This window comes from Paenibacillus sp. ALJ109b (assembly GCF_010747435.1).
In the GTDB taxonomy this organism is placed as follows: Bacteria; Bacillota; Bacilli; order Paenibacillales; family Paenibacillaceae; genus Paenibacillus; species Paenibacillus taichungensis.
On sequence record NZ_JAAIFP010000013.1, the window covers coordinates 115,343 to 230,685 of the forward strand.

Here is a 115,343-nt window from a genome sequence, read left to right on the forward strand (position 1 = left end):
GGTTGATCACCTCCATCCGGAACGAATTGAAATTATTGGGGAATCTGTAATGTACACGACACGTGTCAGTCGATTCCGCGCCTTGGTTCTGGATCAATTCGGCCAGCCTCTGCAAGGTATGAATATACGGTGGAGCTCGTCTAAGGTGGACCATGCAGTGGTTAGTACAGCAGGAATTGTGCGTGCTTTAACACCAGGGTCTGCCCAGATTATCGCAGAGGCTGGAGGGATTCAGGCATCTCTGAATGTCAAAATCCACAAACCAATTTCGCGAATTGTCACTCTCCGATATGAACGGGAAGATCAGCATTATGAGGGATGGGATGTCTGGGTATGGGGCACAGGCATGGAGGATGGAGCTGTCCCCTTTGAGCTAGTGGGTAATGCAGCAGAAGCCCGTTTTCGGGTGGCTGCAGGACTGCATCATCTAGGCTTAATCATTCGGTTGAATGAATGGGAAGCGAAAGATACCTGCGGAGATCGTTATGTTGATATCGGTCCTGAAGACGGAGATGTGCACATTATCGTTCACAGTGGGTCGGATCAAATGCAGGTTATCCGTGAAAGTGATGATGAGGATGATCGTAACAGCGCATAGCTGGCTAAGTTATAACTTCATACAAAGGTTGAAAAGTATAGGCTTAACAAGCGGTCGGAAGGTATTCCGACCGCTTTTTTGTTCATCAGAAAGAACCATTTTCACCCGAAAAATAAAAAAACTGTACATGTCAGTGTTTGAGATGGTCTTTCATTGGGGTAAATATAGATATGGCCCCAGATTCGGCCACGCACGAAAAGGCCATTCTGGTCTAAGAGAGAAGCTTACGGCTTCCTAACAAATATAAGTAAGGATCCCTTGAAGGAGGATGTTCAATCATGAAATCCAACGGAAAAATGGCTCAACTTACGGCAACACCAAGAACTGAAAAGAAAGGTGCAGCATTGCGCCTGTTAAGACAAGGCGGACGTGTTCCGGCTGTCGTTTATGGCCCGGGATTAGAAGGTGCCGCGATACATGTAGATGAAAAAGAAGTGCTGAAAGTAGCACGTACAGGTCGCTCCGAGATGTTCAACCTCAATCTTGAGGGTGGCAAAACGGTTCCAGTGCTGATCAAGGATCAGCAGGAACGCAACGGACGTCTGCTGCACGTGGACTTCCTGCAAATCTCGAAGAACAAGCCGATCAGTGTTAGTGTATCGATCGACTTCCAAGGTACCGCAGCCGGCTCCAAGGCAGGCGGTGTGTTCCAGACACAGGAAACTCAACTGGAGGTCGAAGGACTCCCGGCTGATCTGCCAACCTCCATTGAGGTGGATGTTAGCGGACTGGAAATTGGTGATCGTTTGACAGCTGGAGATATCAAGCTCGATAAAGGTCTGACTCTGGTGACGTCAGGGGATTCCATCATCGCTTCCGTGATGCCGCCACAAGCGGCTGAGGAAGAGCCTACGGCTTCTGCTGATGAAGCAGCACCGGCAGCACCAGAAGAACCAGCTAAAGAAGAATAGGGAGTCAGAATATTTATTATTCTGTATCTCAACCAAGCCCGGTCATCACGACCGGGCTTTTTTATATTGGAAATGGACCAAGTGGAGTCGCAGGAGATGCGCGATAATGAATGTCGTTTTAACTTATGACAGATTGCCACATAGTCGCGTTATTCGGTATGATGACGTTGCCTGTTTGCGTGAAACAGCGTTACAGTATACTATGATTCGGAGCAGCAACAATTCACTTTGGAATAATTTGCATAAGAAAGCAGGTTTCACAACATGTTTGATCCGACGATTTATGACAATTTAAAAGTAGGCTTCGAAAATTACCTATATGATCTCGATAATTTGGATGAACTTATTTCCATAACGGATCGGAAGGATCAGCTTGAGTTGGCCCGTATGTCCAGAGAGTTGGTGCTGCAATTCTGCCTGCGAGATTGCCCTGACTTAACAGGCGAAGTGGTACTGAACACATCGCTTGAGGATCTCGCGGCTGAGATTCTGGAGACACCAGGTGGTCTATCAGGTTGCCGTTTACGGCTGCGGTTCAGAATGGTTGTTAAGGAGCCTGAGACTCAATGTCCTGCGATTAGCTCCATATTACAAGAGAGCTGGCCAGAACAACGAAAATTGCAGCATATTCATTATATATTTGAAGATCAGCCAGCAACTTACGCTGTCACAGCTGAAGTACATTTTGACCGCAGTGTGAATGAAGATCAGATGGGAGATATCCCTGATCTGTGCGATCATATGGTCAATGTGCTGACTAAATTATTGCAATTGCACAAATAAACAAGTGAAAAAGTCTTGTCTCTGGTCAAAGAGACAAGACTTTTTTTATTTTTTTTTGAATGCTAAATAGGCTATCAGGCGTAGGTATAAGGACTTGAGGTAAATATTTTACGCAAGCAAGTAAGAGAATGTATATTTAATAAGCCGAATAAGTGCGATTGAACTATATACCTAAGGTGAAAATGCGAAAATAAGTTTAGGACTAAAGATTTAGTACCGGACTAAAGGAACTAGTTTTCCTTGCCGATAAAATATCGAAGGGGAGAAACTACATGACAGAGAAATTAATTCGTCTTCTGCGTATACTTCAGGCTATACAAGCGAATCCCGGAATTTCCGCCAAAGAATTGGCGTTGAAATGCGGTACAACTGTGCGCACGATTTATCGCGATCTCCGAATTTTGGACAGGGTTGCCCCTATCATGAATGAAGGTTATGGCAAGGGGTATCGGTTCATTGGTGAATTTGCCATGTATCCTTTGGATTTTACCGAACAGGAAGCGATAGTATTCTCCATGCTTCCATCCGTGGTGGATACTTCGCAACTCCCGGCTGAATTTGATTCAGCCTTTGACAAGGTGATGACAGCCCATACGAAAATGAAATCGAGAAACAGTGACATTGTAGAAAATATTGCAGGCATTATTCGTATGGGTACACCTGCATACCGGGAAGAAGGGAAGTATCCCAACTTGCTTATTCCAGTCATTGAAGCCATTCTGGATCAACAAACGATTCGAACCCAATATCACACGCTTACGAAAAATGAAATAACGGTCCGCGACATTGACCCCTATTACCTCATTCCGCGCGATCAGCGTTTCTACTTGATTGGTTATTGCCACTTGCTGCAGAAAGTCCGTTTGTTTCGGATCAGTCGCTTTCTGGACGTTATACAGACCAATACCCATTTTGTTATGGGTGATTTCAACATAACGCAGTTCATGAAAAACACATGGTCTATTGATCGTGGGGATAAACTTATCCATTTCAAAGTAAGATTCACTGAGAAAGTGGCCCCCTACATAAAAGAAGAAGAAATGTTTGTTCGTCCACGAATGACGGATACGCCTGATGGCGGATTGTTATTTGAAGTAACGCTGAACAGTAGTCGTGAATTCCTGAAATGGTTATATCAATTTGGCCCCGAAGCGGAGGTCCTTGAACCCCGCGAATATCGTAAAGAAATTCGTAAACAACTCATAGAGTGGATGAAGCATTATGAGGAAGATCAATAATTTTAATCGATCTAAATTTAAAAAAAATGTGTAAAAGGAGCTTTTGTGATGAGTACCAAATTATTTGCAGCCATGTATGGAATGGAGCATTATCATGGTGTAGAAGCTTTAAACGTAGGCGATATCCTGTTTCTGGTCAAAGACCCTGACAATCGGGTAGACTCTCGAGCCATCAAGGTAGTGGTTCCCCCCATTGGGACGGTTGGATATATTGTTAATAATCCGCTGCTTGCTCCTCATGGCTGCTGGACAGGATCGGGAATCTATGATGCTTTCCGCCAACAAACCTGCGCTAAAGTGAGGTTTGCCATGAAAGATATGATTATTGTGGAGTTAATTGAAATGATGTATGTTCCTGTTCCGCATATGGATAGTTTTATTGCAGACTGGCAGTCACGTGAAAAAGCCTGACAAAAGCACAGGTGTAACAAGATTTATCCGCGGATGAGTCTTGTATAGCCTGCTTCAAGATGCATGGCTGTCCGGGCCCAACTGAACTGTTCAACCGCACTGGCACGGCCAGCTTCTCCAAGCGAACGAGCGAGAGAAGGATTGTCTGCCAGTTTAGACAGGTAAGCAGCGAAACTTCGGGGGTTGTGATACTGTCTCACAAGGTATCCATTACTCCCCGATTCAATGATTTCACGAATGCCTCCATTGTCTGAAGCAATGACGGGTAGTCCTGAAGCCATAGCTTCAACATTAACCAGCCCGAAGGCCTCATGTTGTTGGGAAGGACACACTAGGCAGTCCACAGCACTGTACAAACGGTCAATACGTTCATGGGCGATCTGACCTCGGAAGGTGGCATCAACCTTTAAATTTCGGGCAAGCTGTCGCAGCTTGCGGACGTAAACTGGAGGTCCTTTACCTGCAATGATCAGTTGCACGGCTACCTGCTGCTGAATAAGAGCTACGGCACGAATCAGTACATCCACACCTTTGCCGGGAATTAGTCGGCCTACATACAGAATGGAGAATGGCCCTGTAATACCGAACTGCTTCCGCAGAAGCTGCTGCTCTTCTTTAGCTGCAGGCAAAAAACGGCTTAGGTCCACGCCAAGTGGTACAACACCCATCCGTCGTTTTAAGGATGGGAATCGGAGACCCAGCCTTTGTCTGAGGGATTGACTATTGACGGCAATCCAGTTCGCTTTTTTTAACAGCGCTAATCTTGCAGGTCCTGGTTGTGCAAAGGTTAACGAGTGAAGATAGAGCACCACAGGCAACGTAGGGAAAGCGCGTTTAATTGCAGCCATACTATGAGGTCTGTTGTCTACCTGAATAAGATCGAAGGGTTGGATTTTCAGAAAACGGATCACTGCCCTTGTATACTCGCTGGGGCTGGTTGCTGGTACACGACGGATCGCTATGCCATCTATTTGCTCTGTAATGGCAAGGCCGGGCATCTGACGGCTTATGATCGTTACCTGGTGACGGAGAGCAAGTTCACGAGCAATGCCGAGGATGCAGATTTCGACTGATCCGTTACCTGGGACTGGCAATTTTTCAGGCGCTATCAGGGCTATCTTCATCAACAGGTTCCTCCTTGTCCATATTCGCAACAATCTATCTTGGTCATATATCCTATGTGCATCGGATGGATTTGGCTCCTGTAGAACTGCGCGTGAGGGTAAATTTCGTTTTTGTGATATACTGTACGGGATGCAATGAAATCGTTGCGCGTATTTAGAAGCAGGAGGAAAAAAATGTTACATTCAACACTCAGCCGCTTTCGACTGCTGTTGTGGTTGCAGGGGCTTTCATATGTGCTTTTGTTATTTGTTGCTTTTCCATTAAGGGAATCTGGGATCATGCCAAAGGCAGTCACGTGGTTTGGCAACATCTATGGCTTTTTATTTCTGATGTATTTATTACTTATGGTGAGTCTGTATACCACGCAAAAATGGCGTTTGCGTCGTCCAATTGCTTTATTTTTTGTCTCGTTTATCCCACTGGGTAATTTCATCTATGATTTGCTGGTCTTTCGCAAGCTGGACCGAGGTCAGTCAAATAAAGCTTGACTTTGCTTATCGTTATGAATATGATGAGAACAGATTATTGAACCTGTTTCAACTTAAAACTAAATATTCCTGATGTTAAAGGGGAGTAGCTTTCACAGTAAAGTCGTCAGTTCGGGATTACATCCCCGGCTTTATTGGCAGCAATTTTGTTGTTAGCGAGACCTTTACCAAGTTTTCATACTGGGTAAAGGTCTCTTTTTGTGAATAAAAAGGACCTTACCAGTAATGGTAGAGGTCCTTTTTTTTGTACATCATAAGGATACTAAGGAGGAGTCAATTTTGGATTTGTCATTATTATTGGAGTATGGGTGGGTTCTAGTCGTCTTAGTAGTCCTGGAGGGGTTACTTGCCGCGGATAATGCATTGGTTCTTGCCATTATGGTTAAGCATTTACCTGATGATAAACGCAAAAAGGCGTTGTTTTATGGTTTAATGGGGGCGTTCATTTTCCGATTGGGGTCACTGTTCCTGATCTCGTTCCTCGTGGACGTATGGCAGGTCCAAGCGATTGGTGCCCTGTACCTGTTGTACATCTCCATTAACCACATTGTCAAAAAGGTATTGGGTAGCCGAAACAAAACAGATGAAGCGGCTGACTCCGCTCCAAAAAAACCAAAAAAACAATCTGGCTTCTGGATGACTGTATTCAAGGTGGAAGTGGCAGATATCGCTTTCGCGGTCGATTCTATTCTCGCAGCTGTGGCGCTGGCTGTTGCATTGCCACCAAGTGGTCTGCCTCCGATCGGCGGACTTGACGGTGGACAGTTTATCGTCATCTTCCTCGGCGGATTTATCGGCCTCGTCATCATGAGATTTGCGGCTTCCTTCTTCGTTAAACTGCTTCATTCCCGTCCAGGGCTTGAAGTTGCAGCCTTTGTTATCGTTGGCTGGGTTGGGGTTAAGTTGGCTGTTATTACACTTGCACATCCTTCACTGGGTGTTCTGGATGAGCATTTCCCGGAAAATAAAATTTGGAAATTTGGTTTCTACATTGTGCTGATTACGATTGCAGTATGCGGTTGGTTCCTGTCTTCCAAGGTGCCTGAAAAAGAAGATGAAAATCCTGTGGAAGAATTGGAAAAACAAGCAGGGAAATGATAAGATGCAAAGTCAAATCTGTCAAAACATGTACCATCAATAATCGATATCTAATCTCATAATATGCTTGAGTAAGCAGGGTCTGTTCCTTACAGACTCTGCTTTTTTTATATAAGTTATTAGCACGAAGTTTAATCTAATGCATATGCAAAATAGGGAATTTTCCAAGAAAAGGGTTGACACATCGAAACGAGTCCGCTTAATATAAACATAATATTGATGAAGGGAGGCCGAGAGATATGATGGTTGGTTATGATTTGAAATCCACAAAGACACTACGAAGCACAGACACAATTGTATATCCAGTTCATCGTCTCTTTGGCCTCATACGGGCGACATAGGGGAAGATGCATATCGTTTATCCTTGGAACGTTATTAATCGATATGCTACTCTCGGCGTATATTGCAATGGAGAACAGACGCGGCATGTTCATGCTGATTTTGTTTTCTGTTATTGTCATGAAGAAGTCACGGGCGAACTGTCCGTGGCTTCTTTTTTTGTTGTACTGAAGATGGATATGGAATTCGGAATAACGTTAGGTTCATTTTTGAAAGTGAACCGAAATAGCTGAACGTACAGGAAGGAATAATAAACATTTATGAATACACAACCTAATTTATTTACGAGTCAAAATGAACTCACAGGAGGCTACCGACATGAAGTCAAATTGCCTGCTGGTGATTTAACGGTATATGCGGCACAACAGCTGTTCTCGTCATTGGACTATAAGGTGTTCGAGATGGCGAACAACAATCTTCAAATCCCGGGAATTTCCTATATGAGCTATACGCCTGACGTACATGTCGGTGTAGGTACCTGCATTGGCACAACAGCCGTATGGGATGCCAAGAGTGGTTATGTATCTCCATCCATCGTAGGCAGTGATATCGGCTGTGGTATGCGGGTACATATGACCAATTTGCATAAGGACGACCTGAAAGACGTGAAGCTGCGCCGTAAACTCGTAAAAGCCATTGAGAAAGTGCTGCCGATGGAGGCAAATCAGCGCGGTCATTACTCGGACATTCGTTTGGAGCATATTGTGCGAAAGGGTCTGCATGGATTACCCAAAAAATATATCCCGGACAGCTATACACCCAAAAAATCAACTTCCATTACTCATGTAGAGAGCAGCAAATTTGCCTTTGATGAGGAAGTGCTGAATCTGGTACCGGATATGACTTGGCATCGGGCTCATCGCCAGTTAGGAACTTTGGGTGGAGGCAATCATTTTGCCGAGATTCAAGCGATTGAGATTGCGGAGGAAAATCGGGAGATTGCGGAAGCCTGGGGTCTGTACGATGGACAAATTGTTGTCATGATTCATTCCGGCTCCCGGGCCTGGGGCGGGTATGTAAGCCAAACCAGTTCATCAGCCATTGCGAAAGTGATGCAGCGAAATGGTCTGGGGACATCCGATCCAAGACTGGTTTTTGCTCCGCTTGAACATGCGGAAGGTCGCCATTACGTGAATATGATGTATTCTGCGCTGAATTATGCTGTGGTGAATCGACATCTGATTGCATATGCAATTCGCGAAGCTTTTCGGGATGTGTTTGGTCCAAAATGCGAATTCCGTACCCTCTATGATTTGATGCACAACTATGCATGGGAGGAATCCCACCTGGATCAGGGCTCTGTCTTTGTACACCGCAAAGGAGCTACACGTGCATTACCTGCCGGTCATCCCGATAATCCGAAGCCATATCTGGCAACAGGTCATCCGGCGCTTATTCCCGGTTCAATGGGGACTGCTTCATATATCATGGTAGGTCAACCCGAGGGGAAGGATAACTATTATTCGATTTGTCATGGGGCAGGACGCATTCGTTCGCGTACAGCTACAAAGCGCCTGGTTACCGTGGAGGATTTTGCCTCGGCGCTGGGTGTGGGAACTGAAGATGAGATTGTGGTGAACCAGCGTTCACTTGAATCGATTATTGATGAATCACCGCAAGCTTATAAAAATGTCGATGAAATTATTGATAGTGTTACCGGCGCAGGTCTGGCTCAAGTTGTAGCCAAATGCAAACCACTTGCCGCTGTGAAGGGAGCTAAGTAATGACCATAGATAAAGAACAATTGAATCATAATAGAGTCATCTATTCCTACGAAGAGCAACAAGACAGTCAAATTCGAAACGAAGGCTATGCCATATATGCCCGTTTGATTCGCGGCATCACTGAAGCGCTGGGCGATCGATACGGCGTTCATTATAAACTCTATGCCAGCGATGATCCAAACAGTGAATACTGGGATCTGCTAAAAGAAGATCTGCAAAGCAACAGCACGGAAGTGGAATTGGTTGCCCGGATCTTCGAAGATCTGGAGCTACGTACACTGCATTATGAGGATGATGGCGATGCACCAACCTATGGGGTGCATTATTCGATTCGCAACAATGTATTTGCCTATCCCCAGTGGGGCGTAGCTCTCGTCCGCATTCCTTTCTTCCGGGAGAATGGGATATACAATGAGGATTTTGTTTTTGCTACAGGAGAAGAGGAATTGAAGCAATTTCTGGGCAGTGTAAGGGAACGGGAACGGCAGCAAAATATGAAAAAAGTCACGGTGTACACGGATGCCCGCAATGGCAGTGATCGTCATGTGGAATCCATTACCCGCTCTGTGGGGCGGGATGAGGTCGTGCTTTCTCCGCAAATTAAACAGGATATTTTCCGTTCGTTGGACCAGTTTTTCGAGGCGGATCGCTCTTTTTACCGAGACTATGATATTCCATACAAACGTGGCATCCTGCTGTACGGCCATCCTGGAAACGGAAAAACGACCCTCGTGAAATCCATTGCAGGAAGCATTCCGGGGCCAGCAGCATATTGGCAAATTACCGAATACACAAACAGTGAATCGGTGCGTGAAGTGTTCGAAGCAGCCAAACGTTTGGCTCCCATGGTACTGATTATTGAGGATATCGATTCCATGCCGGATGAAGTGCGATCCTTTTTCCTGAATACGTTGGATGGGGCAACGTCTAAAGAGGGCATCTTCCTAATTGGCACCACGAATTATCCGGAGAAAATAGACCCAGGGCTCATGAACCGTGCCGGTCGGTTTGATCGGGCTTATGAAATACCGCTACCGGACGAAGGACTGCGCCTGCAATATTTAAATCAACGCGGCTTTGCTGTCTTTGCAGGGGAAGAAGGTACGCTGGAAGCTGCACGATTAACGGATACCTTTTCTCTTGCCCAGCTTGGAGAGCTGTATGTCAGCGCAGCGCTGGAATGGCACCAGAATGGCCGGACGGACATTGTGCAGATCATTCAGTCAATGCGAGGAGAGCTGGACAAGAGTCATAAGCATAACTGGCTGACCCAGCCAGGCAAGGGGCGTGCAGGTTTTTATTAATACCTAAATATTTTGGAGATCTTAAAAATTCTTGGACAGATGAGGACGATGTAGTGGAGGGGACGAAAGCGATTCTGAAGAAGCGAAGCTAAAAGATTTCTGCAAGAAAGCTACTTCGTAAGCATTATCTTGCCTTTATCAACGGATTTTCCCTTCTATAAAGGGAATACAAAAAAATCCGGGGATAACAGCGATCGGAAGAACGATTCGTAACCGGAACGGCTGTTTTGATGTACGCTAACTTTTTAAAATAGACCAAAAATATTCTCACCTCAATTGGTTATACTAAGGCTGTCTGAATCAACATACAATGACTTTCGGGAGGTACATAACGCAGTCTTGAACTGTGTAAGATGCCCGGAAGTTACGCACTCTGTTTATAATGCCTTGTTATAGGCTGTTAAACAGAGAAAAGGGCATATGAACAAAAGGGAATATACAACAATTTTCATGCCAATTGTTTAAATGCTTCTGTAGCGGTTAATAGTAGACAGACAACAACAAAAACTTTAATTAGAGGTGAATGATATGGGTTGGTTATGGTCATTAATTATCGGTGGTATCATTGGATGGTTGGCAGGTCTGATTGTTGGTCGTGACATTCCCGGCGGCGTTATCGGTAACATCATTGCCGGTTTTATCGGTGGATGGTTAGGTGGAGTGATCCTGGGAGACATGGGTCCAGAAATGGGCGGATTCTACATAGTACCGGCATTAATCGGTGCCATCGTACTTGTAGCGATCGTGAGCTTGATCTTCCGTTCTATGGGTCGAAGCCGCGGGTAACGAATTCAAGATCTTGAATTAACAGTTAGTCGGCAACAAGCAGTTTGAATAACTGTTAATATAACAGATGTTTCTGAAGAGGTTGATGGAAGTCCACGGACGTGGCTTTCCATCAACCTCTTTTTGTTTTAAGATATAGGTACAACAGAAAGGGATGAGTTTGCATGGAAAAAGCTACATTTGCCGGCGGATGCTTCTGGTGTATGGTTACACCATTTGAAGAGCAACCAGGCATTCATGGTATTGTATCAGGCTATACCGGCGGTCACGTCGATAATCCAACATATGAGCAGGTCAAAACCGGGGAGACGGGTCATGTCGAGGTCGTTGAAATTACATTTGATCCAGAGGTATTTCCGTATGAACGTCTACTGGAGCTATACTGGCCCCAGACGGACCCAACCGATGATGGAGGGCAATTTCAGGATCGTGGAAGTCAGTACCGTACAGGCATCTTTGTCCATAATGAACGTCAACGCGAGCTCGCAGAGCAGTCCAAGCAGGAGCTGGCAGCAAGCGGACGATTCAATCAACCGATTGTGACGGAGATTCGGGATGCAGTTGTGTTCTATCCGGCAGAAGATTACCATCAGGATTACCACAAGAAAAATGAGAAACATTACAAAGAAGATCGTGCGGAATCCGGACGGGATGAATTTATTGAAGAAAACTGGAATAATTAATTTCATTTACAATAGACCCATTTGCATCAGATCTTATTGAAAAAGCCGGGAGAGTTCCAACAGGAACTTCCCCGGCTTTTTTTTTGATTGTTCAATGATTAAGAGAATGCTATCTCAATGGCTTCAGAACTTATCTCCTTTTCCCACCAGTATTTCTAAATCAATCGTAATCTGAGATAAGGACTCTTGAACGCTGGCTATGGCTGATTCCGTCCCGTGCCAGGAGAGTGGTGTCATATGAATGAGTGAATTCATCATGATTTCCGATACGGGCAGAGTGTATGTTAGCGGAATGCTGTCTATGAGATGATGATGCTTGGTAAATCGGTCCAATACATACTCTCTGCTGTCTAATTGATGAGATCGGCCCCGAAACAAAAGCTCTCTCATTTCCATTAGATATCGGTCACGGGGAATTACTTTGATGATCCAGCCATCCTTCTTCATCACTCGCCCGAACTCTTCATAATTCGAAGGGGAGAGGATATTCAGGATCACGTCCAGTTGCCCCTCAGCAAAAGGACTATAAGCAAGATCACCAACAAACCAGATTTGCTGGTCGTAGGTAGAAGAAGCCATGGCAATACCCTCTTTGGCGATGTCGATCCCCCAGCCCACAGCTGGAGTATTCTGTGTAATCTGCTGCAAAAGAGAGCCTTCTCCTGCACCTGCGTCCAGAATATGCAAGGGCTGACTGCTGCCATCGGAGTAATCTTCAATCCAATGGCGAATGATATCGGTCAGAGGCGTATAGATAGCCGTATGAGATAAAATATTCCTTTTGGCTGTAAATAAACGTTTGTCATAGTTTCCCTTGAAAAAACGTGTCATGAAATTGATATAGCCTTGTCTTGCCAAATCAAACGAATGCCCGTAACTACATTGAATATTGTCCCGACTAATCGTTTTCATTGTGTGATGACAGACGGGACATTTAAGCATATGGATGTATGGATAAATAAGCGCAGCACTACGTTCTCTGCGTTGGATTGACATGGAATAGCACCCCATTCATTCAGATATGGATAACTGAAGAAAAGGGCATAACAAATAAACCTCTATCAGACATTTTGAAAAAAAAGAGGTTTATGTTATGCCCTAAGTTATCTGTATCGAATGAATTGAATAATCATGGGAGGGCTACGCTCCTTGCCAATCAAGAGTAGGGTGAAAAAGTGAACGATACTATTATACCAGTTTGCGCAGAGAGGATAAAAGGGAGGGAACTCTCATCGTTGTGTGAAATAACAGAGCGCCCTGTTAACCGTTAGTCGGTCAACCAGAGCGCTCCATTTACTATTTAGCTGAGGCTGTCTTCAATACATACTTGGATAATGCATCTTCATTGATCTGATAGATAATATGATCGTTGTACGTTGAATATCCATCGAGCAATCCAGGAGAGGATGCAAACTCATATTCATGTACCGTATCCAATGTTTGCGGATCGAGAATATAACCCTTTTTAGCGAAATCAAGTTTGTATTGCCCGTCCTGTGTACGATCAACCTGCATGAGAATAGGCTGCTCTTCCTTAAATGTGCGTTCGGTCACTTTGCCTTTCATGGTGTACAGCTCCAGCTTTTGGCCTGTAAACAGGGTATAACTGTTGCCTGCGGTCTGAACATAGGCATCACCGGCAATAGCACGGCCCCAGGCGAGTTTGCCATCGGTGCCAAAGCCCATCAGCTTGTTACCCGTGTTCGCAAAATTGGCACGCATGATCACGGAGCCATCTTCCAGAATGGCCAGCGATTCACCGCCGCCGTCTCCCAGAGTGTTGGCATTGCTCGGGAACTGGTAGAAGGAAAGACGATTCAGCGTACGATCGTAAATCTCCACTTTGGGGTTAGCGGCAGGCTGCCAGAAGCTGCCCACTTTGGTTTGTTTGCTGGCATCAACTACGATTCGATCACTGCCTGCTTTGAGTACAGCACCGTTGATTGTTTTTTCCGTAATCAGTTTTCCCTTTTTGTCATACAGCGAGATGGCTGAACGGACGGAACCGTTCGATTGAACACCAGGGCTCGAAGCGATCAATAACGTATCGTCGTCCAGAAAGTACATGGATGATGAATTACTCACGTTTTTGACCCAGTTGGTTTTGCCTGAAGTATTGAACGAGTATACCTTTTTGGTTCCATCTGAATATTCCATATATACATAGGCTGTGCCGTTGCTGGTATATAGTGAATTGGAGTAGGTTGTATAAGGCCCACTTTTCTCATGGAAAATCACGTTCCATTTCAATTGTCCGGTCGTGGCATCCAGCGCCTGAAGCGAATCCAGCTGCCAATCCAACTTCGTATTGCTGCTTGTTTTGGTCACGGGCTGGGAAGAATGCACATACACCAGATTTTTCGCAGGTACTGCGTTCACTTCTTTGACGATAACGTCTTTCTCCGTATTCACTTGCGTGAGTGAGAGAGAAGATGATGTCCATGAAGGCTTAGGCAATGGTGCATTTTGTTCTGCGGCCGCGTAGCTTGGTGTATGCAGGCTGAAGAGGAGCGTGCCACTGAGAAGAAGCGCAGCCCATGTTTTGGACTTTCGTTTGTTGGATGTATGCAAGTTATAAACCACCTTTCTTCGATTCAAAATAGAACCGATTGTTGAATTCTACCATTTCATACATGTGAAATTCAACCTGAGTGTCTGTAACCTTTTATGATTGAGGTATAAAATTATTGTTGTTTGGAGAAGTTCGAGGGTTACAGGGAATTCATCTTCTTTCTGTTACGAGAGAAGTCTGCTATATTTAGTCGGGTGACGAGGGCTAAGAGGTGTACAAGCCTGCCAGATTAGAGGAACGACAAGGAGAACAGACATGAATTGGAATGAAAATATGACCACTGTGGGTATAGGCGTTATCGTCCTTTTACTGCTCATTGCCTGGATCATTCGCCGTGTAATTCGGCGAGGGCAGCGCATACGAAGTGAGGCCAACCCGCGTAAGATTACGATTAAGGATATCGATAAAATGCAGGATGGATCGGAATTTGAACTGTACCTGTATCATTTATTCCAGCAGCTCGGTTATGCCGAAGTACATAAGACTACAAGCAGCCGTGATTTTGGTGCGGACCTTGTGTTTGTGGATAGAGTAGGAAGACGTAATGTCATTCAGGCCAAACGTTACGGAGCAAATCATCCGGTTGGGCTCAGCGCAGTGCAGGAGATTTACACGTCCATGCGTTATTATGAAGCAGATCGATCCATCGTGCTCACCTCAGCCAGATATACGGAAGCATGCCGGACGCTGGCAGCGGTCAACGGGGTGAAGCTGCTGGACCGTGAAGATCTGATGGACCTGATCATGCTGTTTAAATCCAGAAGAATGGAAGAAGCACTGGAATTGATTGAGGAAGACGATCAGGAACCTGTGGAAACATGGCAATCACGGCGGAAAAGAGTTCCACGTTAATCACCTTCACTTGTCTGCCTGCACATGATATATTGAGTGCATACCAACCAAGGGAGTGTGTTCAATTATCATGGCACGTACACAAACACAAAAAGCATTGCGCAAAGCAGAGCGCTCGGGACAATGGTGTCCGGAGCAAAGTCGGAGAGTAAACGGAGATTATGGAGCGTTATCCCAGCATGTTCGACTCATGCCCACGAAACAGGAGAAATTGCAAAAGGTCAAACACAAGAAGCGGACCCAGGATGGTGGTGCTTCTTTTTATTTTGTCTTTGGTCTGCGGAGTGCTGCATAAGTATCAAAATTTTAAAAAAAGCTCTTCCTTCGATTGGTATGACACCCCTTGGACTGTTAAAATCAATGTATCTCTTTTGAATTGGATCATTATAGCTATACATCCTCTTATCTTCGATGAAGGGAAGAATTCTACATATGACAACAGCGCTTCGCATGAATAAAAAAATCGTACGGCGTTTTTTGCTGCAAACGCAATCTTTATTGGAACGTTGGCCCGCCGCTTCCTTGCCTTCGGGTCCTGAACAGGTCATTCAGTTGATCCGCTCCCTTGGCTGCGTGCAGATTGATCCTGTCGCTGCTGTAACCGGAAATCAGCATTTGGTGCTGGGCGCTCGTGATCCGGGCTATACCTCTGAGTATTTACATACGTTGTTGAGTGATCATAAAGTGTTTGAATATTTTGCCAATGCTGCATGTGTTATTCCGATCGAAGATTATGCGATGTTCGAGCCTGTACGTGCCCGATTACGGGAGCGTCTGGCTCCTTCCCTGCAAGGGCTGGAAAATACAGTGCAGCATGTGCTGAAGCGTTTGGAAGAAGAGGGGCCGCTCCCGTCAAGGGCTTTTCGTGCCGTCGAACGGGTGAGTGGATATTGGGACAGTGCAGATGTGCCTAAAACGAAGGACACCTCTTTAGCGTTGAACTTGCTGCTGGATTCGGCTGCCATTCGTGTCGTGGCAAGGCAGGGGAATGAACGATATTTTCATATTACTGAATCCGGATTGTTGGAGCAGGGTGAATCCACGACAGCGGAAATCGATCTTTTGACTCAAAAGCAGGCTCTGATGGACAAGTACATTCATGCATATCGGGTCGTGGACGTGCGAGATCCACGATTGGGCTGGATGAAATCCACCGCTGCTGAACGTCGGAATGATATGGCTGCACGTGTCGCAGATGGTCGCATGATCCCGCTGGAGGTAGAGGATGTTGCGACGCAGTATTATATCCGTGCAGAAGATGAGGGTTTGTTGCGTGAGTTGGAAAGGGAAGAGCCGCATTATGATCCATCAGGTCCGGTACGATTCCTGCCTCCGCTGGACAACCTGCTGTGGAGACGGGAACGGATTGTGGATTTATTTGATTTCCATTATAAGTGGGAGATTTACACACCAGAGGTGAAACGAACTTACGGATATTACGCCATGCCCATTCTTCACGGCGATCGGCTGATTGGACGTATGGACCCGCGACTCGATCGCAAAACGGGCGTGCTAACGGTTCGGTTGTTATCGATGGAAGAGACTGCTCCGCCTGTGGAGGAATGGATCGCGGATTTTCGGGAGGGACTCCAGTTCTTTGCAACGATGCATGGAGCGCGATCCATCACGGTAGAGAAGACGGTGCCGAAGGGGTTGAAAAAGCAACTCAAGTCGGTCTTATAGAATCGGTAGACGTCAAAAAGGGAGCGAAAGCTCGCTCCCCTAAGGCTGAATCTGGACCTGTAATAAGCTTGTTACTCCAATCTCAGCCAAATTAGTTTTCAATTAACGCAGATGTGGTACTTCAACATTTGGATCAACATCTGCTTCATAATCCACGCCGTCGGTTTCAAAACCGAACAGTTGGAAGAACTCCTGACGGTAGCCTACCAAATCGGACAGATCGTAGATATTTTCGGTGGTCAGCTCGTCCCAGAGCTTCGCCACTTCTTCCTGAACGTCTGCTCTCATCTCCCAATCATCGATACGAATACGCCCTGCTTTATCGGTCGGAACTTCTCCTCCCGCATAGAGGCGATCAGCAAACAAGCGTTGTAATTGCTCGATGCAGCCTTCATGCAAGCCCTTTTCCTTCATGACTTTGTACAACGCAGAGATATACAACGGCACCACTGGAATTGCGGAGCTTGATTGGGTTACGAGCGCTTTGGCTACGGTTAGGTAAGCGCGTCCACCCTTTGCACTCAGACGATCATTCAGCTTGTGGGCTGTCGCTTCCAGATGGTTTTTGGCCTGACCGATGGAACCATCACGATAGATCGCATGCGTAAGTTCAGGACCGATGTAAGAAAAGGCAATGGTTGTTGCATTGTCGGCGAGTACGCCACCTTCTTGCAAGGCATCCATCCACAGTTCCCAATCATCTCCACCCATCACGGCCACGGTCTGGCGGATTTCTTCATCGGATGCCGGATCAATCGTAACGGAAGTCACTTCTCCCGTATGAAAATTGACTGTTTTGTTGGTGTACGATTGTCCAATCGGTTTGAGTACAGAATTGAATACTTCACCAGTATTCGGATCAGTACGGCGTGCTGACGCTACGCTGTAGACAACCAGATCAACCTGACCGAGTTCACTGCGAATCAGTTCAACGGTCTTTTCTCTGGTTTCGTTGGCAAAGGCATCACCTGTGATGCTGTATGATTTCAGTCCTGCTTCTTCCGCAGCTTTCTCAAATGCAGCGGAGTTGTACCAGCCTGCTGAAGCTGTACGTTTTTCAGTGGAGCTGCTTGGGCGGTAAATGCCGATGGTGTTGGCTCCGGCACCAAATGCGGATACGACGCGCGAAGCGAGCCCATATCCAGTAGAAGCTCCGATAACGAGTACGTTCCGCGGTCCGTTCAATTGCGGTTGAGATTTTACATAATCAATTTGCTCCTGGACTTGTGCAGCACAGCCTACAGGATGGGAAGTTGTACAAATAAAACCACGTGTTCTTGGTTTAATAATCATTCATTTGCATCCTTTCATATTCAACTCTTGTTCTTCATTATTGGATAATGCTCTTGTACATACCACCTTATTGTAAAACAATTGCCTCCGAAACGGAAACCGTTTCGATGGATTTGGCTAAAAGACGGTATCCGGCTTCGCACCCGGGATGATATTATATAATTTGAGCTAAACATTTACACGATAACGGAGAGGACAGAACGGATCTGGAGAAGCGAAGCGTTCGCCTTTATCACCGGATTTTTGTGATTCACAGGATCGAAACGAAAGGAAGACTAGCCATGCTGAAGGAACGGATTGAATTTCTGAGCAAAAGAAAGCAAATCTCCCGCAAAGACCTCGTGGAAGGTCTGGTTACGCAGGCTCACTTTGCCAATATTCTGGCCGATCGTTATCCACTCCCTGAAGATCTGGCAGAGGCTATTGCGTCACGTCTTGGCGTTACGACTTCCTATCTGTTAAACGCTTCTGCACAGGATGAAGAAACACTGGCGCGGGCAGAGGCTATTTTTGAACAAATGTCAGTTCCAGCTTCGGTGATAGCAGAAGATATCGTACACGCACTTGAGGATCGGGATGATGCGCTGACAGTAGAGATGACCACGGCCTTAATGAAGGCGGTCTATTATCAACAATTAAATGATGCATCGGCTCATGAATATATACATACATCCTATTTGAATTTTTATCTGGAGAAATACGGCCGTCCTGACGATGTGGATCTGCCGCGTCCGTTAGCCAAGGCGTTATTATATTACAAAGTGCAGTACTATCGTTCCAAGCTTGCCTCTGTGGATGTGTTAACACATGCAACCAGGCTCAGTGAATTAGCCCTTCCTGGAAGTGAATTCTGGCTGTCTGTGCAAAATATAAAGATGGAAGCCTACATTCAGGTCAAACAGTACGAAGAGGCCAAGCAGGTATTCGATCTCACCATGAGACATGTCTATGATCAGCGGCTGTTTCATCGCTTGTCCGGATTATATGTGGCATACAGCGGATATTGCTTTGCGATGGGACTGGTACAGGAGGCGCTCTCGGCATTGACCATGGCAGAGGCGAATCTGGTGTATGCCGGTAATCAGGGCGATCTGGTCACCGCCATTGCGAATAATCGGATTGTCATGTTAACCATGACGGGAGAACTGGATCAGGCACAGTCGGAGATCGAGCGATTCGAATCCCTGTTGCAGCAGGAACCCGAAGAAACCCAGCAGGCCATGAAGCCATTAGTCAGTGTGTATCGGTGTGAAGTGGCACTGGCACGAAAGAACTGGGGTGTACTCGCGCAGAGTGTGGATCAACTGTTGAATAGTGCAACAACTCAGGATCAGCAGATGAGTGCAACCTTCTACCAGAGCCATCTGGCTCTTGCGCATGGAGATCGTGAAGTGTTCATGGAGCGAGCACTCGCATGTCTGCCTTATTTTGAGTCCGTGCAGCATGTCATGCGTCTTGAACCTTTATATGAGGGAATGGCCGTGGTGTCCGAGGATCAGCGAAAATATAAGGAAGCCGCCATGTATTATCGGAAGCTTGTCTATCTGTTACGCAAAAAATAGATCGAAAATCGGCTTGGAACCGCCGTTTTTTTGCATGATTTTGTTCAATACCGGTGCATTAGGCACAAAATATACCTCCAAACCTTTCATTCAAGAGTCGTTTACGGCTCTTTTTTTTGCGGAATCCATCAAAAAGCATGTTAAAGAAACGAGAATTCAGTGGTTTAATCACCGGATTTTTCGTTTCTTTTTGTATGCAGTCTAAAGGGTATTCAAGGACAAGCTGTCCTGTTTATACTTTAACTATAACCAAAAACAAAAAAAACGAGGTGTTCATTATGGGATGGTTTGGTAAAAAGAACAAGCAGGAAGATGCGATTGCGAAGGCAGATAAAATGATGAATAAAGGACTTACCGGCATGATGATGAAAGGTTTTGTATCAAAGGAGCATCGGGAAGCCATCAACCAGAGTCTGGATTCGGCGAAGCAGGCACAACTGGCGGCAAGTGGTTCCCTTCCCTTAACTGCAACAGCTACGGTAATCACGATTACCGATACGGGCAAGCTGATCAATTTTGATCCAATTGTTGTGCTTGTTCTGGATGTAACAGAGACGAATGGCAATCAGTATCAGCGAACATTGGAAACACTGGTGTCCAAGATGCAGATTCCGCGCGTGGGAGATCGGGTGGGATTGGGTCAAAATCCGGCGAATCCGTCCGAGCTAATTTACATGGGTCTGTTGTCCGTTTAGGAGGTGTTCGAACTACAAAAGAGCAGGCTATCAATTAATAAAGACAACTAACAACGAATAATAGAGATATAGAGAGGGTGGGGCAGATGGTAGGTTTCCTGAGATTGGTCGGTGTGTTGACTGTATTTGGGGTAGGGTTCTCCCCATTTCTGCTAGAGCAGTTGTGGAATGATCCTTCTATCATTATACAGGCATGGTGGTATACACCAGCTATTTTTGCCGGATTTGGGCTGATCTTTATTCCCTCCATTTTGGCTAATATCTTCGGCGTTGGGAGAGTGAAGTCAGGATTACCAGCGGTTGGTGTCATTAAAAGCATACAGCAGACGGGTACGTATATTAATGAGCAGCCGGAAGTTCGACTGGGCCTGACCGTCTCGCTTAAAGGACGTGAGAAATACGATACCGAGTTGAGAACCATTATACCGTTGACGTCCATGGCTCAGTTCCAGCCGGGCAGCTTCATTCCGTTAGTGGTCTCCGTGAAGGATGAACGCAAGGTAGGGCTTGATCTGAAAGGACGATTGTCTCAGGAAGATATGCAGCAATTGCTGAATGAGAAGATGGTGCAGCATGGCGTGGCACCTGAGATGATGGATATTGCACGAACGGGAGAGAAAGCGATGGCCAAGATATTGGATGTTACTCCACTTGGAAGCGGAGGTAATGGCAAAATCAAACTTCAGCTTACGCTTAGTGTAACGAAGTCAAATGGAGAGACATTTAAGGTCACTATCCCAAAGGAAATTTATCCATCTACCCTACCTCAGGTTCAGCAAGGCCATATTATTAACGTGATCTACTCGAAGCAGGACCCGTCAAAAGTAGTGTTGGCATTGAATGTACAGGAGGAACAACTATGTAATTTGTTCTCATCCTGATGGCTATATAAACAAAAAACCTGCAACATCACTGTGTTCGTGATGGGCAGGTTTCTTTTGTGCGTGTTATGTGCGGTTGAGAAAGGAACAGAGATACCACTCTCCATTACTTCCGAAAAAATGTGGATGAGCTCAGCTTTAAGATCAGACGATGCCCAAGCGCATCCGATATGAGAATAGAACTTGTCTCGATTCTCCGGCAAATATACGAGTAGCTAGCTGTCTAAATTCGTCTGCTACCTCAAGTAGATCAGTGGCTCCGAGTTTCACTGCCGTTTGCAGGCCGCCTTGGCTTAGTGCCAGATTGACGTATCGGTCGGCATCGAATGTTTCCCGATGATGAAACACAATTTCACGCGAATAACGGAACAAGCCGGACTGCTGAATCTGCTGCAAATGTCCGTCTTTATTCCATTTATGTGCTTGATTCTCCTGGGGAGCCAGACTGGCAGCTCGATGATCTGCCTCCGTATTCAAATGCAGATAGGCTTGTTCCAGCTGCCAATCGACCACTGGTGGCCAGTCACAGTCGTAGGCAGCAAATATGCCTCCTGGACGCAGTACACGCGCAAATTCGCGCAGTGTGGACTGGGGCTCCATCCAGTGGAACGACTGTGAGCAGGTCACGATATCCACACTGCCATCAGGTAGTCCCAGTTCATGGGATAGGCCAGAGACAAAACGCAGATGGTCCGGTTTGCCTGCTGCTTCCCATTTGGACTCTGCGACAGCTCTCATATCATCGCTTGGTTCGACGCCAATAACACGTTCTGCCTCATTTAGCCAAATCCATGACGATAAGCCCGTACCACAGCCAACATCCGCGACCAAGCGAGGTTTGCTGCCCAAATAATTCGTTAGAATATCTACGACCTCGGTGGGCACAGCAGGACGGTTCTGGTCATATAACGTACCGAAACCTTTGAATCGTTCCACATTGTTACGTCTAATGTCTTGCATGGACAAACCTCCTTCAGGAAATGAAATAGATAGCAAAAAAGTAAAAGAATCAACAAATGATCAGAGCTTCATTATATCATTCATTTTCCAACCTGTTGTTAACGAGCTGTTGTAAATGTTCTACCGCTTTGATATGTCGTCTGAGCAGTTCCTGTCCAACGTGTGGAGGCTTGACTACGGTCAGGTCAGATCCAAACGACATCAGGAAGGAGTACAGCCATTCTCCTTCATTGAGTTCAAGGGCAACGCGCAGCCTGCCGTCGGGATCTTTTTCAACGCGTGAAGGTTCAAAAAAATCATACACCCTATATGCAATAGTGTTAGAGAACGACAGTTCCAGAGCGATTTGGTTGATTGTGACGTGAGTCTCATTTTCCGTTGATCCGATGTTCATGTTGTTTCGGGGAACCCTCGGCAGAAATTTCAACTGCTTAATTCGTTTCATTTTGAACGTCTGAAATTCGTTTCGATCGTGCTCGTCGTGAATGTACCCCTTGAAATACCAAGTACTGTTCTTGAACAAAAGTTTGAGAGGTTCAACCGTCGGAACACTCTTCTCTCCATCCGAATTGACATAGTGAAACGTAATCCATTGATTGGTGAGGATCGCCTGTTTGACCTGATTGAACAGTTCCCTCTCCTGCTGTGGAATGCTGCCCCATGGTGAAAAGTCGAACTCGATCCAATCCAGCTTGTGATCAAAAAGGGCGGTTAAACGTTTGAGCATATGGGCAGTGTTAAGGTGAGGGATGGCGCTGACGCTATATAATCCAAGCAAAATTTCATTCTGATCATCTTCGGACAACAGGGATTTGTCCATAACAAAGTTGTCCATCAGATGGATGCCGCCATGCTTTCCGGTTGTCGTGTATACGGGAATACCCGCCGCACTCAGTCTGTCGATATCACGATACACCGTGCGCACGGATATCTCGAATAAACGCGCGAGCTCGGGGGCGGTAGCTTTCTTTTTCTCCAATAACAGCAATAGCATTTTGAATAATCGGTTATTTTCCATGTCGACATTATACCATGACAATAGGTGTCAGGGTATGGGTGGTACACTTGTGTTAGAGTCTCACCAAGACATTTTAGCTCAGTCTTATAATTAGTTTTTGATTTATTGCAAAGTAGTGAAGGGGACGAAATCGATTCTGAAGAAACGAAGTGTTCGCCTAAAAGCTTTCTGTAAGAAAGCTACTTCGGAAGCATACGCTATCATCGGATTTTTCCACTTAGAAAGGGGAATAAAAGAAATCCGAGGATAACAGCGATCAGAAGAACGATTCGTGACCGAAACGGCTACTTGCATAACATCAAGCACTTAATTTAGAAATGAGTTAAAAATGAAGGAGGAATTGATGATGTCGATGAAAGACGGATTTTTCTGGGGTGGCGCAACGGCTGCCAATCAGTTTGAAGGTGGATGGGACAAGGGTGGTAAAGGCCCAAGTACTTCCGATATGATGACAGGTGGAACGCACACAACACCACGGCGGATTACGCCTGTACTGGAAGAGGGCACGTATTATCCGAGCCATGAAGCGGTTGATTTTTATGGTCATTACAAAGAGGATATTGCCCTGATGGCCGAAATGGGTTTCAAAATGTTCCGCATGTCCATTAACTGGTCCAGAATCTACCCGAACGGTTATGATCTGGAGCCAAACGAAGAGGGATTGCAGTTCTATGACAACGTCTTTGCCGAGTTGAAAAAGTACAACATTGAACCACTCGTGACCATTTCTCACTACGAGACACCATTTGGTCTGACCCAGAAATATAACGGTTGGGCTTCGCGCGAAGTGATTGATTGTTATATCCGATATTGTACAACCCTCTTCAACCGATACAAAGATCAGGTGAAATACTGGCTGACCTTCAACGAGATCAACTGTCTGACGATGCCAATGGGGGCTTATATGGCTGCAGGTATCCTTTTTGAAGGCAAAGAGACTTTGATCGATGGCGTTGATGATCCACAGACCCGCTTCCAGGCGCTGCATCACCAATTTGTTGCAAGTGCAAAAGCGGTGAAGCTGGGACATGAAATCAATCCTGATTTCCAAATCGGCTGTATGGTCGCTTTCATGACAACATATCCGAATACATGCAACCCGGACGATATTTTGCTCGCGCAGAAGAAGGACCAGCTGTCCAACATGATCTGTGGAGACGTACAGGTTCGTGGAGCATACCCTGGATTCGCCAAACGTTTCTTCGTCGAAGAAGGCATCCAGATCGAGATGCAGCCGGAAGATGCACAGACTCTGCGTGAAGGCTGCGTGGACTTCTATTCTTTTAGCTATTACATGTCCTTGGTCGAGAGTGCGGATGAGTCGTTGGATAGAGCAGAGGGAAATCTGCTGGGCGGCATCAAAAATCCGTATCTGGAAGCTTCCGACTGGGGCTGGCAGATCGATCCTAAAGGATTGCGTTACACGCTGAATCACCTGTATGACCGTTATCAGATTCCATTGATGGTTGTGGAGAACGGATTGGGTGCAGTGGATGTAGTAGAGGAAGATGGCTCCATTCAGGATGACTATCGCATTGATTATTTGAGAGGTCACATCGAACAAATGAAAGAAGCCGTTGCCGACGGTGTGGAGCTTATCGCTTACACGATGTGGGGATGTATCGACTTGGTCAGCGCATCCACGGGTGAGATGAAGAAGCGTTATGGCTTCATTCATGTGAACAAGGACAATGATGGCAATGGTGATCTGAGCAGAACACCGAAGAAGAGTTTCCACTGGTACAAAAAAGTCATTGAATCCAATGGTGAAGAGCTCTAAGTTGCCACTGTAAATAGATCCATAATGACGTAAAGAACCTCACTGGTGCTGATGCACCTGTGAGGTTCTTTACGTTTGGTTTGTTTTCAAGCATTGGTTGGATCATTGCATGGTGAGCGAAAAAGCCTAAGCGAGAGGCTTGGACTGTAACAGGGAAAGGCGTTCCAAATGACGTTGATAGAACCATATACATATGGCAAGCCAGCATCCACTCAGAAAGTAACCGCCCACTACATCACTGGGATAGTGCACTCCCAAATAAATTCGGCTCATTCCAATCGTCAGGATGAAGATTGCGCTCACGATAATCATGAGTACGCGTCCAGTCGCTGTCGGTACATGCTTCCAGATTAAGAAGGCCAGGCCGCCATACAAGCTGAACGCTGCCATCGAATGGCCACTCGGGAAGCTGTAACCACTCACTTCAATAATTCGGTTAATCGTAGGTCTGGCGCGCTGGAATGCCAGCTTAATCAATGCATTTAGCAAAGTCGAGCCAGCAATAACGCAGGCCAGGAAGAGCAGCTCGCGTTTGTGCCTGAGGTAGATATACAGCACAAGCATGGCGAGAATGGTAATGACAACTACAGGCACCTCGCTGCCAATCCAAGTGAAGAGCTGCATGAATCGTGTCATTCCGGGTGATTCCATGCCCTGAATCCAGCTAATCAAAGTATCGTCAAAGACGTGGATCTGGTTGTCGCTGATGGACAGGGCGATACTTACAAATACAATAAGGCATAACGCCGCAACGAGCAGCGGAATGGAGATATTCTTTTTCCAATTTTGATTCAAGTGACGGTTTCCTCCAAGGTGTCTGAATTCTGATGATGTCCAATACGGTATTCGTATTATGCTATAATCTTACAATAAATATAGCTTCAAACAAAATGTGAACGATTACAAGATGGGTGTTGCAATCTGAGGCGGAGGTGAAGGATGAAACGCTTAGTATGGTTTGCATTGATTTTGTTGTTGGTTGGATTGGGTTACACGGCATTTCCTGGGGAGAAAGCTTATGCTTGCAGCTGCGTAGAATCGAATGCCCAAGAAAAATTGAAGACGTCCACGGCGGTTTTTACAGGTAAAGTAGTGAAGAAGGGCGGAACACAAATATTCAACCCTGACAGGCTGAGAGCGTATACCTTTGACGTGGACACTGCATGGAAGGGTGTAAGTGCCAAACGAATGACTGTCATGGGTAATGATGCCGGTTCGGAATCTTGTGGGATTCAATTGGAAAAGAACCAATCCTATCTGATCTTTGCTTATCAGAATAAAATGGACGAAAAGTTGCATACGAATCTTTGCAGTGGCAATGTTTCCATTGATCAAGCTGGAGACGCGTTAAAGCTGCTGGGAGCAGGAAAAGTAGTGAGCAAGGATGATTTTGTAATAACCGATCAAGGACGAAGTTGGTCATTTTATCTCATTATATATGGTGGGGTTATTCTATTGCTTGTATTTGTAAGTGGCTGGATCTGGAGAAGGAAGAAGCGCGACTGATTAGGATCTGATTTAAGGGAGAATGGTAGCACGGCAACGGAAGGGAAAAGAAAATCCCCGTGTGGAACATTGAGGTAAACTCGCGTTCCAAGCGGGGATTTTATACATTTGGTCGGATAATCGTACCGATTCAATTAGTTTAACTGCAGCATATATTCATAAGCCGTGATACCGAATACTCGTTTAAAGTGTCTGTTCAGATGAGTCAGGTCGACAAAACCACATTCGGCTACAGCGGAGTAAACATCCTTGTGCGTTTCAATGGACTGTCTGGCACGCTCCACCTTGCAATTCAGAAAAAACTGGTAAGGGGATATGCCAGCATGGGACTTGAACTCGCGGATAAATTGAAACTTGGACATGTTGAATTCCGCACACAGGTCGTCCAGTTTCAGCACATCTTCAATACTGCAAAACATCATTTCTTTCGCTTTTCGAACCAGATTGTCCTGAGGCCGCCACAACTTGGTGTCCATTTCCGACTGGGAGAGTAATTGCAACAGGCCCAAGAGCAGTTCACTGCATTTCGCTTCATCCTGTCCTTTTTGAACAGCATCATTCAGCATCAGGATGCTTCGTGCAAGCACAGGGTCATAGACGATGGGGCTATTAAAACGCAATTCCTTTTTCCCTAGAACCTCTTCGACCAAATCCGGCTTCAGATATAGCATGACATAGTCTATGCCGGCTTTGTCATAGGAACTTCCATCGTGGGACTGTTCCCGGTTGAATAACATCACTCCGTTTTTGTGGGAGGCTTGATAATGTCCGTCCAGATGGTATTGCTGAATACCGCGAAGGGTTACTCCTACTGCATATTCCTCGTGGCAATGCTTTTTATAGGTGAAATCCGTAAAGCTGGCGGATAAAGCCAGTACGTCCTGTGATTTCTTATAGTTAAACAATTCCAAGCTGCACACACCTCCCGCGCTTTAGATGATTCCCGATACCATAATGGCTGAGTATAACAAAAAAAGGGCCATTAGGATACTCACTGCTTTTTGATGACGATTGAGTAACGTTCTGAAGACGGAGCCAAACACGACCCAACTGGAATAGGCGAAGAAGCCGATGATGGTAATGATGATTACGAACAGAAACGTTGACATGGTGCTATCGTAGTACGGCAGCACATAGCTGGGAATGACAGTGAACGTGAACAGAACCACTTTTGGATTCACAAACTGCATAATTAAACCGTTCAGAAACCCCGTAACTTGCTTCGATGCCGTCTCGGTGGAACCCATTTTATAGACTTGATAAGCCAGATATATCATATAAACACTACCCACGATCTGCATCACATGGAGAATACCAGGCAATATCTCAGCGAGAAGATGATTGAGAAGAGCAGAAGCAGCTAGTAACAAGCCAAATGCAACGGTGGCACCCCACACATACTCCATCGTTTTCCGGGGACCAACCTGCCCGACGGAAGTGAGAATTACAATATTGCTGGGGCCAGGTGTAAAGGTAACGACAATGCAATAGATGAAAAAAGATGTAAGATTCATAGGGCCTCCCCGAGTTGTAGTTACATGATCATACTCCGGGGAGGCATTGGCTTATAGTACATTATTGCAGCAGAGTGCACATGAGTGGAAAAAAACATAACTTTCCAGCTAATAGAAACGTCATAGAAGTAACTACTCTGATATCGAGGTGATTAAATGAAAACTGTAAGTAAGTTGCTGTTCCTATGTATGATACCTCTTTTATTGTCTGCTTGCTTAAAAAATGGGGAAAGTAACCAACCGATTAATAATTTGGATCTGAGTCCTCCAGTTGAAATTTCATTTGAAGAGGCGGAAGCTAGGACCCCGTTTGAAATCAAACAACCGTCAGTTCCTTTCCAAATTACTCAAAAATCAGCAAGGATTTTAGATACCAATGGTACATTTGAAGCAGTAGAAATCACGTATGCCAATACCGATGAAGGATTGAACCTGATCACTATGATTACAAACCCAAAGGTGAATACGCCTCCGAATGGGAGGAAAGGTTTGAAATTATCTAATGGCTCGCAAACGTGGGACCAAGGAGACGGACATGTAAGTGCGATCTATTGGAGAAGCGAGGGTTTAACTTACTCTCTTATTTCAGGGAAAAATAACAATCTTGAACCGTTATACGATTATCAAACATTAGTTGAAATAGCAAATACATTAAAATGAAGCATAAGGCAGTTCTCTTTTAGATTGAAAATAACACCAAAAGACTCAACTTCACTGTATGTACAGAGGAAGTTGAGTCTTTTGGTTACTGTAGTAAAGCACCTGTTCAATGAGTAAAGACTGCAAGGCTAATAATTTACATTAAGGCATCCAGAAAACGAGTTGCGATGCCGAAATAGATAAACAACGACAATATATCATTCAGCGTTGTGATTAATGGGCCGGAGGCAACCGCAGGGTCTACTTTGAAACGACTGAGCAGAAGAGGAATACAAGTACCGGTCAGTGTTCCAATAACCAGGGTGAAGAATAGTGATACTCCAATAATCGCTCCGAGCAGCCAATCACCTTGCCAGAAATAGGCGATGACCGTGATCAGCAAACCGCATACAAGTCCAATCATTGTGCCTACTTTAATCTCCCGGCCAATAAGCGCGAGCACTGTGGCCTTGTCCAGCTTGCGTCCAATCAAGCCACGTACAACCACTGCAAGGGATTGTGTACCCGTATTCCCCGTCATACCGGCTATCATGGGCATGAAGAATGCCAGTGCCACAACCTGATTCAGTGTGTCCTCGAAAAAATCCACGATACTGCCCGAGATCAGTCCGATAAATAACAATAAAATCAGCCATGGAAGGCGACGTCTGACGGCAACTAACGGTTTGGTATCAAAATCGATGTCTTTACTGCCGCCACCCATCTTGGCGATGTCTTCACTGGCTTCGTCCATAATAATATCAATGACATCATCCATTTGGATAACACCACATAGTCTACGGTTCTCATCCACGACAGGTAAAGCCATAAACTCATAACGCTGCAGCAGCTGTGCGGCTTCTTCCTGGTCCATATCAACTGTTGCATGGATGACACGCCGGGTCATTAGCTCTTCTACTTTGGTCTTGTCATCTGCCTGGGCAAGGGTTTGATAGCTCACGACTCCAACCAGTTTACCTTCATCATCGGTGACATAGAGATAACTGGTTGCAGGAATCAGCGTAGCCTGTGGTTCTCTTAGCGCTTCCTTCGCGGTTTCATGCGATAACAGGGTACGATAGCGATCGGTCATAATTCGTCCCGCCGTCTCCGGTGGATAGTTCAGCACGGAGCGGATAATGGCTGAATGGTCGAGATTCATATTGGACAGGAGTTCTTCTCTGCGTTGGAGGGGCAGATCATGCATGAAGCGAATCAGATCACTTTTGTCCATTTGCTGCATGACTTCAAGAGTGCGCTCCGGGCCTAACTGTTCGAATAGATGCACTTGTTCGTGAAGCGTGAGCGCTTCTGCCATGTCGGCGAGAACGTCAGGCTTGAATAAGAGCAAGAAGCGTTTCGTCTCTTGTTCAGGGAACTTTTTATATACCAGAGAAAGGTCATAGGGATGCAGTTCTTTGGCCCATTTATAAAACTCGGTCAGGTTTTGGGTTTGCACGAATTGTACCAGGAGCTCCGTAATCTCTTCAACCGAAAAATCTTTTTTGGGATGGGATCGATTCATATGTAGTCTCCTTTCTAAATGGATTCAACTCCGTATTCTTAAACGAAAAGGAATGGAAGTTAAACAGCGACCACGGGAAATGGATATTGTAATCTTGCTAAAACATTCGATATGTGCTTACAAATGGATGCTGCCGGGATATACTTGTTGTAGAAAACCCGATGAGGAGGAGACATGTGGAATCGGTTGTAAGAACACGATTGTTATCTCTGGTCGAACCGGAATATCAGAAATTCTCGGCTGCGCTCATTCCGAATATCACGAATCTGTTAGGTGTGAGACTGCCTGAAATACGCAAGATGGCGAAACAAATCGTCAAAGAGGACTGGCGTGCCTATCTGAAAACCGCTGATGATGATTATTTTGAAGAAGTGATGCTGCAAGCGATGGTCATCGGTCATGCCCAAGCAGATATTGAGGAACTTCTGCAACATATTGCCTGGTTTGTTCCCAAAATAGATAACTGGTCAGTATGCGACAGCTTCTGCGGTGGTTTGAAATATACAAAGGCACATCTGGATCAGGTGTGGCAGTTCTTGCAGCCCTATCTGGTATCCAACCAGGAGTATGACATTCGTTTCGGGGTTGTGATGCTGTTGAACTTTTATATGGAAGAAAAATATATCAGCAGAGTGCTTGCTTCATTAGATACCATTCATCACGAAGGATACTATGTGAAAATGGCAGTAGCCTGGGCGATTTCCATCGCATATGTGAAACAGCCTGAAGCGACGCTGGGTTATTTGCAGGACAATACCTTGGACGACTTTACGTATAATAAGGCTCTTCAGAAAATAATGGAGTCCTATCGTGTTGATCCGGAGACGAAGCAGATCATCCGCAGCATGAAACGAAAAGTGAAAAAAACGGTTCGTGTGTAGTATGTGTGCATAACGAGAAAAGAAACCAGATAAATCTACGAGGGGAAAGGGCGATTGACGTATGAGAAAGAGCATCATGTGGACCAAAATGGAACTAGACGGTCGTCCGTGGGTATTGCTTGCCACCGAAAAAGGGTTATGCCGGGTCATCATGCCCAATGAAACGCTGGAAGATTGGAGTAGTTGGATTGGCAGAATTGCTCCTGGAGTGGAGCTCGAAGAAAATGAAGCAGCGTTGAAGCATACAGGCATGTTGGATTGGCTGCAATCCTATTTTGCCGGAGATAAGGTGGCTTTCACAGACGAAATTCCACTCGATTTGATCGGTACGGCATTCCAACAGCAGGTATGGACGGAGTTGGGGAATGTTCCTTATGGTGAGACAAGAACCTATGGCGACATTGCTGCTGCGGTGGGAAGACCTTCAGCGGTGCGAGCTGTTGGGGCAGCCAATGGAGCCAACCCTATTCCGGTACTGCTACCGTGTCATCGCATTATCGGTGCCAACCGCAAGCTGACCGGTTTTCGTGGAGGACTGGAGATGAAGCGAAGACTGCTGGATATTGAACAGATCGAAGGCGTGACAGATGGCGGGCATGCGCGGTTTAATTTCTGATCATCATATTTCATAAAAAAAGAAGCAGTGGACTATAGCTAAGTGCTTCGCTCAGTTCTTAATATATACAGGCACTCCCTAGTGCCTGTTTTTTTGCTTTCTCTAATGTTAGAAGAATGGAAGATGAATGCAAATACCGCGAAAGTTTTCGTCTTCCTTCTGGGTTCAGGCCGTTATGTTCGCATATACCACACTTTGGGTTATGATGGACGTGTATTACTAGGAAGGCGGAGTCACCGTTCGTTTATGAAATCGATGATCAGGTTATCAGGGACTGCACTTGCATACCACCAAGGAAAGGGAAATCGAAGCGAAGAAATGAACAATATTAAAAATACAATTTATTTAAAAATGAGTAGTGTTTTAATCGTTGCTACTATAGGTTGTCTACTTGTTGCTGTTTACTTACGTACCAAATCAAACACGAACATGTATCAATTTTTAACGTGGGACATTTTTTTAGCATGGGTTCCATTCATCATTTCATCAACGATTAGTTATGTAAGCAATAGGAAACTTACAAGAACGAGCATCGCACTAGTCGGGGTGATGTGTGCATGCTGGCTGTTCTTTCTACCGAATTCGGCATATCTTTTCACAGAAATTTTGCATGCATTCAGATACTTTGATCCTCAAGGGGAAACTAAATTCTGGGTTAATATTGATTTTTGGTATAGCCTCAGCCTAACATTTGTCTTAGCCATACTGGGTTTACTTCTGTCCATTTGCTCGATACATCAAATTCACAAATTGTTAAATAAACGATTAAACCCATTTAGCGGTATGGTAGTTGTAGGCGTTGTTTTACTTCTGAGCAGTCTAGGGGTATACATCGGGAGATTTAATCGGTGGAATAGTTGGGATGTCTTGAAGCAGCCTGGCCTCATTTTGAAGGATATCATGACTGATTTAAGTGCAGGCAACAGCATTCTGGTTGAATTTGTGGCTATGGTATTTGTGATTCAAGTTTTGGGATATATTACACTTCGTATACTAATGGGGAAGTCCAATAATATCTAGACGATAATCGTATGGAACACCAACGTTTTAACTATTTTTGCTGAATGAAGTCCTATGGTACCATTGACCACAGATGAATCGGTACTCGATGCTAGATAGACCGAGTGGAAAGAGGGAGTGACTATGTTGAAGCAGGAATACTGGTTAACCAACGTATCATTGGAGCAAAGTTATGTAATGGAAGACGGGCAGGTAACCGGCACCCGGACGAGCCTTGGTCATCTGCGGATTGAAGATGGAGTCATTGCAGCCATTGTGGATGGGGATACGGAATTAACAAGCGAGTTGCCAAAGGTTGATGGTAAAGGATTGCTGCTGTTGCCTTCTTTCGAGGAAGCCCATATTCATTTGGATAAGACGTATTATGATTCACCATGGAAAGCGGTTCGACGCATCTCCAGTATTTTCGAACGTATCGAAGAAGAGAAAGTATTGCTTCCCAAGCTATTACCTGATGCAAAGCGACAGGCGGAGAGCATTCTGAGCCTGATTCAGGGATATGGGTCTACCCATGTGCGCAGTCATTGCAATATTGAACCAGTCAGCGGGTTGAAACGGTTTGAAGCGACAAAGCAGGCTTTGGAGACATTTTCGGGCAAAATATCCTCTGAAATCGTCGCTTTCCCGCAGCATGGACTTTTCCGCTCTAATTCGGTTGAACTCATGCGTCAATCCATGGCGGAAGGGGCCACTCATGTAGGTGGACTTGATCCTCACACTGTGGACGAGCATATTGAGAAATCGCTAAATGTAATGGTCGAACTGGCTGTTCAGTATCAGGCAGGCATCGATATTCATTTGCATGATTCTGGAGAACCGGGTAAACAAACGTTGCTGCAATTGGCTGATCTGACCGAAGAAGCGGGACTTCAGGGTAAAGTTACCGTAAGCCATGCGTTCTGGTTCGCCCGTGCGGAACAGCAGGAAACGGAAGATATGGCCAAACGAATGGCTTCCCTTGGTATGAGCGTTGCTTCGACCGTGCCTATAGGTAAAATGATGATGCCACTTCCGATGCTCCATAAATATGGAGTGAACGTGAAGCTGGCGACAGACAGTTTGACGGATCATTGGTCTCCATTTGGGAATGGAGATCAACTGGAGAAAGCCGGCCGTTTTGCCGAATTGTACGGGTATAACGATGAACGCTCCTTGGCTCAGTCTCTTGCCTTTGTCACAAATGGTATCACTCCACTGGATTCAGAGGGACAACAGGTATGGCCGAAGGTAGGAGACACAGCTAGCTTTGTACTGGTAGAAGCAAGCTGCTCGGCAGAGGCGGTTGCAAGAAGGTCTGCGCGACAAGCGGTATGGTTTGAAGGAAGACTGGTAAGTGGATCGGTAGAATAGAGCATACTGGAATGGATGGACCACGGGAAACCGTGGTTTTTTGTTCTGGATCTGTAAGGAAAGAACTGCTAATCAGCAGGTGAAAAAAGAGGAAAGAACTGTTCGCATATACCACTTTTTGGGTTATGATGGATCTAGTCATCATTTGAGCGCAAGGAGAGATTGATGTGTCAGCAGAGCAAGTGAATCTACAACTTATAACCCCAGAAAACGAATTAGAGTGTATCCAGCTTAAACCGCGTGAAGACCAACTGAATTTGGTAGCAAGCAATGCAGATTCCTTAATACATGCGACGAAGGAGATTACCTCAAAGCCATATGGAATTTTTGCAGAGGACCGCATGGTGGGTTTTATTTTATTTGATAATGAGATATATAATGATGGATATTATTGGATACTTCGATTCATGATTGATGAGAAATACCAGGGGAAAGGATACGCCAAACTGGCGATCAAGGAAGTGATTCATAAGTTAAAAGAGAGAACCGATTGCAAGCAAATCAGGGTATCTCATGTGCCGCACAACATGGTGGCAAATTCTTTATATAAGAAATCCGGGTTTCAGGAGACGGGTGAATTCGAGGACAATGGTGACATCATATTAAGTTATTATATAAGTTGAGGAGTGGTACCTGATGATCAGAGAGGCCGAAGCAAGGGATGTCGAGGTTATTGAAAGGTTGTACAAAGAATTATTACCGAACAACCTGAATACGAAGGTACTGGCAGAGCGGATTGAAGAAGTAAGGGATAACCCCAACAGTTTCTTATTTGTTTACGAAGTTGGTGATCAGGTTATTGGGACTGCGCATTTACATATTTGTCTGGACGCTTTGGTGGAAAATAGACCTTTTGGCGTGGTTGAGCGGGTTATCATTACGGAGCATGTGCAGAGCAAGGGTCATGGATCTGAACTTATGAAGTATATAGAGGATGTATGCATACAGAAAAATTGTATGAAAGTGTTTCTCACCAGTGGTTCATCCAGATACGAGGCACATGGCTTCTACACGAAATTAGGATACGATGGGGAATCCAGCAAGGCTTTTAAGAAATATTTATAAAATAGCTCAAGCTTAATTGTATATTCGTATCCATATTTTTCTGAATTGATGGGAGGATGTATAAATGAAAGACATGAACCATTATGAAACTTTTATTGCAGCAGCAGAAGATTGTCCTGTTAAAGTGGCAGAGATCCCCAAAGCCAAAAACGGCGGCAAAACCGTTCCAGTTATACAATATGAAATGATAACAAACCACCCTTATCAATATACGCAAGAGGATGTCATGTTTGAAGTGTTCGCGCAGCGCAATGATATACCCGACGAACAAAGATCCATAGAGAGAACCAAGTTTTTCTCTAAGGGACAACCCTGTCTTCGTACTTCTTCGTTGGGTAAGCGTTACGGTTGGGGTATTCATCATAATTCACAAGGAAAAGTGGCGATCTACGCCGTTGAATCCGAAGCATATAAAGAGTTCTTAAACGACAGCAGTTTAAAACATGTAAAGGCGATGCGTTCGAGCCGTCAATAGTTCTATCCGTTGGAGCACCAATGCTCAGCAGTCAGAATTTAAAAGAGAACTATAGGGAGGCAGTATGATAGTAGACCTCACTCCAGTAACGTTGGCAGAGAAAAGTATGTTATCGAATCTGTATCAACTGTACCATTATGATTTCAGCGAATTTACAAGCGAAGATATCAATCAAGAAGGCAAATACGATGTGAATATTGAATTCATTTGGGAAGGTGATAACAGGTGGAGGCCATATTTCATAAAGATTTCTGGCACCATAGCAGGTTTTATTGTTGTGCTTCTTGAAAATTTAGATACCGATCCAGATCCTACACATGTAATCTATGATTTTATGATCCTGAAGAAGTTTAGAAGAAGTGGAGTTGGATATGCTGCTGCGATGCAGACATTTGAGTTATACAAAGCCAATTGGGCACTTGCTCAGATGGAGAGTAACACTCCTGCAATAGCGTTTTGGAGAAAGGTGTTAAAAGATTTTACAAACGATCATTATACGGAAACATTCAGAGATGATACCAGAAAGTATATTCAGACATTTAGTACAAAGGAATAAAAACAAACATAGGTTGAGGAGAAAAAAATGAAAATTCGTTCTGTCTCACTAGCTATTTTGAGGAAAGAAGATCGCATTTTGGTTCAGGAAATTAACTTCCCGGATATTTCAACTACTTTCTACAGACCTATTGGTGGAACGATAGAGTTTGGTGAGAACAGTAAGAAAACTCTGATCAGGGAGCTCAAGGAAGAGTTGGATCAAGAGATCGAAGAGCCCCGATTAATTTCCGTTATTGAAAATATTTTTGGAGTAGAAGATGAATTAGGTCATGAAATTGACTTTATCTATGAAGCATCATTTATAGATAAATCTCAATACAATCAGGAAGAATTTGTTGGATTAGAAGGTTCTATCCCCTATAAGGCATGTTGGAAACCAATCACTTATTTTTCAACAACAATGGATGATGTAAAGCTAGTTCCTGATGGATTGCTGGATTTGTTATTGGAACAAAAACTGGAAAATGGGTCTATGGTAAGGCATATAAGAACCAAGTAATGGTGAGAAGAAGGCTGGAGGTAAGAGATGCACGCTTTAACCAAAGAAACAACAGATACATTGTTGGAAGCGATGGACACATACAAAAGAATTGCACAACAACTGATCGACAAATTGATTTCAGAAACCAGCCAGGCTGAAAAGGAAGAGATCATCAATGGAGCGTACCACTTGCTTTCTAATGAAGAAGTATTAAACGGTGAAGAATATCTGAGTGGAAACTGGCATTTCGATGTCCATGGAGAGCATTGCATGTTCGAGAATGCAGAAACAGGGCAAACGTTGGAGGTTTCCCTCGGCAGTAAAAATGATGTGGGTAACATGGACCCTTATTTTTTTTATAACTTTTTGAAATCCACTGCAAATTATGAACACCTGATTGCCTATTTCGAAAATCCCTTTGGGGATATGTTGAATTTATTTGAAAGATTGGCAGCCCAGAATGTGTTGATTCATGTTCATGGCGTTGAATATAGAAAGCTTCTTTAACTACGTAAAGCAGTATCCCGTTCATTCAAAGGAATACGTTTGAAGAGAAGAACGGGATTATTCGTTACTACATTAAGAAAGATTAGCGTTGTACGCGTATGACAATATCCTGGTCATGATTGCCGAACCCGGAACCATAAAGTGTTAATCCCCCGACGTTAGCCCCCTCCTCGTCAACCGTGAAACGAAGCGTCCAAAATGGCTGCTCCAGTTGGATATCCTCGATCGTCACGTCTGACATCCGCTCTCCATCCATATACGTACCCGAGCTATCAACACGAATTGTCTTTAATAATCCATATTGATTCACATTACGATGCCACCATGTTGGTGTATATTTGCCTCGGGCAGCTCTTCCGAAGTCAGCGGGGCTTGTCCACGTTCCAAGCGAAATGCCGTTAAACGTAAATTGGATATCCGATGGCCAATGATCTCTTAAACCCGGGGCTTCAGAAGCCAGTTCCACTGAAATCTCAATGGCGTTAGCAGTCTCGTCAGGAAGCATATAGTTAGGTGTTTTGTATTCGATATAACCTCTTCCAAACCAGAGGATGGCAGCGCGAACCCGCTCAGGATCAAGAAAGTAGCGTGGGTCGTCCCAAACACCGATTTCTTTCTCATGCGTCCCAAGACCGCAGGTAGGATAGACTTCAAATGCAGTATAGTGTCCCACCGAAATCGTCTGCTCTCTAATCCTTGCTGTCCGGCTGGCGGTTGGTAGTTCGATCTCGATGTTATTTTGTTTGAGGAAACACAATTTGTGCGTGCCTCCATTCAGGCGTATCCTACGGCTATCGATCAGTCCGGCTTGCTCAAGCTTTCGTATATGCATGGTGACGATGGAGGGGCTAAGTTCTAACGCAGCTGCAATATCCTTCACATTCATTTCGCTAGGTGCAATCATATCCATGATCCTCCATCTAACCTCGCTTGCCAGCGCTTCGTATAATGGTATGAATTTTGGATCTCCGTTCGCTTTGATCATCCTTAACAATCTCCTAACCAGATCTATTGAAATCATATATATATTAATTTAACGAAATTAACTTGACTCTTCAACTCTAACGCATTGAAAGAATGATTGCGATAGTGTTTAATTTTTTTATCTGCTTATGAAGTTGGATTCTTAAATATGTAAATTAGAGAAAAAGAGGTGGCTCAAGTGAAATACAATAATCCCGTCATTAAAGGGTTCTATCCAGATCCGAGCATCTGCAAGGTGAATGACACTTATTATCTGGTGTGCAGTTCTTTTCAGTATTTTCCGGGTGTCCCGCTTTTTGAAAGCAAAGATTTATTGAACTGGACGCAAATCGGTCACTGTTTAACCCGAAAAAGCCAGATTCATCTGGAGACCGTAAGCAGCTCCGGCGGAGTTTTCGCCCCCACAATTCGATACAACAACGGGCGATTCTATATGACCACGACGAACGACACCACGCGTCAGAATTTCTATATATGGACTGATGATATATACGGGGAGTGGTCAGAACCGATTATTGTGGATCAAGGGGGAATCGATCCGGATTTGTATTTTGAAGACGGTAAGGCCTTCTTTATGAGCAACGGAACCGACGATGAAGGAATTGGAGGAATCATTCAGTGTGAAATTGACATTGAAACAGGTAACAAAAAGACCCCAAGTCGTTCAGTATGGCAAGGATCAGGCGGACGTTATCTGGAAAGCCCACATTTGTATAAAATGAATGGTTACTATTACCTCATGGCATCTGAAGGCGGAACCGAATACGGTCATATGGTCACATATGCGCGGGGAGATTCTCCTTCCGGTCCTTTCGAGCCCTATGCCAAGAATCCTGTTCTGACCAACCGTAATCTGGGTGGTTATGAACTGCAGGGGGTTGGCCATGGCGACCTGATTCAGGACGAGGAAGGTAATTGGTGGATCTTCCATTTGGGATTCCGTCTGAGTGGACAATGGCTTACCTATCATCATCTGGGCCGGGAAGTATTCCTTACGCCAGTTACCTTTGACGAGGAAGGCTGGTTTACGGCAGGGCATGAAGGTACGACGCTTATGAGTTTTGACACTGATCGTATCTCTGACACAGTCATTCAACAAGAGAAGAAAAGCTATACGTTTGAGAACACGGATTGGAATCTGGACTGGTGTTATCTTCGTCATCCCAATACGGACAATTACTTGTTAGAGCAAGGCAACTTAAAATTAAAAGGAACCGAAGTGACATTGGATGTTCCAGCATCCCCGACATTCATTGGGCTACGTCAAAAAGACTTTGACGCGACTATCTCTGTTGACGTTAGGCTTACGAATGGAGAGGCAGGCATCACCATCTATATGGATGAACAGCACCATTATGACTTGGCTATTCGCAAAGAGCAGAGCGAGTATAAGGTAATTGAGCGTCTGAATATTGGGGATATCAAATCAGTCGAAAATGAACTGGAATTGGGAAGTGATCATCATGCTACATTGGTTATACAGGCAAGCCATGAACGCTACAGCTTCCTGATTCATGCAGACGGCAAGGACATCCTCTTAGGTACAGCACAGACGAAATACCTTTCCTCGGAAGTTGCCGGGGGATTTACAGGGGTGCTCATTGGTCTATATGCGAGCGGAGAAGGTTCTGTAGCTGAGTTTGCTAAATTTAAGTGTGATTATATCTGAAAAGGTAAGGGGAGGGACAGTTGTTCCTTCTCTTTTTTTGAATTCTTGTGTTTTCTCAAACAAAAGTGTAGTAACACGTGTTTATGTATTATATAGCCGTAGCAAAGAATGAGTTGTATGCTGAGAATCAAATATAGATAACAACATATTTGGATAACCACCGAGAAGTAAGTTGTAGTAGAGAGGGAGAAGGCAATGAGTGATAAGACTTCATATTCGTTAGTAGCAGCGAATCAAACTAGCTATGCCAAGTATTTTGCGACGTATAGAAAGAATATCTGGTTTAGACCGAGCTGGGCATCCCTTCAAGAAATGATGCTAGACGCAAGTGATTGTTATTGGATCTATCAAGATAATCAACGAGTGGGAGGGATTTCTTTGACAAGTAATGAACTTGGTTCTTTCTTTATGATCCCTCCATCCACGTTGACTGTAGATATGGTTCATTTCTTAAAGAATTATGCCATTCAAAATCCAGGGGGGCAGTCAAAAGTAGATGCTTACAATGTTCTGGCTGAACATATTGATGTGTTGAAGTCGGCTGGTTTCGAAGTTTTAAACACAAGGAAATGTATGATTAGACCTACAGAGAAGATCGAAAATGACCTCCATACTGATTGTATTTGTATTAAACCCCAACTGGAACATTTGCCAAGCATTGTTCAAGTCATGAACGAATCATATCGTGGAGGAATGGATGAGGGAAATCTGGATACATATCGGGATGACGTGAGTTATTATTTTGAACATAACCGTCAGGATGAGCTATTGAATGCATCATCGGTTTTAGTAGATAAAAAGACAAACGAGGTTGTTGGATTTTGTTTGATTTCGATGTGGGAGGATATGCCTCTTGTGTATGATATAGCAGTTAAGCCGTGCTATAGTAATCAGGGTTTGGGAAGATATATGTTATCCAAGGCGATATCTCATCTGGAAGGTTTCTCTCCAACCATTCGTTTGTTCGTTACATTAGGAAATAAGGCTGACTATTTATATACCAGATTAGGTTTTCTTTCAGGAGAGGAAACATCTCACTTGGTTTATAGAGTCGTGTAGAGAAATGATGATAGAAACTATATTTAATGAAATCGAAGGGAGGACTACATGGAAGATCAATGGAGAATTGCAACGTATGATCCTGCTTGGAGGCACATGTTCCTTGGAACCGGGATGAGATTAAGAGCAGCCTTGGGAGAGACAGCTGTGCGGATTGATCATGTCGGATCAACTTCCATCGTCGGAATGGACGCCAAGCCGATCATAGATATACAAATTTCAATATCTAATTACGACGAATTGCCTAACTATAAACAAGAAATCGAAGCGGCCGGCTTTGTATTCAGAGAAGAAAATCCCGATAAAACCAAGCGATATTTTCGTGAAGTGCCCGGAAGCAGGAGAACGCATGTACATGTAAGACAAGCAGGGAGTTTCTCGGAGCAGATGAACTTGCTTTTTAGAGATTATTTGAGGGAACATCCAGAGGATCGATTGAAATATGCAGAAGAGAAGCACCGGCTTATGGCATTATACAAGGACCAGCGTCCGAAATACGTCGAAGGCAAAGGACCGATAGTGTGGAGCATATTAGAGAAAGCTCATATATGGTCCCAAGAAATCGGGTGGCAACCGGGAGAATCTGACGCATAGGAACATTCATTGTATATGGATAACCTTATAGGAGTGGTGAGATGAACATTGGAAGAAAGCTTCTGACGACCGTTCTAACCATCATTATTTTTACTTTAATTGCAAGTATAATATCTATGAATCAATCCTATAGTTTTGATTTCTATATTCTTGTTTATCTGGTATATGCGACTCCCCTGATCACATTGATCGGGCTACCGTTATCCCTATTGCTGGATTATCTGTTGAGCAGATCTCGTTTCGCAAATTATGTCATTTATCTAAGTTTGAGAATACTGGGTTATGCATGTGCTGGAGTCTTAGGAATGTATATCTATTATTTGCTCATGGGCGCAGGAGAAGAAATTTTGAATTTTAAAGAGTCGATAGTTTTGACCTTATTTGGCGTTCTAGCTGCTATAATATTTGTGTTGATCGATCTGGGATTGGAAGGTTTGTTAACGGTGCGTAAAAGGAAGAAGTAGTCATAATAAGTGCTGATTTAATATTATTTTCCAGGAGGGATATAAGATGCCAACTCATTGTGCACTTCTTGTAATCGATGTTCAGGTAGCCATGTTCGATGAATCAGATCCCGTATATCGGGGGGACTTATTGCTTCAGAGAATACAACACGTCATTGCCAAGGCTCGGCAAAAAGGTCACTCCGTTATCTACATTCAGCACAGTGAAGGAGCAGGCAGTCCCCTTGAGCGTGGAACGGCAGGTTGGACGATCCATCCGTCCATTGCGCCGATCACGGGTGACCTTATTATTGAAAAGCAGACACCGGATTCGTTTCACGAAACAGATCTGAATCTGAAATTGCAAGAAAACGGAGTGACGGATCTTATTCTGACTGGCATGCAGACGGAGATATGCGTGGATACGACTTGTCGCAGAGCAAGTAGCCTTGGGTATGCAGTAACCTTGGTTCGTGATGCTCACAGCACATGGAATTCCAACATTCTTCAAGCTGAGCAGATTATAGAACATCACAATTCGGTTCTGAGCATGTTTGCGAATGTGGTGGATACCGAAAATGTAATGAATGGATGAGATGAATTGACGTTTAATAAAAGAATATTTAATCTTTCGGCCTGGATTGCCGTGTTAGCTTTGATCTTTATTCCAGGAACAGCCTACACGGAGGGGACTTTGCGAACAGAATATGGTTTTCCATTGCGGTTTTTTACTGATTATCATTATAAGAAACCTGATGATACGATCTGGTTCCTTTCCAATGTTTATGTAAATGCTCTTCTTTATCTGTTTAATGTCCTGTTTATATACGCTGGAATTCACGTTTTACTCTATGTAAAGAAGAGAATGACGAAGCCAAAAGAGTAGGGAGCTGCGACGATCGCGGCTCTTTTATTTTTTCCATATCATGGGTTATGATAGAAGGCTTATGATAATTCGGGTATACAGCCAGCTAGCGGAATGAAAGTAGGGATCGTTGCAGAAATGCTGACGATCCTTTTTGTATACCTTTGCGGACGGTAGAGAACAGGGGAATTATATTACACTAATAATATCCCATTAAGCTTCATGTCCATGTTTTGAGCTGGCCGCCCATAATATTTTGAAATTGGAATTATTTTCTTCTTGTATATACATGTAACTTATGGTAAATTTGCAAAGCTATTTTTATGTATATTTTTAAATAAGAGGGGTTTTTAATTATGAAGAAAAGCACTTTGTTCGTAGGTTTGTCGGCATTATCCTTGGTAGCAGCTGTCACGGTTGCATCTGCAGCACCAACAAATAATGTAGGGGACTCATCAGCAACTACTGCATCTGCACAAGGCGAAGGAATCATTACCCCAATGGCAGTTGATAATGAGATTGTGAATTCACAGATTTCCGGAAGTAGCTACACGAAGAGTTTTAATATCCAAGCAAATTATGGATGGGTCAAAGTTTGGGTTCAAAATACATCTAAGGAAACCCTAACTGTCCGAGTTACTCAAAGTACTCTGTCTGGTACTCAAAAAATGTTATTCTCTGTAGCTCCTGGTGCAACTTGGTCTGAATATGGAACAAAACCATGGGCAACAGGTACCCACTGGGTTAGCATCAGCACTAAAAACGGTGGCAACATGTCAGGATTGCTTTCTGTTAAACTTGCAAATACGAAGGAAGAGCTTTAATACGAAGTAAAATAGAAATCTAAGACTGCAAACTGAATTCGGTATTTACCGGCGTCAGATGTTGTTTTCAACTAGCAGGCTGTCAAAAAAGGATCGTTGCAGAAATGCTGACGATCCTTTTTGTATACCTTTAGGGACGATAGAGAAATGTGAAATTATATTAGAGTGATGATGCCTCTTTAAGTTATGGGGCAGGATAGTTGAAATATATGGTAATATTACATTGAGAATAAATTGCCTGGGTAAGCAAGGGTATCATCTCTTTTATGTAAAGGAGAGGAGTATGGTTAGTAAAGAAATAAGGGGCATAATTGAAAATTATCTTGAAGCATACAATTCGTTTGAAATTGAAAGAATGGTCGAACTCTTACATAATGACATAATATTCAGTAATATTTCCAATGGAGAAACTACAACGGAGACCAGAGGAATACAAGCATTTAGGGAGTTGGCAGAACAGTCGTCAACGATGTTCTCTAGCCGTCGCCAGACAATTACCGATTACAGTGTTATAAATGACAAAGTAGAGGTAGGAATCGATTATGAAGGTATTCTTGCCGTGGATTTTCCTAATGGATTAAAGAGTGGGGATAAGCTGCAATTAAAAGGAAAGACAACATTCGAGATTAAGGAAGGAAAAATTTCTTTGATTGAAGATTACAGTTGAATACACCACACGTTTTTTAAGCTAACGGGTAACGTTAGTTCAAATGAGTATGGAACAGCCGGCAGATAAGTAAGCGTAATGTTTTACCCGTTTAGGAACCCCGATCAGCGCTGTGATTACGTAATGGATGCATAAGTTTCTATAGGTTTTTGGAAGCATGACATTGGATTTTGGAAAACACCTTGAACATTCGGACAAAACTTTTGCCAATATGGAACTGATCAAAACACTTAAAAAGCATGATATAGAAAAGGAGAATGGCTAAATGGAATCTTTCTTTCGTTATAACTGGATCGTGCGTGAGCAATGGTTTCAGTGGTGTGAGGATGTACCGCTGGAAGAGCTGCTTCGACCTCGGACGGGGGGAGTAGGCAATATTTTGCAAACGTTTTTTCATATCATCGATGTAGAGTGGAGCTGGCTTCAATTATTGCAGGGCAAACCGGATGGTATGGAGAATTTTGATAACTATAAAACACTGGAAGCCGTACGACAATTCGATCGCAAGCTGCGACCTGATGTAGAAGCATTTGTTCTATCCTGGGATTCCAGCATGGAAAAGAGACCCTACATCGATCCTGAATTGGATAGCACCGTCGTCAAGGAATCGTGGGGAGAAGTGATGCGTCACGTGATTGCTCATGAGATTCACCATATGGGGCAATTATCGATATGGTCCAGAGAATTGGACAAGAAGCCCGTGTCTGCCAATTTCATTGGTAAAGGACTTATTGCTCCTGATAACTAGAGGGAAGAGGAGACACTATGATTCATTGCAGAGAAGCTAGAATTGGGGATGGCGAGGGGATTAGCCAATTATCCCATCAACTGGGTTACACCAGTACAACAGAAGAGATCATCGAAAGGTTGAATCGACTAAGCTCAATGACTGATCATTATGTTTGCGTAGCTGAGATCGATTCCCTTGTTGTGGGTTGGGGGCATGTACAGGGAAGACTTTCTATCGAAAGTATACCTTTTGCCGAGATTGGTGGATTGGTTGTTGATGAGCATCATAGAGGTGCGGGAATTGGTAAAAAGATCATGAGCGAATGTGAGAAATGGGCACGGATGAACGGGTTTAACAAGATTCGCGTGCGATCAAGCGGGAAAAGGGAAGCTGCGCATCGGTTCTATATTGCCATCGGATATAATGAGAAGAAGTGGCAGAAGGTTTTTGATAAATCATTATAAAGATCTATGGAGTATCAAATGCCGTTATTTCTAATTTCACAGAGAAGGGTTGGGCAAAATGAGGTTAACTCTGGAAAGTATCCGTTGGATGGAGTTGAGCGAAGAAACTCGCTGTCTGCTTGAAAAACCATACAAGATGCTTCCCCTTTCACCAGGCTTGGAAGCGGACGTTGTGAAGATAGAATGCGCAGATCACTCTTATGTGTTAAAGATATGGAACAAGGACTCCAAACCCAATATTCGCAACCAGTATGAACTATTATCTGAACTATACGAGAGTGGAATACAAGTCTCCAAAACGTACGGTTGGGGCATGGATGCGGATTCTAATCAAGTTCTGTTAACAAGTTATGACGGGGAGCCTATAGCCAAGTTAAGCAAAACCAAGCTGGAGCAATTGGCTCAAAAGTTAATTCAAGTCCATGGTTATGATGTAAATGATACGGGTAACGCGGCTGCAAATTTCATACCACAATATGATTTCGTTGGATATTTTTTTCCCTCCATTGAACTGCATGAGGATATGCATCAGATCCTGACGAGCCTTCTTCAACGGACTGAGTATAGGCAGGATCATTTGATCCACGGTGATTATAACCTGGGAAATATTCTGGAGGCAGGTGATCAATATGCGATTATCGATTGGACGAATGGTCAGCGTGGTGATCCCAGATACGATATGGCGTGGTCTATTTTTTTGATGACGATCTATACAGGGGAACGAAACGGTAAGATGTACAGTGCTCTATTCAAGAGTCTGACGGAATACACACCAGACGATGCGGAGATTTTTGAAGCGATGGCTTGTTTGCGCTGGATTCTATTAAAGCGAGTGTCTAATGTTCCTATGGGTCCGGGTGTGATGCAGCGGATTAAAAAGATTATTGGAAATAATTCATATTTAAATGATGAACTGCTGTAGTATTGTCCTAAACTGTCCTTCACTGCATACCTATGGTATAGAGGAGCGTGATAGGTATGGAACAGAAGGTGCAAACCTATTTTGAACTAAAACAGCAGCAAAAAGAAATTGAACAACAACTATCTGTGTTACGAGATGAGATTGTCGGGTATTGTGAGGAGCAGGGCGTCTATGAGACGCAAGTTGGCGGATACGCTGTGAAAACGGTGCTTCAGCACCGCAAGGAATATGATGATCAGAAGCTGTACGCATCCCTTCCCGATCCGGATATCTGGCGACTGCTGTCCAAGGTGGACAGTCATAAGCTGAAAAGCCTGATCAAACTGAACATACTCACTGAGGAGCAGATTAGTCCAGCTTGTAAGGTGAAGCCGGTAACATTATTACAGGTGGACAAGTTGTAACCCTTCGCACGCCATTATAGATTAACCATTCTATAATCGTCATCACAAAGCACCTTCCACGGCATATTGCTCTGCTGCGATCATCGACGGAATACGGAGGTGTTTTGTTTTACGTTGAAGTAAAAGCTGGCCTTTTGTGCTCGATCAGCAGTTACAGACGAAGGTCGTTTTGCGGAATCATTAAGCAGTATCAATTATAGGCCCCTTTTCAGTCGCACATTTATGCAAACGCTCCCCGAGGAGCTGATTGAATCGGTCACGATGTGGCCGGTTTTTTTGTTGTATGCAAAAGTTGTGTGCCAAATTTCAGCTGTGCGTTTTAAGTCATCTGTGGGCATAGTCCTAATCAGTGCCTGAATGAAAGTAAGCGAATTGCTTAAACCGTTATGCGAGTTGTTTATATGTTATAATTTGTAATTAATTCATATGCCATCTTTGATAGGAGGGAGATAATGAAGATTAAGTACTTGGCTTTTGTTGCTCTCTTGTTTATTCTCATGGGATGTTCTGACAGGATAATATCCCTGAATGGGGAAAGCGAGCATTGGAAAGTTGTGGTCACCAACAGGTTTCAAACCGGTATGGTTGAATATACGCTCCGATATATCGGGGACGAAAATATGGTGAAAGATGTTGGTTATCAATTTGGCGGTAAAGATCTAAAGGCAAGCGGATTGGAAGAAAATCTGGGTACACCTTTCCGGGATATTAAGCACACCTCGGGTCCGAAATATCTGGAGAATGAAGACTTTCCCATCCCTGTCCATATTCAATGGAATGAAGATCAGGAAGAGACAGTATATCTTCAGAAGTTGTAGACCGATGAGTTGAGGAGATGGACCATGAAGAAAAGAATAATTTCGATTGTGCTTGCCATCTGGGTATTGATGATTGTGATCAGTGTGGTTCTTCTGTTTCTGCCCAGAACGATCCATCTTGATGGCGTGGGTGTAAAGTATCGGCTGGGGGGAGAAGACAACAGGGAGCCAGAGCAAACGCTTCATATCAACATGGATGGCAAGCGTTATCTAACGACCTCGGGTGACTACATATTCAGAGGAACGATTGATATTGAAGGTGAGCCTTTCCCTGTACCCGAAGATCAAAAGAATCTCGAAATTCGTTTTCATAAAGGATACGGATCGATGGCATACATCATTTTTGAAAATGAGAAAACGGATATCTTCGTATATGGAACACTATTCGTAGATCGTTCATTCAGCAAACTCACCATCGCCATTTCGGAGGAGGATTCAAGCGGAGAGCAGAACAGTAAAAGCTGGAGCTCCGAAGATGGGCTCATGCTCTCGATGCCCGCAACGAATCGTTCCGAAGCCATTCAGCTCTCTAATGAACTGATGGAAACTTATCTCGGGGGCTATACATTAAAATGAGAAATCATGAACATAAACAGGCATGCATTTACCTTGAGGGCCTTCTCCCTTCATGTAAACGACATGCTTGTTTTTTATTTATGCTGCAAATTTCTAGTGATTTTTCATCCAGTCGGGGTCTGGGCAAGGCCGCCGCCTACTGTTTCTCGTAAGGCCTTCGGCATGGCTGACCCAAATTCCAACATAACCTGGACTACTTCATCGGAAGGGATAACACTGCGGACTCCGGCAAGAGCCGTACAGGAGCGCGTTCAATCTCTTCGTCATCTTCGATGTTCCCTTCGTTGTTCTCCCATCCGCTTTAATGATCCAGTGCGCGATATTAGCGTTTACATTGAAATTCGAAGTGAAACACCGAAATTAAATGGATTATCCTCCTAAAACGAACGATCTACCGTTGATTAAGTATGCCAAATGTTAGTCCGATTTTATAAGCTTATTCTGTAGGCCACACCCTTCTGGACTATACAAAAATAAAGGATAAAAGGAGAGTCTTTGTGAACGCGAACACAATCGCAAAAGAACGCCTTCCCTGGTCAGCTCTGCTCGCTTTGGCCATGGCTGGATTTATATGCATTCTTACAGAAAGCCTGCCGGCGGGGCTGCTACCGCAGATAGCGCAAGATCTGGAGATCAGGGAAGGTTTGGCTGGACAGCTCGTCACTTTGTATGCGTTGGGATCTCTTATGGCGGCAATTCCGCTGACGACAGCAACTCGTGGATGGAGACGCAGGCCGCTGCTGCTATCATGCATCTTCGGTTTTCTGATTTTCAACACGATTACGGCTGTATCTTCGGTATATGGTTTGACCCTTGCTGCGCGCTTCATGGCGGGCATGTCTGCTGGAGTGTTGTGGGGGATGACTGCAGGTTATGCACGCCGGATGGTTTCAGACTCGTTAAAGGGAAAAGCGATGGCTGTCGCTATGGTAGGTACACCGCTAGCGCTTGCATTGGGCGTTCCCTTGGGTACCTTTTTGGGCAATTACGCAGGATGGCGTCTTATTTTTGGAACAGTCTCATTATTGACGGTAGTGCTTGTATTGTGGGTCCTCTGGAAAGTACCTGACTATGAGGGTGAGCCTGCACGTCAGCAGCTTGCGCTTCATCGGATCTTTGTTATACCGGGGATTCGTCCCATATTGTTTGTTGTTCTGACCTGGGTACTGGCCCATAACATTCTGTACACGTATATCTCACCTTATCTGGGCGAGACGATGCTGTCCGAAAGGGTGGACCTGGTTCTGATGATCTTTGGAGTGACTTCGGTAATCGGTATATGGATTATTGGGCTGTTGATTGACCGTTACATGAGATTATTGATTCTGGTTAGCCTTGTTCTATTTGCGCTGGCCTCGCTGGCGATGGGGATCTTTATCCATCAACCGATGATGATCATTCTGGGAGTAGTGGCCTGGGGGCTTACATTTGGAGGGGCGGCTACGTTATTACAGACTGCAATTGCGCAGGCGGGGGGCCAAAGTGCCGATGTTGCCCAATCCATGCTGGTGACAGCATGGAACCTGGGGATCGGAGGGGGAGGGATCGTCGGAGCCATCCTTCTAGACGAGATAGGCGCTCGTTTCCTACCCATTTCCCTGATCCTGTTGATCGTTATGGCCTTGCTCGTCGCCTGGTCCGCCAGTAAACATAGTTTCCCAAGATAGGTTATTGAACAGAACATTTACACCGGATTCGTTCCTGCGATGAGATTTTTGGTTGCAATAGGTGAGGACATCGCGATGAGGGTGGTGTAAGTACCATATTGATCGCATCGGTCTCCAAATGCTTCAAGACCAGCAATCGAATCCGTCATGATCTTTAACAGGTAATTATGCTCTCCGCTCACGCGATGACATTCGATCACTTCGGGTGACGAACGGCAGAAATCAAGAAAGGCATGACAATCCCGTGTGCGAAAAAGAAGATAGGAAGTACTCGACCTCCCTATTTTTTGCGGGGAAATGATGGTTCGGTACTCCTCAATTACGCCGCTTTCTTCCAAGCGTTTCACGCGTTCCGTTACGGCCGGTTGAGATAAACCTACCAGCTTGCCCAGTTCCGTCATGGATAGCCTTGCCTGGTTTTGCAAATGAAAGAGGATATTAGTATCGATTTGGTCCATGAGATGGCCTCCTTTTAAATTATAAGAAATGTTTTGAAAATGCCTTTATATTTATCGTAGATTAAAGAAGATAACTTGGTTGTCTTATGTAATATGGATGAGATCATTTATATAATAAGCACACTTACTTTAAATAATCAAGCACGTGGCACATGGAGGGGAAGAGTGAAATGGGAGACAGAAATATGAAGTTTAATCCTGCAGTTGTAGAAGAAGTGATTCACCGTACGTTGGCAGAAAAAAGAATTGTGGGTTCCGTTGTTCAGATTGCGTGGAAAGGGGAAGTGGTCTATAACAGCGCGGATGGCCTCGCCGATCGAGAACAGAACAGACGCATGCAAGAAAATGCACTGTTCAGGTATGCTTCTGTAACCAAACCGATTGTATCCACCGCCGCCATGGTATTGATATCCCAAGGTAAATTAAAGCTGGATGACCCAGTTATGAAATGGCTGCCTGAATTCCGTCCCAAACAGCCCAATGGGGAAGTGGCCTCCATGACGGTTCATCATCTGATGACACATACGGCGGGGTTAACGTATCGTTTTTTCCAGGAGAACGGGGGGACTTACGAACTTGCCGGAGTATCAGATGGGATGGATATCGCTGGCATTACGCTGGAAGAAAATTTGCAGAGGATTGCTTCTGCTCCACTGCTGTATGAGCCCGGGAAGATGTGGAGATATTCGATTGCAACAGATGTACTCGGTGCAGTTATTGAGAAAGTGACCGGGCTGACACTGCGAGAGGCCGTACAACTGCTCGTGACTCATCCACTGGGCATGAAGGATACGGATTTTGTCGCTGTGGACTCGGAGAGAATAACAGCTGCCTATGCAGACAGTTCCAACAGTTCGGGGCAACCGCGTCGCTTGCATGATGAGGACCATGTGCCTTTTATTGAAGGAACGGCGGGCTTCCAACTCGCACCCGAAAGATACCTTGATCCATCAGCCTATCTTTCGGGTGGTGCGGGCATGATAGGAAGTGCAGGAGACTTTCTAGCATTGCTTGAAACGCTGCGACAAGGTGGAGGTTCGCTTCTTCCTAAAGCGCTGGTCGCCGAAATGACGACTAATCAGATTGGCGATCTGGAGATGCCTTATTGGGCAGGCAGAGGATTTGGGCTGGGATTCACGGTGCTGAAAGATCCGGTTGAGGCAGGTACACCGGAGTCTACTGGAACGTGGCGCATGGGTGGAACCTATGGTCACTCGTGGTTTGTTGATCAAACAGAAGAACTGAGCGTTGTCGCTTTTACGAATACGGCTCTGGAGGGCATGTCGGGCAGATTCACAACGGAACTTTGCGAGGCTGTCTATGAGGGGATTGAGCGAAAGAAATAAGTTATATTATGGATTAATATGGAAAAATATGATAAGGTAGAGCAGCAGATTACAGTGAAATCTAAATTTGATTCCGAAATGAGATGAGAAGATGGATCGCATCCGCAATTACCTGTTTGTTTTCGCTGGCAATTTTCTAGCTGCCTATATGATCTTTCCTGAAAGAACCATTGGTAAATCCGTGATGTTTGCTGCACTGATGTTGTTGCTGAGCATGGGGATGGATTTTATGAAAAGCAAACGGAAAGCAAATCCAGTTCAGTGATTCCGCACCGATCATCGAAATAGGTAAGCTGTCATCATGGATCGGTTCCGGTGGGGACTTGAAGTGATGCTGCGGGGAATTAACCTCGACAATAGTTAAAGAGGGAGTAAGTATATTTGTATGAAGAAAAGCAACTGATTAATTTCAGTTGCTTTTCTTTGTAATGAATTTTTATTCTACTGACTAACGTTTCAGTACGAGACTAAGCTGTCGTACATAAGGTGCTAACTCGCTAACTGAATCCAAAAAGTTGATATATACCCGTAGAAGAGTACCATTAGGCTTTGGTTGTCCTAACTCTAACTTTAGCCATTCGATAACCTCAAGCAGTTCATTCTGAATGGGCTCTGGCCGTGGTAGCTCGCGGATTTTATCGGCAAAAAACTTCAGAAGATCATCTAGATTGTCCTGCCGGGTCTGGTCATCTGGTGGATTGATTTCATTGAAAAAGGCACTTGATGCCTTGAGCACAGGTTGGGCTTTGCTTGCGATCAAATCTCCGATAACAACATCCAGCCGATCCACAATAAATCCGGCCAAATTAGCCATGGGAGCAGCAATCACCGCTTGAAAAGTGTGAGACAAATATTCTTTGACCATGCCGCGGAAGATAGCGACAACATCCCCAAGATAAGGGAGAATAGGCTCGCCGTATGTTTCATAGAAGCAATCCTGATGTAAGGTTAGCAGAGAGGCACGTTTTTTTCTCCATTCGATTAGAAAGTTCTCATTACTTGTGATCGGCAGCTCTTTAAACTCACTGGTAAAAAAATAATTTTCAAGCATATATTGCAGCTGAAATTCGATCTTTTGGCGCAGTACTTCTTTTGGTGGAAGCCCCTCCAGTCGAAGTCTCCGATCAAGCTCCCTTGCCTCTTCGAACAGGATTCTGTGTACCTCGACAAATACCCCGGTAAATAAATCTTCCTTAGAGGAAAATATTTTATAGATGCTCGCCTTGGCCATGCTACAAGCTTCTGCGATGTCCTGCATGGAGGCTGAGAAATATCCTTTTTCTCTAAAAATGCGCATTGCTGTATCGACGATTAGTTGTCTTTTGAATTGTTCCATTTTAACCACCCCTTCACATTCTGACATGTCTTCTTATTGTGGTCAATAAAGGAAATTGACGAAAAAACTACAAAGTCATATAATGAACTTATGAGTTTTTTTGATTTATTTCTAGGGAGGTGAGCCAGAGCATTCGCTTTGGCGCAATATGAAAATTAACGAACAGATTGAAATGCTAGTGCTTACTCTTAAGATGGGCGAGCATGATTTTGTTATTAACCCGGTGGCAATCCGTGACGAGCAATCTTATGTATTGGTGGATACCGGAATGCCTGGTTCTTACGGCCAAATCACGGAGCTTTTGATCCAAGCGGGAATTGACCCTGCGGCCTCTCATTCCATTATTTTAACCCATCAGGATATCGATCATGTAGGCAGCCTGCCGCAGTTCAAAGGCGAAGGTATAGAGGTGTATGCCCATGCGGATGACCAGCCTTATATCGATGGCCTAAAGCCGATGATTAAATTCAGCGAGGAACGCAAGGAAGGGCTGATTGCTTCACTTCCGCAGGATCTTGCTACTGCATTTGAAGCTACTTTTTCTGGAAAGGAAAAGAATGTGACCACATTGCTGGCAGACGGAGAGAAACTGCCTTTCGGCGGCGGACTGACTGTAATCCATACACCAGGGCATACGCCGGGTCATATCAGCTTGTACCATGAGCCTAGTAAGACACTCATTGCAGGTGATGCATTAAATGTTGAAGACGATAAGCTGATAGGCCCTAATCCGGCAGTTACGCCAGATATGCCACTCGCGCTGGAATCACTCCGCAAGCTGAAGGCTTATCCAATAGAGACTGTAATTTGCTACCATGGAGGCATTTTTAAAGGCGATGTTCAACAGGCCCTAGATAAAATAACGGAGAACCTGTAATGGATGGTACCGGCGAAGCCCGGGTTGCGTTGTGGAAAAAGAGTAAGTGGGTCCGTTTTGTGATAACCTTTGCCATTGCTGTCCTTGGTGGATTTGTTTTTCAACTGATCCATATGCCAATTCCCTGGCTACTTGGATCCATGGTGTTCCTCGTGATCGGCTCCAGATTGTTTAAAGGAATCACCTTATACTGGCCTGGACAAGTCCGCGATACCGGCATGGTTATCATCGGCTATACCCTAGGGCTTTCGTTCACCTTGTCGACCTTAACGCAGATCGGACTTCAGTTGCCGACGATGATTCTGTTCACATCTCTGCTGTTGTTATGTGCCGGGGCCATTGCGTATTTAATTTCGAAATTATCCGGTATTCCTTTCCCAACGGTGCTCATGGGCAGCATTCCCGGAGGACTCAGCCAGATGATTACGTTGGCCGAAGAAGTGAAGGGTATTGATATCACTGTCGTCACCTTTTTGCAGGTATCCCGCCTGATGATGATTATTTTCTGTGTGCCGCTGCTGATCTTCAGCCCATTGTTTCATGTCAGTGGCAGCCATAGCGCCGTAGCTGCTGCTGCGAGCGGATCTGCTGGATTTGTTACATTATCACCGCATATTTGGGTCTTTGCCGCAGTATGCGTACTTAGTGCGTTCATCGCCAAGAAGATCAAGCTCCCAACGGCATTTCTGCTTGGACCAATGATTGGTACGATCCTGCTTAATTTGACCGGGTATGAGGGTCATGCGTTGCCACCCGTCGTACTCAGTCTTTCACAACTGATGATCGGGGGCTACATTGGGCTGCTGCTGGATCTGGAGAGTCTAAAGTACAAGGCAAAAATCGTTTTGCTCGCAATATTGAGTGGAGTGCTGCTGATTGGGGTCTCCATGGGACTTAGCTTGCTGCTGACACGAATGCATGACATCACAATCGTCACAGCATTTCTCGGCTTGTCGCCAGGCGGTATGGACCAAATGGCCCTCATCGCCAAGGAAGTGAACGGCGATCTGTCGATTGTTACGTGTTATCAGCTCTTCCGAACATTTTTTATCTTTTTTGCTGTTCCGCCACTGCTCAAGGCGGTTTTCCGGTCAATGCTTAAAGGAAAAGAGTTTACTAATTGAGTCTATAAGTTGAATTCTTCATGGAACTATTTGGACAGCTAGGGCAAATTTTTATATGCTCTAGCTGTTTTATTGTCCAATTATAAGAATTTATATGTTCCACGCTATAAATTATCCTTATATTTCTACGAGAAAAACGGTGATCATATCTTCGTTTTAGATAAAAAATAATAGTTTCGTACAAAGATTTTTAAGGAGAAAACCACTAATATAATTACTATCAAATGAAGATACTTATGGAGGCAGTATGTGATGAGTACACAGAAATTGTGGTATGACAAACCAGCGACTTCATGGTCCGAAGGCTTTCCGGTCGGAAATGGAAGATTAGCTGCAATCGTGTATGGCGGAGCAGAACAAGAAGTTTGGAACATTACTGAATCGACCTATTGGTCTGGAAAAAGAGAACACATTACGAGTCATTCCTCTGGCAAGGATGATTTGGCACGACTAAGACAGCACTTTTTCGATGGAGATTACGAAGGCGGCGAGCGGTTAGCGAGCCAACTTCTAGAGCCAAGCAAAGCGAATTTTGGCACCAATCTTCCTGTATGTGATGTGATTTTGAAGTTTAAAGCTGGCGGACAGAATGTTACTCGCGAGCTTAATCTTGAAAACGCAATCACGAAGACAACTTATGAAATTGAGGGTGCCAAGATACACCGCGAATTGTTTGCTTCTCATGCAGATGGACTAATCGTGTGCAAGCTGTGGAGCGAATCGCCGGATGGTATTTCATTCAATATCCATTTGGAAGGCAAGACAGATCTATTCGAAAGTTGGAACGATCCACAGGTTGAAGGCAGACTGTCCTTTAAGGGGCAAGCTCTTGAGCAGTTGCATAGCGACGGAAAATGTGGAGTTCGTTGCCAGGGAAGCGTACACGTTGAAACCCGGGATGGAATTATTGGCGGAGACGCAGGGCGGGTTGAGGTTTCGAATGCGAAGGAAGCTATTATTTATTTTGCAATAAATACAGACTATGGCGTGACCGGCGACTGGCTGAGTGTGGGAGACAAAAGGAACCTACTGGCGAAAGCCAAGGGATATGAGTCTCTTAAATTGGATCATATTGCGGACTATAACAGTCTGTATGGCCGAGTCAACTTAGAGCTTGAGACATCTGAACTAACGCTATTACCCACGGACGAAAGAATCCGCAATTTATCACAGGGCAAAGGCGAGGACCCTGCTTTATTCGCGTTGTTTTTCCAATATGGCCGGTATTTAACCCTCTGTGGCGCAAGGGAGGATTCACCTTTGCCGCTGCATTTACAGGGGATTTGGAACGATGATCAGGCTTGCCGGATGGGCTGGACCTGTGATTACCACATCGATATCAACACGCAAATGAACTACTATCCAACGGAAACAACTCATTTGTCTGAGTCTCATCAGCCGTTAATTCGTTACATTGAACAGCTAGCGGAGAGTGGAAAAGCAGCGGCTCGAGATTTCTATGGTTCTAATGGCTGGGTCGCGCATACTGTATCCAATGCTTGGGGATTTACAGCCCCGGCTTGGCAGAATTCCTGGGGGCTTAATGTCACAGGAGGCCTGTGGATTGCCATGCAGCTGCGTGATCATTACGAATATACGTTGAACGAGCAATTCCTAAGTCAAACTGCCTACCCTATTTTAAAAGATGCCGCTCTATTCTTCTTGGATTATATGGTTGTGCATCCGAAGAATGGCTGGCTTGTTACGGGACCTTCGATCTCCCCGGAAAATACCTTCCATGCCAATGGAACGCAGAAGCATCACTATCTGTCCATGGGGACAACGCTGGATCAGGTATTGGTGAGCGATCTGTTCGAATTTGTCTTGGAGGCAGCAGAGAGGCTTGAGGTGGATGAGCAGCTTCAAGCGGATTTGAGAAAAGCTATTGCATTGCTGCCACCGCTTCAGATTGGCCAGAAAGGGCAGCTTCAGGAATGGTTGGAGGATTACGTTGAGGCACAGCCTGAGCACCGTCATCTGTCCCATTTACACAGTCTATTTCCTGCTTATCGCATCACACCGCAGCATACTCCTGAGCTTAGTGAGGCTGCGCGTGTTACCTTGGAGTCTCGTAAATCGACTAACAATCATGAGGATGTGGAGTTTACTGTTGCTGCCTTTGCAGGCTGCTATTCTCGTCTACATGATGCAGAAAGTGCTTATGAGCAGATTTCACATCTGGTTGGAAACTTGTGCTTTGATAACTTGATGACCTTCTCGAAGCCTGGTATCGGCGGAGCGGAGAGTCCTATCTATGTGGCGGATGGCAATTTTGGGGGAACGGCCGCGATCGCGGACATGCTGCTACAGAGTCATGCAGGGGAGCTTCATTTGCTGCCAGCCCTTCCAGCAGCATGGTCATCAGGGCAATATCAAGGACTTCGGGCAAGAGGAGCCTTGGAGATAGACGTCATCTGGTCGGAGGGACGATTGGTCGAAGTGTCTGTGCGTGCATTGGCAACGGGGCACACCACGCTCCGCTATGGTCAACAGAATGTGCCTTTCAGTTATGAAGCAGGGAGCAGCTACAAATTGGATTGCGAACTGCGAATACAGTAAAGAGTAGATATCCTAACTAGATTACAGAGGTGGATGTCCACACCCTTAGTTTCAGTAACCCCAGACCTACAGTCTGGGGTTATAAGCATTTGACTTAAAGTTCAGTTTAACGCTTATAATAGAGCAAGCTGAAACATCTTATGAACTGGACTTGGGGGAGAGTAATTTGTTTACAATCAAGGAAGTATCAGAAAAATTAAATTGCCCTGCTCATACGATCCGATTTTATGATAAAGAAGGGCTTTTACCCGATATTCGTAGGGATGATCACGGCAACCGCCTTTTTGAAAAAAGAGATATAGACTGGATTCGCTTAATAACATGTTTTCGTGCCACAGGAATGAGCGTAGCGGATTTGAAAAAAATCGTTGACCTTGCCTTGCAGGGAGATGAAACGATCGGACAGCGCAGAGCCATACTAGAAGCCCATCAAGCGGAGATCAAGAGGAAGCAGCAAGTGCTAAATGAGGCTTTTGAAGCCGTTAGTCAGAAGCTTGAAGTGTATAACGATATAGAAAAGGGAAATCCTGAGGAACGTTTTCTCACGTATATTGGGGAATTAGATACAACCATATAAGTTGAGATTGTGACAAGCCACTCTGTGTAAGAATAGGGTGGCTTTTGCTGTAATCAAAAACTTGCCTTAAAGTGCACTTTAGGGTATATGCTAGCATGGTTAAAAAAATTTTATCGGAATAAGAAAGCAGGAGAGACTGGATGAAATATGTAATAATCTTGTTCGTACTCGTATTAGTGATTTTCTTGGTCGTAAATTATTTCCCGGCTTTTGGTGGGAAAAGTTCAGCGGACAGTCAGCGGCGTATTCATGAATCCGCTAACTTTATCGATGGGAAGTTTCACAATCAAATACCGACATCGATGGATTATAGTTTAAAAGATACCGCTGGAGCCCTATACGATACGATAAAAGGAAACCCGAATGGCCGACCAAAGGTAACCCTTCCCATGGAGATTTTTGATGCAAAAGCATTTTCAGACGGTACCGAGGATCAAGTCATGTGGTTTGGTCATTCGACCCTATTGATGAAGGTCAGTGGAGTGAAGCTTCTGCTAGATCCAGTATTCAGTAAATACGCCTCTCCCGTTGCTTTCGCGGGGCCAAAGAGATATAGCAATAAGCCGCTAGCACCGATTGAGGATTTGCCTGACATCGATGTCGTCTTGATATCGCATGACCATTATGATCATCTGGACTATGAGTCTATCCGTAAGCTAAAAGCAAAGGTCAAACAATTTATCGTTCCGTTAGGGGTCGCTGGACATTTGACAAATTGGGGCGTAGATTCGAGCCAGATTAAAGAGCTGGACTGGTGGGAAGAAGTATCGTATCAAGGGTTAACCTTCGTTAGCACGCCCGCAAGACATTTCTCTGGTCGCGGTGTCCGTTCTGGTTCCACGTTATGGAGTTCCTGGGTTATTCAAGGTAAACAATCGAATGTATATTTTAGCGGGGATAGTGGTTATGGTCCTCACTTTAAGGAGATTGGCGATAAGTACGGCCCGTTCGATCTTGCCCTCATAGAGACAGGTCAATATGATGTGAAATGGGCCAACATTCATATGGTTCCTGAAGAGTCCGTGCAAGCGTATCAGGATGTAAAGGGTAAAGTAATGCTTCCTATTCACTGGGGAGCATTCACCCTGGCATTGCACAGTTGGACAGACCCCATTGAGCGCACGAAAGCAGCTGCGGATGAGCTAGGTGTAGCTTTGGCTACGCCAAAAATTGGAGAAAAGGTGATTATCGGTTCAAGTGTATTTCCTACTTCAAGCTGGTGGGAGTCCATTGAAAAATAATGCTTGCCTTAAAGTGAACTTTAAGGGTTACGATAACTCACGAGCCAAGCTCAATTCGTGATCTGGAGGGAATACACTTGAGTAAAACCATTTTAATCACAGGTACATCAACAGGCTTCGGCAAAGAATTGGTTCTTCAATTTGCGAAGCGTGAATGGAATGTCGTCGCTACCATGCGGGATACATCGAAAGCTGCCGCTGAATTTAGCCAATATAGTAATGTACAAGTACTGGCCCTGGATATTACTAATCAGGAAATGACCCACGAGGTTGTGGATGCGGTAAAGCGCCAATATGGACGAATTGATGTGCTGCTCAATAATGCCGGATATGCTCAAGCAGGGATTTTTGAAGAAGTATCCGTTGACCAAGCACGTCAGCAATATGAAACGAATGTGTTTGGTGTAATGACCACCATTCAAGCCGTTCTTCCACAGATGCGGGAAAATCGCTCGGGTCACATTATCAATATCTCATCTATGGGCGGCGTACAAAGCTTGCCAACGCTGTCTATCTACTGTAGCTCTAAAGCAGCGCTTGAAAACCTGAGTGAAGGTCTGGCAGCTGAGGTTAAGAGCTTGGGTGTAAACCTTACCCTTGTAGAGCCTGCAGGATTCAAGACAGGTTTCCAAGGAAATACTCAAGAAATTACAAGCGATATCCCGGACTATCAACCGCTGTATGATTGGTATAATGATCTTGCAGAGACCGCGCCTTATGGCGATGTTGAAAAAGCCATGTCAGCGGTTGCTGATATTGCCGGCACAGACAATCCTCCAAGAAGACTAGCTCTCGGAAGCATGGGACTTGTGATGGCGCGTACGCAGCTGAATGGCATGCTTGAGGAATATGACAAGTGGGAACACATTACGGCAAGCGCAGATTAAATTGAAAGAAAGAGGAGTGGATAATACATCCGCTCCTCTTTTGCATAATAAAGAATCCATCATCTATTTATAAAAGCTAGTAATTATAGTAATGACAACAATGGTCTTTGTGCCACGGTGGAAGGCTGGAAATAGAGTTAAATATTCGCTACCTATTCATCAGCCATCCAAGATGGTGTTGCAGCATATGTGAACATCAAGACGGAAGAACTGCTTTTATAGAAGTTTGAAAACGTAGAGGATGACGAACCTGATTTTGATGAGATTTTGAGACCATATTTCGAGGTGTTACAGTTAGGGATCAAACGTTAACCGGTTTTCGGGAGGAGAGGCAGAGTCCACTTTATCCGGCTCCCATTTACTTGATCACTAATGTTCATTACACTTGGTTTATAGTACTTACTTAATCCAAACTCAGATGTTCAGGGGGAATCTATTTATGCATCAATCCGCACATATCCAGGAAGCGAGAGATTACATATTAAACCGTATTAATAATAAGCCTGTCGTGGGCATGATTCTGGGATCAGGGCTGGGAGCGCTCGCGGACGAGATCGAGAATGCTACCGTCATTCCATATACGGACATTCCTTATTTTGCTCAATCCGAGGCGATTGGTCATGCCAATGAATTGGTCATCGGAGAATTGATGGGCAAGACTGTCGTAGCGATGAAAGGACGCCTTCATTATTATGAAGGGTTTACGCTTGATGAAGTAACGTTCCCAGTCCGGATTATGAAAGCACTGGGTGTCGAGCAGTTGATCATCACCAATGCTTGTGGAGCGATCAATACCAACTTCGAACCTGGACAGCTTATGTTGATTACCGATCATATCAATCTGGTAGGCAATAATCCGCTGATGGGGCCGAATAATGCCGAACTGGGTGTGCGTTTCCCAGACGTATCACAGGTATATAATCGCGAACTCCGCAGTATCGCCCTGAAGGTAGCGGAGGAGCAAAATGTTGGTTTGCAGCAAGGGGTATATGCATGGTGGAGTGGCCCTGCGTATGAGACTCCAGCAGAGATTCGCATGATTCGTACAATGGGCGCGGATGCTGTGGGTATGTCGACTGTACCTGAAGCGATTGTAGCCATTCATGGCGGTATGAAAGTACTGGGCATTTCCTGTCTGACCAATATGGCTTGCGGTATTCTGGACCAGCCGTTAAGTCATGACGAAGTAATTGAAGTTGCAGCAAAAGTGAAAACAACCTTCATTGGATTGGTTAAAGGTATTCTGAAAGAGATGTAATCCGGAATCGAGAGAAAGCTTTCCTTTCAAAGCACAAATATATTAAGCATTGTCCAAGACGGAGTGATTCCGTTTGGCAGTGCTTTTTTTACAAAATGAACATGTGCAAAAATATTCCTATATCGGTCAAAACGACCTATAATAATAGAGATTGAAGCAAAAAGGATCAGCTATAGGATGAAAAAGGAGACTGATAGAAATGGAAGAATTGGGCCCTAATGAGTACGTCATTTTTGAAAGAATTCAAGCAAACTGGTTAAGAGGTTTTGAAGGAGTAGGAGGGAAGCTTTTCCTTACTAATGAACGATTAGTTTTTATTCCTCATGGCCTGAATTTTCAGACGGAATGGGTTCAAATCGAGATCTGGGCTATGACTAAGATTGAGAAAAGTGCGACATGGGGACTAATCCCTAATGGAATTACCATTACATTAGACAGTGGACATGTCTTTAAGTTTGTTGTCTGGAATCGCTCTAAGATTATCAAGGAGATTGTACAAGCCAAGAGAATTAATAACGAAATAATGTAAGAGCTTGAGATGAAGTACATAAATCAAAAAAATGTGGAATAATAAAGTGAACAGATTCTGCTCTGGCCAGGTGAATTTATCAAATCCTCATAGATTAATGATGCATTGAAATCTATATAGACAATATTAATAACATGATATGCACTAAAAAGGCTATACAATGGGCACTGTCTATACGGAATTAATCCGTTGGGCGGTGCTTTTTGATTTGGCAAAATGATGGGATTAACAAGATCGTCATGCACTCCCTTGTATTTCCTATCTCTGATATCGTACAGTTGAAAGACATGATCGTATGAATGCAAGATGGGAAGAAAGTGAGGTGCCACGGATGCAAAAGATTAGAAGAACGAAACAGATTGAGGGCACAACGACCCCGGAAATTATACATAATGGCGGCCATCATTTTCTCATTCCGGTGCAGATCTATGGGTGACGTTCTCCGAGGAAAGCTTCGCGGAAAATGTCGATGACAAGTATCTGGAGCTGCTGGACATGTATAAGAAACTCAGTGGAGAACAAACGACGTTTGAAGAGTGTCGCAACGCCTATCATTTGTATTTGGAAGACCCTAGTGAGTTCAACCGAGGCCAACTGAAAGAAAAATATGAACGGGTGCCTGAACATCAGCGGTTGTACCTGAGCAATATGGATACCAAGGATATGGATTATCAACGAATTATCTATACTCCTGAGGAGAAACGTGAAGTATAGATTTTCTATATCATTAGACTAGACAATCTATAAAGCGCACAAGAAGGAGAATGGAGAATGATAGAGCAAGCAGAGCTGCTATGGCGGCGTATTATTGCAAAAGGTACGGGAGCAAATGCAGATTTTGAGGTAGCGCTCAATCTCCAGCCGGGGGCGAGAGACGAAGAACTTCAATCTGTGGAAAATCAACTTGGGGTGACATTGCCTGAAGAGATGAAGGCTCTGTATCGTGTGCATAACGGACAAGCCTGGAATGTTGGCGTAGATTCCTTTGTGCGTAACCTGACATTGTCGCCTTTGGATCAGGTGAAGGAGAACTGGACCTTTTTACAGGAAGAATTCGAACCGGACGAGATAGAGCCCGAGATTGAGGATGATGCCATTAAGCCAGTACTGTGGAACTGCAAATGGATTCCGATTGCAGAAAATGGTGGTGGGGATTATCTATGTCTGGACACTGACCCATCTAGTGCGGGAACGGTTGGACAGGTGTTGTACTTTTGGCATGATTGGGGACATCGGTCGGTTGAGGCTAAGGGATTATTTGAATTTATTCAGAAATGTATAGAAGAAGAGGACGAATCGAACGGCTCCTCTTAATCATTAAGCGGAAGAGAGAGATTTCCCGTGTAAAATAGTGGCGCAGAAAAATAAATCGCTCCCTGGAGTGCAGGCATCAAGCCGCACCAGAGAGCGATTCTTTTATGGTTGGATTTAGTAGGATACGGACCAGAGCAGCAGAAGTGAACATAGAATCAGACCTGAACCGCCGCCCAAGGTATAGACCGTGAGCTTGCGGAGTAAGGAGTTTTTCCAGAATGGTAGAGCTGTCTGGGTGCGAATCCGTTCATTTTCCCGTTGTAGGGCATTTGATTCTCTAACAAACATGCGCTTGAGATCGCCGAATCCTTGCAGAAAGGGGTTCATGAATCCACTTTGCAGCACATGGATTGCTGTTCCCGCCAAGAGACATATCAGACCGGCGACAAACAGCTTGTCTGAACCTTCATGTAGGCCACCGGAGCCACCTAGTATTCCACAGAAGTCTAGCAGATAGGCGGCCAGGGCCGTTATCAGACCGGACAGAGCGTAACGGATAAACATTTACTCGGCTACCCGCTTGGTGAAGCGGAGATCCGGATTGGAACGAGTGTCAAAGATAACGCCCTCAATACTTGGACTAATTAATGCAGTGTCGGCAGAGAAGAGGATCGGTATAATTGGCAGTTCGTCCATTAGAATGGCCTCGGCTTGATGCAGCTCTTCAAAACGTTTAACTGGATCGAGTTCAAACGTGGATTCGCTGATCAGCTTGTCGTATTCAGGATTGTTCCAGTTGGTGAAGTTGTTGGAGTTCTTCGATGTGTAGTGTTCCAGCACACCCAGCGGATCGAGGAAGTTTCCTTCCCAGCCCATACGTGCGACTTGGAAATTCTTTTGCTTGAAGGTATCGATGTAAGTTTTCCATTCCTGATTCTCCAAGTTAACTTCAATACCCAGATTGGTTTTGAGCATTTCCTGAATGGCTTCGGCTACTTTTTTATGTTTGTCTGACGTATTGTATTTGAAGGTGACTGTCGGGAGTGTAGACAAACCTTCTTCTTTCAAGCCTTCCGCCAGCAATTCTTTGGCTTTTGCCGGATCGTACGCATAATATTGGGTTGGCGCCTCTTCCCGGAAATCTTTGCCGGATGGTGCTGTTACGCCGTAAGGAACATATCCGAAAGCTGGTGTTTCACCGCCCTTGGTTACACTTGTCGTTAATGCTTCACGATCAAGTGCATAAGCGAGGGCCTGTCTGATCTTTTTGTTCGTGAAAGGTTTTTCCTCCACATTGAAGGAGTAGGTATATACGCTGAACGAAGGATGGGACAGGAACTCGGCATTGTTCCGCTCCTGATCAAGCGTATCTACTGGCAGGGAGAGGATCAGGTCAAGCTCACCCGTTTTGAACAGTTGATAGTACGTGTTGGAGTCCTGAACCATTTTGAAATGGATGGTATCCATCGTGATGTTGGATTTATCCCAATATTGATCATTTTTGGCCAGTGTAATTTGTTCATTGTGTTTCCATTCCTTAGCAATGTAGGGACCGTTACCTACGATCGTATCGGCTTCTGCTGCCCACTTCTCATTATTGTCCACAACGGAAGCTTGAACCGGCAGATAGGCATGGCCAACGACAATGGTTGGGAAGAAGGCCAGCGGAGACTTCAGCTCAACCACCAGTGTATGGTCATCTTTGGCGGTTACACCGACATCCTCAGCTTTTCCTTCTCCTGTGTTATAAGCTTCTGCGCCTTTAATGTAATACAGAGAAGAGGGGTCATAAGCGGCAGTCGCAGGGTTCAATACACGTTTCCAAGAGTATTCAAAATCCTTGGCAGTTACAGGTTCGTTATTCGACCATTTTGCATCGTCGCGGATGGTAAACGTGTAGGTTTTACCGTCTGGTGAAACATCGACTTTGCTGGCTGCCCCTTCAACGATTTTTCCAGATTTGTCGTATGTATACAGACCCTCATACAGATTATCAATCACCCAGTAGGATGTTGTGTCAGATGCCAGTGCAGGGTCCAGTGTGTATGGTTCTCCACCGGCCAGATTGGTGTTCAGTACTTGCTCAACGTTTGCCGCTGCTGCCTGATTGTCCGGTTTTGAAGCAGTGGCACCATTGTCAGTTGTCGAACCGGAGCATGCGCTCAAGGCAACGGATGCTGCGAGCAAGAGAGAGACTGTCCAGTTCGTTTTTGTTTTGTTCATTTGTTCATTCCTCCATTAATGATTAATTCGTGTTATTCGTAAAGATGACATGCTACCCAGTGTCCTGTTTCGACCTCCCTTCCGGCAGGCATGTGGTTTGCGCAAACATCCATCGCGGCGAAACATCGTTGATGAAACGGACAGCCTGCCGGGGGATGAATTGGACTGGGCGGATTCCCTTGAAGCCGAATACGCTCTCTTTGCCCTTTCAAACGGGGATGTGCGGCAGGAATGGCCGACAGCAGCGCCTGAGTGTAAGGGTGGAGCGGATTGGCAAAGAGATCGTCCCGTCCGGACAGTTCCATCATTTTACCCAGGTACATGACTCCGATCCGGTCGCTGATATGCTTCACCATAGCCAGATCATGCGCGATAAATAGATACGTCAGTTCCTCTTCGCGCTGCAGGTCCTTCAGCAGATTGACGATCTGTGCCTGAATGGACACATCCAGCGCGGAAATGGGTTCATCGGCTACGATGAAACGTGGCTTGACGGCAAGTGCCCGGGCAATCCCGATGCGCTGTCGCTGTCCTCCACTGAATTCATGGGGGAAGCGGTGGGCATGATCCGGGTGAAGCCCGACGCGCAGCAACAAGTCTGCGATGATGTCTTTTCGCGCTTTTCCTCGTGCAAGCTTGTAAGCGTCAAGCCCCTCAGCGATAATATCCCCGATGCGAAGCCGCGGGTTAAGCGAAGCGTGCGGGTCCTGAAAAATCATCTGCAGATGGCGGTTCAACTCCCGCTTCTCACGCGGTTTGGCCTGTCCGGTATCTTGTCCGTTAAACAAGATCTGTCCTTCCGTAGCTTTCAGCAGCCCCACGATGGTTCGTCCTAGTGTAGATTTGCCGCTGCCGCTCTCGCCGACAAGCCCGAGTGTCTCTCCCCGGCGGATGTTCAGGCTGATGCCGTCAACCGATTTGACGGTCAGATTGGACGGGCCGTGAAAATGCTTCTTCACATTGCGAATTTCAATTATAGATTCGGTCATGCTCATTCCTTTCTGCCGGGATACGGTCATCCACTCGAGGAGCTCGAGGATCGTTTAGCCAGCATCTGGCACTGTGTTTTGATGAAAATAAGGTTGCATCAGGCATTTCCGTCAAACAGATATCCATCGTGTGCGGACATCGGTCTGCGAACGGACAGCCAGGCGGGAGCGCAGTAATATCCGGGGGCGAGCCCTCAATAGGAATTAGCCTGTCATGTTCTGTATCATCCAGTCGCGGGGTGGACTGGAGCAGTCCCCACGTATATGGATGGCGTGGCCGATCAAAGATATCCTCCACCGTGCCGGTCTCCACAATGGTGCCTGCATACATGACAGCAACGCGGTGCGCCACTTCGGCGACAACGCCCAGGTCATGGGTAATCAGCAAAATTGAACTGCCCGATTGCTGCTGTAAGCTGCTTAGAATATCCAGAATCTGCGCCTGAATAGTAACGTCGAGAGCGGTCGTTGGCTCATCGGCGATCAGCAGCTTGGGATCACAGGCAAGCGCCATCGCAATGGCAACCCGCTGACGCATTCCGCCGCTGAATTCGTGAGGATATTGATGATAGCGGCTTTGTGCATCAGGAATACCCACGAGGTTTAGCAGTTCTACAGATCTGGCCCGAGCATCTTTGGGCGATAGTTTACGGTGCTTACGGAGTCCCTCGCCGATTTGAATACCGACTTTCATCGTTGGATTCAGAGAAGACATGGGGTCCTGGAATACCATACTAATCTCGGAGCCTCGGATTCGGCGCATGGCTTTAGCGGATAATCCGCTGATAACTCGCCCCTCAAAGCGGATTTCGCCGCTGCGAATGCGGCCGTTCGGTGACGAGAACATCCCCATCAGGGAACGTGCGGTTACGCTTTTTCCACTCCCACTTTCGCCAACAATGGCAAGTGTCTCTCCTTCATCGACGTGAAAAGAAACATCTCTTACAGCTTCAAGTTCTTTGTCACGTGTGGCAAAGGAGACCTTCAAATGATTGACCTCCAGTAAATGACTCATGGTGTGAACCTCCTTAACGGTTGGAGCGCGGATCAAAAGCATCCTGCAGCCCATCACCGAAAGCGTTAAATGCAAACATGGTGAGCGAGATCATTAGACCGGGGAAAAACAGTCTCCACCATTGTCCGCTCAGAATGACCCCAAGCGAATCGTTAGCCATCGTCCCCAAGCTGGCGATAGGTGACTGGATACCGAGTCCCAAAAAGCTCAGAAAGGATTCGGAGAAAATAGCGGATGGAATCGTGAAGGTCAGGTTGACGATAATGATTCCAGCCGCGTTAGGCAGCAGGTGCCTGAAAATAATCTTGGCATGAGATGTGCCGAGCTTCTGCGCTGCGAGCACGTATTCCTGTTGTTTCAATTGCAGGATCTGCCCTCGGACGACGCGGGCCATCCCAACCCAACCCGTAATGGACAGGGCAATAATCATCGTTAACAATCCCGGTTTCATAACGACAAGAAGTAGGATGATAACCAGCAAATACGGGATACTGTACAAAATTTCAATGATTCGCATCAAAAGGCTGTCGATTCGATCGCCTGTCCGTCCCTGTCCGGCGCAGTAGCCGGCGATTCCCCCAATCAGGACGCCAAGCACGAGGTCTATGGCTGCAGCAGTAAAGCCAATCAGCAGCGATATACGAGCTCCTGACCAGGTACGGGCCCACATATCCCGTCCGAGATCGTCCGTGCCAAACCAGTGATCAGCGGAGGGTGGCAGATTGGTCTTGAGCAGGGACTGTGAGCTTGGCGAGTAGGGAACCAGTAACGGACCTACCAGAGCCAGCGCAATAATGACAACGAGCAACAACAAACCAAGCAAGGATAATCGATGACGAAAAATACTGTATGTACGTTGCTTCCATAAGGGAAGACCCGGACTGGCTATGCGGTTCGCACTCAATCGGCTTCGATCTGCCGGTGTGAAGCGAGGGTCCGATGTAGTGGGGTCTGTAGTTGTAGCTTTCATGCTAATCTCCTTTGCTGGACAGCTTGATTCTCGGATCGACGATCCGGTACGACAAGTCAATCAGGAAGAGGGTAACGACCAGAATGACACTGTAAAAGATCGTCGTTCCCATGATGACCGGGTAATCACGATTGAAGATGCTGTCCACAAAATATTTGCCGATTCCCGGAATGGCAAATATCTTCTCAATCACGAAGGTGCCGGTGATTACGGAGGCGAAGAGCGGCCCGATAAAAGATAACACCGGAATGAGTGCGTTTCGCAGTCCGTGCCGGATGACGACTGACCAGGTAGACAATCCTTTGGCTTCCGCTGTTCTTATGTATTCCTGCTGCAACACATCCAGCATGCTGGTCCGCATGAAGCGGGCGATGACAGCCAGTGGTGTTACTGACAAAGCCAGCGAGGGCAGTATCGTATGCTGCCAGGTTCCCCAGGATGCAACGGGGAAGAGCCTCCATTGGACAGCCGCATATTTAATGAGCAGCGGTGCAAGAATGAAGCTCGGGACGGATATCCCGATGATGGCAATGAACATCGATATGTAGTCCAAGGGCTTCTTATGGAACAAGGCGGCAACCGTGCCCAGTGCGATGCCTGCAATCAGCGCAATGACAATGGACTGAATGCCAAGAAGGGCGGAGGGCGGAAACCCTCGTGCGATCAACGTGTTGACATCGGTCGTTTTGGACTGGATGGAGGGTCCCAGGTCCAGCACCAGCAAATTTTTCAAATACAGTGCATACTGGACAGCAAGCGGTTCATCCAGATGGTATCTTGCACGCATATTTTGCAGGACAGCTTCAGGTATCGTTTTGGAATCGTTGGAAAAAGGGTCTCCAGGGATCATGTGCATGATTAGAAAGGTCAGCGTCACAATGATCCAGAGCGTCAAAAGCATGGTGAAAAAGCGTTTAACAATATACATGATGCAAATCTCCTGTTCTGTTTCTCTAAGCACTCTTCCCATTTAATCTACTACTGTTCAATTAATATTCGCACAGAAATGCATACAATCGATGTAGAATGAGAGAAACTATTAAAAACTGATAAGAATACTAGGTATATTAAAGTGGTTTGTATATATTGTCAACATTAGGTAGTCAGGTTTGTTACTTTGGATAACTCTTAGAATATAAAAATGGCTTGCTTTTTCCTGTATAATTGGGGTCAGATAAATGTATCAAATCCCCCATAGACCAATGATCTATCGAATCCTATACAGATACTATTAATAGCTCGAATGAAGAGAATAAAATAATCGAGAAAAAGGAGCTTTTCAATGATCCAAATAACCATGCGTCAATCCAAGCAGGCAGATCAGGAGCACCTTGCTGAGTTGCGAGCTTTGGTTCTATATGATGATCTAAACAGGTTGAAAAGGTACGATGAGGTGAAGGTTCGTGAACGTTTCCGTAATACATTTGACCCTGAGTATACATGGATTATCGAGGTCGAGGGTGAACTGGTGGGGTGTGTAGCGCTGAAACCCAAGTCGGAGGAGATGCTGCTGGAACATTTCTATATCCATCCCGATTATCAGGGTCGGCAAATAGGGACCCAAGTGCTGAATATGCTACTGAAACGGGATGACGTTAAGGGCAAACGTGTTATTTTAAATGTATTGCAGGGCAGTCCGGCTCGGCGTTTGTATGAACGCTTTGGGTTTGTTTTGGATAGTGAAGATGAGGTGGATGTGTTCATGTCCGTTCAAGTGCAATAATCGTTACGGTACATCTATATAAGTTGAACTATTCTTTTACACAGAAACGGAGAGGACAGAAAAAACCTGGAAAAGCGAAGCGTTCGCCTGCAAGCTTTCTGAAAGAAAGCTACGTCGTAAGCATAGGCTTATCAGCGGATTTTTCCCTTGAGAAAAGGGAATCAAAAAAATCTGGGGATAACAGCGATTGGAAGGTTATTCTGTCATCGGAGTGTTCAGTGTAAAATCTTTAGTTCAAATTATATAACAGATCCATTCATTTAATTCTTGAATGGGTCTATTGAACTTTTCTATTATACTTTCCAGTGACGGTAACCTAATATGGATAATAACCTACTTTTTATATAGGAATTATATAGTATGGAGAATACCAAGATGCCGCATTGGAAGCGAAATCTGTATATTCTGTGGTTTGGTCTATTTTTCAATCATATGGCTTACACCTTGTCTGTGCCGTTCTTTCCGCTTTTTCTGCAAAATGACCTTGGTATTCAGAGAGGATTGGAAGTATGGTCCGGCATTTCGATCTCGATCAGCTTTCTGATCAGCGGACTATGTGCTCCCTTCTGGGGCTCGCTGGCTGACAGATACGGAAGCAAACTGATGCTGATTCGTTCGGGCGTTGGCCTCGCCATTGCTCATCTGGCTAACTATTTCGTTTATGATCCTTACACATTTATTGCTGTGCGGATATTTCAAGGACTCATGGCCGGCTTCAATCCTGCATCTATTACGTTGGTCGGCACCAATACACCGGAGAAGCATGTAGGTTATGCGCTTGGTGTCATCTCCACATCCACGGCTGCCGGAGGAATTCTGGGACCGCTTGTGGGTGGAGTACTAAGCCATTGGATCGGGCTGCGCGGATGCTTTATCGCCTCGGGAATCATTACGCTGCTCTCGGCTGTGATGGTGATATGGGTAAAAGAAGCCCGCGGTCCACGCACTGTGGTTCGCACAAGCATTCTGGGTGATCTGAAAAAAGCTGCCGCCACTCCGGGATTAATGCGGATCTATGGTTTGATTTTGCTCGTTTCAACTTCCGTGCTCATTATTGAACCTGTGCTAACGCTTTATGTGGTCCAGATTGGTGGAGACGTCAGTAGTGCAACACTTAGTGCAGGAATCGTCTTCTCGGCCATCGGCGTGGCAACTGTAATTATGGGGCCGCGCTGGGGGCGGATTGGTGGGAAGATTGGATACGAGAAAACGCTGTTTATCGGCTTGTTGGGCGGCGGCATTGGCAGTTTACTGCAACTGACGGCTTATAACCTCATTTATTTTGGGAGTCTGCGATTTGTCTATGGTCTGTTCTTTGCTGCCGTGTATCCGGCCTTGAATGCGTTAATCATCAAATATGCTGACCGTGATTTTCGGGGAAGGGCTGTCAGTCTGAGTCAGACTGCGAATCAATTCGGTATTGTACTCGGCCCGTTACTTGGCGGTTTTCTGGGCGGATGGACGGGGATTCCTTTTGTTTTTCTCCTAACAGGCATTGTTCTTCTGGGAGCAGCCTGGACAGTCCGGGTAAGTGAAAGGAACCAGGCGAATAAACCGGGATTGGGTATGGCAGCAGCAGAAGCGGGCGGAAATAGCATAAAGAAATGATGAAATGAAGAAACGACTCTCAGAGAAAAAAAGGTACTCGGACTGAATTAAATGGTCATCACCACAATATAGGGAGGAATTAATATGTCACAACGACGATTGAGATTGGGAGCAAACTTGAATGGAGTGGGAAATAGCATCTCTTTTTGGCGACACCCGGATATTCCGATCAATGCCAGCGTAAATCTGGATTTCTACAAGAAGCAGGCGATTAAGGCAGAGGAAGGGAAGTTCGATCTGCTCTTTATTGCGGACGGCCTCTTTATTAACGAGAAATCCAACCCGCATTTCCTGAATCGTTTTGAACCGTTAACCCTGCTCTCTGTTCTTGCGGGTGCAACTTCACACATCGGGCTAGTTGCGACGTTGTCCACCTCATATAGTGAACCGTTCACAGTTGCAAGACAGTTTGCTTCCCTGGACCATATTAGTGGAGGACGAGCCGGATGGAACGTAGTCACTTCACCACTGGAAGGCTCGGCTCTGAATTTTGGCAAAGGTGAACATCCGCACCACGCGCTGCGCTACGAAATTGCAGAAGAACATCTGAATGTGGTCAGAGGCCTATGGGATTCCTGGGAGGATGACGCGTTTATCGGGGATAAAGAGAACGGTGTTTTCTTCGACCCATCCAAACTGCATACGCTGAACCACAAGGGAGATCACTTTTCCGTCCAAGGTCCACTCAATGTAGCGCGCTCGAAGCAGGGACATCCGGTCGTTTTCCAGGCAGGTTCTTCTGAGTCCGGCAAGGATCTGGCGGCCCGATCGGCCGATGCTGTATACACGGGGCATGAGACTTTGGAGGAAGCTCAGGAGTTCTATTCGGATGTGAAGGCAAGAGCGGTGGCTTACGGACGTAAGGCAGAAGATATCCTGATCTTCCCTGGCATCGGTCCCATTGTGGGCAGAACGGAGGAAGAAGCGGAGCGCAAGTATCAGGAGATTGCGGAGTTGGTCGATATTGACCATGCACTGAATTATTTGGGACGTTACTTCGATCATTATGACTTCGCCCAATTCCCATTGGATGAGCCTTTCCCCGAGATCGGTGATTTGGGCAGTAACAGCTTCCGCAGTACAACGGACAAGATCAAGCAGCAGGCACGAGAACAGGGACTAACCCTCCGCCAAGTGGCATTGCTAGCATCGACGCCTCGCACTTCTTTCATCGGTACACCGGATCAGATCGCTGATCAGATTCAGGAGTGGTTCGAGGGCGAAGCTGCGGACGGTTTCAATATTCGCACAGTCGTGCCGAATGGATTAGCAGACTTCGTGGATCTGGTCGTACCTGTCTTACAAGAGCGCGGCCTGTTCCGTACCGAGTATGAGCATGAGACACTGCGCGGTAATCTAGGGCTTGAAATTCCACGCAATCGATATACATTAGAGACGGTAAAATAAAAATCAATTATGGTACATCGAACTTGCTTTCAGTTCAGAATGCATTAAAAGCGATCCACAAAGCCCCTATCATAACGACAATCCCGCATACTTTGCTCAAAAAGTAATCAAAGTCGCTAGGTTCGGCATCGTTCGCCCAGAACGAACGAAGCGAGAGGTAGAAAAGGAAGTCTTGAAATTTTTGATAACGGAAGCTGCACCATCCGAATATCACTGCGGCTAATGCGAGAAACAGATAACCTGGAGCACCACGAGTGTAATGATATTCTGGGTAAGCGGCTGTTACAAGCGTTGCAGGAGGGAATTGTTCTTCCCCATCCTGAAGTACTCTCTGACTGCCAACGTAAAAAAAGACCTGGGAAACGCTATTGCCTTTTGCATCAAAACTTATTAATTGTCCGGAATGATCTTGGACTTCATATTTGTTCCCGTTAGGATATATCAAGTTATACGTTGTGCTGAACGCAGAATCAATTTTCTTGATGAGATATTGCTGATGATTGATGTAAACAGTCCGCTCCTGATGATCAAGGCGTACTTGAATAGGATCTGCCGTTCCGCTGCGATAAGTCGTTAGATTACCTTGTTCACTATCGAATGTGTACTTGTTGTTCTCAACATGGAAAATCGGCTCTGTGAAATAAGGTTTGGACAGGATCGCGACGATAACGGACAGGACCAGAACACATGAAAAGAAAATGAAGGTGGGTGACTTGATTTTTTTGAGTGACACTACCATATAAACGCCATCCTTTCCATTTTGTTCTATAATACGTCATTGAGAAGCACAGGTTGCGAACCGTTACTGCCTGAATAACGACCGAATAACTACAACACGAAGAAACCAGCAAGTCGCCCATCATCTGGGGATTTGCTGGTTTCTTTGGTTAAGTTGCTGCAGTTATAGAACTATACTCTCAGATCAATCTCAAACGTCTTGATTTCATAAGGTTCAAGAGCAAAAGTTATCGGTGTATCATACAGGAGTTCGCCCTCCGGTACTTCCATAAGATTGCATTCTCTCCACGCTTGAATCCGTAGATCGCTTGTCAGTTCAAGCGTATTCATGCTGCCGGAATAATCATGAACGCGTACGATGACACGATTGGAATCCTCCGCCTTCTTAACTGCCGAGATCATGGCTGTGCTGCCGGACAAAGTGAACATGGATCGACTTGGCTGCTCTGATACGCCCTGTGTATATCGAGCCGGAGAATTCAGAAGCCAAGCCTGCTGCACAGTTCCGCCAACGAGCCAATCTCCCTGATGCGGAAGAAGAGCATAGGTGAAGCTGTGCAGTCCCTGATCGGCATGTGGATCAGGGTGCGTAGCGCTCTTGATCAGGGTCAACCGCATGACGTTATCTTTAATGTCATAACCGTACTTGGAATCATTCAGCAAACTGACGCCATAACCTCTGTCGGACAGATCAGCCCATTGATGGCCAACGGATTCGAAACGCGCCCAGTCCCAACTAGTGTTCCAGTGCGTCGGCCGTTTAACGTTACCGAACTGAATATCATAGGTGGCTTCAGTAGAGCGGATGCCGACTGGGAAGGCAACTTTCAGCAGTTGCTGCTGTTCATGCCAATCCACCTCAGTGGCGTAATCGATTCGTCGCTGTCCGGTATATACAGTCATGTTCTGCGTAATGGTGGAGCCGAGGTATTCCCAAGCGAAGCGGATCACGGCCTGAAGTGGCCCAGTCTCTACGACTTCAATGCTGGTGCATTTCGTAATCTCTCGCATATCTTCCTGATAGAAGATATCAATATCCCATGCCTCGTGGGCAAGCGGTTTGTCCTCGAACACCTCAAGCACATTGCCTCTAGCGCCTTTGGCAAGCACCTCACGGTGTGACTCTTTATCGTAAAGGCGGATCAACTGCCCATTCTCATTCCACTCGAGCAGATAGAACGGTGTTTCGATTCCATTGGCTGTGTGGATGAATGGCGAATGCTCAGGGATATCGTTTACCGAACTGCTCTGGAAGTGAATTGTAGTATACCCCAGTGAAGGAATATCCTTCACCTCGACGGACCAACGTGCATCCTGGTATTGAGCGTTCAGGATCTCACCGGAATCGCTCAGCCAAGTTCCCATTTCCAATTCGTCTGAAGCCGCAGGAATGCTCACGATTTCTGTAACGACCCATGGGGAGGAGTTCCAAATGGTGTACGTATACGGAGATTCTCCGCTGCCAGCGATAGCCATCCGAGCCTGCGTGTCCACGTGACTGCCAATCTGCTCAGCTTCTGCATATTCAATTCTGCTATCCTCATACACCTCTGTGATGGAGGATCCAGGAATGATGTCATGGAACTGGTTGCGCAAAACGATTTTCCAACCCGCAGTCAGAGACTTCGCTTGATACAGACTCCAGTCATTGTGCACAATACTTTGCAATGCATTCAGCCATTCCGCTTCGCGGTAAGCCAGCTCAAGCTTGCGGTTCATCCGTTTGTTGTACGCCTGACTGGTATACGTTCCGCGGTGATACTCCAGATACAGTTCACCATCCCATGTATGGATGTACGAATCGGTTTTCTCGACTGTCTCCTGCAGCTTTTCAAAATAATCATCTGCGCGTCCTGTCTTGACCTTGGGCAGTCCGGGCAGTTGATCCAGCCGTCGTCTCATCTCCAGCATTTCGCGGTTAACTCCGCCTCCGCCGTCTCCGTATCCGTACGACAGCAGCAGATCCTGGTTCATCTCCTTATCGCGGTAGGCATCCCAGATGCCCTTAACCGTCTTCGGAATGATTTTCCCGTTATAGGTATAGAACCATGAGCCCGGCTCGGACCAAGGCTCGGGTGTAGTAATGAAGTGGGTCAGCACCTCTGAGCCGTCAATGCCGCGCCAGTGGAATGTATCGAATGGCATGCGGTTGTATTGGTTCCAGCTGATTTTGGTCGTCATGAATGTATGAATGCCGGATTTTTTCAGAATTTGCGGCAGTGACCAGCTGTAGCCGAATACATCGGGCAACCATAGATATCGGCAATCCGTCCCGAATTCTTCTTTGAGAAAACGAGTGCCAATCAGCAATTGTCGGACCAGGGATTCGCCCGAGGTCAGGTTACAGTCAGCCTCTAGCCACATGCCGCCGCCCGCTTCCCAGCGACCTTCAGCGACACGTTCCTTGATGGATTCGTACAGTTCCGGGTAGTCCTCTTTCACATATTCGTACAATTGGGGCTGTGTCTGAAGGAAAACATACTCCGGGAACATCTCCATCAGGCGCATGACCGTAGAGAAGGAGCGAGCGCATTTCTCGCGCGTATGCTTCAACCGCCACAGCCAGGCAACGTCAATATGAGTATGGCCGATACAAGTAACGGTTACATCAGAGGCCTTGTCCATCGCATTCAATCGGGAGCTTAGGTCATCCCTTGCGTCATGCACAGAGGAATAGAAGACATCGGACTTAGGCTGCGACCAGTCAATCAGGCGGAAGGACTGTTGAAGCGCATGAAGCAGCTTTGTGCGTTCCGGTGCATGGGCATCCAGAATGTTGACCGTTTCCAGAATCGCCGACCCTGTAAATACAAGATCATCAACAGCTTCATCCAGCCAGCACAGTTCTGCTTGTCTGAACGTATGTGTCTGGTTGCGGGGCTGACCGCCACCTTCCAGACCGGACCATAAGCGGAAGACCAACTCGTTGGTGCTGCCTGCGGCAGAGGCTGGAAAGAACACTTCCTTGTGGTTGGAATCTACGCCTTGAAACGGCTTGCCATCCCAGTAGAACAGTGATTCAAAGCCGGAATTGTTACCACCCCCGGTATCGCCAAAATCAAACAGTCCGACAATCCGTTTATCTTCCCAGGAGGCAGGGAACTCGACTTTTGTACGCAGCCACAAATAGAGATCTCGACCGGACCAACTTTCTCCTGTATGCATAGGCTTCCAATGGCTATCATCTCCCGGAAGGACCGGGTTGATCTCTTCCCTGCGGTCTTCGCAGGCAAGAAAATGATTTAAAGGTAAACGATCCCGGTAACGGAGCTCGGATAATTCATGAATACGTGCTTGTAGTTTGTTTTCAGTAAGAAACATCATTAAAAACCCCCAGTTCATTTTATCGGGGAGTGATTCATATATAGAGAGCATCCAAAGCGAGTATGTATTACATAACTTTTATAGGGGAATGCGCCCATTATAGCGCTTCCATTCGCTTTTGACAAATTAAAATATGGATTACTGATTCTGAGCGCTGGTGATTGTCGAATTTAACCAAACGGTGATACACTGAGTTGGAAATTGGTCTGGAGGAGGTGTTCAGGCGCGAATGTCCAGGATACGAACCATGTATAAGAACTACTTGAAGAAAAAAATGTTCAACAAAATCCTGCTGTTTTATTCCATGGTGATGGTCCTGTTGTTCATCAGCATCGCGGTATTGGCCTACCGCTACTATGAACAGCGAGTGGTACAGGAACAAATGGATGCCAGTTTGCAGGAGTTGGATATTGTCAGCATCAACCTGAATCAGCAGTACGAACGGCTGTATAATGCCGTGCAGCAGATTTATACCGACGCCATGATCGGCGATGATCTGAAGTATTTTTTGACTCATGAATACGAGGATTTTCTCAATTGGCGCCTGAATCAATATGCTTACAGCTACCGTACAGAGCGAGGGAATTTCGATTATCAATTACGTCTGCTGTTAAAGGATGAGGCCTCGATTGCAAATGTCGTCTTATACAGCACGGATCAGGATTTCTTCTATGTTCTTAATCGGGAGACTCAGCACTTTTACTATCATCCCAAGCTGTCTGCAGGGCATCAGGACTGGTTCCAGCGGCTGAGGAGTGCACCTTGGCAGTACATGGGCAGCGAACCGCTGTTCGAAGGGAAAATGGCTGATGAGCCTACCCCGTACAGCTACGCGAATGTGCTCAAAGACTCCGTGACATTGAAGCAGTATGGTGCAATTATGTTTGAGCTGAATACAGACCGGATCAAAGGGCTTCTTCGAGACAGACTCGACGGCAAGAACGGTCGGATCATGCTGATGACCGGGGAAGGTGAGGTAATCTTCGATTCGCAGGGCAAGTATGACAACACCGTCTATCCGTACTGGGGAAAGATGAATTTGCCGGAGGATTGGGTGGATCTGGAGGAGCGCTCCAAGGTGCAGCTGCTGAATATCGGGAATACGGGAATGGTCGTGGCTTCTATTATTCCGGAGTCGCAAATCAAACAGAGCCTTCAGGCGATTCGTTTCAGCCTTATTGGGATTGTGATTCTGTGCATCATGATTAGCATTGCGGTGACGTTCACCATCATCCGCCGTTATTCCAAAAAAATTCACAGACTTGTGCTTTATATGCGGCGCTGGCAGGAGGGTGATCTGAGTAAACGTATCGAGATGGAGGGGGAAGATGAGCTGCAGCAGATTTCGCAGAGATTTAATCATATGTGTGATCGGCTGGAGTCTTACATAGAAACGGTATATGTGTCGGAGATTAAGCAAAAAAATGCGCAGCTTGTGGCTTTACAAGCCCAGATTAATCCGCATTTTTTGTACAATACGCTCGAAAGCATCCGCATGAAAGCCATCAGTTTGGGAGCCAGGGATGTTGGGCAGATGATTTATATTCTCGCCACGATGTTCCGTCATTTGATCAAAAAGCAGACCCATGTAACCTTGGCGGAGGAAATAGAGCTGTGCGGCATGTACCTGGCTTTGGTCCAATATCGGTATGAGGACAAGCTGCACGTGGAGACCTATATTGAGAATGCAGCGGCGGGAAGCATGGTCGTCAAGTTGCTGGTCCAGCCGATTATTGAGAATTACATTGTGCATGGTTTTCGTACGAATGATGATGATAACCGGATCTCCATCACAGCCGAAGAAGAGAACGGCGTGATTCGTATCCGTGTGAAGGATAACGGAAAGGGGATTTCCGCGGAGAGATTGCTTGAACTGCAGCACGGGTTGCATAAGGGCGATGAAGCTGCTGAGACATCTGATCGATCTTTGGGTCTTAAGAACGTCCACGACCGCATACGCCTGAATTATGGTAGTGATTATGGTCTGCACCTGAACAGTTTGGAGGGCGAAGGATGTGAGGTGACCATCAGCATTCCAGTTACAAGGGAGGAAACGGGATGAGAAGTGTAATGTTGGTCGATGATGAGCCGCTTATTGTGAAAGGAATGCAAGCCATCATTGATTGGGATCAGAATAACATGCAGATTGCCGGAACGGCATGCAATGGGTTGGAAGCGCTAGCAATGATGGACGAGGTTCCTGTCGATCTGATTATTACGGATATCATGATGCCGCAAATGACCGGACTTGAACTGATCCGGGAGACTAAAGCGCGCAATCCATATACTAAATTCATTATTTTGAGCGGTTACGAAGAATTCAAATATGTGCGGGAGGGCATCTCGCTTGGGGTCGAGAACTACCTGCTCAAGCCAGTCAATATGGATGAACTGGAAGCGACCATCAAGCATATGCAGCGGGATTGGGAGCACGAAGAGATGCGCCAGATTCAAATGAATCAGAGCTGGAGGATTCTGCGCAACAATATTTTGCAGCGGTGGGCGAACGAGACCATTGACGCCAAAGAATTCCGTGAGCGTGCGCAGATGCTTGAGATTCCCATGAACAAGTCCACATATTGTGCGGCTTCTCTGCGGATTGTAGGCGATGACAAGGGGGATGATCCCCAGATGTATCTGCCGGGAATTGCTGAGCAGTGTGAGCAGATCGGGAACAAATACCTCCCGGATGGCTGCGGTGTTATCTGCTTTCCCGATCAGGAGGGAGACATCATGCTGCTGTTCGTTTCAGCCGGTACGGAAGGTAGTGCTGAATGGCAGCTTCAGGCACTCAACAGGATGAAGCAAGCGGTTGCTGAGGACACAGGTGCAAGTGTATGGGGAATCATGGGTCAATCCGAGTCGACCTATCTGGGTTTTCCGAAGAGCTGCAAGTCCGTAAAGCTGTGGCTTCAGAATCATTTGTTTATAGATTGTAATACCTTCATCATGCAAGTGGAGAACGAAGAAGCTGCCAATGAGTATCAAGAGAAGCAAGGGCCTGCGATGGAGCAGTTTCACAAGCTGCTGCGGGATGGTGAAGGTACTGAGGTGGATCGGTTCATCGACGAATTCTTCATTGCTGAGGGTAAGGAACCCTGCCTCCCGAGAACACCGTTCTTCAATTCTGCGATCCAGCTTATGCTGGCCGCCAAGGAACTGGAGAAAACGCCTGACTACGGGGACATCTTCGGACCCCTGTCCAGAATTCATACGCTCAGTAAACTGAAACAATTGGTCAGAAAAGTTGTTCATCGCACGCTGGATACATATCATACCGCTGAGAAAACGTACAGCCCGCATATCATGTCTGTGCTGGAGGTGGTGAAAAATCACTATCAGGATGAGCTTTCACTTAAGACGCTCAGTCAGAGGCTGGAGCTTCATCCGAACTACCTCGGCCAACTGTTCCAGCAAGAGGTCGGTACCACCTTTTCTGATTATGTGAACCAGTACCGAATCGAGCGTGCCACTCATTTGCTGTTATATTCGGACAAAAAGACGGCAGAAATAGCGGGCGAGGTGGGCTATTGGGACTCCACTTATTTTTACAGACAGTTTAAGAAATATGCTGGCGTTTCTCCTACGGAGCTGCGCTCGATCTACATGAAAAAATAAGCCGGGGGCTCCGGCTGAATGAAGATACTCCCCATGTGGGGGTGTCTTTTTTGTTATGGAATGAATGTACGATCTTTAATTAATCCATCAATTTATTGGGTTTTTCAACTATCTCAAAATTGGTAGCGCTTGCATAATGGAGGTAGGAGTGAACGAGGAAATCCAAAGCACCAAAAGGGCTTAGGTCCAGTGTTGATTATAGGGGATTAATGCTGGATGCAGCTAAAGCGATCATGAACGAGATTATAAGGAGGGACAGCCGTGCAGGGCATCTTCAAAAGTCTGATGAAGAACAAGGCGTTTCTTCTGCTGGTACTGCCGGGAGCAGCTTGGTTTATCATTTTTGCCTATTTGCCAATGTTCGGAACGATTATTGCTTTTAAGGACTTCCGGATTCATCCGGGCGGATTTCTTGAAAGCGTTCTAAAAAGCGAATGGGTTGGGTTCAAGAACTTTGAGTTTCTGTTCTCCACCAGTGACGCCTATATCATCACACGTAATACCATTCTGTATAACCTAGGTCTGATCTTTCTCGGGTTGGTGCTCGCGGTGACGCTTGCGATCATCATGAACGAACTGTTGAACAAACGGCTGGCGAAGATTTACCAAACCGCGATGTTTATGCCTTATTTCCTGTCCTGGGTTATTATCAGTTATTTCGTCTTCTCGTTTCTGAGTGTGGAAAAGGGTGTGTTCAACCAGATCATTACCTATTTTGGTGGAGATCCGGTTAGTTGGTACAGTGAGACAGGGTATTGGCCGTATTTTCTCATTCTGCTCGGCCTGTGGAAAGGTGCAGGTTATGGCAGTGTAGTATATCTGGCGGCAATCGCAGGTATCGATCGTTCTTATTATGAGGCAGCGATGATTGACGGCGCTACGAAGTGGAAACAGATCCGGTACATTACGCTGCCACTGCTCAGGCCGCTAATGATCATCCTCACCATTCTGGCGATCGGCGGGATCTTCCGTTCCGACTTTGGACTGTTCTATCAGGTTCCGCGGGACTCTGGTGCGCTGTATCCGGTCACCAATGTCATCGACACGTTTGTATACCGCGGCTTGACCATTATGGGTGATACAGGAATGAGTACAGCTACAGGATTGTATCAATCGGTTGTCGGTTTGATTCTTGTCCTGCTGGCAAACTATGCTGTGCGTAAAATTGAAAAGGATTATGCCGTATTCTAGGCTGCGGCAAGGGGGTGCTTCCATGAGTAATTTAAGCGAATCGGTAAAGCGGGCATCTGCCCATACGAGGAGGACCGGAAAGAAATCGAGAGATCTGAATGCCATTTCGCCATTATCCAATGTGATTTTTAATGTAGCTATCGGTCTGTTTGCCTTATCTTGTATCTTTCCGTTTCTGTTCATCGTTATCATCTCATTTACCGATGAGAAGACGCTGGCGATCAATGGCTTTAAGTTATTCCCTGAAGTCTGGACGCTGGATGCCTACCGATTCCTTATGGAATCCGGGCAGCAGATGGCCCAATCGTTTGGCGTTACCTTAACGGTGACAGTTGTCGGAACCGCGCTCACACTGTATTTGGTTACCACGTATGCGTATGCCATTTCGCGCAAAAATTTTGCACAGCGTCGGTTTTTCAGCTTTTTGGCCTTCTTCACCATGCTATTTTCCGGCGGTCTCGTTCCCAGTTACATTGTGGTTACGCAGGTGCTGCACTTGCGGGATTCGATATGGGCGCTGATCCTGCCGTCGATCATGAACGCTTTTTACATTATCGTTATGCGTACATTTTTCACGACCACCGTGCCGGATGCGGTTATTGAGTCGGCCAAAATCGACGGAGCTACTGAATTCGGTATCTATACGCGCATCGTACTGCCGATTTCGTTGCCGGGCATTGCGACTATTGGATTGTTCAGTACGTTAGGATTCTGGAATGACTGGTTCAATGCGCTGCTCTACATCGACAATGCGAATTTGATTCCACTCCAGACATTGCTGATTCGAATACAGAACAATATGGATTTTGTTGTGCAAAACAGCAGCCGAGTCGTGTCCTATGACATTGCCTCGACACTGCCAACGGAGACCGTCCGCATGGCGATGGTTGTCTTGGCTACACTGCCGGTTGCGCTGGCGTATCCGTTTTTCCAAAAGTATTTTATACAAGGCCTGACCATTGGTTCGGTCAAAGAATAAGTCTGGTTGTGCCTGCCCTCAAAGGGCAGTAACAATAACATTGATAAGGGGGATACACATGAAGACAAGAAAAATTGCTCTGCTCATGGTTACTTTACTGCTTGCTTTTTCTACTGTTCTAGCAGGCTGCGGTGGCAGTAATACCAATGATACAAGCGGAAATACGGCATCCGGGGGAGAATCCGGAGATAAGGACACGGTGAAGCTCAAGGTATATCTGATTGGTGGTCCACAGCGCGATCTGCCAATGGTACAGGAAGAAATGAACAAATACTTAATGGAGAAAATAAATACAACCGTCGACATCACAATGATTGACTGGGGTGATTATTCCAAACGTATGCCAGTCATTACCGCTTCGGGCGAAAATTATGATATCGCTTTCACCTCTTCCTGGGCTTATGACTATCTGCCAAATGCCACCAGAGGAGCATTCCTGCCAATCAATGATCTGTTGGATAAGTATGGTCAGGGCATTAAAGAGCAGCTTGATCCACGATTCCTCACAGGATCGCAGATCGATGGCCAAAACTATGCTGTGCCAGTGAACAAAGAGTTGGCTTCGCAATGGGTATGGCGTTTCAACAAGCAGTACGTTGATAAATACAACATGGACATCACCAAGATTCGTACATTAGAAGATCTGGAGCCTTACCTGCAGCAAATCAAGGATAACGAACCAGCCGACATTACTCCGCTGGCTGTTCCGAAGGGCTTTAAGCCTTATCTGGCGTTCGACTTCCTGTTGGGTGACGAATTCCCGGTTGGTATCAACATGAATGGTGACACCGGTAAATACGTTAATGTGCTGGAATCCGAAGAGCTGAAAAGCTCGTTGAAAACCATCCGTAAATACTATCAGGCTGGTTATCTGCGCAAGGATGTAGCAACGTTGGAAGGCATCGACAACATCAAAACAGGCAAATGGTTTGTTGACCGTGAACAGACACAGCCGTACGCCGAACTGGGATGGTCCAGAAGTGCGGGCTATAATATCGTAACTACACCGATGCAGGAACCGGTTATTTTCACTGGCTCGGCCACAGGTGCTATGCATGCAATCTCGGCGAACTCCAAGAACCCGGAACGGGCCATGATGTTCCTGAACTTGCTGAATACCGATCCATATCTGCGTAACCTGATCAATTACGGCATTGAAGGTACACATTACAACAAGATTTCGGATAATGTCATTGAGGATCTGCCAGCGATGAAGGACGGATTCCAGATGCCTGGCTTTGCCCTGGGTAACCTGTTCCTGACCTACATGCACAAGGAAGATCCAGCTGATAAGTGGGAAGCGTTCAAGGAATTCAACAATTCCGCGAAAGTTGCTCCGAGCTTTGGCTTCAACTTCAATCCTGATCCGGTGAAAACGGAAGTGGCTTCCATCTCCGCCATCGTGAAGGAATTCTATCCATCCATCATGACGGGAGCTGTTGACCCGGATGAGCATCTGCCGAAAGCGATCGAGAAGTTGAAAGCGGCAGGTCTGGATAAAGTGATTGCAGAAGCACAAAAGCAGTACGACGAATGGAAAGCTGCAAATCAAAAATAACCTGAATTATAAAATAGACATGGAAACGTCTGTCCTGGTTTGACGGGCGTTTCTTTTTTTACCCTGATTGGATTGCCAAAATTGAATTGGAGGGTATGGCATGAAAAAGCTTGGTGCGAGTCTCCTATTTGTAATATTGGTATGCGCTGTTCTTTCCTCAGCGGCCATGGCGAAGCAACCTTATTCATCCTATTGGCTGCCTGAACAATTGCTTAACTGGAATCCAGCTTCCGACCCGGATGCGGCCTTCAACCGGAGCACCATTCCGCTCCAGAGCCGATTCACAGGAGAGGCAGTTAACCCGAACGCAACGAAAGATCCCAAAGTGATGGCCTTGTCTGCACTGAATCAGGGAACCAGCGGCGTTCCATCGCAGGGCTCGGATACATTCTCTGCAAATACGTTCTCTTACTGGCAGTATGTCGACAAGCTCGTATATTGGGGTGGCTCGGCGGGAGAAGGTATTATTGTGCCACCAAGCGCCGACACGATTGATGCGGCACACCGGAACGGAGTGCCAATCATGGGCACAGTGTTCTTCCCTCCATCCGTATATGGTGGCAAATATGAGTGGGTGAAGCAAATGCTTCAGCAGAACAGCGACGGCTCCTTCCCGGCCGCGGATAAATTAATTGAGGTAGCAGAGTACTACGGTTTTGACGGTTGGTTTATCAACCAGGAGACTGAAGGTGGAACAGCCACTGATGCACAGTTAATGAAGACATTCCTCCGTTATCTTCAGGATCATAAGCCTGCGGGTATGGAGATCATCTGGTATGATTCCATGACGAAGGAAGGCAATATTTCATGGCAAAATGCGCTGACGGACCGGAATGCAATGTTCCTTCAGGATAACGGGAACAAGGTATCAGACAGCATGTTCCTGAATTTCTGGTGGAATGATCTTGGCAGTTCTGCGGCCAAAGCCAAAAGCCTGGGCAGATCACCATTTGAACTTTTCGCAGGTATTGATGTGGAAGCTAAAGGATTTGATACCAGTCTGAAATGGAATTTGCTGTTTCCTGAGGGGAAACCGGCTGTGACTTCCCTCGGCATTTATCGGCCGGATTGGTCGTACAACAGCGCAGACAGCATGACCGATTTCTTTGCCCGTGAAAATAAATTCTGGGTAGGGCAGAACGGCAACCCGGCCAATACGACGACAAGCCAGGCCTGGAAAGGGATTGCGAACAATGTGATTGAATCATCGCCGGTGGACCAACTGCCATTCACGACCAACTTCAACACGGGCAGTGGCGAGAAATTCTATGTCCATGGCCAGCAGGTACGGGATAGCGGTTGGAATAACCGCAGTTTACAGGATGTGCTTCCGACATGGCGCTGGCTGACAGAGAGTAAGGGTAAAGCACTTACGCCGTCCCTGGATTGGTCGGATGCCTACTATGGGGGCAGTTCCCTTAAGGTAGCGGGTACGCTAAGTTCGGCAAATGCCACCCATCTGAAGCTGTATCAAACCGATCTGAAGATTGAGCCAGCTACCAAGCTGTCGATCACGTACAAAACGCAGAACAAGCCAAGCATGAAGGTTGGCCTGGCTTTTGCAGACCGTCCTGATCAGTTCGTCTTTTTGGATGTAAAAGACAAAAAGGCATCGGGTTGGACGACGGACATCTTGAATCTGACGCCATACAAAGGAAAGCGGATTATGGCATTGTCTTTGTATTTTGACAGTAAGGAAATCATATCGGATTATGACATCCATATTGGTCAGATATCCATCCAGAACAATGCTAATCCAGTGAAGCCACTGGAAGCAGTTCAAGCATTGAATGTCATCCAATCCGATTTCCGCGGGGGTATTTATGGTGATGCCAGATTGCAATGGAACGCGTTGAAAGAAGAAGTTCAACAATATGAGATTTACCGTGTACTGCCCGACGGCAAAGAGACTTGGGTGGGTGCGACCACGAATAACGTCTTCTATGTGCCTGAGATGAAGAGAATCAACGCGGAGCAGGGAACTGTACTGAAAGTCGTGGCAGTGAATGCAAAATATGAGCGCGGCCAAGCTGCCAGCGTGACCATCCAGTGGCCAGCGTATCCGAAGCCGGAAGCAGGATTCAAGGCCGATGCAACACTGATCACACCTGGCCAGCAAGTGCATTTCACTGATCTCTCTTCCGAGGTGACGGAAGGCTGGTCGTGGACTTTCGAGAATGGCAGTCCGGCTGTCAGCACGGAGCAAAATCCAGTGGTGACGTATGACAAGGAAGGCACGTACAATGTGACGCTTACAGCTACCAACAGCTCGGGGCAGGATACCGTAACGAAGCAAGCTTTGATCACCGTCAGCAAGGGTGCTTCCGGGATCAAAAATGTCGCACTTGGCAAAACGGCCACTGCAGACCATACCTGCGGCCCTGCTGAAGGTGCGGGAAAGGCAATTGACGGCAAGGTGACGGACAACAGCAAGTGGTGCGCACTGGGTAACCAGCCGCATTGGCTGCAAGTTGATCTTGGCAAAGAACATCAAGTCAGTGGTTTTGTCATCAAACATGCGGAGAGCGGTGGGGAATGGGCTGGTTTTAATACGAGCGACTATTCGATCCAGGTCAGTGCTGATGGCGTAAATTGGTCAGATGTAGTTCATGTGCAGGGGAATACCGCAGCCGAAACCTCGGATGCAATTGCACTGGTCAAGGCTCGTTATGTGAAGCTGAATGTGCTGAAACCTACGCAGGGCGGCGATACGGCAGCCCGAATCTATGAGTTTGAGGTTCGTGGGTTGCAGCCGTAGTTGGCGGTTGAGAAGTGACAAGTGTAGCTGTGAAATTAGCAAAAAAGGAACCACGCGGCCAATCCGGTTTCAATGACGGCTGGATATCCCTGAAGTATCCCGTCTTCTAATGAGTGTACCGCATTGTATCAGACTACGACTGAATAGGATTGAATTTGAGGCTCACAGATCATTGGATCTTGTGAGCCTTTTTACGATTATGCTGGATTCGCTTACAAAGGTTTTAAAATCGTTGTTTTAGATAAAAAATCGGTTTTGCAATCAAAGACAATGTTAATGAAAAGTCTTATATTGTAGTTAAAAAGATAAGAAAGGAGTGAAGGGGATGAAGAATAGAAAAATCATGTTTGCTCGTCCGCTGCAAGTGGAAATGGTAGAAGAGGACTTTATTTTGCCAGCCCTGGGGGAGAAGGAAGTTTTGGTAAAATTGATCTATTCCCTCATCAGTCCGGGAACGGAGCTGGCCATGTTATCGGGAAAAGAAGAGTGGGCCAAGCTTCCCGTATGTCCGGGGTATGCAAGTGTAAGTGAAGTGATCGAGGTGGGACAGGGGGTACACCATGTTCAGCCCGGGGACGCTGTGTTCCATTATGGTCAACATGCTGAATATCAAGTGGTATCCACAGATCATGTGTTCATCAAGGTACCTGAGCACTTGGATTTGAAGTGGGTTCCCTTCACCCGTATGGCAACCGTGGCATTCACCTCCGTTCGTGTATCCAATATTGAACTTGGGGACGTGGTTGGCGTGACGGGGCTTGGATTGGTAGGGAATTTGGCGGCTCAATTGGCACGCCTTCAAGGTGCAACTGTAATTGGCGTGGACCTGTCAGCAGAACGAATCCGAACTGCCCAGACATGTGGGGTTGACTATACGCTCCATGGCGGAGAAGATAAAGTAAAAGAAAAGATACATGCCATAACGAGTGGAGCAGGTGTATCCACTCATATTGAGGCGACGGGTGTACCTAGTGTAGGTGTTCAAAGTCTGGAGTGGATCGGGAAGCTGGGAGAGATTATTTTCCTGGGCAGTCCACGGGGCGAATATAACACAGATGTCACCGATATATTGAACTACTGCCACTTGTATGGACGAGGCTGCATTACGTTTAAGGGGGCACATGAATGGCGCTTCCCGGTTGAGCCGAACGAATTCGTGAAGCATTCCCTGGTGAGAAATTCGAACATTGTATTTGAACTGATGTTAAAGAACAAGCTGCATATCGAACCATTGATCAGCCATGTGATGAAGCCGGATCAAGCGCAAGAAGCATACGAGGGACTGAGATTGAATAAAGACCAGTATAACGGTGTACTGTTTGACTGGTCCTAGGAGGAGATTGGGATGATTAGAGGGTTAACAAGAGCAGGCTTAGGGAACATCGAGTCCAATGAACAATATATTACGAATGCTGCAAAATACGGATTTCAGTCTGTAGATTTGAATCCGCTCTCATTGATTGAAGAGGTTGGCAAAGAACAGGCCAAACATCTGTTGGAAAGCAATCAGGTGATCATCGGTTCATCCGATCTGACCGTAGACTGGAGAACCACAGATGAACAGTTTCGTGCAGGACTTCAATCGCTGGTTCAAATGGCAGAAGCCTCCGCTTCGTTGAACTGTTACAGCTGTTGTACCTATATTTTACCTTCCACAGATCAGCCAGCAGCATCATTTATGGCGGCAGCTACCAAACGATTGAGATTGTGTGCAGATATTCTGGACGCATATGGAATTCGACTGGGCCTGGAGTTTGTGGGTTGCCATCATCTGCGCACTGAATGGAAGAATCCATTTATTTGGAGTGTGGGGGATACGCTTGACTGGATCGAAACAATTCATGCTCCCAATGTAGGTTTATTGGTGGATTCCTATCATTGGCATACGAATGGATTAAAGATCGAAGAGGTGTTGGACCTTAAGAAGGAACAGATTGTCCATGTTCATATCAATGATGCTTATGATCTGCCCATTGAAGAATTGCTGGATCATGAGCGTTTATACCCTGGAGAGGGAGTAATTGATCTGCAAGGTTTCTTGAAGAATCTAAAAGCGATTGGATATACTGGCGTCGTATCTCAAGAGGTGCTGGCACCAACGCCAACCGTCGATTCAAGTGAATTGTTTGCCAAGTCCAAAGCAGGCTTCGATAAAGTGTTTGCCAATATATAAACCGGATCAGTCAGAAGGCAGTGGGGAGGAATACATGTGTATGAGCCATGGATGAATAGCATCTCGCCATTCGTAAGAGCGGCAAGAATGACGGAATCATTTTCTTTGGCAGGGGAATGGATAGACCACGATCATGTGTATACATACATCGAACAAGGGGAAGCGGAGTTCTTCTTGAGTGGTGTGAAATACCTGGTCAAAGAAGGCGACGTTGTGCTGATGCATCCATTCATGTCTCATATCATTCGGTCCACCTCCACGCAGCCATTGATTCAGTATATTTTTCATTTTGATCTGTATTATGAGGAAGAGCGTAGTTTATTGAAGAATACGAGTGCAGCTCATAGTGAAAGACCCGATCTGGAAGATAGGGAAATGAAGCTGGCTTCCATACGCCCAATCTCTCATTTGCAGCTAGCCGATCGAATCGAATGGAAAAAGAGATTTGCGCTCATGCATAAGGAGTTTCAGGAGCAGCGGGGAGGATCTTCGTTAATTACGAAATCCATATGTTTGGAGTTGCTGCATCTGTTTTTCAAAAATCAATCCGAAGATCAGGACCAAGAGGGGAACATGACCAAGGGGTGGGCATTCATTGAAAAGTCGATTCGTTATATTCATGAATGCTACGCCGACCCTCAATTAAATAATGTTGCTATCAGTAGACATGTCGGTGTATCGACGAACCATTTATCGCATTTGTTCAAAAGCAAGCTGGGGATTACCCTTCACAAATATGTGACACATATCCGAATAGAGCAATCTCAGAAAAGAATTATTGAAGGAACACATAATTTAACCCGGATTGCCGAGGAGGTTGGCTTTTCGAGTATTCATCTGTTCAGTCGGTCTTTCAAGGCTGCTGTAGGTATCACTCCCAGTAAATATGCAGCGATGAAATCGAGGGCAGAGTGGGAATAGGCTGATAGTTGCTAACTAAAGATAAAAGATATATAGTATATTTAGAAAAGAAATAGTTAGGATGAATGAAATGTCATACTCTACGGCCTTATCACAGGGAATCTCTATTCTGCTCTATATTCACGCTCTATCTGAGGAGAACTGTTCGAATTATTTATCCACCAAGTTGATTTCGGAGCAATTAAATATTCCGGTTCCTACGACGGTAAAAGTCATTCGCAACCTGAATAACGCCAAACTGACAATGGCCAAAGAAGGGGCCAAGGGCGGCATCTTGCTTGCTCAGCCTTTATCGGAGATCACGTTGTTGGATGTATTCCTGGCGGTTGAACCCGGCAAAGATTTGTTTAAAGTTCATACCGATGTAACACTCCAGGGACAAGACGTGGATGACGTAAAAGAAAAGGTCATTCATCATCTTGAAGGCGCGGAGATTGCGATGCAGAATTATTTAAAAGACATACGGTTAACCGATCTGTTTCATGAAGAAAGAAAGGGTTAACCTCTTTTTTTTGGCTTTAACTAGATATAATATATATTTAGTATATTCCGTTTTTTTTTTGGAGAGGAGCAGTATAAAATGAATTTGCATACAAAAGTGATTGAAGCCAGAAACGGGGTTCCCATTCCTCAACTGGGTTTTGGGGTTTACAAAATAACGAAAGAAGCAGAATTTACAACAGCTACTCGAGAGGCCATTCAGGTCGGGTACCGACATTTTGATACTGCCCGAATCTATGGGAATGAGAAAGCGCTTGGAGCAGAGATCCGGCATAGTCAGATTCCGCGCGAGCAATTCTTTATCACGTCGAAAGTCTGGAATACAGATCATGGCTATGAAGCGACCAAGAAAGCTTTCCAGGAAACGATAAACAAGCTGGGTGTCGATTACCTCGACATGTATTTAATTCATTTTGCCTCGCCCAAGTATATCGAAACGTGGAAAGCCATGGAGGAATTATACGAAGAAGGCAAGATCAGGGTCATTGGGGTCGCGAACTTCGAGATTCAGCATCTGGAAGAATTAAGGAAGCACGCGAAAATCTTGCCGATGATCAATCAGATCGAGACGCACCCGGAATTCCCGCAGAACGAACTACGTGCCTATATGGACAAACATCAGATTTTGCATGAGGCGTGGGGTCCGTTGGGGCAGGGGAATAAAGTGTTATTGCAGCATCCGATATTGAAGGCAATCGCTGATGATCACCATAAGACGGTGGCTCAAGTAATTTTGCGTTGGCATCTGGAACGGGGCGTCATCCTGATTCCTAAATCGTCTAATCCAAAGCGGATCAGAGAGAATAGTGAAATCTTTGATTTTGAGCTGTCCGCTGAGGAAATGGAGAAGATCAGCCGTCTGAACTCGGGTAAGAGGTATTCTATCCATCCAACAGGTTATATTGTGAATCCGATTTTTAATGCGTTGATGAAACTTTTTATCTAGGAAAATAAGAAAAAAACGAGTCGTGGGTCATATTCCAACGACTCGTTTTTGTGTGTTATGAAAACATTGACAATTCGTTAACAATTCCAGGATTTACCGTTTACAAATCTCTCCTATAATTACAATCGTGATAGGTCATTTTTACTATGAACGTGGAAGTTTGGGGGGATGAGCCGGACAAGCTCTCATAAAGACGATACATGCAGAATACCAGACAGCAGGGCATGACATAACAAGGCAAATTAAATGGAATAGAGAAGGGTGACAAGAGCCAATGTCAATGAAAAAAGTGTTAGTGGTGTCCATGGTAGCAACAGTGTTAGGTACTTCTGTGGTTAGTGCAGTATCGGCTGCTCCTGCAGTGAAACCTGTGGCTAATGTTGCTCAGGTGCAAAATTCCACGCTTACAATAAACGGTAACAGCGTCGTCGTTCGTTCCATCGTTAAAAATGGGGAGACACTTGTATCACTTCGTGATGTGATCAAAGCCATCGGCGCACAAGCCGAAGTACATAGCGGAACGACGGTGATCAAGCTGAATGATCACAGCGTGACGCTCCAAAACAATAGTAAACAAATCGTGGTAGATGATGTCAAAGTGAATCTGAATCAACCAGTTACTATCATCGGTGGTACAAGTTACATCGCTCTTCGTCCACTGGTGTCGGGCGTTGGCGGTACGATTGTCAAGCGAAACGGACTGCTTGAGATCAGTACGGTATCCTTGATTGATGAAGTCGAGAATCCTCGTTTTGCCGGAGCAGATAAGCTGATTGTCTCCAAGAGCGATAACAATGGCAGAAACGATTATCTCGTGAATACAACAAGCGGCAAATATGAGTTGTTGTTAACGACAGACGGTGGATCGGATCTCGTTATTTCGCCAAGTGGTGATCAAGCGGCGTATACGAATGCCGAAGGAGCCGTTTATGTTATTGATCTGAAGACCAAGGCTTCCAAACTGATCACGAGTGACAACAGCATCAAGCCTGAGTTGGTATGGTCTGCTGACGGGAGTGCAATCTACTTCCTGCAAGGGGATAAAGGGTCCGTGATTGCCAAGCTGAATCTGGCAGATGGCGCGATTACGAAAGTGGTCGAAGACAAGGTAGATTATAAGGAAAACCTGAATGTTTCTGCTGACGGCAAGAAATTCATCTATACAGTAACAACACTTGGTACCGTAACTTCGGATACAACCAATGTGGATGAAGACAATGTCTCCATTGATTTCTCATCTAATCAACAGCAAATATTTTCGTATAACACAGCAGATTCAAAACCGGAGGCTGTGAAGCTCACAACATCAACCGACGACAAGGTATTTGTATGGTCTGCTGACGGACAAAAAGCCTACTACGTGAGTGTACCTTCCGAAGACGGTAAAGCATCGTTGCTGTCTGTGGATTCATCCCAAAAGTCTACGCCGGTGTACACCGAGTACGATGTAGAACAAGCTATTCTGTCAGGTGGCATCTTGTATGTACTGGCGGCCCAGGACGACAGCAACAGCGTGATCCTCTCGATCGACCCGGTAACTGGAAAACAAACCAAGCTGTACACCGTATCTTCCGATGTATCCTCCATCGCGGTTGCCGGATCACAGATCTCTGTGGTTGAGAATGGCCGAGTTCTGGTACAAGCTGGTGGGAGCTGGAGAGCCGTTACGAAGTAATGTTTTGTATCAAGTATAATCACAAGCTTTTTAATTCGAGAGGAGTTTAATTAACATGAAAAAATGGATCAAACCCTTCACAGCAATGCTTATGGCTGTATCTCTGATTGGTGGACTCGGTGGCGCAACGACAGCATCAGCTGCCAAGAGCACAGAGAAAGGTAAAATTGTCATTAATGGTTCTTCCGCATTACTTCCGCTGACACTTCAAGCTGCTAGCGAATTCAAAAAAGATAATCCAAAAGTTAAAATCTCGGCTTCCGCAGCAGGTTCCATCACAGGTCCTCAATCCGTTCGTAAAGGGATCGCGGACATTGGCGCTGTAGACTGGGATGCATCCAAAGATGTACCTGGCTTCAAGAAATTTGATGGCTTGGTAGCCAATCCGGTAGCTGTAACAGTGTTCACGGCTGTCGTTAATACCAATGTGGGCGTAAGCAATCTAACAACAAAACAACTGCAGGACATCTTCTCCGGCAAAGTGACTAACTGGAAGGAAGTCGGCGGATCGGATGCGAACATCGTTGTGGTTAACCGTAAGTTTGGTTCCGGTACACGGGTTAACTTCCAACAAAAAGCTCTGGATGGCAAGGACTTCATGAGCAAAGGGGACAACTACAAAGAGGTTGGCTCCAGCGGTGATATGAAAACAACGATTGAAACGACACCAAATGCAATCGGTTATATTGACCTTCCTTACGTGACTAGCAAAATGAAGGCTGTATCAATCAATGGCGTAGCACCAACAGAGAAAAACGTCCTGAACAAAACATACAAAGTATGGGGCATTGGATATTACATGACCAAAGGTCAACCTACGGGAGCAACCAAAGCGTTCATCGAGTATATCCAAAGCAGCAAGTTCCAGAACGGTTCCCTGAAAAAACTGAAATTCATTCCGCTTGCTGCCGTTAAATAACGAAAGCTGCGAACGTCCATCATTCTCGCATTTCATAAGGAAAGGGATAGCCAGCTTCTGCGCACGGTCGCCAAGCTGGCTTCTCTATGTGAAAGGAAGAGCCCTTCATGATCGATTTAAATCCATCCACGAACAGCCCTGCTCCGAGTGAGCTTGGTTCAAGCATCGGCAAGGCTCCCGGATCGGGAACCCGGTTTGACCGTAAGGCGCGTTTAAGATGGTCCAATAAACTGTTTCGCATGGTTTGTATTGGCAGTACACTGTTCGTTTGTCTGGTTCTGTTATGCATTCTGGTCCTTATGCTTCGTACGGGCGTTCTGACCTTTGCGGATGTTTCGCTCAGCGAATTCTTTTTCTCTACCAACTGGGACCCGGAAAATGAGCATTACGGTGCGCTGACATTTATTCTGGGAACGCTGGCACTCACGGGGCTCACGATGCTGTTTGCCATTCCGATCTCCGTCATCATTGCCGTGTTTCTGGCCGAAATGACGCCAAAATGGCTTCGCCATATTCTGCGACCCGTATTGGATCTGTTGGTGGGTATTCCTTCTGTGGTGTACGGTTTCTTGGGACTGACGATTCTCATCCCTTGGCTTAGGGATATCAGTGGACATGATCTGGCGGACGGTTTGCTCGCAGCGTCCATCGTTCTGACGATTATGGTGCTGCCTACCATCAGCCGGATCAGTGATGATGCCATATCTGCTGTACCGAACAAATACCGGGATGCAGCTTACGCGCTTGGTACGAACCGATTCCAAACCATAACTCGTGTGGTCTTGCCTGCTGCAAGAGGTGGAATCATGTACGCCGTCATTCTCGGGATGACTCGTGCCATTGGAGAGACGATGGCGGTGGTGATGGTCATTGGCAATACGGCACAACTCGCTAACAGTCTGTTCACACCAACAGCGGTGCTGACAAGTAACATCGTCATGCAAATCTCAAGCGTCGAATTTGACTCCACCTGGAATCACGGGCTGTACATGATGGGCTTTATCCTGCTTGCCATTTCCATCTTGATGATTGTAGCCGTAAGAATGCTTCAGAAGAAAGGCGGACGCTACTCATGAATACGAAGAAGCAGGTGAACGCTGTCCCCGCCTATTCGTTCGGCAAACGTAGAGGTGCATCCACGCTGATGGACCGGATTTTTACAGGCATGGTATGGGGTGTAGGGATTGTCGTCATTTTATTCATTGTTGGACTGTTATTTCTTCTTCTGGAAAAAGGGTTGCCTTTGCTGAGCTGGGACTTTCTATATGGTGTTCCAAGCGAGATTGAAGAAGGAGGAGGGATTGGGCCGGCGCTGTTCAACTCGTTCTATGTGCTGATTCTATCCCTCCTGATCTCTATTCCCATCGGCATGGCGGCCGGGATTTACCTGGCGGAATTTGCCCCAAACAACAAACTTATGGAGATCGTGCGGATTTGTGTGGAGGGACTATCTTCTGTTCCATCCATCATCTTTGGATTGTTTGGTATTGCCCTGTTTGTGGAGTTCTTCGAAATTGGTCTTACCATTCTGGGCGCCGCCGTCAGCCTTGCCTTTCTGAATCTGCCTGTGCTCACCAGGGTAACCGAGGAATCGGTCCGGGCAGTTCCAGTTGAACTTCGTAATGCGTCCTTTGCACTTGGCTCTACCCATTTGCAAACGATCCGTAATGTATTACTGCCGGTGGCTATAAACGGAATCATGACAGGTATTTGCCTCACGGCAGGTCGAGCATTCGGTGAGAGTGCCGTCATTATTCTGACCGCAGGGGTATCTACATCCGGGGAAATGTGGGACTTCAATTTGCTATCGCCAGGAGGAACCCTTGCTGTACATCTGTGGTACATTCAATCCGAAGCCATTGTGCCGGATGCCGAGGAGATTGCGCAAAAGACAACGGCTGTACTGATCTTTGTGGCTTTGCTCATTAATATTCTGTTCCGTGTGCCGCTGTGGCTGAATGCACGCAAAAATCAAGCCTGATATGTCAGGCTGATCCAGTAACAAGATCAATTTCAACACCGGGAGGAACTATTGTGCAGTCAATCATTGAGACCAACAAATTGAATTTATATTACGGTCAGTTTCAGGCGCTTAAGGATGTCTCCATTGAAATTCCGGAACGAGCCATTACCGCTTTTATCGGACCGTCCGGCTGTGGCAAATCGACGTTGCTGCGAACCCTCAACCGTATGAATGACCGGATACCCGGAACACGTATTGAAGGTAAAGTGGCAGTAGGCGGGACAGACATCTACAGCGGCGAGGTGCATGTGGAAACCATTCGCAAGAAGATCGGTATGGTTTTTCAGCAGCCGAATCCCTTTCCGAAATCCATCTACGATAATGTGGCCTTCGGCCCACGACAACACGGCATTCATGGCAAAAAGAAGCTGGATGAAATCGTGGAAGAGAGCCTGCGTTCTGCTGTCCTGTGGGATGAAGTAAAGGATAACCTGAAGCGTTCCGCGTTAAGTCTATCCGGAGGACAACAGCAGCGCCTCTGCATCGCACGTGCACTGGCAGTGGAGCCGGACATTCTTCTGATGGATGAGGCTACGGCGTCGCTTGATCCCGTGTCGACCTTCAAGATTGAGGAGTTGGCTCATGAGTTGAAGGAACGTTATACCATCGTGATGGTCACACACAATATGCAACAAGCAGCTCGGGTCTCCCAGCAGACAGTGTTCTTCCTGAATGGGGAGGTCGTGGAATACTCCGCTACCCAAGACATGTTCGCCGAGCCCGTCGATTCGCGTACACAGGACTATATTAGTGGTCGGTTTGGTTGAATGTGGATTGGCAAGAGGTCGAAGTCTTTCAGATATGATCTGAAAGGCTTTTTTGTTTTTGATTATTTCAACAGACCACGATACAGATTGATTCAATTATCTCATACTTAATGAAGTAATCACTAAACTAACAGAGCACTTTAGTTCAACAAATTAAGGAGCAGTATCGCCGGTGGCGACTGCTCCATTTTTTTATTACGCTAATAGGCTTTTGATGATTTTGTAGTGCTCATGCCCACCAAATTGGCCAAAAGAGCCAGTCCAGAGAACAACTTACCATCGCGATTGCCGTCGTTTACCCTCCAAAGCATTATCGTCGAGCAGATGGTTCCTCATAGCTTTGCAAGCCGGCCTCGCGCAAAGTTCTTCCGACATAGCCCAACTCCCGACGTGCAGCGGCATCGTTGACGGTGAACTCACGCCCAATCATGCGTATCATCGAGCGTGAGATCGGCGGATCGCTGTCTTTCCGCGTGACGCCCCAGATCGTGTCGAACAGCCGGCCAATGGCAGAGGCGAGCCAGTAGGGTATCGAACGCAGTTTATCGATGGACAGGTCCTGCAAGTTCGCAAGCGAGGCGACGAACTCACGGAAAGTCTGCCCATCCAGGTCTTTGATGAAGAAGGCATGTCCGCCTTCTCCGCGTTCAAGAGCGCATTGTATGGCTTCAACTACATTGTCCACATGGCAGGTTGAAAAAGGGTAATCTCCACGGTCGATGAACGCGAACTGTCCAGATTTGACTGCTTCGGGAAGCGCTCGGCTAAACGGATCACCCGGCCCCCAGATAGCCGGTGGGCGAAGCGCGATCGTGCGAAAGCCGGGTTTGTTGGCTGCCAGAACTAATGAATCGGCCCGTGCCTTGCTCGCCAGGTAGGCGGAGAAGTGGTTCGGGAAAGTCGGCGCGCTTTCATCGGCGTTGCGGATGAGCGTACCGCCGTTATCCATGTGGATCCCCGCCGCGCTGATGTAGACGAATGTTTTCGCACGGGCGGACTCGGCTGCCTTCAGCAAGGCTGCGGTGCCATCGACGTTGGTTCGGAAGAAGGGCTCCCGTGGCCCTGAAAAGCGGAAAAGGGCGGCCGCATGCACAACTGCATCGATCGTCGGTAACACGATTGGCGTGCTGCTTTCGAGATCGGCATCAACCGGCGTCGCACCCTTGGCCCTGAGTTTGGCGTGAGATGATACAGAGCGTGTGAGGGCGAAAATCTGGTGACCATCCTCCACGAGCTTCGGGATCAGGCGGCCGCCGAGCAAACCAGTGCCTCCCGTGACGAGAATTTTCAATGTGATCATCCTTTCGGTTCGGAATTCAGGATAGTCCGCATGGCGCCGCCGCGGTTTTGCTCAAGAACTGCAGAAGTGGGTGGTTCCACCTTGCGTAGCCGATCTGTGACGTGAAAGCAGGGATGCAGCATTCGCAGACGCCCACTAGCGTCAACAGACTCGCCTCCCGTCAAAACCAGACTAATGCCGAACAATCGATCATCGTAAGTGGAGTTCATCCTTCATGGGATTTTCCTTCTCTCCATCCTTTGATTATTTATCTAGCGATCTTAGCGAAGTGCTCCAGCGTACGAACCAATTGGGCTGTATAAGACATTTCGTTATCGTACCAAGCTGCGGTTTTCACCAATTGCTGGTCACCGACTGTCAGAACTTTCGTCTGCGTGGCGTCGAAGAGCGAACCGAATGTGATGCCTTTGATATCGGAAGATACAATTTCGTCTTCCGTGTAGCCGAAAGTTTCTGGATCGGAAGCTTCTTTCATAGCAGCGTTAACTTGTTCAACCGTTACCTTGGTATTCAAAACGGCAACGAGTTCTGTCACGGAACCTGTTGGAACAGGTACACGTTGAGATGCCCCATCCAGTTTGCCCTTCAGTTCCGGAAGAACCAGACCAATGGCTTTTGCGGCACCGGTGGAGTAGGGAACGATGTTCTCCGCTGAGGCGCGCGCAGCTCGGAAATCGCCTTTTGGATCCGGAGCGTCAAGCGTGTTTTGGTTACCCGTGTAAGCGTGAACGGTCGTCATCAGCCCGGATTGGATACCAAACTTGTCGTGCAGAGCTTTAGCCATAGGGGCCAGGCAGTTGGTTGTGCAGGAAGCGCCGGAAATGACGGTTTCCGTTCCGTCCAGTGTGTCATGGTTCACGTTGTATACGATCGTTTTCATGTCGCCTGTAGCAGGGGCGGAAATGACGACTTTCTTCGCTCCGCCTTTCAGGTGAAGCTCGGCCTTTTCTTTTGTAGTGAAGAAGCCTGTACATTCGAGAACAATATCAACGCCAAGCTCTCCCCAAGGAAGCTCTTCAGGATTCCGCTTAGCCAAAACCTTAACCTCTTTGCCGTTTACTTTGAAGGTTCCGTCATGGACTTCAATGTCACCGTGAAAAGTGCCTTGCGTCGTATCATATTTGAGCAGATGAGCTAACATTTTAGCGTTCGTAAGGTCGTTAATCGCTACAACCTCGACGCCTTCCACATCTTGAATTCGGCGAAAAGCGAGTCTTCCGATTCGTCCAAAACCGTTTATACCTACTTTTACAGTCATTGAGAAATCCCCCTATAAGTTTTATTTATTACAATAAGCGAATGCCAGTGATGACATAAAGATGGGTAGCGCTATTTCATTCTAGAATGGCCTGTTGTATAATGTTAAAAGAGACCGATCGGTATCTTTATATTAGCATGATATTATTGAATTGCAAGGTGAATTGAGTAATTCATTTAAAACAAATGAAATAAAAAAAGGTTCATAAGGAGGAACTTATGAAAAAAGGGGACAAAACACGGGAACATATCATTATGAAATCGGCTGAAATTTTTAACCAGAGAGGATATGCCGGTACATCGCTAAACGATATTATTGCCGACACAGGAATTAAGAAGGGGGGCATCTATCGACATTTTGCCAGTAAAGACGAGATAGCGCTTGAAGCCTACAATTATGCTGCCAGTATGGTCGCCAGAAAATTTTCTGAAGCGGTCGATCAAGAGCAGTCTGCGTCAGGAAAGTTGGTTGCTTTTTTTCGTGTCTATGAGAATGTCGTCGACGATCCACCATTTATTGGCGGATGTCCCATGCAGAATACAGCTGTAGAAAGTGATGATACTCATTTGGAGCTTTGTGGGCAGGCAAGGCAAGGGCTGCATAACTTCTTGGATATGATGAAAAGTATTATTCGTGACGGCATTCAAGCTGGGGAGTTTAGGGAGGATCTGGATGTGGATGCGTTAGCATCATTTGCATTTTCCTTGTTGGAGGGAGGGATATTACTCAGCAAGTTGGAGGGGGATAACAAGCACATGTTAATGAATAAAAAAATCTTCTCGTCCTATTTGCAGCAATGCTGCTTAAAGACCTGTTAATCTGGTGTACTGGCACATCGAAATGGAGCTGGGCATCATCGATGACAACTCAAGTTCAGAATTTTGACTTTATGATGGATCTTTACTTGAACGTTTAGAGGAGAAGGCATGATCACGATTGCAAGGCTAAACATCGAATATATATAAATTGTAAATATCGGGTTTTGTAATATTTCAACTGCATTTCTCACAAATTTGGGGAAATGCCAACTTACTATGTGAAAAAATTCTCTTTTTATTCACGGATTTATGAATCAACCAGGGGGATTTACGTTTGAAGGAGGACAATTCACAGCCGTTGACCCCGTTCAAGCAATGCTGAATACGGCAACATTCTCCAAGGTGTTTCATGTATTAAGTTCGGCCTATTTAACAGGAGCTGCTCTGCTGGCAGGGTTTTGGTAGGGAACTTTATAAGGGGACTTAAGCTACAAGCAGTTTCGCTGTTGTAATAATTACTGTACAAAAAAAGACGCTACAAAAGTCGGTTGATAAATATGTCAAAAATTGAGTATGTATAATACGTCAGAACGGATGCCAGACAGCGCTTGAAGTAGTTTTAGATGAGCATCAAAATAGAAAACGATGTGATCAGTTGTCGAGGGACAAGAACATATTCCCATTAAAGTCGCTATTTTAGCGGCTTTTTTATTAGGGGAATCATCCAACATACACATGGAATTTATCCAAGAGATCTAAGAAATATATTACTAGGCGATAGGCTTATTGTAAGTGGTGTAATATTCCTATCATACATAGTTAGGATAGAACTGTAACCGATACGGAAATAGATTAGGGAAATAAGAATGAAAAAGAAAATAGCTGCAGTTGTAATGGAGTTTGTTGTTTGCAGGGGCAGTAAGTGCTGCTAATGTATGGGAACTTACAAGGGGAATCAAGTAATACGTATCACTTCAAATGGATTTCACCACGGAGTGTAAAGCCTTAATTGTAACAGATACCCATCCAGTGAAGCGAATGGCCATTCCAACGCTCAGATGGGCATTGTAGCGTTTAGCTCTCTCGCGGAGCAGTAGGCAAATGTGTATCCTCATCGTTTTCGTCATACTTATGCCTGTCAGTTGCTTGATAATGGAGCACCTTTAGAAATTATCCAAGGCATGCTAGGGCATGAAAAAGTATCAACCACACAAATTTATGCTCAACTGCGCGGGGAGTGACGGAGAGAACTTTATCGCCGATTTTTTTAACTGGTTAGCGGTGGATTCTCCTTTAGAGATCGGCCGTTATTCAACTAATAGGCAGAATATATAAACGGGTAACAACTTTAGGAAAGAGAATACCCGAAAATGTTAAAATGCTACTGACATACCGTTGTCAGTAGCGTTAGTTTATTATCGATTAGGTTAACATGATGGGGTGGAGAGCTTGTTCTTGCCCCAAAAATGATATGATACTGTATCATTTATTATAGGAAGGATGGTATTTTATGAATTTTGCTTCTGTACGTATCATTACCGACGATGTGGATCGTCTTGTTGAGTTCTATGAGAGAGTCATGGGTGTTTCGGCGGAACGTCCCGCGGCAGCCTTTGCCGAACTCGTTGTGCCATCGTGCACCCTGGCGATCGGTCACTCTCATACTGTGCCGCTGTTCGGCATTGGTTCTGCAGTGGCGGCTGACAATCGCACTGTCATACTCGAGTTCCTCGTCCATGATGTCGATGCCGAATACGAGCGCTTGAAGCCGTTTGTCGACGAGTGGGTAAAGGAACCGACCACGATGCCGTGGGGGAATCGTGCTGTGTTGTTCCGTGATCCCGACGGCAACCTCATTAACCTCTTCAAGCCGGTGACCGAGGATGCGATCAAAAGGTTCAGCGGTAGGGGGTGACTCATGGGGAAACAGCTTTGCCTCTCCTAATATCCTCACTCAGTGTGAAATTGAGACTGACCCTTGTAGAGCGGTATCTAGAAAGGTTATCTGTTTAGAAGGGAGAAGGCTCCATTGATTCACTAAACTAACGGGAAATTCTTCTTATTTAATTGGATACAATAAATCCATCGAAGTTTTCCGGCCCCACACGCACAGTTCCGTGCTAAAAAAAGACTTAGACGGTGAGTTACCAAAATCACCCGAGGAAGCCATTGCAATACAGAACAGTAGATCACCAGAAGGTCGTGATATTCCGCTGTTTGATGTTTATGGTGAAACCGTAATTGGTGTGTTTCATGTTGGAGGACAAGAACAACGTCTATTCAAAGTGCTATAATAGCGGCTTTTTTGTTTTAAGGAACCAAGATCTTGTCCCAAGCTAAGGACATGAACTTGGTTCCTTTGCCGAAAAGGACAAGAACATTGTGTCATTTCGGATTAGATTATTCACGTTCAGCGTAACACTCAACTCTTATGGGAAGATGTCTACTTGTTTAGCAATAAAGTCCAACGGAATCGGATATGGACGCTTCACTTATGAAATGGCCTGCAATATATTAACGATCTTCCTTTCAATATCGGAGTCGTCTATCATCTTCAGATATTCAGGTTTTAGCAATTGATACTGCTTCATGTAGTAGAAATCCATAATCGCTTGTTTCAAGGTGATATCATACTGAATCGAAAATGACGGCTCGATAAAGCGTCGCAGCACAGCGTCATCTTGAACCATAAACATCACGGCATTCAATCTGTTGAAAATCTGTTGCTCCATACCGGATTCAAAAAAAGTTTGTAAGCTTTTATTCCGATTCCGTAGGGCAACGGTCAGATTCTCAAAATGGTGCGGATAAAATTCCTTCAGGTCCTGCAAGAACAAATCAGAGATAAACGCGGCACACATCAAAGATTGTAAAAATGTTAATTGAAAACGATCCAAAAAAGAGACGGAATCGTCTTTGACAACGGTGTCAGCCTTCTTCGAATAATCAATGTAATAATCCACGACTTGTTCGATGATGTCGTCTTTGGAGGAAAAATGCTTATAGAGTGTCACTTTGCTGATATCCATATATTTTGCGAGATCGTCGACTTTCAGTTGGCTGAATTTTGTTTTTCTTATAACGGGTTTTATTTTTTCTACATATGTATCTACACTCACGGCTTTTCTCACGTATAAGTGCCTCCCTTTAATGCCTCTCGAACTTATTATAACAAATTTGCTGCCTTTTATGTATTAAATTTATTAAATGAACTAAATTAATAAAATTAGTTTACTTAATAAATTTATTGCTATATAATCGATCCTGTACCTAATCATCCGATTACGGATTATACAAAGGGAGGACGATTCAAATGGAACCATTCAGTAAAGGCAAATTCTCTGACAAAAAGGTCGTGATCACGGGAGGTAGCAGCGGAATCGGCCTCGCGACGGCGAAGTTGCTAGTGGATGAAGGCGCACACGTTCTGATTACTGGACGTACTCACACGACGCTGGATGCGGCTCGTGAACAACTCGGCAACAACGCTGTCGCATTGCTGAGCGACGCCGCGTCGTTGACGGATATCGAGGAGTTGGTCGACCGGGTCAAGACCGAGTTCGGCATGATCGACGCACTGTTCGTTAACGCCGGTATCACGCGCTATGTCCCCTTCGAGTCAATGTCCGAAGAAGTGTACGACGAGCTACTTACAATCAACGCCAAAGGTCCGTACTTCACCGTGCAGAAACTCGCCCCATTGCTAAACGCAGGAAGTGGCGTGGTGCTCACCACCTCTATCACGAACGTATTGGGTATCCCGATGATCAGTGCGTACGCAGCCAGTAAAGCAGCGCTGCGCTCCATGACTCGCAGTCTGGCCCGCGAGCTGTTACCGCGGAAGATTCGCGTCAACGCGGTCAGCCCCGGCCCCATTGACACCGACATCTTGGAGAGGTCGATGCCGAAGGAAGCTGCAGAACAGACCGGGGCGCAGATAAGACAGCAGATCCCGATGCTGCGTTTCGGCGATCCAGTCGAGGTCGCCAAAGCCGTAGCATTCCTGGCATTTGAGGCCACCTATACCACCGGGGCTGAGTTCCCTGTCGACGGAGGCGGTTCCCAGATCTGAGCACCCTCAGTTCGCACACATTACTTTTAAAGCGCGGGTAGGAGGGTCATGAATTTTCATGTACCTTTCCCCTCAAGACACCCTGCCTTCTAGTGAACTTTATAGTTTAGGATTTCGTTGTTTTTTCATGGAAGACCGTTTGAATGCACAAGAACACGATTCTATCAGAGCAAAATGGAGGGAACATCACAATGGAGAATACCATGCGGACAATCCGGTTCCACAACTACGGCGAACCAACCGATGTCTTGCGTTTGGAGGAGGTGGCAATCCCAGAACCCGGCCCGGGACGCATTCGCGTGAGCGTACGCGCTTGTGGGTTAAATCCGGTTGACTGGGGGATGTGTCGAGGACACTTTGCCGGTCAACTGCCCTTGCCTCGCGGGATTGGGCTGGACGTGTCAGGGATTGTAGACGCAGTTGGAGAGGGTGTAACCGATGTCGCCATCGGCGATGCCGTTCTGGGTGCCGCCGATTTCATGGGTGGATCGAGCGCCGGTGCGTCCGACCGAGCGATCATGTACTACTGGTTCCGCATACCGGACGGACTCGACTTCGTACAGGCTGCAGCACTGCCATTGGCGGTCGAAACCGCCTACCGAGGCATTGATACTCTCGGGTTAAGGTCGGGCCAGACCATACTCGTGCACGGAGCTGGAACAACGGTAGGCTTCGCCGCCGTCCAGATTGCCCTTATGCACGGTGCTCATGTGGTCGCAACCGCTGGTGCAACCTACGCCGACAAACTCCGCGCAATGGGGGCGTTGGTGACCTCGTACGGTGATGGAATGGTCGAACGAGTGACCGAACTGGCGGAGCAGCCAGTTGACTTTGTTCTGGATACCGCACCCATCAGCGGCGCAATGATGGATCTGATCCATATCGTCAATGGGCATCCCCAGCGCGTCCTAACCGTCAGCGATTTCGCCGCGGCCGTTGAATTTGGCGCTCGCGCCAGCTACGGAGAAGAACATACCTTGCGTTATGATGTTGTCGGCGACTTTGCCCAGTACGCAGCAGACGGTAAGTTCACGATTCCGGTCGCCAAAACTTTCGCACTCGACGCATGGCGTTCAGCTGTCGAAATCAGCCAGAGCGGGGGTGCCCACGGCAAACTCATCCTCCTGCCCGACTCCGACTGATGAGCACATATAACCGATGAAATTCTGAATGAAGGAGGACATGCATTGAGTGAGAACCAACGAGAACATATTGCACTGATTACTGGAGCAAGTAACGGGATCGGGTTGTCATTGACCCGGAAAATGCTGTCGGAGAACTGGCAGGTGGTTGCTTTGAACCGGTCGGATTTTCCAGCGGACGATAGATTCCTCCAAAATCATCTCAAGGACGGACGGCTCCGAGCCTATAAAGTGAAGGATCTCACCGATTACAGCAGCTTGAGACACTCTTTGGAAGAAATCAAAAGCAAGGAACAGTGGATCGATATTTTGTTTAACAACGCCGGAGGAGGCTTAAGTGAGCTGCGCTATTCGAAACAAGGCCGCGAATTGCATTATGAATTGTTGACGGTCGTTCCTTATATTATTCTGATGGAATTGAAGGAGCTGTTGAAGAACGGCAGCTTTAAAACGGTGATTAACACTTCATCGCAGGTGTTTAGATTTACGAAGGAGTTTACGATCGAAAAATTGGAGCATCCCAAAACCTTCCGCAAAATGTATGGACCATATGCGACTTCAAAGCTGGCTCTCTCGTTGTGGACCCAAACCGTCGCACCGCAGCTTGCCAAGGAAGGCATCAAGATCCGCAGCGTTGACCCGGGCATTAACAACACGCTAAGAAAAGGAAAAGATTCCGGACTGACCGCAGGGTTTGAACTGTTTATGAAGTTTTTTTCCTCTCCGCCTACTCATGGAGCCAACCTATTATATGAGGGAGCTCTGGGCAAAAACAGCAATGAGACTGGCGTGTTTCTGTTCAAAGATCGGATTGCGGACTTGAAATTTCCAGAACATGCGCAGCGTGTGCTGGAAAAAATATCTGATATTTATAGCCATGAATTTCTTGGCGGGCGTTTTCAAGTTAATGGTTGAGTTCCAGAAGATCGTTGCTTACAAGGCTATCTTCTGAAGTTTGTTCTCACATTAGGCTGGAATCGATCGAGATATGCGTTCACGTTTTGAGTGTAATGCAGGGGCAGTCATTTTATGAGCTCAATCAGTTTTTACTGGTTGAGCTTTTTAGCTTCTTCGAGGTACTTATGCGGTCGCGTCGAAAACGGCGATATTTTGTTGTGTCTTCCAAGTGGTCCATATTAAACTTACAGGTTATGTATAATATGGGATTTACATGACGTTAGCGGTGGGGAATAATAAGAAATGAATATCGTGGATTTAACGTTTTTTTGTTGTAGGAAAGGGCAGTACTCTGACAATGGAACAATGTTCTTGTCTTTTAAGGAACAATGTATTCCTAATAGACCACTAGCAGTGGTGGAAATTCCCTGAATGGTGAACAAAATCTGAACTTTTCTTCACCTTCTTGCAACTTCTTTCTAGCACATTTCAAGACCTTAATATGGAGTAAGACTGAGCATGATCTTCAAATACAACGTAAAAGAAATCGTTAACGAAATGTAAAGCAATGCAGATGTATGTCAAATTTTTAATAGGCGCTTTCATTGCGTTGACCCTGCCCTCAAAGTTTCTTATATTTACTCCCGACACAACAACTCAGAACGGTGGTGGGATGATTTTGTTCAACGATAAAGGAAAGAAAATGCTTGCTATGCTTACGCTTATACCACTGGCTACGGGCCTTGTAATGGGAGCTTTCCCTGCTCCAGTAACTTATGCGGATGCGGGAGATAACACACCAACCAACAGCTCGGCAGCAGGGTCATGGCAAACGGGAGACTTGCACGTACATACCTTTGAGTCCGATGATGCACAGAATTCGCTAGAAAATGTACTCGACGCGGGACTGACGAAGTATGGTCTGGACTGGATCGCGCTTACGGATCATTTGCGGTTATCCAAGCGGGATCAGAATGGAGTAGACATTCCAGGTGGACCGATTCCGATGTCCAAAGGGATGAACGAGTACCAGGTGCCACAGATCAAAGCACTTCAGGAAGCAGGCAAATACGCAGGCAAAACGATCTTCTCCGGTTTCGAATGGGACATGCCGACACATGAACACGTTGGTGTAGGTATTCTCACAGATGAGCCGAATTCGACCGAAGCGCTGGAAGCTGCGAACGAATTTGAGTATCGTTTTACCAATCGGGATGCGAATCTGTTTGATGCGGCTGATGTAGCGAATTGGGATCAGACGGGGAGACGTGCCTATACGACTCATCAGGATGCACTGGCTGCCATCAATTGGCTGGCAACCAAGTATCCAACGACGAGTTATGCGATGATCAATCACCCTTCACGGGGCAAAAACAAATATACCATCGCGGACTTCCGTGAGTTCAACGATCTGGCTCCACAAGTCGTTTTTGGTATCGAAGGTATGCTGGGCAACCAGATGGAACCGGATCGCGGTGGGTACAACACAACATACAATGTAGCTAATCCGACAGCAGATGATGGATACAAATACCGTACATACGGCGGTGTGGACTATATGGTCGCCAAGGTGGGCGGTTTGTGGGATGCATTGTTGGGAGAAGGGCGTCACTTCTGGAACTATGGCAATTCGGATTACCATTTCAAGACAATTGACACGAATTCCAGCGGTTATTTTCCGGGCGAATATGCCAAAACCTATTCGTGGGTTGATGGTACAGGTATGCAAGCCGTGCTGGAAGGACTGCGTTCGGGGAAATCATTTTCCGTATTCGGTGATCTGATCAACGCACTGGACTTCACGGCTTCCGGCGCGGGTACTCAGGCTGAAATGGGCGGAGACCTGGGTGTGACCCAAGGTGACGAAGTGGAACTGAAAATCCGTTTCAAGAGTCCAACCACGAGCAACAACTATGAAAAACCTATCAACAGCGGTACGTCCGCTGGACAAGTACCGGTGGTAGATCACGTAGATCTCATCGCGGGAGATGTGACGGGCAAGGCTGAGAAGGGCACACCCGCATATTCCAAAGACACGAACGACTCCACCAAAGTACTGGCTACCTTCACGTCCAACGATTGGACAACAGATTCGGATGGTTACAATGTCATCACGTACAAGATCAAAGCCACAGACCAGGATAAATATTATCGCCTGCGTGGTACAAATCTGGGCATGAATGTTACTGGTGAGACTGTAGATGGTGAACCGCAACTTGATCCGAAGATCACAACAGCGGATGCAGAGACTCGTTTCAACGAGATTAATGATCAGAACTATCGTGACCTGTGGTTCTACTCCAATCCGATCTTTGTGAGTTCTACACCTTATAGTGATGTACAGGCGGTAACGGATACGCTTCAAGCGATTGATCTGGGCGATCTGAACGCGGTCACTTCCGACCTTACCCTTCCTGTTGAAGGAAAACATGGAGCCACGATTAGCTGGTCCAGCTCCAACCCGGAATTGATGGATGCACAGGGAAAACTTCTTACACAGCCTGAGAATAATGAGCGACTGGAATTGACAGCAACGGTACAACGTGGCAGCGAAACGGATACCAGAACGTTCACTGTCATTGTGGAAGGAACAAATAATCAGGTATTGGTGTTAAAAGACAATATGACCACTGCTGACGGCCAGCCGTATCATACGGATGCATGGACAAACCAGTCCGTAACGGTTAGTGTAACCAGCGCAGTATACGCGCCAGCCACTTCGGCGACTATTGAGTTATCCCGTGATGGAGGACAGACGTACGAACCATATACGGAGAATACACCTCTGGAGGTAACGGAGCCGGGAGAGCACAACCTTTTATTCCAAGCAACAGACGATCTGAACGAAACGTATACCTTACCTCTGGTCATTAAAATAGACCGCGAAATTCCTGTCATCACCCTGCAAGGCAGCAGCCAGATGACATTAACTGTGGGAGATACGTATAACGATCCTGGAGCACAGGCTACCGATAATGTGGGCATCCGTGGTTCCGTGCAGATTGACGGCACAGTGAACACACAAGTGGCGGGGATCTACACCCTTCGTTATAACGTGAAAGATATTGCCGGCAATGCTGCACAGGAAGTCACACGTACGGTTATCGTACAAGCCCGTTCGGGTAATGGAGGCGGGGGTTCAGGTAGTGATGGAGGCAACGCTGGAGGGAATTCCGGTGGAAGTACACCTAGCGTACCTACAACACCTACCGTACCAACCACGCCAATCAACCCGGATCCGGGATCAGATTCAACTACTGAAGTGAAGGTAGAGGTCGAAGCGAATCAGCCAGTACAAACGGGTCTGAAAGACATCGTGCAATTCAACGCTCCGGCTGGAGCTATTGGGGAAAAAGATACGTTGCAGCTGTCCGTTGTATCCCAGGACCAATTGCAGAATGCAGCTTCGCTGACTGTACTGGGCCAAGCAGTACAGATTACTCGCAGTGGAGGGCGGACATTGAACGATCAGGCAGCATTGAGTCTGCAATATGATGCTTCCAAGCTGCCTCAAGGAACACAGCCAGCGATCTACTATTATAATGAAGCACGTCAGAGCTGGGTATTCATCGGTGGAAAGATGAATGCAGCAGGAACAATATCGGCTAATGTGAATCATCTGGGTACCTTTGTTGTGTCCAGTTACACAGCTGCTAATCTGTCCGATCTGAACGGACACTGGGCATCCGACTATGCAGACCGCTTGATAGGCATGGACGTTATCCAGGGCTACACAGATGGTACATTCCAACCATCCAAGAAGATTACACGGGCAGAGTTTGTTACATTGATCAGTAAGGCACTGGCCTTGAAGTCCGTGCAGTCGGATACGACGTTTGCAGATCAAGGCAGTCTGCCAGACTGGGCGAAGAGCGATATTGCCGCAGCCGTGCAAGCCGGAATCGTGAAGGGCTATGGAGACAATTCGTTCAAGCCTAATAGGACGATTACTCGTGCGGAGATGGCTGTGATGATGGCGAATGCATTGAAGTTAAGTGCAGATGCACAGTCGGGAACGAGCAATGATACTGTAAAACCAAGCTTCACTGACGAGTCGCAAACTCCGGCTTGGGCACAAGATGCACTCAATACAGCCGTTCAGGCCAAAATTGTGAACGGATATACGGACCATACGGTTCGTGCAGGAAGTGAAACGACCCGAGCGGAAGCTGCGACGATGATCTATAACTTGTTGCTGGCAATGTACGTATAAAAAGTAAAGAAGAGAATTAATCGCATATAAAGCAGCAGATATAAAGTAGATAAAAAAACTGATATCCTTTTGGGTATCAGTTTTTTTGGTTAAAACATTCTCATCTTCGGGTGCTATTACAAGTTACTGTGATAGAATGAGTTAGTTTGGATGATCAAACGGTAGGGGCTAGAAAATGAACAAACGTAAAATCGCTTTATGTACCTGAAAAAAATGCCGGGAACGGATGGGAATCGGTATAACATGCGTGAGGTTTCTCCATATGGACTCTCACTGGTTCAGGAGAATTGGGTATTGATTGCACGTTGTGATATGCGACAAGACATTCGTCATTTTCGTTTGTCACGCATGACTGAACTTTCCGTGCTGGAGGATCAGTTCCTTTTACCGTCTGGCTTTGATCTAAACAGTTATCGACCTCCTGACGACGACCGTAACGAACAAATATTAATTCGGGCTAAACCTGAAATTGCTGACAAAATTATGGAGGCAATTCATTTTTATATGGATGCATTTGAGGAGCGGGAGGAAGGTGTCATTTTTCATTTTCGTGTCCGTTATCCAGAGGAAATATTGCATTATTTACTTGGCTGGGGTGGAGATATCGAGGTATTAGAGCCGGAGTCTTTACGCTTCCGAATGCAGGAAGTAGCCAAAAACATCTTAAAACACTACTGACATACACCTGTCAGTAGTGTTTTTTTATACTTTGACATATCACAGATCAAGAGGAATTGGAGTTGGTTGCAGGATGAGAAGTGCAACGGAAGCATTGAAATCATTGGAAACGACAGACAGCAGATATTGGATTGGTGTTGTATCTGCTTCTCATGTAAGTGTAGCCGTAGAGGGAGGATTTGCGCAGCTGTGCCATGGCAAGGCAGCACTTTTGCGACAAATGTCCCAGGATGATTGGATGATATACTACTCTCCACGTACAGACATCTCAACAGGGAAACCACTTCAGGCGTTTACCGCTATTGGTCAAATTACCGACGATAGGATATACCAATACCAGATGTCGGAATCATTTGTACCCTTTCGCCGAGATCTCCGTTATCTTCCGTGTCGAGAAGTAAAGATCGCAACGTTGTTAGACAAACTCAGTTTCACACGCGAAAATCGCAATTGGGGGTTTCCATTTCGTAAAGGCCATTTTGAGATTGGGGCTGAAGACTTCATGATAATAGCTTCCTCCATGTTAGAAGATGAGACACAGTCACTACTAGATATCGGCTTAATCCAGAAATGTTAACCAAACCAAAAGCCCATAGATTGTCTATGGGCCTTTTTGCTTTATGGATAATCAAATCCGCCACCGTTGATATTACATTTACGAAGATGCTGGTCTTGTTTCGTTGAGGTTTAAATTCATTTGGAAAAGTCAATAAAAGCTCTGTAAGCAACGCTGTACAATCCACTGAAAACCAGTACAATTGATCCTATAAGAACATGAGATAAAGAGAGGTATTTCTCCATGACGGATACAAGTGGGAATCGCAAGGTTGACGGCTATCTAAAGAAACTCAAAACGTGGAAGGAAGAGTCCACAAAGCTGAGAGAGATTATTCGGAATTTTGAACTGACAGAGGATATGAAATGGATGCATCCTTGTTACATGCTGGATGGGAAAAACATCGTACTAATTCATGGATTCAAAGAATACGTGGCCATTCTATTCTTCAAAGGTGCTCTGCTGAAGGATACACACGGCATTTTGGTCCAGCAAACGGAGAATGTACAAGCAGAACGCCAGCTTCGTTTCACCAGTCTGGAGCAGATTGTGGAGCAGGAGGCTATGATCAAAGCCTATATCCAACAAGCAATTGAAGTGGAACAGGCTGGATTGCAAGTGGAAATGAAAAAAACTGCCGAATATAGCGTTCCCGAGGAACTTCAGCAGCAATTCGATGAGAATCCTGCCTTCCGAGATGCATTTGAAGCACTGACACCCGGACGGCAGCGGGCATATCTCTATTATTTCTCACAACCAAAGCAATCCAAAACAAAAGTGTCACGAATAGAGAAGTACATGCAGCCGATTCTGGAAGGCAAAGGATTGAATGATTAATAGATGAGTGATGACTAGCGATGCTGTTCCAAGCGATAACGAACCTGAGAAACGTTATTCCTGCCCGAAGGGGAGCGTCAGCCTAAAAAACGGCCCATATTGTCGAGATAACATCTCTGTGATTCGTTACAATTCGGAATTGTACAAAAAAGAGGGAATTAGCGTATCCACAATTCGTTAGAATGAAGCGAATGATAGAGAAAAGGCATCGAGCAAAGCTACAGAGCAAACCCCAAAAGGGCATTCCCTGTCTTCCGTATGACGTATGACAGGGAATGCCTTTTTTATTATGATTTTTAGCTAGAGTCCTTCTATGCTGAGCTACTGATTATACTGAAGCACTAACCAGAGGCCATGTTCTCTGCAATCTGACGTAGGCACGCTCCGCACCGCTGCGTAGCAACTCAACCCACAACCCTTGCAGATGCACCATGAAAAAGGCGAAGGAGCTTTCCGCAGCGGGATAAGGTTTCGTTCTTTGCAAGGGAACAGCAACCTGATATTGTCCAGAGTTAGCAAGGGATATGTAGAATTCCTGATCCGCCGGCTCCTTACTGAACACAGTGAACAAAATCCGCTCCAATTCATCGATATAATGATTACGCAAGTCCTGAATTGGAGCTTGCAGGTGCTGCGGAGGATAAAGGAATGTTTTGAGCATATAAGAAACACTCGGTTCGCTCTCGTAACGATCAATGAAGCTGGACAAGAATTGAAAGAGCACTTCTTTGAAAGCTCCGTCAGAACGAATTTTCGTTAACTGACGGGCAAAGTCCAACTCCTGTGTAAGTGAATCATGCAGTAATTCGAGATACAACGCATCTTTATTTGTGAAATACGTGTAAATAGAAGGCTTCTGTATACCGACTTGTTGTGCAATGGTTTGTAACGAAGTGCCGTCAAAGCCGTGGATGGAAAATAACATCAGGGAAGCTTGTTTAATTCGTTCCAACGTCACAGCAATCCCTCCCGTTACGCGCTATTCTATTACTCTATCTGTTGGCTCTACATGCTGTGTTCTATCAATCCGTCAGTGGGTTAAGCACTACCCGCCAAATCTCGTGTGCCCTCACTAACTGACATGATCAAACGAACAACTGAACAATCAAAGTACCATTGAACCAAATCACCTTTGTTTACAAGGCTTCATCCACTTTGGATATGCTCATGGTTGCGGGCTTCAAACGTTTAACAAGGTAGTATATGAGTCCAGCTACGAGCCATCCGGAGCCAAGCATCAACGAGGAAACATCGAGTAGCGTGATAAGATAAAATACAAATCCGGCACCGAGTAGCGGACATAGGAAACGTACGAACATATCACGGGGAGAACGCTGCTTTTCACGAATAATATAGTGGAATATAACGGATAGATTGACGAACAGAAATGCGGTTAATGCACCAAAACTAACAAACATGATCGCTGTCTCCAGGCTGATAAACATAGCCGATAACGAGATGACACTCATGAGAACAATGTTGAACACTGGAGTTCGAAGTGTAGGGTGGAGTGATGCGAATGCTCGTGGCAACAAGGACGTTTTTCCCATCACGAACATAAGACGTGTTACGGTCGTCATGGAGGACATTCCCTGAGATAGTACAGAGAATATAATGACAAAGGTGAAGATCGAGGCAAGTAAAGGACCACCGATCGATTGCATGAGTTCAAAACCTGCGGAATCGACATGATTAAACGTGAATGAAGGGTACATCTGCTGAATCAGGAAAGCTGTGACGAAATACATTAGTCCTGCCAATAAAACGATGATAATAATGGCCCGAGGGATAGTTTTCCTTGGGTTTTTCGTTTCTTCGGTCATGGTCGTAATGGAATCAAAACCAAGGAACGAGAAGCATACGAGCGAAGCTCCGGCAAGAATAGTGGAAATGGGGACACCATCTTGAGTATTAAGCGGATTCCAGCCTGCGGTGATTCCGCCTTGAAAGGCTCTGTATACAAGTAAGGAGCAAAAGCCTGCAATGAACAGGATCTGCATGGATACGAAGATTTTGCTGACATTGGCTGATGTTTTGATCCCGATAATATTAATGATCATGACCACAAGGGTACATAACAGAATCCAGACAAAGGAAGGGATCGAGGTGAATTGTGCGTGAAGATTAATACCGAACATGAGCACGGCGATAATACAGGAGAAGAGATAATCGAGCAGGATGGCCCACCCGACAAGGAAGCCGATAAACGGGTTCATGGATTTGGTCACATAGGTATACGCAGATCCCGACACGGGGAACGCCTTGGCCATCTGACCATAACTTAGCGCGGTGAACAAGATGGCTATAAATGCAAGCAAGTAAGCTGCCAGTAGCATGCCTTTGGAACCTTCATGTAACACACCGAAACTGGTGAAAAAGATCATGGGTGACATCCAGGACAGACCCATGGTCACGACGTGAGACAACGATAAGTCTCTTTTCAAAGTTAGTTTATCTGACATAGTATCTCCCCCTGATTTCGGAATGTATCGATTTTTTGCAATAGTGTTTGTCATGACACCTCACATTTAACCAAGATTTTTTGGAAATCAC

At 45.9% G+C, this 115,343-nt stretch carries 112 protein-coding genes and 3 pseudogenes (1 of these 115 cut by a window edge); 87 read left to right on the forward strand and 28 right to left on the reverse strand.

Annotation, left to right across the window (positions count from 1 at the left end; genetic code table 11):
- The 5 genes from pulA to G3352_RS15060 all read left to right on the forward strand — a co-directional run.
- Window positions 1-598 carry the 3' portion of a type I pullulanase gene (gene pulA, locus G3352_RS15040; RefSeq protein WP_163757588.1) on the forward strand. It extends 2,282 nt beyond the left edge of the window, so only the last 598 of its 2,880 coding nucleotides appear in the window; the start codon falls outside the window, past its left edge; its stop codon occupies window positions 596-598.
- Between the two features lie 278 nt (window positions 599-876).
- Window positions 877-1,509, forward strand: coding sequence for a 50S ribosomal protein L25 (locus tag G3352_RS15045; protein WP_076287804.1), 633 nt, complete (start codon window positions 877-879; stop codon window positions 1,507-1,509).
- A 264-nt stretch (window positions 1,510-1,773) separates the two neighbouring features.
- Window positions 1,774-2,292 (forward strand): hypothetical protein, encoded by a 519-nt coding sequence (locus tag G3352_RS15050; protein WP_163757590.1) that lies wholly within the window; start codon window positions 1,774-1,776, stop codon window positions 2,290-2,292.
- 272 nt (window positions 2,293-2,564) lie between these two features.
- On the forward strand, window positions 2,565-3,530 hold the full coding sequence (locus tag G3352_RS15055; protein WP_163757591.1) for a helix-turn-helix transcriptional regulator: 966 nt from the start codon (window positions 2,565-2,567) through the stop codon (window positions 3,528-3,530).
- Between the two features lie 48 nt (window positions 3,531-3,578).
- Window positions 3,579-3,941, forward strand: a complete 363-nt coding sequence (locus G3352_RS15060; protein ID WP_063566897.1) for an HIRAN domain-containing protein — start codon at window positions 3,579-3,581, stop codon at window positions 3,939-3,941.
- 23 nt (window positions 3,942-3,964) lie between these two features.
- Here G3352_RS15060 and G3352_RS15065 read toward each other — a convergent pair whose 3' ends face one another.
- The gene (locus G3352_RS15065; protein WP_163757593.1) at window positions 3,965-5,065 is read right to left on the reverse strand and encodes a glycosyltransferase family 4 protein; all 1,101 of its coding nucleotides are present in this window, start codon (window positions 5,063-5,065) and stop codon (window positions 3,965-3,967) included.
- Window positions 5,066-5,239: 174 nt separating this feature from the next.
- Here G3352_RS15065 and G3352_RS15070 point away from each other — a divergent pair, with 174 nt between their 5' ends.
- From G3352_RS15070 to msrA, 6 genes are all read left to right on the forward strand, one after another.
- Complete coding sequence (locus G3352_RS15070; protein ID WP_163757595.1) at window positions 5,240-5,554, forward strand: DUF3817 domain-containing protein; 315 nt, start codon at window positions 5,240-5,242, stop codon at window positions 5,552-5,554.
- A gap of 279 nt (window positions 5,555-5,833) precedes the next feature.
- Entirely contained in the window at window positions 5,834-6,652 is an 819-nt protein-coding gene (locus G3352_RS15075) for a TerC family protein (protein ID WP_163757596.1), read from the forward strand.
- Window positions 6,653-7,251: 599 nt separating this feature from the next.
- On the forward strand, window positions 7,252-8,715 hold the full coding sequence (locus tag G3352_RS15080) for an RtcB family protein (protein ID WP_205524880.1): 1,464 nt from the start codon (window positions 7,252-7,254) through the stop codon (window positions 8,713-8,715).
- On the forward strand, window positions 8,715-10,019 hold the full coding sequence (locus G3352_RS15085) for an AAA family ATPase (RefSeq protein WP_163757598.1): 1,305 nt from the start codon (window positions 8,715-8,717) through the stop codon (window positions 10,017-10,019). Before G3352_RS15080 ends, G3352_RS15085 begins: the two co-directional genes overlap by 1 nt.
- A gap of 528 nt (window positions 10,020-10,547) precedes the next feature.
- Entirely contained in the window at window positions 10,548-10,805 is a 258-nt protein-coding gene (locus tag G3352_RS15090; protein ID WP_017686880.1) for a GlsB/YeaQ/YmgE family stress response membrane protein, read from the forward strand.
- A 164-nt stretch (window positions 10,806-10,969) separates the two neighbouring features.
- Window positions 10,970-11,488, forward strand: coding sequence for a peptide-methionine (S)-S-oxide reductase MsrA (msrA, locus tag G3352_RS15095; protein ID WP_163757600.1), 519 nt, complete (start codon window positions 10,970-10,972; stop codon window positions 11,486-11,488).
- Window positions 11,489-11,611: 123 nt separating this feature from the next.
- Here msrA and G3352_RS15100 read toward each other — a convergent pair whose 3' ends face one another.
- Both G3352_RS15100 and G3352_RS15105 read right to left on the reverse strand, forming a co-directional pair.
- On the reverse strand, window positions 11,612-12,499 hold the full coding sequence (locus tag G3352_RS15100; RefSeq protein ID WP_345940763.1) for a putative RNA methyltransferase: 888 nt from the start codon (window positions 12,497-12,499) through the stop codon (window positions 11,612-11,614).
- 285 nt (window positions 12,500-12,784) lie between these two features.
- Window positions 12,785-14,059, reverse strand: coding sequence for a hypothetical protein (locus tag G3352_RS15105; RefSeq protein WP_163757604.1), 1,275 nt, complete (start codon window positions 14,057-14,059; stop codon window positions 12,785-12,787).
- 256 nt (window positions 14,060-14,315) lie between these two features.
- On the opposite strand from G3352_RS15105, the gene G3352_RS15110 reads away from it, so the two are divergent.
- The 3 genes from G3352_RS15110 (at window position 14,316) to G3352_RS15120 (ending at window position 16,595) form a co-directional block, all read left to right on the forward strand.
- Window positions 14,316-14,912, forward strand: a complete 597-nt coding sequence (locus tag G3352_RS15110; protein ID WP_163757606.1) for a restriction endonuclease — start codon at window positions 14,316-14,318, stop codon at window positions 14,910-14,912.
- Between the two features lie 70 nt (window positions 14,913-14,982).
- Window positions 14,983-15,207, forward strand: coding sequence for a hypothetical protein (locus tag G3352_RS15115; RefSeq protein ID WP_163757608.1), 225 nt, complete (start codon window positions 14,983-14,985; stop codon window positions 15,205-15,207).
- A 155-nt stretch (window positions 15,208-15,362) separates the two neighbouring features.
- Window positions 15,363-16,595 (forward strand): DNA glycosylase AlkZ-like family protein, encoded by a 1,233-nt coding sequence (locus tag G3352_RS15120; protein ID WP_240343087.1) that lies wholly within the window; start codon window positions 15,363-15,365, stop codon window positions 16,593-16,595.
- A 102-nt stretch (window positions 16,596-16,697) separates the two neighbouring features.
- On the opposite strand, the gene fabV is transcribed toward G3352_RS15120, so the two are convergent.
- Window positions 16,698-17,888: an enoyl-ACP reductase FabV gene (fabV, locus tag G3352_RS15125; RefSeq protein WP_163757609.1), complete on the reverse strand. Its 1,191-nt coding sequence runs from the start codon at window positions 17,886-17,888 to the stop codon at window positions 16,698-16,700.
- A gap of 281 nt (window positions 17,889-18,169) precedes the next feature.
- Between fabV and G3352_RS15130 the strand changes: the two genes are divergently transcribed.
- The 3 genes from G3352_RS15130 (at window position 18,170) to G3352_RS15140 (ending at window position 21,026) form a co-directional block, all read left to right on the forward strand.
- Window positions 18,170-19,450, forward strand: coding sequence for an XRE family transcriptional regulator (locus tag G3352_RS15130; RefSeq protein ID WP_163757611.1), 1,281 nt, complete (start codon window positions 18,170-18,172; stop codon window positions 19,448-19,450).
- Between the two features lie 278 nt (window positions 19,451-19,728).
- Window positions 19,729-20,145: a hypothetical protein gene (locus tag G3352_RS15135; RefSeq protein WP_163757613.1), complete on the forward strand. Its 417-nt coding sequence runs from the start codon at window positions 19,729-19,731 to the stop codon at window positions 20,143-20,145.
- A gap of 86 nt (window positions 20,146-20,231) precedes the next feature.
- Window positions 20,232-21,026, forward strand: coding sequence for a hypothetical protein (locus G3352_RS15140; protein WP_163757615.1), 795 nt, complete (start codon window positions 20,232-20,234; stop codon window positions 21,024-21,026).
- A 144-nt stretch (window positions 21,027-21,170) separates the two neighbouring features.
- Here the strand turns inward: G3352_RS15140 and G3352_RS15145 are convergent, their stop codons facing one another.
- Together G3352_RS15145 and G3352_RS15150 are read right to left on the reverse strand one after the other, a co-directional pair.
- Window positions 21,171-21,986 (reverse strand): class I SAM-dependent methyltransferase, encoded by an 816-nt coding sequence (locus G3352_RS15145; RefSeq protein ID WP_163757617.1) that lies wholly within the window; start codon window positions 21,984-21,986, stop codon window positions 21,171-21,173.
- Window positions 21,987-22,062: 76 nt separating this feature from the next.
- Entirely contained in the window at window positions 22,063-23,004 is a 942-nt protein-coding gene (locus G3352_RS15150; protein ID WP_240343088.1) for a helix-turn-helix transcriptional regulator, read from the reverse strand.
- A gap of 346 nt (window positions 23,005-23,350) precedes the next feature.
- Here G3352_RS15150 and G3352_RS15155 point away from each other — a divergent pair, with 346 nt between their 5' ends.
- The gene (locus G3352_RS15155) at window positions 23,351-24,784 is read left to right on the forward strand and encodes a glycoside hydrolase family 1 protein (protein ID WP_163757620.1); all 1,434 of its coding nucleotides are present in this window, start codon (window positions 23,351-23,353) and stop codon (window positions 24,782-24,784) included.
- A 126-nt stretch (window positions 24,785-24,910) separates the two neighbouring features.
- Here G3352_RS15155 and G3352_RS15160 read toward each other — a convergent pair whose 3' ends face one another.
- Window positions 24,911-25,579, reverse strand: coding sequence for a phosphatase PAP2 family protein (locus G3352_RS15160; protein ID WP_163757622.1), 669 nt, complete (start codon window positions 25,577-25,579; stop codon window positions 24,911-24,913).
- Window positions 25,580-25,723: 144 nt separating this feature from the next.
- Between G3352_RS15160 and G3352_RS15165 the strand changes: the two genes are divergently transcribed.
- Window positions 25,724-26,290, forward strand: coding sequence for a hypothetical protein (locus tag G3352_RS15165; RefSeq protein ID WP_163757624.1), 567 nt, complete (start codon window positions 25,724-25,726; stop codon window positions 26,288-26,290).
- 134 nt (window positions 26,291-26,424) lie between these two features.
- On the opposite strand, the gene G3352_RS15170 is transcribed toward G3352_RS15165, so the two are convergent.
- Together G3352_RS15170 and G3352_RS15175 are read right to left on the reverse strand one after the other, a co-directional pair.
- Window positions 26,425-27,201, reverse strand: a complete 777-nt coding sequence (locus G3352_RS15170; protein WP_163757626.1) for an AraC family transcriptional regulator — start codon at window positions 27,199-27,201, stop codon at window positions 26,425-26,427.
- Window positions 27,202-27,222: 21 nt separating this feature from the next.
- Window positions 27,223-27,804, reverse strand: a complete 582-nt coding sequence (locus tag G3352_RS15175) for a LysE family translocator (RefSeq protein ID WP_163757628.1) — start codon at window positions 27,802-27,804, stop codon at window positions 27,223-27,225.
- A 156-nt stretch (window positions 27,805-27,960) separates the two neighbouring features.
- Between G3352_RS15175 and G3352_RS15180 the strand changes: the two genes are divergently transcribed.
- A complete protein-coding gene (locus G3352_RS15180; RefSeq protein ID WP_163757630.1) occupies window positions 27,961-28,464 on the forward strand; it encodes a hypothetical protein in 504 nt (167 codons plus the stop codon).
- Between the two features lie 136 nt (window positions 28,465-28,600).
- Here the strand turns inward: G3352_RS15180 and mgtE are convergent, their stop codons facing one another.
- A complete protein-coding gene (mgtE, locus tag G3352_RS15185) occupies window positions 28,601-29,968 on the reverse strand; it encodes a magnesium transporter (protein WP_163757632.1) in 1,368 nt (455 codons plus the stop codon).
- A gap of 176 nt (window positions 29,969-30,144) precedes the next feature.
- Here mgtE and G3352_RS15190 point away from each other — a divergent pair, with 176 nt between their 5' ends.
- The 10 genes from G3352_RS15190 (at window position 30,145) to G3352_RS15235 (ending at window position 36,921) form a co-directional block, all read left to right on the forward strand.
- Window positions 30,145-30,849 (forward strand): DNA alkylation repair protein, encoded by a 705-nt coding sequence (locus G3352_RS15190; RefSeq protein ID WP_163757634.1) that lies wholly within the window; start codon window positions 30,145-30,147, stop codon window positions 30,847-30,849.
- A 61-nt stretch (window positions 30,850-30,910) separates the two neighbouring features.
- Window positions 30,911-31,465 (forward strand): methylated-DNA--[protein]-cysteine S-methyltransferase, encoded by a 555-nt coding sequence (locus G3352_RS15195; RefSeq protein WP_163757636.1) that lies wholly within the window; start codon window positions 30,911-30,913, stop codon window positions 31,463-31,465.
- Window positions 31,466-31,588: 123 nt separating this feature from the next.
- On the forward strand, window positions 31,589-32,485 hold the full coding sequence (locus G3352_RS15200; protein ID WP_163757638.1) for a DUF1361 domain-containing protein: 897 nt from the start codon (window positions 31,589-31,591) through the stop codon (window positions 32,483-32,485).
- A gap of 123 nt (window positions 32,486-32,608) precedes the next feature.
- On the forward strand, window positions 32,609-33,835 hold the full coding sequence (locus tag G3352_RS15205) for an amidohydrolase (RefSeq protein ID WP_240343089.1): 1,227 nt from the start codon (window positions 32,609-32,611) through the stop codon (window positions 33,833-33,835).
- Between the two features lie 167 nt (window positions 33,836-34,002).
- On the forward strand, window positions 34,003-34,458 hold the full coding sequence (locus tag G3352_RS31185) for a GNAT family N-acetyltransferase (RefSeq protein WP_163757640.1): 456 nt from the start codon (window positions 34,003-34,005) through the stop codon (window positions 34,456-34,458).
- A 13-nt stretch (window positions 34,459-34,471) separates the two neighbouring features.
- Entirely contained in the window at window positions 34,472-34,900 is a 429-nt protein-coding gene (locus G3352_RS15215; RefSeq protein ID WP_205524883.1) for a GNAT family N-acetyltransferase, read from the forward strand.
- Between the two features lie 64 nt (window positions 34,901-34,964).
- Window positions 34,965-35,375 (forward strand): DUF6157 family protein, encoded by a 411-nt coding sequence (locus G3352_RS15220; RefSeq protein WP_163757643.1) that lies wholly within the window; start codon window positions 34,965-34,967, stop codon window positions 35,373-35,375.
- Window positions 35,376-35,439: 64 nt separating this feature from the next.
- Entirely contained in the window at window positions 35,440-35,931 is a 492-nt protein-coding gene (locus tag G3352_RS15225) for a GNAT family N-acetyltransferase (protein ID WP_163757644.1), read from the forward strand.
- A gap of 27 nt (window positions 35,932-35,958) precedes the next feature.
- Window positions 35,959-36,432, forward strand: a complete 474-nt coding sequence (locus tag G3352_RS15230) for an NUDIX hydrolase (protein ID WP_163757646.1) — start codon at window positions 35,959-35,961, stop codon at window positions 36,430-36,432.
- Window positions 36,433-36,459: 27 nt separating this feature from the next.
- Window positions 36,460-36,921 (forward strand): DUF6896 domain-containing protein, encoded by a 462-nt coding sequence (locus G3352_RS15235; protein WP_163757648.1) that lies wholly within the window; start codon window positions 36,460-36,462, stop codon window positions 36,919-36,921.
- Between the two features lie 82 nt (window positions 36,922-37,003).
- Here the strand turns inward: G3352_RS15235 and G3352_RS15240 are convergent, their stop codons facing one another.
- A complete protein-coding gene (locus G3352_RS15240; protein WP_163757650.1) occupies window positions 37,004-37,906 on the reverse strand; it encodes an ArsR/SmtB family transcription factor in 903 nt (300 codons plus the stop codon).
- Between the two features lie 177 nt (window positions 37,907-38,083).
- On the opposite strand from G3352_RS15240, the gene G3352_RS31585 reads away from it, so the two are divergent.
- The 13 genes from G3352_RS31585 (at window position 38,084) to G3352_RS15305 (ending at window position 47,940) form a co-directional block, all read left to right on the forward strand.
- Window positions 38,084-39,574 (forward strand): family 43 glycosylhydrolase, encoded by a 1,491-nt coding sequence (locus G3352_RS31585; protein ID WP_163757652.1) that lies wholly within the window; start codon window positions 38,084-38,086, stop codon window positions 39,572-39,574.
- Between the two features lie 195 nt (window positions 39,575-39,769).
- The gene (locus G3352_RS15250; RefSeq protein ID WP_163757654.1) at window positions 39,770-40,633 is read left to right on the forward strand and encodes a GNAT family N-acetyltransferase; all 864 of its coding nucleotides are present in this window, start codon (window positions 39,770-39,772) and stop codon (window positions 40,631-40,633) included.
- 48 nt (window positions 40,634-40,681) lie between these two features.
- Window positions 40,682-41,227: a GrpB family protein gene (locus tag G3352_RS15255; RefSeq protein WP_163757656.1), complete on the forward strand. Its 546-nt coding sequence runs from the start codon at window positions 40,682-40,684 to the stop codon at window positions 41,225-41,227.
- A 41-nt stretch (window positions 41,228-41,268) separates the two neighbouring features.
- Entirely contained in the window at window positions 41,269-41,691 is a 423-nt protein-coding gene (locus G3352_RS15260; RefSeq protein ID WP_163757658.1) for a hypothetical protein, read from the forward strand.
- Between the two features lie 46 nt (window positions 41,692-41,737).
- Window positions 41,738-42,265 (forward strand): cysteine hydrolase family protein, encoded by a 528-nt coding sequence (locus G3352_RS15265; protein WP_163757660.1) that lies wholly within the window; start codon window positions 41,738-41,740, stop codon window positions 42,263-42,265.
- A 626-nt stretch (window positions 42,266-42,891) separates the two neighbouring features.
- The gene (locus tag G3352_RS15270) at window positions 42,892-43,359 is read left to right on the forward strand and encodes a hypothetical protein (RefSeq protein WP_163757663.1); all 468 of its coding nucleotides are present in this window, start codon (window positions 42,892-42,894) and stop codon (window positions 43,357-43,359) included.
- Between the two features lie 283 nt (window positions 43,360-43,642).
- Complete coding sequence (locus tag G3352_RS15275; protein WP_063565500.1) at window positions 43,643-44,026, forward strand: nuclear transport factor 2 family protein; 384 nt, start codon at window positions 43,643-43,645, stop codon at window positions 44,024-44,026.
- Between the two features lie 265 nt (window positions 44,027-44,291).
- Complete coding sequence (locus G3352_RS15280) at window positions 44,292-44,774, forward strand: DinB family protein (protein ID WP_163757665.1); 483 nt, start codon at window positions 44,292-44,294, stop codon at window positions 44,772-44,774.
- A 17-nt stretch (window positions 44,775-44,791) separates the two neighbouring features.
- Window positions 44,792-45,220 (forward strand): GNAT family N-acetyltransferase, encoded by a 429-nt coding sequence (locus G3352_RS15285; protein ID WP_163757667.1) that lies wholly within the window; start codon window positions 44,792-44,794, stop codon window positions 45,218-45,220.
- Window positions 45,221-45,314: 94 nt separating this feature from the next.
- Window positions 45,315-46,142 carry a phosphotransferase gene (locus G3352_RS15290; RefSeq protein ID WP_163757669.1) on the forward strand — a complete coding sequence of 276 codons (828 nt, stop codon included), beginning with the start codon at window positions 45,315-45,317 and terminating at the stop codon, window positions 46,140-46,142.
- A gap of 56 nt (window positions 46,143-46,198) precedes the next feature.
- Window positions 46,199-46,546 carry a hypothetical protein gene (locus G3352_RS15295; RefSeq protein WP_163757670.1) on the forward strand — a complete coding sequence of 116 codons (348 nt, stop codon included), beginning with the start codon at window positions 46,199-46,201 and terminating at the stop codon, window positions 46,544-46,546.
- Between the two features lie 452 nt (window positions 46,547-46,998).
- The gene (locus tag G3352_RS15300) at window positions 46,999-47,364 is read left to right on the forward strand and encodes a hypothetical protein (protein ID WP_163757671.1); all 366 of its coding nucleotides are present in this window, start codon (window positions 46,999-47,001) and stop codon (window positions 47,362-47,364) included.
- A 24-nt stretch (window positions 47,365-47,388) separates the two neighbouring features.
- Complete coding sequence (locus G3352_RS15305) at window positions 47,389-47,940, forward strand: hypothetical protein (RefSeq protein ID WP_163757673.1); 552 nt, start codon at window positions 47,389-47,391, stop codon at window positions 47,938-47,940.
- Between the two features lie 104 nt (window positions 47,941-48,044).
- Here G3352_RS15305 and G3352_RS31200 read toward each other — a convergent pair.
- Window positions 48,045-48,176, reverse strand: a pseudogene (locus G3352_RS31200) (L-serine ammonia-lyase, iron-sulfur-dependent, subunit alpha); the annotation flags it as partial.
- Window positions 48,177-48,497: 321 nt separating this feature from the next.
- Here G3352_RS31200 and G3352_RS15315 point away from each other — a divergent pair.
- Window positions 48,498-49,607, forward strand: a complete 1,110-nt coding sequence (locus G3352_RS15315) for an MFS transporter (protein ID WP_163757870.1) — start codon at window positions 48,498-48,500, stop codon at window positions 49,605-49,607.
- 17 nt (window positions 49,608-49,624) lie between these two features.
- Here G3352_RS15315 and G3352_RS15320 read toward each other — a convergent pair whose 3' ends face one another.
- Complete coding sequence (locus tag G3352_RS15320) at window positions 49,625-50,065, reverse strand: Lrp/AsnC family transcriptional regulator (protein WP_163757675.1); 441 nt, start codon at window positions 50,063-50,065, stop codon at window positions 49,625-49,627.
- Window positions 50,066-50,250: 185 nt separating this feature from the next.
- Between G3352_RS15320 and G3352_RS15325 the strand changes: the two genes are divergently transcribed.
- The gene (locus tag G3352_RS15325; RefSeq protein ID WP_240343090.1) at window positions 50,251-51,411 is read left to right on the forward strand and encodes a serine hydrolase domain-containing protein; all 1,161 of its coding nucleotides are present in this window, start codon (window positions 50,251-50,253) and stop codon (window positions 51,409-51,411) included.
- A gap of 91 nt (window positions 51,412-51,502) precedes the next feature.
- The gene (locus G3352_RS15330; protein WP_157258401.1) at window positions 51,503-51,676 is read left to right on the forward strand and encodes a hypothetical protein; all 174 of its coding nucleotides are present in this window, start codon (window positions 51,503-51,505) and stop codon (window positions 51,674-51,676) included.
- Between the two features lie 183 nt (window positions 51,677-51,859).
- Here the strand turns inward: G3352_RS15330 and G3352_RS15335 are convergent, their stop codons facing one another.
- Window positions 51,860-52,747: a TetR/AcrR family transcriptional regulator gene (locus tag G3352_RS15335; protein WP_163757679.1), complete on the reverse strand. Its 888-nt coding sequence runs from the start codon at window positions 52,745-52,747 to the stop codon at window positions 51,860-51,862.
- Between the two features lie 148 nt (window positions 52,748-52,895).
- Here G3352_RS15335 and G3352_RS15340 point away from each other — a divergent pair, with 148 nt between their 5' ends.
- The 11 genes and pseudogenes from G3352_RS15340 (at window position 52,896) to G3352_RS15390 (ending at window position 63,113) form a co-directional block, all read left to right on the forward strand.
- Complete coding sequence (locus G3352_RS15340; protein WP_163757681.1) at window positions 52,896-53,624, forward strand: MBL fold metallo-hydrolase; 729 nt, start codon at window positions 52,896-52,898, stop codon at window positions 53,622-53,624.
- Window positions 53,624-54,748 (forward strand): AbrB family transcriptional regulator, encoded by a 1,125-nt coding sequence (locus G3352_RS15345; protein WP_163757683.1) that lies wholly within the window; start codon window positions 53,624-53,626, stop codon window positions 54,746-54,748. Before G3352_RS15340 ends, G3352_RS15345 begins: the two co-directional genes overlap by 1 nt.
- A gap of 252 nt (window positions 54,749-55,000) precedes the next feature.
- A complete protein-coding gene (locus G3352_RS15350) occupies window positions 55,001-57,307 on the forward strand; it encodes a glycoside hydrolase family 95 protein (RefSeq protein WP_163757685.1) in 2,307 nt (768 codons plus the stop codon).
- A gap of 166 nt (window positions 57,308-57,473) precedes the next feature.
- Complete coding sequence (locus G3352_RS15355) at window positions 57,474-57,884, forward strand: MerR family transcriptional regulator (protein ID WP_163757687.1); 411 nt, start codon at window positions 57,474-57,476, stop codon at window positions 57,882-57,884.
- Window positions 57,885-58,024: 140 nt separating this feature from the next.
- Window positions 58,025-59,125: an MBL fold metallo-hydrolase gene (locus G3352_RS15360; protein WP_163757689.1), complete on the forward strand. Its 1,101-nt coding sequence runs from the start codon at window positions 58,025-58,027 to the stop codon at window positions 59,123-59,125.
- 77 nt (window positions 59,126-59,202) lie between these two features.
- A complete protein-coding gene (locus G3352_RS15365) occupies window positions 59,203-60,012 on the forward strand; it encodes an SDR family NAD(P)-dependent oxidoreductase (RefSeq protein ID WP_163757691.1) in 810 nt (269 codons plus the stop codon).
- Window positions 60,013-60,451: 439 nt separating this feature from the next.
- Entirely contained in the window at window positions 60,452-61,270 is an 819-nt protein-coding gene (locus G3352_RS15370) for a purine-nucleoside phosphorylase (RefSeq protein WP_163757693.1), read from the forward strand.
- A gap of 199 nt (window positions 61,271-61,469) precedes the next feature.
- On the forward strand, window positions 61,470-61,799 hold the full coding sequence (locus G3352_RS15375; protein WP_163757695.1) for a GRAM domain-containing protein: 330 nt from the start codon (window positions 61,470-61,472) through the stop codon (window positions 61,797-61,799).
- 295 nt (window positions 61,800-62,094) lie between these two features.
- Window positions 62,095-62,235: a hypothetical protein gene (locus G3352_RS15380; protein WP_163757697.1), complete on the forward strand. Its 141-nt coding sequence runs from the start codon at window positions 62,095-62,097 to the stop codon at window positions 62,233-62,235.
- Window positions 62,232-62,513: pseudogene (locus tag G3352_RS15385) on the forward strand (DUF7639 domain-containing protein); the annotation flags it as partial. The gene G3352_RS15380 and the pseudogene G3352_RS15385, both read left to right, overlap by 4 nt.
- Before the next feature lie 57 nt (window positions 62,514-62,570).
- Entirely contained in the window at window positions 62,571-63,113 is a 543-nt protein-coding gene (locus G3352_RS15390) for an SMI1/KNR4 family protein (RefSeq protein WP_163757701.1), read from the forward strand.
- A 114-nt stretch (window positions 63,114-63,227) separates the two neighbouring features.
- On the opposite strand, the gene G3352_RS15395 is transcribed toward G3352_RS15390, so the two are convergent.
- Genes G3352_RS15395 through G3352_RS15420 form a run of 6 tightly spaced genes read right to left on the reverse strand, consistent with a single transcriptional unit; the run spans window position 63,228 to window position 69,178 of the window.
- Complete coding sequence (locus tag G3352_RS15395) at window positions 63,228-63,617, reverse strand: DUF3899 domain-containing protein (protein ID WP_163757703.1); 390 nt, start codon at window positions 63,615-63,617, stop codon at window positions 63,228-63,230.
- Complete coding sequence (locus G3352_RS15400; RefSeq protein WP_163757705.1) at window positions 63,618-65,276, reverse strand: peptide ABC transporter substrate-binding protein; 1,659 nt, start codon at window positions 65,274-65,276, stop codon at window positions 63,618-63,620.
- Between the two features lie 32 nt (window positions 65,277-65,308).
- Complete coding sequence (locus G3352_RS15405) at window positions 65,309-66,265, reverse strand: ABC transporter ATP-binding protein (RefSeq protein ID WP_163757707.1); 957 nt, start codon at window positions 66,263-66,265, stop codon at window positions 65,309-65,311.
- Complete coding sequence (locus G3352_RS15410) at window positions 66,246-67,280, reverse strand: ABC transporter ATP-binding protein (RefSeq protein WP_163757709.1); 1,035 nt, start codon at window positions 67,278-67,280, stop codon at window positions 66,246-66,248. The genes G3352_RS15405 and G3352_RS15410 overlap by 20 nt, the downstream gene beginning before the upstream one ends.
- A gap of 13 nt (window positions 67,281-67,293) precedes the next feature.
- A complete protein-coding gene (locus G3352_RS15415) occupies window positions 67,294-68,250 on the reverse strand; it encodes an ABC transporter permease (protein ID WP_163757711.1) in 957 nt (318 codons plus the stop codon).
- Window position 68,251: 1 nt separating this feature from the next.
- Window positions 68,252-69,178, reverse strand: a complete 927-nt coding sequence (locus G3352_RS15420) for an ABC transporter permease (RefSeq protein ID WP_163757713.1) — start codon at window positions 69,176-69,178, stop codon at window positions 68,252-68,254.
- A 354-nt stretch (window positions 69,179-69,532) separates the two neighbouring features.
- On the opposite strand from G3352_RS15420, the gene G3352_RS15425 reads away from it, so the two are divergent.
- The 3 genes from G3352_RS15425 (at window position 69,533) to G3352_RS15435 (ending at window position 72,988) form a co-directional block, all read left to right on the forward strand.
- Window positions 69,533-69,973 carry a GNAT family N-acetyltransferase gene (locus G3352_RS15425; RefSeq protein WP_163757715.1) on the forward strand — a complete coding sequence of 147 codons (441 nt, stop codon included), beginning with the start codon at window positions 69,533-69,535 and terminating at the stop codon, window positions 69,971-69,973.
- A 360-nt stretch (window positions 69,974-70,333) separates the two neighbouring features.
- Window positions 70,334-71,581, forward strand: a complete 1,248-nt coding sequence (locus G3352_RS15430; protein ID WP_163757717.1) for an MFS transporter — start codon at window positions 70,334-70,336, stop codon at window positions 71,579-71,581.
- An 84-nt stretch (window positions 71,582-71,665) separates the two neighbouring features.
- A complete protein-coding gene (locus tag G3352_RS15435; RefSeq protein WP_163757719.1) occupies window positions 71,666-72,988 on the forward strand; it encodes an LLM class flavin-dependent oxidoreductase in 1,323 nt (440 codons plus the stop codon).
- A 34-nt stretch (window positions 72,989-73,022) separates the two neighbouring features.
- On the opposite strand, the gene G3352_RS15440 is transcribed toward G3352_RS15435, so the two are convergent.
- Window positions 73,023-73,721 carry a DUF6199 family natural product biosynthesis protein gene (locus G3352_RS15440; RefSeq protein WP_205524884.1) on the reverse strand — a complete coding sequence of 233 codons (699 nt, stop codon included), beginning with the start codon at window positions 73,719-73,721 and terminating at the stop codon, window positions 73,023-73,025.
- A gap of 176 nt (window positions 73,722-73,897) precedes the next feature.
- The gene (locus G3352_RS15445) at window positions 73,898-77,047 is read right to left on the reverse strand and encodes an alpha-mannosidase (protein ID WP_163757723.1); all 3,150 of its coding nucleotides are present in this window, start codon (window positions 77,045-77,047) and stop codon (window positions 73,898-73,900) included.
- A 250-nt stretch (window positions 77,048-77,297) separates the two neighbouring features.
- Here G3352_RS15445 and G3352_RS15450 point away from each other — a divergent pair, with 250 nt between their 5' ends.
- The 16 genes from G3352_RS15450 to pstB all read left to right on the forward strand — a co-directional run bounded on the left by G3352_RS15450 (window position 77,298) and on the right by pstB (window position 97,079).
- On the forward strand, window positions 77,298-79,112 hold the full coding sequence (locus G3352_RS15450) for a cache domain-containing sensor histidine kinase (RefSeq protein ID WP_240343091.1): 1,815 nt from the start codon (window positions 77,298-77,300) through the stop codon (window positions 79,110-79,112).
- Window positions 79,109-80,668 carry a response regulator transcription factor gene (locus G3352_RS15455; protein WP_163757727.1) on the forward strand — a complete coding sequence of 520 codons (1,560 nt, stop codon included), beginning with the start codon at window positions 79,109-79,111 and terminating at the stop codon, window positions 80,666-80,668. The genes G3352_RS15450 and G3352_RS15455 overlap by 4 nt, the downstream gene beginning before the upstream one ends.
- Before the next feature lie 285 nt (window positions 80,669-80,953).
- On the forward strand, window positions 80,954-81,859 hold the full coding sequence (locus tag G3352_RS15460; protein WP_205524889.1) for an ABC transporter permease: 906 nt from the start codon (window positions 80,954-80,956) through the stop codon (window positions 81,857-81,859).
- Window positions 81,860-81,881: 22 nt separating this feature from the next.
- Window positions 81,882-82,838 carry a carbohydrate ABC transporter permease gene (locus G3352_RS15465; RefSeq protein WP_163757729.1) on the forward strand — a complete coding sequence of 319 codons (957 nt, stop codon included), beginning with the start codon at window positions 81,882-81,884 and terminating at the stop codon, window positions 82,836-82,838.
- Window positions 82,839-82,896: 58 nt separating this feature from the next.
- Complete coding sequence (locus tag G3352_RS15470) at window positions 82,897-84,396, forward strand: ABC transporter substrate-binding protein (RefSeq protein WP_163757731.1); 1,500 nt, start codon at window positions 82,897-82,899, stop codon at window positions 84,394-84,396.
- Window positions 84,397-84,496: 100 nt separating this feature from the next.
- A complete protein-coding gene (locus G3352_RS15475) occupies window positions 84,497-87,154 on the forward strand; it encodes an endo-beta-N-acetylglucosaminidase (RefSeq protein ID WP_163757733.1) in 2,658 nt (885 codons plus the stop codon).
- 325 nt (window positions 87,155-87,479) lie between these two features.
- Entirely contained in the window at window positions 87,480-88,487 is a 1,008-nt protein-coding gene (locus G3352_RS15480; protein WP_163757735.1) for a zinc-dependent alcohol dehydrogenase, read from the forward strand.
- Between the two features lie 12 nt (window positions 88,488-88,499).
- Window positions 88,500-89,327 (forward strand): sugar phosphate isomerase/epimerase family protein, encoded by an 828-nt coding sequence (locus G3352_RS15485; protein ID WP_163757737.1) that lies wholly within the window; start codon window positions 88,500-88,502, stop codon window positions 89,325-89,327.
- 36 nt (window positions 89,328-89,363) lie between these two features.
- Window positions 89,364-90,248 (forward strand): AraC family transcriptional regulator, encoded by an 885-nt coding sequence (locus tag G3352_RS15490; protein WP_163757739.1) that lies wholly within the window; start codon window positions 89,364-89,366, stop codon window positions 90,246-90,248.
- A gap of 70 nt (window positions 90,249-90,318) precedes the next feature.
- A complete protein-coding gene (locus G3352_RS15495; RefSeq protein ID WP_163757741.1) occupies window positions 90,319-90,750 on the forward strand; it encodes an RrF2 family transcriptional regulator in 432 nt (143 codons plus the stop codon).
- Between the two features lie 78 nt (window positions 90,751-90,828).
- On the forward strand, window positions 90,829-91,695 hold the full coding sequence (locus tag G3352_RS15500; protein ID WP_163757743.1) for an aldo/keto reductase: 867 nt from the start codon (window positions 90,829-90,831) through the stop codon (window positions 91,693-91,695).
- Window positions 91,696-91,975: 280 nt separating this feature from the next.
- Window positions 91,976-93,370, forward strand: a complete 1,395-nt coding sequence (locus G3352_RS15505) for a stalk domain-containing protein (protein ID WP_240343092.1) — start codon at window positions 91,976-91,978, stop codon at window positions 93,368-93,370.
- 55 nt (window positions 93,371-93,425) lie between these two features.
- Window positions 93,426-94,289 carry a phosphate ABC transporter substrate-binding protein gene (locus G3352_RS15510; RefSeq protein WP_063565318.1) on the forward strand — a complete coding sequence of 288 codons (864 nt, stop codon included), beginning with the start codon at window positions 93,426-93,428 and terminating at the stop codon, window positions 94,287-94,289.
- A 107-nt stretch (window positions 94,290-94,396) separates the two neighbouring features.
- Window positions 94,397-95,365: a phosphate ABC transporter permease subunit PstC gene (pstC, locus tag G3352_RS15515; RefSeq protein ID WP_063565319.1), complete on the forward strand. Its 969-nt coding sequence runs from the start codon at window positions 94,397-94,399 to the stop codon at window positions 95,363-95,365.
- Window positions 95,362-96,270: a phosphate ABC transporter permease PstA gene (gene pstA / locus G3352_RS15520; RefSeq protein ID WP_163757745.1), complete on the forward strand. Its 909-nt coding sequence runs from the start codon at window positions 95,362-95,364 to the stop codon at window positions 96,268-96,270. Before pstC ends, pstA begins: the two co-directional genes overlap by 4 nt.
- 53 nt (window positions 96,271-96,323) lie before the next feature.
- Entirely contained in the window at window positions 96,324-97,079 is a 756-nt protein-coding gene (gene pstB, locus G3352_RS15525; RefSeq protein WP_345940764.1) for a phosphate ABC transporter ATP-binding protein PstB, read from the forward strand.
- 310 nt (window positions 97,080-97,389) lie between these two features.
- Here the strand turns inward: pstB and G3352_RS15530 are convergent, their stop codons facing one another.
- The 3 genes from G3352_RS15530 to gap are packed head-to-tail and all read right to left on the reverse strand — an operon-like array spanning window position 97,390 to window position 99,637.
- On the reverse strand, window positions 97,390-98,370 hold the full coding sequence (locus G3352_RS15530) for an NAD-dependent epimerase/dehydratase family protein (RefSeq protein WP_163757876.1): 981 nt from the start codon (window positions 98,368-98,370) through the stop codon (window positions 97,390-97,392).
- Between the two features lie 5 nt (window positions 98,371-98,375).
- Window positions 98,376-98,588 carry a hypothetical protein gene (locus G3352_RS15535; RefSeq protein WP_205524885.1) on the reverse strand — a complete coding sequence of 71 codons (213 nt, stop codon included), beginning with the start codon at window positions 98,586-98,588 and terminating at the stop codon, window positions 98,376-98,378.
- 38 nt (window positions 98,589-98,626) lie between these two features.
- Window positions 98,627-99,637 carry a type I glyceraldehyde-3-phosphate dehydrogenase gene (gap, locus tag G3352_RS15540; protein ID WP_163757747.1) on the reverse strand — a complete coding sequence of 337 codons (1,011 nt, stop codon included), beginning with the start codon at window positions 99,635-99,637 and terminating at the stop codon, window positions 98,627-98,629.
- A 218-nt stretch (window positions 99,638-99,855) separates the two neighbouring features.
- Here gap and G3352_RS15545 point away from each other — a divergent pair, with 218 nt between their 5' ends.
- From G3352_RS15545 to G3352_RS15560, 4 genes and pseudogenes are all read left to right on the forward strand, one after another.
- Window positions 99,856-100,455, forward strand: coding sequence for a TetR/AcrR family transcriptional regulator (locus tag G3352_RS15545; protein ID WP_163757749.1), 600 nt, complete (start codon window positions 99,856-99,858; stop codon window positions 100,453-100,455).
- Window positions 100,456-100,692: 237 nt separating this feature from the next.
- Window positions 100,693-100,851: pseudogene (locus G3352_RS15550) on the forward strand (cytochrome ubiquinol oxidase subunit I); the annotation flags it as partial.
- 647 nt (window positions 100,852-101,498) lie between these two features.
- Window positions 101,499-101,636, forward strand: coding sequence for a tyrosine-type recombinase/integrase (locus tag G3352_RS31205; RefSeq protein WP_345940765.1), 138 nt, complete (start codon window positions 101,499-101,501; stop codon window positions 101,634-101,636).
- Between the two features lie 269 nt (window positions 101,637-101,905).
- Window positions 101,906-102,310, forward strand: a complete 405-nt coding sequence (locus tag G3352_RS15560; protein ID WP_163757751.1) for a VOC family protein — start codon at window positions 101,906-101,908, stop codon at window positions 102,308-102,310.
- A gap of 577 nt (window positions 102,311-102,887) precedes the next feature.
- Here the strand turns inward: G3352_RS15560 and G3352_RS15570 are convergent.
- Window positions 102,888-103,526, reverse strand: coding sequence for a TetR family transcriptional regulator (locus tag G3352_RS15570; RefSeq protein ID WP_163757756.1), 639 nt, complete (start codon window positions 103,524-103,526; stop codon window positions 102,888-102,890).
- 182 nt (window positions 103,527-103,708) lie between these two features.
- Here G3352_RS15570 and G3352_RS15575 point away from each other — a divergent pair, with 182 nt between their 5' ends.
- The 7 genes from G3352_RS15575 (at window position 103,709) to G3352_RS15605 (ending at window position 112,790) form a co-directional block, all read left to right on the forward strand.
- Window positions 103,709-104,467 (forward strand): SDR family oxidoreductase, encoded by a 759-nt coding sequence (locus G3352_RS15575; protein ID WP_163757757.1) that lies wholly within the window; start codon window positions 103,709-103,711, stop codon window positions 104,465-104,467.
- 191 nt (window positions 104,468-104,658) lie between these two features.
- Window positions 104,659-105,609, forward strand: a complete 951-nt coding sequence (locus G3352_RS15580) for an NADP-dependent oxidoreductase (RefSeq protein ID WP_163757759.1) — start codon at window positions 104,659-104,661, stop codon at window positions 105,607-105,609.
- Window positions 105,610-105,654: 45 nt separating this feature from the next.
- Window positions 105,655-106,524 carry an SDR family NAD(P)-dependent oxidoreductase gene (locus G3352_RS15585; protein ID WP_163757761.1) on the forward strand — a complete coding sequence of 290 codons (870 nt, stop codon included), beginning with the start codon at window positions 105,655-105,657 and terminating at the stop codon, window positions 106,522-106,524.
- 661 nt (window positions 106,525-107,185) lie between these two features.
- Window positions 107,186-110,719 (forward strand): S-layer homology domain-containing protein, encoded by a 3,534-nt coding sequence (locus G3352_RS15590; RefSeq protein ID WP_163757763.1) that lies wholly within the window; start codon window positions 107,186-107,188, stop codon window positions 110,717-110,719.
- Window positions 110,720-110,917: 198 nt separating this feature from the next.
- The gene (locus tag G3352_RS15595) at window positions 110,918-111,397 is read left to right on the forward strand and encodes a helix-turn-helix transcriptional regulator (protein ID WP_163757765.1); all 480 of its coding nucleotides are present in this window, start codon (window positions 110,918-110,920) and stop codon (window positions 111,395-111,397) included.
- A 73-nt stretch (window positions 111,398-111,470) separates the two neighbouring features.
- The gene (locus tag G3352_RS15600; protein ID WP_163757767.1) at window positions 111,471-111,974 is read left to right on the forward strand and encodes an EVE domain-containing protein; all 504 of its coding nucleotides are present in this window, start codon (window positions 111,471-111,473) and stop codon (window positions 111,972-111,974) included.
- Window positions 111,975-112,196: 222 nt separating this feature from the next.
- Complete coding sequence (locus G3352_RS15605; protein WP_163757768.1) at window positions 112,197-112,790, forward strand: YdeI/OmpD-associated family protein; 594 nt, start codon at window positions 112,197-112,199, stop codon at window positions 112,788-112,790.
- A 328-nt stretch (window positions 112,791-113,118) separates the two neighbouring features.
- Here G3352_RS15605 and G3352_RS15610 read toward each other — a convergent pair whose 3' ends face one another.
- Both G3352_RS15610 and G3352_RS15615 read right to left on the reverse strand, forming a co-directional pair.
- Window positions 113,119-113,748 carry a TetR family transcriptional regulator gene (locus G3352_RS15610; RefSeq protein WP_163757770.1) on the reverse strand — a complete coding sequence of 210 codons (630 nt, stop codon included), beginning with the start codon at window positions 113,746-113,748 and terminating at the stop codon, window positions 113,119-113,121.
- A gap of 178 nt (window positions 113,749-113,926) precedes the next feature.
- A complete protein-coding gene (locus G3352_RS15615; protein ID WP_163757772.1) occupies window positions 113,927-115,252 on the reverse strand; it encodes an APC family permease in 1,326 nt (441 codons plus the stop codon).
- Between the last annotated feature and the right edge of the window lie 91 nt (window positions 115,253-115,343).

Coding starts and splice junctions, on each gene's coding strand:
- G3352_RS15080 (WP_205524880.1), top strand. CDS start 7,252: ATGAATACACAACCTAATTTATTTACGAGTCAAAATGAACTCACAGGA.
- G3352_RS15455 (WP_163757727.1), top strand. CDS start 79,109: ATGAGAAGTGTAATGTTGGTCGATGATGAGCCGCTTATTGTGAAAGGA.
- G3352_RS15260 (WP_163757658.1), top strand. CDS start 41,269: ATGAACATTGGAAGAAAGCTTCTGACGACCGTTCTAACCATCATTATT.
- G3352_RS15435 (WP_163757719.1), top strand. CDS start 71,666: ATGTCACAACGACGATTGAGATTGGGAGCAAACTTGAATGGAGTGGGA.
- G3352_RS15205 (WP_240343089.1), top strand. CDS start 32,609: ATGTTGAAGCAGGAATACTGGTTAACCAACGTATCATTGGAGCAAAGT.
- G3352_RS15375 (WP_163757695.1), top strand. CDS start 61,470: ATGGAAGAATTGGGCCCTAATGAGTACGTCATTTTTGAAAGAATTCAA.
- G3352_RS15500 (WP_163757743.1), top strand. CDS start 90,829: ATGAATTTGCATACAAAAGTGATTGAAGCCAGAAACGGGGTTCCCATT.
- G3352_RS15300 (WP_163757671.1), top strand. CDS start 46,999: ATGAAGATTAAGTACTTGGCTTTTGTTGCTCTCTTGTTTATTCTCATG.
- G3352_RS15480 (WP_163757735.1), top strand. CDS start 87,480: ATGAAGAATAGAAAAATCATGTTTGCTCGTCCGCTGCAAGTGGAAATG.
- G3352_RS15505 (WP_240343092.1), top strand. CDS start 91,976: ATGAAAAAAGTGTTAGTGGTGTCCATGGTAGCAACAGTGTTAGGTACT.
- G3352_RS15575 (WP_163757757.1), top strand. CDS start 103,709: ATGGAACCATTCAGTAAAGGCAAATTCTCTGACAAAAAGGTCGTGATC.
- G3352_RS15400 (WP_163757705.1), bottom strand. CDS start 65,276: ATGAACAAAACAAAAACGAACTGGACAGTCTCTCTCTTGCTCGCAGCA.
- G3352_RS15280 (WP_163757665.1), top strand. CDS start 44,292: ATGGAATCTTTCTTTCGTTATAACTGGATCGTGCGTGAGCAATGGTTT.
- G3352_RS15115 (WP_163757608.1), top strand. CDS start 14,983: ATGGCACGTACACAAACACAAAAAGCATTGCGCAAAGCAGAGCGCTCG.
- G3352_RS15120 (WP_240343087.1), top strand. CDS start 15,363: ATGAATAAAAAAATCGTACGGCGTTTTTTGCTGCAAACGCAATCTTTA.
- G3352_RS15595 (WP_163757765.1), top strand. CDS start 110,918: ATGTACCTGAAAAAAATGCCGGGAACGGATGGGAATCGGTATAACATG.
- G3352_RS15070 (WP_163757595.1), top strand. CDS start 5,240: ATGTTACATTCAACACTCAGCCGCTTTCGACTGCTGTTGTGGTTGCAG.
- G3352_RS15065 (WP_163757593.1), bottom strand. CDS start 5,065: ATGAAGATAGCCCTGATAGCGCCTGAAAAATTGCCAGTCCCAGGTAAC.
- G3352_RS15110 (WP_163757606.1), top strand. CDS start 14,316: ATGAATTGGAATGAAAATATGACCACTGTGGGTATAGGCGTTATCGTC.
- G3352_RS15155 (WP_163757620.1), top strand. CDS start 23,351: ATGTCGATGAAAGACGGATTTTTCTGGGGTGGCGCAACGGCTGCCAAT.
- msrA (WP_163757600.1), top strand. CDS start 10,970: ATGGAAAAAGCTACATTTGCCGGCGGATGCTTCTGGTGTATGGTTACA.
- G3352_RS15140 (WP_163757615.1), top strand. CDS start 20,232: ATGGTAGGTTTCCTGAGATTGGTCGGTGTGTTGACTGTATTTGGGGTA.
- G3352_RS15180 (WP_163757630.1), top strand. CDS start 27,961: ATGAAAACTGTAAGTAAGTTGCTGTTCCTATGTATGATACCTCTTTTA.
- G3352_RS15150 (WP_240343088.1), bottom strand. CDS start 23,004: ATGGAAAATAACCGATTATTCAAAATGCTATTGCTGTTATTGGAGAAA.
- G3352_RS15445 (WP_163757723.1), bottom strand. CDS start 77,047: ATGTTTCTTACTGAAAACAAACTACAAGCACGTATTCATGAATTATCC.
- G3352_RS15495 (WP_163757741.1), top strand. CDS start 90,319: ATGTCATACTCTACGGCCTTATCACAGGGAATCTCTATTCTGCTCTAT.
- G3352_RS15470 (WP_163757731.1), top strand. CDS start 82,897: ATGAAGACAAGAAAAATTGCTCTGCTCATGGTTACTTTACTGCTTGCT.
- G3352_RS15275 (WP_063565500.1), top strand. CDS start 43,643: ATGGTTAGTAAAGAAATAAGGGGCATAATTGAAAATTATCTTGAAGCA.
- G3352_RS15350 (WP_163757685.1), top strand. CDS start 55,001: ATGAGTACACAGAAATTGTGGTATGACAAACCAGCGACTTCATGGTCC.
- G3352_RS15100 (WP_345940763.1), bottom strand. CDS start 12,499: ATGGGGTGCTATTCCATGTCAATCCAACGCAGAGAACGTAGTGCTGCG.
- G3352_RS15415 (WP_163757711.1), bottom strand. CDS start 68,250: ATGAAAGCTACAACTACAGACCCCACTACATCGGACCCTCGCTTCACA.
- G3352_RS15270 (WP_163757663.1), top strand. CDS start 42,892: ATGAAGAAAAGCACTTTGTTCGTAGGTTTGTCGGCATTATCCTTGGTA.
- G3352_RS15130 (WP_163757611.1), top strand. CDS start 18,170: ATGCTGAAGGAACGGATTGAATTTCTGAGCAAAAGAAAGCAAATCTCC.
- G3352_RS15580 (WP_163757759.1), top strand. CDS start 104,659: ATGGAGAATACCATGCGGACAATCCGGTTCCACAACTACGGCGAACCA.
- G3352_RS15055 (WP_163757591.1), top strand. CDS start 2,565: ATGACAGAGAAATTAATTCGTCTTCTGCGTATACTTCAGGCTATACAA.
- G3352_RS15340 (WP_163757681.1), top strand. CDS start 52,896: ATGAAAATTAACGAACAGATTGAAATGCTAGTGCTTACTCTTAAGATG.
- G3352_RS15615 (WP_163757772.1), bottom strand. CDS start 115,252: ATGTCAGATAAACTAACTTTGAAAAGAGACTTATCGTTGTCTCACGTC.
- G3352_RS15135 (WP_163757613.1), top strand. CDS start 19,729: ATGGGATGGTTTGGTAAAAAGAACAAGCAGGAAGATGCGATTGCGAAG.
- G3352_RS15335 (WP_163757679.1), bottom strand. CDS start 52,747: ATGGAACAATTCAAAAGACAACTAATCGTCGATACAGCAATGCGCATT.
- G3352_RS15250 (WP_163757654.1), top strand. CDS start 39,770: ATGAGTGATAAGACTTCATATTCGTTAGTAGCAGCGAATCAAACTAGC.
- G3352_RS15165 (WP_163757624.1), top strand. CDS start 25,724: ATGAAACGCTTAGTATGGTTTGCATTGATTTTGTTGTTGGTTGGATTG.
- G3352_RS15380 (WP_163757697.1), top strand. CDS start 62,095: ATGAATGCAAGATGGGAAGAAAGTGAGGTGCCACGGATGCAAAAGATT.
- G3352_RS15325 (WP_240343090.1), top strand. CDS start 50,251: ATGAAGTTTAATCCTGCAGTTGTAGAAGAAGTGATTCACCGTACGTTG.
- G3352_RS15425 (WP_163757715.1), top strand. CDS start 69,533: ATGATCCAAATAACCATGCGTCAATCCAAGCAGGCAGATCAGGAGCAC.
- G3352_RS15145 (WP_163757617.1), bottom strand. CDS start 21,986: ATGCAAGACATTAGACGTAACAATGTGGAACGATTCAAAGGTTTCGGT.
- G3352_RS15295 (WP_163757670.1), top strand. CDS start 46,199: ATGGAACAGAAGGTGCAAACCTATTTTGAACTAAAACAGCAGCAAAAA.
- G3352_RS15465 (WP_163757729.1), top strand. CDS start 81,882: ATGAGTAATTTAAGCGAATCGGTAAAGCGGGCATCTGCCCATACGAGG.
- G3352_RS15320 (WP_163757675.1), bottom strand. CDS start 50,065: ATGGACCAAATCGATACTAATATCCTCTTTCATTTGCAAAACCAGGCA.
- G3352_RS15360 (WP_163757689.1), top strand. CDS start 58,025: ATGAAATATGTAATAATCTTGTTCGTACTCGTATTAGTGATTTTCTTG.
- G3352_RS15535 (WP_205524885.1), bottom strand. CDS start 98,588: ATGAACTCCACTTACGATGATCGATTGTTCGGCATTAGTCTGGTTTTG.
- G3352_RS15220 (WP_163757643.1), top strand. CDS start 34,965: ATGAAAGACATGAACCATTATGAAACTTTTATTGCAGCAGCAGAAGAT.
- G3352_RS15175 (WP_163757628.1), bottom strand. CDS start 27,804: ATGAATCTTACATCTTTTTTCATCTATTGCATTGTCGTTACCTTTACA.
- pstC (WP_063565319.1), top strand. CDS start 94,397: ATGATCGATTTAAATCCATCCACGAACAGCCCTGCTCCGAGTGAGCTT.
- pstA (WP_163757745.1), top strand. CDS start 95,362: ATGAATACGAAGAAGCAGGTGAACGCTGTCCCCGCCTATTCGTTCGGC.
- G3352_RS15265 (WP_163757660.1), top strand. CDS start 41,738: ATGCCAACTCATTGTGCACTTCTTGTAATCGATGTTCAGGTAGCCATG.
- G3352_RS15195 (WP_163757636.1), top strand. CDS start 30,911: ATGAGAAAGAGCATCATGTGGACCAAAATGGAACTAGACGGTCGTCCG.
- G3352_RS15370 (WP_163757693.1), top strand. CDS start 60,452: ATGCATCAATCCGCACATATCCAGGAAGCGAGAGATTACATATTAAAC.
- G3352_RS15560 (WP_163757751.1), top strand. CDS start 101,906: ATGAATTTTGCTTCTGTACGTATCATTACCGACGATGTGGATCGTCTT.
- G3352_RS15215 (WP_205524883.1), top strand. CDS start 34,472: ATGATCAGAGAGGCCGAAGCAAGGGATGTCGAGGTTATTGAAAGGTTG.
- G3352_RS15420 (WP_163757713.1), bottom strand. CDS start 69,178: ATGTATATTGTTAAACGCTTTTTCACCATGCTTTTGACGCTCTGGATC.
- G3352_RS15090 (WP_017686880.1), top strand. CDS start 10,548: ATGGGTTGGTTATGGTCATTAATTATCGGTGGTATCATTGGATGGTTG.
- G3352_RS15230 (WP_163757646.1), top strand. CDS start 35,959: ATGAAAATTCGTTCTGTCTCACTAGCTATTTTGAGGAAAGAAGATCGC.
- G3352_RS15460 (WP_205524889.1), top strand. CDS start 80,954: ATGAAGAACAAGGCGTTTCTTCTGCTGGTACTGCCGGGAGCAGCTTGG.
- fabV (WP_163757609.1), bottom strand. CDS start 17,888: ATGATTATTAAACCAAGAACACGTGGTTTTATTTGTACAACTTCCCAT.
- G3352_RS15225 (WP_163757644.1), top strand. CDS start 35,440: ATGATAGTAGACCTCACTCCAGTAACGTTGGCAGAGAAAAGTATGTTA.
- G3352_RS15475 (WP_163757733.1), top strand. CDS start 84,497: ATGAAAAAGCTTGGTGCGAGTCTCCTATTTGTAATATTGGTATGCGCT.
- G3352_RS15235 (WP_163757648.1), top strand. CDS start 36,460: ATGCACGCTTTAACCAAAGAAACAACAGATACATTGTTGGAAGCGATG.
- mgtE (WP_163757632.1), bottom strand. CDS start 29,968: ATGAATCGATCCCATCCCAAAAAAGATTTTTCGGTTGAAGAGATTACG.
- G3352_RS15240 (WP_163757650.1), bottom strand. CDS start 37,906: ATGATCAAAGCGAACGGAGATCCAAAATTCATACCATTATACGAAGCG.
- gap (WP_163757747.1), bottom strand. CDS start 99,637: ATGACTGTAAAAGTAGGTATAAACGGTTTTGGACGAATCGGAAGACTC.
- G3352_RS15450 (WP_240343091.1), top strand. CDS start 77,298: ATGTATAAGAACTACTTGAAGAAAAAAATGTTCAACAAAATCCTGCTG.
- G3352_RS15345 (WP_163757683.1), top strand. CDS start 53,624: ATGGATGGTACCGGCGAAGCCCGGGTTGCGTTGTGGAAAAAGAGTAAG.
- G3352_RS15485 (WP_163757737.1), top strand. CDS start 88,500: ATGATTAGAGGGTTAACAAGAGCAGGCTTAGGGAACATCGAGTCCAAT.
- G3352_RS15315 (WP_163757870.1), top strand. CDS start 48,498: ATGGCTGGATTTATATGCATTCTTACAGAAAGCCTGCCGGCGGGGCTG.
- G3352_RS15600 (WP_163757767.1), top strand. CDS start 111,471: ATGAGAAGTGCAACGGAAGCATTGAAATCATTGGAAACGACAGACAGC.
- G3352_RS15405 (WP_163757707.1), bottom strand. CDS start 66,265: ATGACCGAATCTATAATTGAAATTCGCAATGTGAAGAAGCATTTTCAC.
- G3352_RS15045 (WP_076287804.1), top strand. CDS start 877: ATGAAATCCAACGGAAAAATGGCTCAACTTACGGCAACACCAAGAACT.
- G3352_RS15390 (WP_163757701.1), top strand. CDS start 62,571: ATGATAGAGCAAGCAGAGCTGCTATGGCGGCGTATTATTGCAAAAGGT.
- G3352_RS15545 (WP_163757749.1), top strand. CDS start 99,856: ATGAAAAAAGGGGACAAAACACGGGAACATATCATTATGAAATCGGCT.
- G3352_RS15410 (WP_163757709.1), bottom strand. CDS start 67,280: ATGAGTCATTTACTGGAGGTCAATCATTTGAAGGTCTCCTTTGCCACA.
- G3352_RS15510 (WP_063565318.1), top strand. CDS start 93,426: ATGAAAAAATGGATCAAACCCTTCACAGCAATGCTTATGGCTGTATCT.
- G3352_RS15430 (WP_163757717.1), top strand. CDS start 70,334: ATGGAGAATACCAAGATGCCGCATTGGAAGCGAAATCTGTATATTCTG.
- G3352_RS15050 (WP_163757590.1), top strand. CDS start 1,774: ATGTTTGATCCGACGATTTATGACAATTTAAAAGTAGGCTTCGAAAAT.
- G3352_RS15200 (WP_163757638.1), top strand. CDS start 31,589: ATGAATGCAAATACCGCGAAAGTTTTCGTCTTCCTTCTGGGTTCAGGC.
- G3352_RS15060 (WP_063566897.1), top strand. CDS start 3,579: ATGAGTACCAAATTATTTGCAGCCATGTATGGAATGGAGCATTATCAT.
- G3352_RS15330 (WP_157258401.1), top strand. CDS start 51,503: ATGGATCGCATCCGCAATTACCTGTTTGTTTTCGCTGGCAATTTTCTA.
- G3352_RS15085 (WP_163757598.1), top strand. CDS start 8,715: ATGACCATAGATAAAGAACAATTGAATCATAATAGAGTCATCTATTCC.
- G3352_RS15305 (WP_163757673.1), top strand. CDS start 47,389: ATGAAGAAAAGAATAATTTCGATTGTGCTTGCCATCTGGGTATTGATG.
- G3352_RS15285 (WP_163757667.1), top strand. CDS start 44,792: ATGATTCATTGCAGAGAAGCTAGAATTGGGGATGGCGAGGGGATTAGC.
- G3352_RS15395 (WP_163757703.1), bottom strand. CDS start 63,617: ATGTTTATCCGTTACGCTCTGTCCGGTCTGATAACGGCCCTGGCCGCC.
- G3352_RS15255 (WP_163757656.1), top strand. CDS start 40,682: ATGGAAGATCAATGGAGAATTGCAACGTATGATCCTGCTTGGAGGCAC.
- G3352_RS15605 (WP_163757768.1), top strand. CDS start 112,197: ATGACGGATACAAGTGGGAATCGCAAGGTTGACGGCTATCTAAAGAAA.